91 protein-coding genes and 1 tRNA gene are annotated in these 96,974 nt (G+C 63.6%); 63 read left to right on the forward strand and 29 right to left on the reverse strand.

Features of this window, described 5'->3' with window-relative positions; genetic code table 11:
- The first annotated feature begins 135 nt into the window (after positions 1-135).
- The 10 genes from VJS90_RS11515 to VJS90_RS11560 all read left to right on the forward strand — a co-directional run bounded on the left by VJS90_RS11515 (position 136) and on the right by VJS90_RS11560 (position 9,078).
- A complete protein-coding gene (locus tag VJS90_RS11515; RefSeq protein WP_324121780.1) occupies positions 136-642 on the forward strand; it encodes a disulfide bond formation protein B in 507 nt (168 codons plus the stop codon).
- A gap of 558 nt (positions 643-1,200) precedes the next feature.
- Positions 1,201-2,148: a ubiquinol oxidase subunit II gene (gene cyoA / locus VJS90_RS11520; RefSeq protein WP_324121781.1), complete on the forward strand. Its 948-nt coding sequence runs from the start codon at positions 1,201-1,203 to the stop codon at positions 2,146-2,148.
- A 3-nt stretch (positions 2,149-2,151) separates the two neighbouring features.
- Positions 2,152-4,170 (forward strand): cytochrome o ubiquinol oxidase subunit I, encoded by a 2,019-nt coding sequence (cyoB, locus tag VJS90_RS11525; RefSeq protein ID WP_324121782.1) that lies wholly within the window; start codon positions 2,152-2,154, stop codon positions 4,168-4,170.
- Between the two features lie 3 nt (positions 4,171-4,173).
- The gene (gene cyoC, locus VJS90_RS11530) at positions 4,174-4,797 is read left to right on the forward strand and encodes a cytochrome o ubiquinol oxidase subunit III (RefSeq protein ID WP_324121783.1); all 624 of its coding nucleotides are present in this window, start codon (positions 4,174-4,176) and stop codon (positions 4,795-4,797) included.
- Positions 4,797-5,129, forward strand: coding sequence for a cytochrome o ubiquinol oxidase subunit IV (gene cyoD, locus VJS90_RS11535; protein ID WP_324121784.1), 333 nt, complete (start codon positions 4,797-4,799; stop codon positions 5,127-5,129). The genes cyoC and cyoD overlap by 1 nt, the downstream gene beginning before the upstream one ends.
- Before the next feature lie 11 nt (positions 5,130-5,140).
- Positions 5,141-6,028, forward strand: a complete 888-nt coding sequence (cyoE, locus tag VJS90_RS11540; protein WP_324121785.1) for a heme o synthase — start codon at positions 5,141-5,143, stop codon at positions 6,026-6,028.
- Between the two features lie 284 nt (positions 6,029-6,312).
- Entirely contained in the window at positions 6,313-7,521 is a 1,209-nt protein-coding gene (alaC, locus tag VJS90_RS11545; RefSeq protein WP_324121786.1) for an alanine transaminase, read from the forward strand.
- A 154-nt stretch (positions 7,522-7,675) separates the two neighbouring features.
- Positions 7,676-8,050, forward strand: a complete 375-nt coding sequence (locus VJS90_RS11550) for a YkgJ family cysteine cluster protein (RefSeq protein WP_324121787.1) — start codon at positions 7,676-7,678, stop codon at positions 8,048-8,050.
- Between the two features lie 51 nt (positions 8,051-8,101).
- Positions 8,102-8,659, forward strand: a complete 558-nt coding sequence (locus VJS90_RS11555) for a hypothetical protein (protein ID WP_324121788.1) — start codon at positions 8,102-8,104, stop codon at positions 8,657-8,659.
- 35 nt (positions 8,660-8,694) lie between these two features.
- Positions 8,695-9,078, forward strand: coding sequence for a lysozyme inhibitor LprI family protein (locus VJS90_RS11560; RefSeq protein ID WP_324121789.1), 384 nt, complete (start codon positions 8,695-8,697; stop codon positions 9,076-9,078).
- On the opposite strand, the gene mnmH is transcribed toward VJS90_RS11560, so the two are convergent.
- Positions 9,062-10,189, reverse strand: a complete 1,128-nt coding sequence (mnmH, locus tag VJS90_RS11565) for a tRNA 2-selenouridine(34) synthase MnmH (protein ID WP_324121790.1) — start codon at positions 10,187-10,189, stop codon at positions 9,062-9,064. The two genes, VJS90_RS11560 and mnmH, sit on opposite strands and share 17 nt — an antisense overlap.
- Complete coding sequence (gene selD / locus VJS90_RS11570; protein WP_324121791.1) at positions 10,189-11,223, reverse strand: selenide, water dikinase SelD; 1,035 nt, start codon at positions 11,221-11,223, stop codon at positions 10,189-10,191. The genes mnmH and selD overlap by 1 nt, the downstream gene beginning before the upstream one ends.
- 123 nt (positions 11,224-11,346) lie before the next feature.
- Between selD and VJS90_RS11575 the strand changes: the two genes are divergently transcribed.
- From VJS90_RS11575 to phnE, 4 genes are read left to right on the forward strand one after another with little or no spacing between them, the layout of a single operon-like run.
- Positions 11,347-12,201: a putative selenate ABC transporter substrate-binding protein gene (locus VJS90_RS11575; RefSeq protein ID WP_324121792.1), complete on the forward strand. Its 855-nt coding sequence runs from the start codon at positions 11,347-11,349 to the stop codon at positions 12,199-12,201.
- Positions 12,198-12,992 (forward strand): phosphonate ABC transporter ATP-binding protein, encoded by a 795-nt coding sequence (locus tag VJS90_RS11580; protein WP_324121793.1) that lies wholly within the window; start codon positions 12,198-12,200, stop codon positions 12,990-12,992. The genes VJS90_RS11575 and VJS90_RS11580 overlap by 4 nt, the downstream gene beginning before the upstream one ends.
- Positions 12,986-13,813, forward strand: coding sequence for a PhnE/PtxC family ABC transporter permease (locus tag VJS90_RS11585; protein WP_324121794.1), 828 nt, complete (start codon positions 12,986-12,988; stop codon positions 13,811-13,813). Before VJS90_RS11580 ends, VJS90_RS11585 begins: the two co-directional genes overlap by 7 nt.
- Positions 13,810-14,577, forward strand: coding sequence for a phosphonate ABC transporter, permease protein PhnE (gene phnE, locus VJS90_RS11590; RefSeq protein ID WP_324121795.1), 768 nt, complete (start codon positions 13,810-13,812; stop codon positions 14,575-14,577). Before VJS90_RS11585 ends, phnE begins: the two co-directional genes overlap by 4 nt.
- 6 nt (positions 14,578-14,583) lie before the next feature.
- Here the strand turns inward: phnE and VJS90_RS11595 are convergent, their stop codons facing one another.
- A complete protein-coding gene (locus tag VJS90_RS11595; protein ID WP_324121796.1) occupies positions 14,584-15,477 on the reverse strand; it encodes a bestrophin family protein in 894 nt (297 codons plus the stop codon).
- 255 nt (positions 15,478-15,732) lie between these two features.
- Between VJS90_RS11595 and VJS90_RS11600 the strand changes: the two genes are divergently transcribed.
- On the forward strand, positions 15,733-16,779 hold the full coding sequence (locus VJS90_RS11600; RefSeq protein ID WP_324121797.1) for a diguanylate cyclase: 1,047 nt from the start codon (positions 15,733-15,735) through the stop codon (positions 16,777-16,779).
- 55 nt (positions 16,780-16,834) lie between these two features.
- Here VJS90_RS11600 and VJS90_RS11605 read toward each other — a convergent pair whose 3' ends face one another.
- A complete protein-coding gene (locus VJS90_RS11605; protein ID WP_324121798.1) occupies positions 16,835-17,119 on the reverse strand; it encodes a hypothetical protein in 285 nt (94 codons plus the stop codon).
- Positions 17,120-17,215: 96 nt separating this feature from the next.
- Positions 17,216-18,562 (reverse strand): Fic family protein, encoded by a 1,347-nt coding sequence (locus tag VJS90_RS11610; RefSeq protein ID WP_324121799.1) that lies wholly within the window; start codon positions 18,560-18,562, stop codon positions 17,216-17,218.
- 501 nt (positions 18,563-19,063) lie between these two features.
- On the opposite strand from VJS90_RS11610, the gene VJS90_RS11615 reads away from it, so the two are divergent.
- From VJS90_RS11615 to VJS90_RS11625, 3 genes are all read left to right on the forward strand, one after another.
- Positions 19,064-19,294: a hypothetical protein gene (locus VJS90_RS11615; protein ID WP_324121800.1), complete on the forward strand. Its 231-nt coding sequence runs from the start codon at positions 19,064-19,066 to the stop codon at positions 19,292-19,294.
- An 83-nt stretch (positions 19,295-19,377) separates the two neighbouring features.
- Positions 19,378-19,707, forward strand: coding sequence for a DUF3077 domain-containing protein (locus VJS90_RS11620; protein ID WP_324121801.1), 330 nt, complete (start codon positions 19,378-19,380; stop codon positions 19,705-19,707).
- Positions 19,708-19,896: 189 nt separating this feature from the next.
- Entirely contained in the window at positions 19,897-20,541 is a 645-nt protein-coding gene (locus tag VJS90_RS11625; RefSeq protein ID WP_324121802.1) for an RES family NAD+ phosphorylase, read from the forward strand.
- A gap of 9 nt (positions 20,542-20,550) precedes the next feature.
- Here the strand turns inward: VJS90_RS11625 and VJS90_RS11630 are convergent, their stop codons facing one another.
- On the reverse strand, positions 20,551-21,189 hold the full coding sequence (locus VJS90_RS11630; RefSeq protein ID WP_324121803.1) for a hypothetical protein: 639 nt from the start codon (positions 21,187-21,189) through the stop codon (positions 20,551-20,553).
- 381 nt (positions 21,190-21,570) lie between these two features.
- Here VJS90_RS11630 and VJS90_RS11635 point away from each other — a divergent pair, with 381 nt between their 5' ends.
- Together VJS90_RS11635 and VJS90_RS11640 are read left to right on the forward strand one after the other, a co-directional pair.
- On the forward strand, positions 21,571-23,028 hold the full coding sequence (locus VJS90_RS11635) for a DUF3300 domain-containing protein (RefSeq protein ID WP_324121804.1): 1,458 nt from the start codon (positions 21,571-21,573) through the stop codon (positions 23,026-23,028).
- A 32-nt stretch (positions 23,029-23,060) separates the two neighbouring features.
- A complete protein-coding gene (locus VJS90_RS11640; RefSeq protein WP_324121805.1) occupies positions 23,061-23,945 on the forward strand; it encodes a DUF2950 domain-containing protein in 885 nt (294 codons plus the stop codon).
- A gap of 52 nt (positions 23,946-23,997) precedes the next feature.
- Here VJS90_RS11640 and VJS90_RS11645 read toward each other — a convergent pair whose 3' ends face one another.
- Together VJS90_RS11645 and VJS90_RS11650 are read right to left on the reverse strand one after the other, a co-directional pair.
- Complete coding sequence (locus tag VJS90_RS11645; RefSeq protein WP_324121806.1) at positions 23,998-24,576, reverse strand: hypothetical protein; 579 nt, start codon at positions 24,574-24,576, stop codon at positions 23,998-24,000.
- Positions 24,577-24,897: 321 nt separating this feature from the next.
- A tRNA-Leu gene (locus VJS90_RS11650) sits at positions 24,898-24,982 on the reverse strand.
- Between the two features lie 108 nt (positions 24,983-25,090).
- On the opposite strand from VJS90_RS11650, the gene queA reads away from it, so the two are divergent.
- The 6 genes from queA to VJS90_RS11680 all read left to right on the forward strand — a co-directional run bounded on the left by queA (position 25,091) and on the right by VJS90_RS11680 (position 31,176).
- A complete protein-coding gene (gene queA / locus VJS90_RS11655) occupies positions 25,091-26,140 on the forward strand; it encodes a tRNA preQ1(34) S-adenosylmethionine ribosyltransferase-isomerase QueA (RefSeq protein WP_324121807.1) in 1,050 nt (349 codons plus the stop codon).
- A 14-nt stretch (positions 26,141-26,154) separates the two neighbouring features.
- Complete coding sequence (gene tgt, locus VJS90_RS11660) at positions 26,155-27,270, forward strand: tRNA guanosine(34) transglycosylase Tgt (protein WP_324121860.1); 1,116 nt, start codon at positions 26,155-26,157, stop codon at positions 27,268-27,270.
- Between the two features lie 56 nt (positions 27,271-27,326).
- Positions 27,327-27,662, forward strand: coding sequence for a preprotein translocase subunit YajC (gene yajC / locus VJS90_RS11665; RefSeq protein WP_158459626.1), 336 nt, complete (start codon positions 27,327-27,329; stop codon positions 27,660-27,662).
- Positions 27,663-27,725: 63 nt separating this feature from the next.
- Positions 27,726-29,591 carry a protein translocase subunit SecD gene (secD, locus tag VJS90_RS11670; protein ID WP_324121808.1) on the forward strand — a complete coding sequence of 622 codons (1,866 nt, stop codon included), beginning with the start codon at positions 27,726-27,728 and terminating at the stop codon, positions 29,589-29,591.
- A 9-nt stretch (positions 29,592-29,600) separates the two neighbouring features.
- Positions 29,601-30,512, forward strand: coding sequence for a protein translocase subunit SecF (gene secF, locus VJS90_RS11675; protein ID WP_324121809.1), 912 nt, complete (start codon positions 29,601-29,603; stop codon positions 30,510-30,512).
- A gap of 136 nt (positions 30,513-30,648) precedes the next feature.
- Entirely contained in the window at positions 30,649-31,176 is a 528-nt protein-coding gene (locus VJS90_RS11680; protein WP_324121861.1) for a glycine zipper 2TM domain-containing protein, read from the forward strand.
- 54 nt (positions 31,177-31,230) lie between these two features.
- Here the strand turns inward: VJS90_RS11680 and suhB are convergent, their stop codons facing one another.
- Positions 31,231-32,049: an inositol-phosphate phosphatase gene (gene suhB / locus VJS90_RS11685; RefSeq protein WP_324121810.1), complete on the reverse strand. Its 819-nt coding sequence runs from the start codon at positions 32,047-32,049 to the stop codon at positions 31,231-31,233.
- A gap of 146 nt (positions 32,050-32,195) precedes the next feature.
- On the opposite strand from suhB, the gene trmJ reads away from it, so the two are divergent.
- The 21 genes from trmJ to VJS90_RS11790 all read left to right on the forward strand — a co-directional run bounded on the left by trmJ (position 32,196) and on the right by VJS90_RS11790 (position 50,798).
- Positions 32,196-32,969 carry a tRNA (cytosine(32)/uridine(32)-2'-O)-methyltransferase TrmJ gene (gene trmJ, locus VJS90_RS11690; RefSeq protein WP_324121811.1) on the forward strand — a complete coding sequence of 258 codons (774 nt, stop codon included), beginning with the start codon at positions 32,196-32,198 and terminating at the stop codon, positions 32,967-32,969.
- On the forward strand, positions 32,970-33,755 hold the full coding sequence (gene cysE / locus VJS90_RS11695; RefSeq protein WP_324121812.1) for a serine O-acetyltransferase: 786 nt from the start codon (positions 32,970-32,972) through the stop codon (positions 33,753-33,755). It abuts the gene before it with no gap.
- A 167-nt stretch (positions 33,756-33,922) separates the two neighbouring features.
- Positions 33,923-34,414: a Fe-S cluster assembly transcriptional regulator IscR gene (gene iscR, locus VJS90_RS11700; RefSeq protein ID WP_324121813.1), complete on the forward strand. Its 492-nt coding sequence runs from the start codon at positions 33,923-33,925 to the stop codon at positions 34,412-34,414.
- A gap of 42 nt (positions 34,415-34,456) precedes the next feature.
- The gene (locus VJS90_RS11705) at positions 34,457-35,671 is read left to right on the forward strand and encodes an IscS subfamily cysteine desulfurase (protein ID WP_324121814.1); all 1,215 of its coding nucleotides are present in this window, start codon (positions 34,457-34,459) and stop codon (positions 35,669-35,671) included.
- Positions 35,672-35,717: 46 nt separating this feature from the next.
- On the forward strand, positions 35,718-36,104 hold the full coding sequence (gene iscU, locus VJS90_RS11710) for a Fe-S cluster assembly scaffold IscU (RefSeq protein WP_002552476.1): 387 nt from the start codon (positions 35,718-35,720) through the stop codon (positions 36,102-36,104).
- Between the two features lie 27 nt (positions 36,105-36,131).
- Positions 36,132-36,455, forward strand: coding sequence for an iron-sulfur cluster assembly protein IscA (gene iscA / locus VJS90_RS11715; protein WP_324121815.1), 324 nt, complete (start codon positions 36,132-36,134; stop codon positions 36,453-36,455).
- An 8-nt stretch (positions 36,456-36,463) separates the two neighbouring features.
- On the forward strand, positions 36,464-36,985 hold the full coding sequence (hscB, locus tag VJS90_RS11720) for a co-chaperone HscB (protein ID WP_324121816.1): 522 nt from the start codon (positions 36,464-36,466) through the stop codon (positions 36,983-36,985).
- Positions 36,986-37,027: 42 nt separating this feature from the next.
- Positions 37,028-38,890 carry a Fe-S protein assembly chaperone HscA gene (gene hscA, locus VJS90_RS11725; RefSeq protein WP_324121817.1) on the forward strand — a complete coding sequence of 621 codons (1,863 nt, stop codon included), beginning with the start codon at positions 37,028-37,030 and terminating at the stop codon, positions 38,888-38,890.
- A 3-nt stretch (positions 38,891-38,893) separates the two neighbouring features.
- Positions 38,894-39,235, forward strand: coding sequence for an ISC system 2Fe-2S type ferredoxin (gene fdx, locus VJS90_RS11730; protein WP_324121818.1), 342 nt, complete (start codon positions 38,894-38,896; stop codon positions 39,233-39,235).
- A 14-nt stretch (positions 39,236-39,249) separates the two neighbouring features.
- A complete protein-coding gene (gene iscX / locus VJS90_RS11735; RefSeq protein ID WP_136916531.1) occupies positions 39,250-39,450 on the forward strand; it encodes a Fe-S cluster assembly protein IscX in 201 nt (66 codons plus the stop codon).
- Between the two features lie 89 nt (positions 39,451-39,539).
- Positions 39,540-39,965, forward strand: a complete 426-nt coding sequence (gene ndk / locus VJS90_RS11740) for a nucleoside-diphosphate kinase (protein ID WP_324121819.1) — start codon at positions 39,540-39,542, stop codon at positions 39,963-39,965.
- A 28-nt stretch (positions 39,966-39,993) separates the two neighbouring features.
- Positions 39,994-41,139 carry a 23S rRNA (adenine(2503)-C(2))-methyltransferase RlmN gene (gene rlmN / locus VJS90_RS11745; protein ID WP_324121820.1) on the forward strand — a complete coding sequence of 382 codons (1,146 nt, stop codon included), beginning with the start codon at positions 39,994-39,996 and terminating at the stop codon, positions 41,137-41,139.
- 14 nt (positions 41,140-41,153) lie between these two features.
- Positions 41,154-41,915 carry a type IV pilus biogenesis/stability protein PilW gene (gene pilW / locus VJS90_RS11750; RefSeq protein ID WP_324121821.1) on the forward strand — a complete coding sequence of 254 codons (762 nt, stop codon included), beginning with the start codon at positions 41,154-41,156 and terminating at the stop codon, positions 41,913-41,915.
- Positions 41,912-42,934, forward strand: coding sequence for a RodZ family helix-turn-helix domain-containing protein (locus tag VJS90_RS11755; RefSeq protein ID WP_324121822.1), 1,023 nt, complete (start codon positions 41,912-41,914; stop codon positions 42,932-42,934). Before pilW ends, VJS90_RS11755 begins: the two co-directional genes overlap by 4 nt.
- Before the next feature lie 3 nt (positions 42,935-42,937).
- Positions 42,938-44,047 (forward strand): flavodoxin-dependent (E)-4-hydroxy-3-methylbut-2-enyl-diphosphate synthase, encoded by a 1,110-nt coding sequence (ispG, locus tag VJS90_RS11760; protein WP_324121823.1) that lies wholly within the window; start codon positions 42,938-42,940, stop codon positions 44,045-44,047.
- A gap of 24 nt (positions 44,048-44,071) precedes the next feature.
- Positions 44,072-45,361, forward strand: coding sequence for a histidine--tRNA ligase (gene hisS, locus VJS90_RS11765; protein WP_324121824.1), 1,290 nt, complete (start codon positions 44,072-44,074; stop codon positions 45,359-45,361).
- A gap of 31 nt (positions 45,362-45,392) precedes the next feature.
- Positions 45,393-46,031 (forward strand): tetratricopeptide repeat protein, encoded by a 639-nt coding sequence (locus VJS90_RS11770; RefSeq protein WP_324121825.1) that lies wholly within the window; start codon positions 45,393-45,395, stop codon positions 46,029-46,031.
- 1 nt (position 46,032) lies between these two features.
- The gene (bamB, locus tag VJS90_RS11775; protein WP_324121826.1) at positions 46,033-47,175 is read left to right on the forward strand and encodes an outer membrane protein assembly factor BamB; all 1,143 of its coding nucleotides are present in this window, start codon (positions 46,033-46,035) and stop codon (positions 47,173-47,175) included.
- Positions 47,176-47,290: 115 nt separating this feature from the next.
- Positions 47,291-48,754, forward strand: a complete 1,464-nt coding sequence (gene der / locus VJS90_RS11780; protein ID WP_324121827.1) for a ribosome biogenesis GTPase Der — start codon at positions 47,291-47,293, stop codon at positions 48,752-48,754.
- Positions 48,755-48,870: 116 nt separating this feature from the next.
- Complete coding sequence (locus VJS90_RS11785; RefSeq protein WP_324121828.1) at positions 48,871-50,019, forward strand: pyridoxal phosphate-dependent aminotransferase; 1,149 nt, start codon at positions 48,871-48,873, stop codon at positions 50,017-50,019.
- Complete coding sequence (locus tag VJS90_RS11790; protein WP_324121829.1) at positions 50,007-50,798, forward strand: amidohydrolase; 792 nt, start codon at positions 50,007-50,009, stop codon at positions 50,796-50,798. Before VJS90_RS11785 ends, VJS90_RS11790 begins: the two co-directional genes overlap by 13 nt.
- Before the next feature lie 142 nt (positions 50,799-50,940).
- On the opposite strand, the gene VJS90_RS11795 is transcribed toward VJS90_RS11790, so the two are convergent.
- Positions 50,941-53,499, reverse strand: a complete 2,559-nt coding sequence (locus tag VJS90_RS11795; protein WP_324121862.1) for a sulfite reductase flavoprotein subunit alpha — start codon at positions 53,497-53,499, stop codon at positions 50,941-50,943.
- A 105-nt stretch (positions 53,500-53,604) separates the two neighbouring features.
- Complete coding sequence (locus VJS90_RS11800; RefSeq protein WP_324121863.1) at positions 53,605-55,899, reverse strand: TonB-dependent siderophore receptor; 2,295 nt, start codon at positions 55,897-55,899, stop codon at positions 53,605-53,607.
- Positions 55,900-56,121: 222 nt separating this feature from the next.
- On the opposite strand from VJS90_RS11800, the gene VJS90_RS11805 reads away from it, so the two are divergent.
- Both VJS90_RS11805 and VJS90_RS11810 read left to right on the forward strand, forming a co-directional pair.
- Positions 56,122-56,802 (forward strand): Fe2+-dependent dioxygenase, encoded by a 681-nt coding sequence (locus VJS90_RS11805; RefSeq protein WP_324121830.1) that lies wholly within the window; start codon positions 56,122-56,124, stop codon positions 56,800-56,802.
- Between the two features lie 2 nt (positions 56,803-56,804).
- Positions 56,805-57,551 carry a tetratricopeptide repeat protein gene (locus VJS90_RS11810; RefSeq protein ID WP_324121831.1) on the forward strand — a complete coding sequence of 249 codons (747 nt, stop codon included), beginning with the start codon at positions 56,805-56,807 and terminating at the stop codon, positions 57,549-57,551.
- A gap of 143 nt (positions 57,552-57,694) precedes the next feature.
- Here VJS90_RS11810 and VJS90_RS11815 read toward each other — a convergent pair whose 3' ends face one another.
- The 5 genes from VJS90_RS11815 to VJS90_RS11835 all read right to left on the reverse strand — a co-directional run bounded on the left by VJS90_RS11815 (position 57,695) and on the right by VJS90_RS11835 (position 62,866).
- Positions 57,695-58,858 (reverse strand): type III PLP-dependent enzyme, encoded by a 1,164-nt coding sequence (locus VJS90_RS11815; protein ID WP_324121832.1) that lies wholly within the window; start codon positions 58,856-58,858, stop codon positions 57,695-57,697.
- Positions 58,859-59,423: 565 nt separating this feature from the next.
- Positions 59,424-60,581 carry an ABC transporter ATP-binding protein gene (locus VJS90_RS11820; RefSeq protein WP_324121833.1) on the reverse strand — a complete coding sequence of 386 codons (1,158 nt, stop codon included), beginning with the start codon at positions 60,579-60,581 and terminating at the stop codon, positions 59,424-59,426.
- Positions 60,578-61,231: an ABC transporter permease gene (locus tag VJS90_RS11825; RefSeq protein ID WP_324121834.1), complete on the reverse strand. Its 654-nt coding sequence runs from the start codon at positions 61,229-61,231 to the stop codon at positions 60,578-60,580. The genes VJS90_RS11820 and VJS90_RS11825 overlap by 4 nt, the downstream gene beginning before the upstream one ends.
- Entirely contained in the window at positions 61,228-62,139 is a 912-nt protein-coding gene (locus VJS90_RS11830; RefSeq protein WP_324121835.1) for a glycine betaine ABC transporter substrate-binding protein, read from the reverse strand. The genes VJS90_RS11825 and VJS90_RS11830 overlap by 4 nt, the downstream gene beginning before the upstream one ends.
- A gap of 13 nt (positions 62,140-62,152) precedes the next feature.
- Positions 62,153-62,866, reverse strand: coding sequence for an ABC transporter permease (locus VJS90_RS11835; RefSeq protein WP_324121836.1), 714 nt, complete (start codon positions 62,864-62,866; stop codon positions 62,153-62,155).
- 478 nt (positions 62,867-63,344) lie between these two features.
- On the opposite strand from VJS90_RS11835, the gene VJS90_RS11840 reads away from it, so the two are divergent.
- The gene (locus VJS90_RS11840) at positions 63,345-64,928 is read left to right on the forward strand and encodes a peptide chain release factor 3 (RefSeq protein ID WP_324121837.1); all 1,584 of its coding nucleotides are present in this window, start codon (positions 63,345-63,347) and stop codon (positions 64,926-64,928) included.
- A 280-nt stretch (positions 64,929-65,208) separates the two neighbouring features.
- Positions 65,209-66,162, forward strand: coding sequence for a hypothetical protein (locus VJS90_RS11845; protein ID WP_324121838.1), 954 nt, complete (start codon positions 65,209-65,211; stop codon positions 66,160-66,162).
- A 203-nt stretch (positions 66,163-66,365) separates the two neighbouring features.
- Here the strand turns inward: VJS90_RS11845 and VJS90_RS11850 are convergent, their stop codons facing one another.
- From VJS90_RS11850 to VJS90_RS11885, 8 genes are all read right to left on the reverse strand, one after another.
- Complete coding sequence (locus VJS90_RS11850; protein WP_324121839.1) at positions 66,366-67,334, reverse strand: peptide ABC transporter ATP-binding protein; 969 nt, start codon at positions 67,332-67,334, stop codon at positions 66,366-66,368.
- Positions 67,334-68,302 carry an ABC transporter ATP-binding protein gene (locus tag VJS90_RS11855; protein ID WP_324121840.1) on the reverse strand — a complete coding sequence of 323 codons (969 nt, stop codon included), beginning with the start codon at positions 68,300-68,302 and terminating at the stop codon, positions 67,334-67,336. The genes VJS90_RS11850 and VJS90_RS11855 overlap by 1 nt, the downstream gene beginning before the upstream one ends.
- Positions 68,303-68,312: 10 nt before the next feature.
- A complete protein-coding gene (locus tag VJS90_RS11860; protein ID WP_324121841.1) occupies positions 68,313-69,239 on the reverse strand; it encodes an ABC transporter permease subunit in 927 nt (308 codons plus the stop codon).
- A gap of 9 nt (positions 69,240-69,248) precedes the next feature.
- Positions 69,249-70,259 carry an ABC transporter permease subunit gene (locus tag VJS90_RS11865; protein ID WP_324121842.1) on the reverse strand — a complete coding sequence of 337 codons (1,011 nt, stop codon included), beginning with the start codon at positions 70,257-70,259 and terminating at the stop codon, positions 69,249-69,251.
- 75 nt (positions 70,260-70,334) lie between these two features.
- Entirely contained in the window at positions 70,335-71,930 is a 1,596-nt protein-coding gene (locus VJS90_RS11870; protein WP_324121843.1) for an ABC transporter substrate-binding protein, read from the reverse strand.
- 72 nt (positions 71,931-72,002) lie between these two features.
- Complete coding sequence (locus tag VJS90_RS11875; RefSeq protein WP_324121844.1) at positions 72,003-73,382, reverse strand: OprD family porin; 1,380 nt, start codon at positions 73,380-73,382, stop codon at positions 72,003-72,005.
- Positions 73,383-73,831: 449 nt separating this feature from the next.
- Positions 73,832-75,457 carry an ABC transporter substrate-binding protein gene (locus tag VJS90_RS11880; protein WP_324121845.1) on the reverse strand — a complete coding sequence of 542 codons (1,626 nt, stop codon included), beginning with the start codon at positions 75,455-75,457 and terminating at the stop codon, positions 73,832-73,834.
- A gap of 267 nt (positions 75,458-75,724) precedes the next feature.
- A complete protein-coding gene (locus VJS90_RS11885) occupies positions 75,725-76,447 on the reverse strand; it encodes an SIMPL domain-containing protein (RefSeq protein WP_324121846.1) in 723 nt (240 codons plus the stop codon).
- 200 nt (positions 76,448-76,647) lie between these two features.
- On the opposite strand from VJS90_RS11885, the gene VJS90_RS11890 reads away from it, so the two are divergent.
- From VJS90_RS11890 to VJS90_RS11905, 4 genes are all read left to right on the forward strand, one after another.
- Positions 76,648-77,907 carry an ATP-binding protein gene (locus tag VJS90_RS11890; protein ID WP_324121847.1) on the forward strand — a complete coding sequence of 420 codons (1,260 nt, stop codon included), beginning with the start codon at positions 76,648-76,650 and terminating at the stop codon, positions 77,905-77,907.
- Complete coding sequence (locus tag VJS90_RS11895) at positions 77,904-78,464, forward strand: response regulator transcription factor (RefSeq protein ID WP_324121848.1); 561 nt, start codon at positions 77,904-77,906, stop codon at positions 78,462-78,464. Before VJS90_RS11890 ends, VJS90_RS11895 begins: the two co-directional genes overlap by 4 nt.
- A gap of 85 nt (positions 78,465-78,549) precedes the next feature.
- The gene (locus tag VJS90_RS11900; RefSeq protein WP_324121849.1) at positions 78,550-79,491 is read left to right on the forward strand and encodes an AEC family transporter; all 942 of its coding nucleotides are present in this window, start codon (positions 78,550-78,552) and stop codon (positions 79,489-79,491) included.
- A gap of 53 nt (positions 79,492-79,544) precedes the next feature.
- The gene (locus VJS90_RS11905; RefSeq protein ID WP_324121850.1) at positions 79,545-80,915 is read left to right on the forward strand and encodes an amino acid permease; all 1,371 of its coding nucleotides are present in this window, start codon (positions 79,545-79,547) and stop codon (positions 80,913-80,915) included.
- Between the two features lie 9 nt (positions 80,916-80,924).
- Here the strand turns inward: VJS90_RS11905 and VJS90_RS11910 are convergent, their stop codons facing one another.
- The 5 genes from VJS90_RS11910 to gatC form a co-directional block, all read right to left on the reverse strand.
- Positions 80,925-81,968, reverse strand: coding sequence for a calcium/sodium antiporter (locus VJS90_RS11910; RefSeq protein ID WP_324121864.1), 1,044 nt, complete (start codon positions 81,966-81,968; stop codon positions 80,925-80,927).
- 62 nt (positions 81,969-82,030) lie between these two features.
- The gene (locus VJS90_RS11915) at positions 82,031-82,402 is read right to left on the reverse strand and encodes a septal ring lytic transglycosylase RlpA family protein (RefSeq protein WP_414704933.1); all 372 of its coding nucleotides are present in this window, start codon (positions 82,400-82,402) and stop codon (positions 82,031-82,033) included.
- Positions 82,403-82,607: 205 nt separating this feature from the next.
- Positions 82,608-84,053: an Asp-tRNA(Asn)/Glu-tRNA(Gln) amidotransferase subunit GatB gene (gatB, locus tag VJS90_RS11920; RefSeq protein ID WP_324121852.1), complete on the reverse strand. Its 1,446-nt coding sequence runs from the start codon at positions 84,051-84,053 to the stop codon at positions 82,608-82,610.
- An 11-nt stretch (positions 84,054-84,064) separates the two neighbouring features.
- Positions 84,065-85,516 (reverse strand): Asp-tRNA(Asn)/Glu-tRNA(Gln) amidotransferase subunit GatA, encoded by a 1,452-nt coding sequence (gene gatA / locus VJS90_RS11925; RefSeq protein ID WP_324121853.1) that lies wholly within the window; start codon positions 85,514-85,516, stop codon positions 84,065-84,067.
- A 15-nt stretch (positions 85,517-85,531) separates the two neighbouring features.
- Complete coding sequence (gene gatC / locus VJS90_RS11930; RefSeq protein WP_324121854.1) at positions 85,532-85,819, reverse strand: Asp-tRNA(Asn)/Glu-tRNA(Gln) amidotransferase subunit GatC; 288 nt, start codon at positions 85,817-85,819, stop codon at positions 85,532-85,534.
- A 201-nt stretch (positions 85,820-86,020) separates the two neighbouring features.
- Here gatC and mreB point away from each other — a divergent pair, with 201 nt between their 5' ends.
- From mreB to tldD, 8 genes are all read left to right on the forward strand, one after another.
- A complete protein-coding gene (mreB, locus tag VJS90_RS11935; RefSeq protein ID WP_158460018.1) occupies positions 86,021-87,058 on the forward strand; it encodes a rod shape-determining protein MreB in 1,038 nt (345 codons plus the stop codon).
- Positions 87,059-87,225: 167 nt separating this feature from the next.
- The gene (gene mreC / locus VJS90_RS11940) at positions 87,226-88,320 is read left to right on the forward strand and encodes a rod shape-determining protein MreC (RefSeq protein WP_324121865.1); all 1,095 of its coding nucleotides are present in this window, start codon (positions 87,226-87,228) and stop codon (positions 88,318-88,320) included.
- Positions 88,320-88,808 carry a rod shape-determining protein MreD gene (gene mreD, locus VJS90_RS11945; RefSeq protein WP_324121855.1) on the forward strand — a complete coding sequence of 163 codons (489 nt, stop codon included), beginning with the start codon at positions 88,320-88,322 and terminating at the stop codon, positions 88,806-88,808. Before mreC ends, mreD begins: the two co-directional genes overlap by 1 nt.
- A gap of 33 nt (positions 88,809-88,841) precedes the next feature.
- Complete coding sequence (locus VJS90_RS11950) at positions 88,842-89,453, forward strand: Maf family protein (RefSeq protein ID WP_324121856.1); 612 nt, start codon at positions 88,842-88,844, stop codon at positions 89,451-89,453.
- A 54-nt stretch (positions 89,454-89,507) separates the two neighbouring features.
- Positions 89,508-90,965, forward strand: a complete 1,458-nt coding sequence (gene rng, locus VJS90_RS11955) for a ribonuclease G (RefSeq protein ID WP_324121857.1) — start codon at positions 89,508-89,510, stop codon at positions 90,963-90,965.
- 85 nt (positions 90,966-91,050) lie between these two features.
- Positions 91,051-94,860 carry a YhdP family protein gene (locus VJS90_RS11960; RefSeq protein WP_324121866.1) on the forward strand — a complete coding sequence of 1,270 codons (3,810 nt, stop codon included), beginning with the start codon at positions 91,051-91,053 and terminating at the stop codon, positions 94,858-94,860.
- Between the two features lie 15 nt (positions 94,861-94,875).
- The gene (locus VJS90_RS11965; protein WP_324121858.1) at positions 94,876-95,727 is read left to right on the forward strand and encodes a carbon-nitrogen hydrolase family protein; all 852 of its coding nucleotides are present in this window, start codon (positions 94,876-94,878) and stop codon (positions 95,725-95,727) included.
- A gap of 2 nt (positions 95,728-95,729) precedes the next feature.
- The coding region (gene tldD, locus VJS90_RS11970; protein WP_324121859.1) for a metalloprotease TldD at positions 95,730-96,974 on the forward strand (1,245 nt) is incomplete at its 3' end.

Below are 96,974 nucleotides of genomic sequence, written 5' to 3' on the forward strand. Positions count from 1 at the left end.
CTGTGCGGCGACCCCGCATTTTTCTGCCCCGGGCGTTGAACCGGTGCGGGGCAGTCAGGTCTGAGACCTGCGGATAGTCCCGCCCAGGGGCAATGCCATCACCTGGCGCACCACTATCCATCGAAGGAAACGGCAATGATCGAACAAACATCCCGCCTGAATCGGGAAAGGCGCTTTCTCGTGCTGCTGGGCGTGATCTGTCTCGCCCTGATCGGCGGAGCGCTCTATATGCAGATCGTGCTCGGCGAGGCGCCGTGCCCGTTGTGCATCCTGCAGCGCTACGCCTTGCTGCTGATCGCCGTGTTCGCGTTCATTGGCGCGGCCATGCCCGGCCAGCGCAGCCTGACACTGTTCGAAGGCCTGGTCGTGCTCAGCGCGGTTGGCGGAATCGTTGCGGCCGGCAACCATGTGTATATACTCGCCAACCCCGCAGTCAGTTGTGGCATCGACACCCTGCAGCCGATTGTCGACGACCTGCCCCTGGCGCGGATCTGGCCGCTGGCCTTCCAGGTCGATGGCTTCTGCTCCACGCCCTATCCGCCGATCCTGGGTCTTTCCCTGGCGCAATGGGCACTGGCAGCGTTTGTCCTGACGGCCGTTCTGGTGCCTTTCGGCATCTACCGAAACCGCCGCAGGGCCTAGACCAAAGTCCTGATCGGGTGCAAGTCCATCGTCTGCCCAAGCGGCGGTCGAAAGTCGCTGCCAGGTACCCCCTCATCGAGCGCAACCCCTTGCGGTGAACGGGCTAAAAGCCAATCCGCGAGGGTGCGACAAACTGTCGCGAAGCTGATTTTTTGAGCAGCATTGTTACATATCTTGTAAAGGACTGTTGCTCAATAAGTCATAGTCAAGGGTTTGCGACCTATCTACAATCGCCCCCAATTTCCGTTCGGCACTGCTTGCGAGTCGCAGGATTAAAGAGGGCCAAGGCTCTTTTTTGCTGACTTCGACAAGTATCGCCCACGGCGATACCGGGCGGACACCCCTCCGCGATTTCTCGCACCAAACGGACTTGGTCTGAAATCAGGCCTCTGGCCTTCGAAATCTACAACAGTATCAAAGACCCGCTCGATGCCGTGCCCCCTGCAGTCGGATGCCCGGTAGGAGTGGATTCGCCCCAAATGCTAACGCTTGGCAGGACGAAGTGTTGGCGACCAAAACACCAATTGCATTGAAGCAAGCTGATCTAGAGGTCGTGAGATGAGTAAAAAGCGTTACCCCAGACTGTTTGGCATTCTGCCCTTTTTAGGCATGCTTTTACTCAGTGGGTGCAACTGGACCCTGCTCGACCCGAAGGGCCAGGTCGGCATTGAGCAAAAGAACCTTATCCTGATCGCTACCGGCCTGATGCTGCTGGTGGTTGTGCCGGTCATCATCATGACCCTGGCATTTGCCTGGAAGTACCGTGCTTCCAACAAGGCAGCCACCTACACCCCGGACTGGTCGCACTCCACCAAGATCGAAGCCGCTGTATGGGCTATCCCGGTGCTGATCATCATCGCCCTGGGCTATGTCACCTACAAGACCACCCACTCGCTGGACCCGTATCGTCCACTGGATTCCGATGTGAAGCCGGTGCTGATCGACGTCGTCGCGCTGGACTGGAAATGGCTGTTCATCTACCCGGAGCAGGGCATTGCCACGGTCAACAAGATCGTCTTCCCGGCCAATACGCCGGTCAACTTCCGCGTGACCTCCGACGCCGTGATGAACTCGTTCTTCATCCCGGGCCTGGGCGGCCAGATCTACGCGATGGCGGGCATGACCACCAAGCTGCACCTGATCGCCAACGAAAATGGCGAGTTTGACGGTATCTCCGCCAACTACAGCGGCGCCGGCTTCACCGGCATGAAGTTCAAGGCCACTGCCACTTCCCAGGCCGATTTCGAGGCATGGGTAAACGAAGTCAAGCAGTCGCCGAAGACGCTGAGCAAGGCTGAATACGAAGCTTTGGTCAAACCAAGCGAAAACAACCCAGTGACGCTGTACAGCGCGGCACCAGCCGACACGTTCCAGTCCATCGTCGACAAGTACGAAGGCATGAACCGTGGCAAGCCGGTCGTCCACGAAGAAGCAGGCAGCAAGGATCTGGCCACTACCGATGGTGTGGACTCGAGTAAGCAACCAGCTGCCGGGGCAGAGGAGTAAGAGATGTTCGGTAAACTAAGTCTGGAGGCGATACCCTTCCACGAGCCGATAGTTATGGTGACACTTGCCATAATCGCGCTCGGTGGTATCGCTGTTGTCGGTGGTATCACCTATTTCCGCAAGTGGAACTACTTGTGGAGCGAGTGGCTGACTTCGGTTGACCACAAGAAAATCGGCGTGATGTACATCATCGTCGCGATGGTCATGCTGCTGCGTGGTTTTGCCGACGCCATCATGATGCGTAGCCAGCAGGCGCTCGCCACCGGCGGCTCCGAAGGCTACCTGCCGCCTGAGCACTATGACCAGATCTTCACCGCCCACGGTGTGATCATGATCATCTTCATGGCGATGCCGTTCTTCACCGGCCTGATGAACCTGGCCCTGCCCCTGCAGATCGGTGCCCGTGACGTTGCCTTCCCGTTCCTGAACTCCCTGAGCTTCTGGCTGCTGGTTGCTGGCGTGATCCTGGTCAACCTGTCCCTGGGCGTCGGCGAGTTCGCCAAGACCGGCTGGGTTGCCTATCCGCCTCTTTCGGGCCTGCAATACAGTCCCGGGGTCGGTGTCGACTACTACATCTGGGCGCTACAGCTATCGGGTCTGGGTACGACGCTTACCGGCGTGAACTTCCTCGTCACCGTGATGAAGATGCGCGCGCCTGGCATGAAGCTGATGGACATGCCGATCTTCACCTGGACCTGCACCTGGGCCAACGTACTGATCGTCGCTTCGTTCCCGATCCTGACCGCCGCACTTGCCCTGCTGACCGTTGACCGTTATCTGGACTTCCACATCTTCACCAACGAGCTTGGTGGGAACCCGATGATGTACGTCAACCTGTTCTGGGCATGGGGTCACCCTGAGGTGTACATCCTGATCCTGCCGGCGTTCGGCGTGTTCTCGGAAGTCACTTCGACCTTCACCAGCAAGCGCCTGTTCGGCCACCACGCGATGATCTACGCATCGGGTGCGATCGCCATCCTGGGCTTCGCGGTGTGGCTGCACCACTTCTTCACCATGGGTTCTGGCGCCAGCGTCAACACCTTCTTCGGGTTGGCGACCATGCTGATCTCGATCCCGACGGGCGTGAAGCTGTTCAACTGGCTGTTCACCATCTACCAGGGCCGCCTGCGCTTCACCGCGCCAGTCCTCTGGACCCTGGGCTTCATGGTCACCTTCTCGATCGGTGGCATGACCGGCGTACTGCTGGCTGTTCCAGGTGCTGACTTCGTGCTGCACAACAGCCTGTTCGTGATCGCCCACTTCCACAACGTGATCATCGGTGGCGCGGTATTCGGCTACATCGCAGGCTTCGCGTTCTGGTTCCCGAAAGCGTTCGGCTTCACCCTGAACGAGCGTTGGGGCAAGGCTGCCTTCTGGTTCTGGATCTCCGGCTTCTACGTGGCCTTCATGCCGCTGTACGCGCTGGGCTTCATGGGCATGACCCGTCGCCTGAACCACACCGATAACCCGCTGTGGGAACCCTACCTGTACGTAGCCGTCTGCGGCGCCGTGCTGATTGCCTTCGGTATCGCCTGCCAGCTGATCCAGCTGTACGTGTCGGTACGTGATCGCAACGAGAACCGTGACGTGACCGGCGACCCATGGGGCGGCCGTACCCTGGAATGGTCGACTTCGTCGCCACCTCCGTTCTACAACTTCGCCGCCATGCCTGAGAAAGTTGGCCTGGACGCCTGGCACGAAGCCAAGGAAGCGGGCGTTGCGTACAAGGTTCCGGCCAAGTACGAAGCGATCCACATGCCGAACAACACCTCGACCGGTGTGTTCATGGGCCTGCTGCTGGCGGTCTTCGGTTTCGCCTTCATCTGGCACATCTGGTGGCTGGTGGGCGCGAGCCTGGTAGCAACCATCGCGGTCTTCGTTCGCCACGCTGCTCGTGACGACCAGGGCTACATGGTTCCGGCCGAGGAAGTGGCGCGCATCGAAGCTGAACACCAGAAGGCCCTGCGCCTGGCTGGCGTCGCTACCGGTGGCGCACGTGTCGAATCGTTTGAGCGGGTTTAATCAATGTCCAGTCAAGTAATCAACGCTGGTGCTCATGGTCACGACCATGGGCACGATGATCACCACCACGACTCGGGCCAGATGACCGTACTGGGCTTCTGGCTGTACCTGATGACCGACTGCATCCTGTTTGCGTCGCTCTTCGCCACCTACGCGGTGCTGTCCGGCAGTTTTGCCGGCGGCCCGTCGGGTCATGACATCTTCGAACTGCCCTTCGTGGCTGTCGAAACCGCGCTGCTGCTGCTGTCCAGCATCACCTTCGGTTTCGCCATGCTGCAGATGTTCAAAGGCAACAAGGCCGGTGTCCTCGGCTGGCTGGCGATCACCTTCCTGTTCGGTGCCGGCTTCATCGCGATGGAAGTCTACGAGTTCCATCACCTGATCGAGGCTGGCTTCGGCCCGCAGCGCAGTGGTTTCCTGTCGGGCTTCTTCGCCCTGGTCGGCACCCACGGTCTGCACGTGACCTGCGGCCTGATCTGGATGGCGATCCTGATGTACCAGATCAACAAGCACGGCATCACCGCGACCTCCAAGACGCGCATGAGCTGCCTGAGCCTGTTCTGGCACTTCCTGGACGTAGTCTGGATCTGCGTATTCACCGTCGTCTATCTGCTGGGGGTTCTGTAATGGCCAATGCACACGACACTCATCACGAAGCCAATCATGGCAGCGTGAAGTCGTACATGATCGGTTTCGTCCTGTCGGTGATCCTGACCGCGATCCCGTTCGGCCTGGTGATGTTCCCTAGCCTGCCGAAAGACCTGACCATCATGATCGTGGTCGCGCTGGCCGCGATCCAGGTAGTCGTCCACCTCGTGTACTTCCTGCACCTGGACCGTTCGAAAGAGCAACGCTCGAACGTATCGACCTTCCTGTTCACCGCGATGGTCATCGCACTGCTGGTCGGCCTGTCGCTGTGGATCATGTTCAGCATCCATACTTCGATGATGGCCAAGTGAGGTAAGACTGCATGTCCGTTGGGCACTTTATCCAAATCACCAAACCGGGGATCATTTTCGGTAACGTGCTTTCCGTGGCAGGCGGATTCTTCCTTGCTGCGCAGGGGCATGTCGACTTCGCCCTGTTCCTGGCGGTGGTTGTCGGTACTTCCCTGGTGGTTGCGTCCGGTTGCGTGTTCAACAACTGCATCGACCGTGACATCGACCAGAAGATGGAACGTACCAAGAACCGCGCCATGGTCATGGGCGACATGTCGCTCCCTGTCGCGCTGGGCTACGCCACCCTCCTGGGGGTGGCCGGCCTGGGTCTGCTGTACTTCAAGGCCAACCCGTTGGCGGCGTTGTGCGGCCTGATCGGCTTTGTCATCTACGTTGGTTTCTACAGCCTCTGGCTGAAGCGCAAATCGGTGCACGGCACCCTGGTCGGCAGCCTGTCCGGTGCCATGCCTCCGGTGATCGGCTACTGCGCCGTGAGCAACAGCTTCGACCTGGCCGCGGTGACCTTGCTGGTGATGTTCAGCCTGTGGCAGATGCCGCACAGCTATGCCATCGCCATCTTCCGCTTCAACGACTACAGCGCCGCCGAGATCCCGGTCCTGCCGGTGGCCCGCGGTATTCTCGCGGCGAAGAAGCAGATCCTGCTGTACATCCTGGCCTTCCTGCTGGCGACCCTGATGCTGACCCTGGGCGGCTATGCCGGCCTGGGTTACCTGGCGGTTGCCGCCGGTATGGGCCTGTACTGGCTGTACATGGCCTGGGGTGGCTACAAGGCTGAAGATGACAGCAAATGGGCACGCAAGGTATTCGGCTTCTCCATCCTCACCGTCACTGCCCTGAGCGTGATGATGTCGGTGGACAGCCAGACCGCCGGCGAAGTGCTGATGACATACGCTCGCTGATCGTTGCCTGATGTCCAAAAAACGCCCCGGCTTGCCGGGGCTTTTTTTTGCCTGTAAGGCTTGCAGTGACAGCAAGGGCCTCTTCGCTGGCAAGCCAGCTCCCACAGGTAGTGCGCTGTACTTGTGGGAGCTGGCTTGCCAGCGAAGAGGCCGGAGCAGGCAACACACATTCTTCAGAAACCCCCTTTACAACCCATCCACCTTCCCTCTATCTTCTTCCTCGGCCACCGCAGTGGCCAGCGTCGCTCGGACGGTTCCGGGCGCTTACGTCTTTCGAGGAACACATGGCCAACCCAGGTTCGCCGCGCCGCTTTGCGCGCATTGATCGTCTGCCTCCCTACGTTTTCAACATCACCGCCGAACTCAAGATGGCCGCGCGCCGTCGTGGCGAAGACATCATCGACCTCAGCATGGGCAACCCCGACGGCGCCACGCCGCCGCACATTGTCGAGAAGATGGTGCAGGTCGCCCAGCGTGAAGACACCCACGGTTATTCCACCTCGCGCGGTATACCGCGTCTGCGCCGCGCCATCTCGCGCTGGTACCAGGACCGCTATCAGGTCGACATCGACCCCGAGAGCGAGGCCATCGTCACCATCGGTTCCAAGGAAGGCCTGGCGCACCTGATGCTCGCCACGCTCGACCAGGGCGACACCGTGCTGGTGCCCAACCCCAGCTACCCGATCCACATCTACGGCGCGGTCATCGCCGGCGCCCAGGTGCGTTCGGTGCCGCTGGTGCCCGGCGTGGATTTCTTCAACGAGCTGGAACGGGCGATCCGCGAGTCGATCCCCAAGCCGAAGATGATGATCCTGGGCTTTCCGTCCAACCCTACCGCGCAATGCGTCGAACTCGACTTCTTCGAGCGCGTGGTGGCCCTGGCCAAGCAGTACGACGTGCTGGTGGTGCATGACCTGGCCTATGCCGACATCGTCTACGATGGCTGGAAAGCCCCGTCGATCATGCAGGTGCCGGGCGCCAAGGACATCGCGGTCGAATTCTTCACCCTGTCCAAGAGCTACAACATGGCCGGCTGGCGGATCGGCTTCATGGTCGGCAACCCCGAGCTGGTCAACGCCCTGGCACGCATCAAGAGCTACCACGACTACGGCACCTTCACGCCGCTGCAGGTCGCGGCCATCGCGGCGCTCGAAGGCGACCAGCAGTGCGTGCGCGACATCGCCGAGCAGTACCGCCAGCGGCGCAACCTGCTGGTCAAGGGCCTGCACGAGATGGGCTGGATGGTCGAGAATCCCAAAGCCTCGATGTACGTCTGGGCAAAGATTCCCGAGGCCTATGCGCACCTCGGTTCTCTGGAGTTCGCCAAGAAGATGCTGGCCGAAGCCAAGGTGTGCGTGTCGCCCGGCATCGGTTTTGGTGACTATGGCGACGATCACGTGCGCTTCGCCCTGATCGAGAACCAGGACCGCATCCGCCAGGCGATCCGCGGCATCCGGCAGATGTTCCGGGCCGACGGCCTGACCCAGAAGTAACCGCGGCAGCGGGGCAGTTCCGGACCACCGGTCTGCCCCCGATCTTTTTCTTCACGACCCTCTTCTCAGCGCCTCGCGCATGCATTACAACTAGCGGCCTGGGCATGGCCCTCCAATAACGATAATTCCCTTTCCTCTCTCTCCCCACCCAATCATGTCCGAACATAATCCTTGTTTGAACTGCGGCGCCTGCTGCGGGTATTTCCGTGTGTCCTTCTTCTGGGGCGAATGCACCTCTGCCGGAGGCGTGGTTCCAGATGATCTTGTGGTGCAGATCAATCCGACGCGCGTGGCGATGATCGGCACCGACCGCAAGCCGTGCCGGTGCGTGGGATTGTCCGGGGAGATCGGCAGCCAGGTGGCCTGCACGTTGTACAGCCAGCGCTCCAGCCCTTGCCGCGAGTTCGAAGCGTCCTGGGTCGACGGCGTGCACAACCCCAGCTGCGATGCCGCCCGCGCGGCCTATGGCATGCCGCCGCTGGAGGCCAACGAGCCGGTCTGGCCGGAGGAGGGCGTGCAGGTGGCGTGACGGGAGAAGGCTGCGGTATGGTCGGGGTTTGCCGATTGCCCGGAGCCTTGAGTGCCTGCCCGTTACCTGACCATCAGCCTGCTGTTGTACCTGCTGAGCCTGTGCTTTGACGGCGCCAGAATGACCGGCGGCGGGCACATGCCTGCGTTGCAGATGCTGCTCTATGGCGCCTGGGGTGTGCCGTTCGGGCTGTTCCAGTGGTTCGCCAACCCGCTGCTGGCGCTGGCGATGGTGTGCAGGCGGCGTTTCCGGCGGCTGGGCTTGGTGCTAGGGCTGATGGCCCTGTATCTGGCGGGAACCAGCCTTGGCATCGATCGTTTGCCGGACAACCGCAGCTATGCGTTTCTGGACGTTACCAGCCTGGGTGCCGGGTTTTATCTCTGGCTGCTTTCCATGCTGGTGTTTTGCATGGGGCAGGGGTGGTGGTGGTGGCGGGCGCGTGCGGCCGCCGACATGCCGCGCTGGCGCTGGCACGACGGATTGCTGATCGTGATTCTGGGCGGTGCCCTTTACGCCGCCACCCAGATGCCCTCGCTACGCTTCGAGCCGGGCAAGGCGTTGATGCCACCTGACTATCAGTTGCAGCCTCGTAGCCCGGATGTGATCTGAGGCTCAGCCCTTCAACGACCCGAAAGGAATCTCCAATGCTCAAGCGTTACCTGCTCGCCGCCACCGCCGCGCTCACCCTCGACGCCCATGCCCAGGACTACTCACCGTCCTACACCCGCTGCATGGAAAACGCCTCGAGCACCGTGGCCATGAGCACCTGCATCCAGTCCGAAACCCAAGCGCAGGACGCGCGCCTGAACACAGTCTACAAGCAGCTGATGGCCACGCTCGACAGCGCCCCGCAGAAGCGCTTGCGCGAGGCGCAACGCAGCTGGATCAAGTATCGGGAAAGCAATTGTGGGTTCTACAGCCGCATGACGGGCGGCAGCATCGACCGCATCCAGGGACCGATGTGCGAGCTCGACATGCGCCGCGAGCGGGCTGTCGAGCTCGAGCGGGTGCTCAACCCCGAGCGCTGACCGGCCGCCGCTGGCGGCTCGCGCGGGCACGCAGGTACTCGCGCACCTCCACCCGGTCACCGGCAAATTCGATGCGCTCCTTGTTGGCCTCGCGCTGATACGCGTACATCGGGTCGTAATACTCGTTGAGCAACCCTTCGATCCAGGCGCGGTGCAAATCGACCTCGCCTGTGCGCAGCTGGACGTCCAGCGCCTGCTGCAGCAACTCGGCCAGGCGCTGGTGACGCTCGCCGCCCAGGCGCTTGCGGATATTCAGCAGGCTTTGGCGCAGGCGGTCGGCGAACAGCAGCGGGCCGGCCTCCAGCCCGTGCACGGCAATGAACTCGCTGCTCAGGTTGATCACATAGTCGCGCAGGATACGCTCGACCCGGTTGCCGAAGCTGTCCTCCAGCCACACCATCGGGTAGTGCTTCATGCCTTGGTACAACTCCAGCGGCACCGCGCAGCTGCCCACGATACGGCCTTCGTCCTCGAGCACGAACTGCTCGATGCCGCGCGCGCGCTTCTTGAGGATGTCGACCGCCAGGCGGTTCTCGAAGTTGATCTGCGCCGGCTGGCCGGTGGCGCGCTTGCCGAAGCTGGAGCCCCGATGGTTGGCATGGCCTTCGAGGTCCAGCACGTTGTCGAGCTCTTGCAGCACGTCGGTCTTGCCGGTGCCGGTGAGGCCACCGATCAGCACGAAATCGCAGGCCTGCACCGCCTCCAGCGTGGTGCCGATCAGGAAGTTGCGCATCGCCTTGTAGCCACCGATCACCCGCGGGTATTCGATCCCGGCATACTCCTTGAGCCACTGCTGGACGATCTGCGAACGCAGGCCGCCCCTGAAGCAGTACAGATAGCCCTGCGGATGTTCCTTGGCGAAAGCCGTCCAGGCGTGCAGCCGCACCTCCTTGCTCCTGCCGTGCACCAGCTGGTGGCCCAGGGTGATCGCGGCGGCCTGGCCGTGCTGCTTGAAGCAGGTGCCGACCTTCTCGCGCTCCTGGTCGTTCATCAGCGGCAGATTGATCGCCCCGGGGAAGGCCCCCTTGGCGAATTCGACGGGCGCGCGCATGTCCATCAGCGGCACGTCATCGAGAAACAGCTGGCGGTAGTCGGTGCAGTCGTCGCGCATCACAGCACCTCGACCGCGTGGCTCTGTCGCTCGACCAGGGTGCCGATCGGCGCAAGCGACAGGCCCAGCTCGGCGGCCACGGCCAGAAACTCGGCTTCACCCTGTTCGCTTACGGCCACCAACAGGCCACCACTGGTCTGCGGGTCGCACAGCAGGTGCTTCTGGTCGTCGGTCAGGGCGCCGAGCTTGTGGCCATAGCTGTCATGGTTGCGCAGCGTGCCGCCGGGCACGCAGCCCTCGGCCAGGTAATATTCGATGCCTGGCAGGCGCGGCACCGCGTCGTACTGCAGGAGCGCGGTCAGGCCGCTGCCCTCGGCCAGTTCGACCAGATGGCCCAGCAGGCCAAAACCGGTCACGTCGGTCATCGCCAGCACGCCGTCGAGCTTGCCGAAGCGGCTGCCGGGCGTGTTCAGCGTGCACATCCAGTCCCGCGCAAGGCCCTGGTCCTGCTCGCGCAGCTTGGATTTCTTCTCGGCGGTGGTGAGGATGCCGATGCCCAGCGGTTTGGTCAGGTACAGCCGGCAGCCGGCAACGGCGGTGTCGTTGCGCTTGAGATGACGCTTGCTGACCACCCCGGTCACGGCCAGGCCGAAGATCGGCTCGGGCGCATCGATCGAGTGACCACCGGCCAGCGGAATGCCCGCCTCGGCACATACCGCGCGGCCGCCACGAATCACCTCGCGGGCGATCTCCGGAGGCAGCACGTTCACCGGCCAGCCCAGAATGGCAATCGCCATCAGCGGGTCGCCGCCCATGGCGTAGATATCGCTGATCGCGTTGGTGGCAGCGATGCGGCCGAAGTCGTACGGGTCATCGACGATGGGCATGAAGAAGTCGGTGGTCGAAACCACGCCGCGCTCGTCGTCGAGCGCATAGACAGCCGCATCGTCGCGCGACGCATTGCCGACCCACAGCTTTGGGTCCAGGGCCTGTGTACCGCTCTCGGCGAGGATCACATCCAGCACCTTGGGCGAGATCTTGCAGCCGCAACCGGCGCCATGGCTGTACTGGGTCAGACGGATCGGTTCGCTCATACGCACCTCGGATAGTCGTGATGCGCGATTGTAGCAAAGCTGGCCTTTACGCCGACGGCTCTTATAATTCGATCCTGTCGGCACAGGCCGGCCTTGTCCCTGCCATTGAATCGGAGAATCCACATGTTCAAACGTCCCCTGGCGCTCGCCGCCGGCTTCGTGCTGTCTTGCTCCGCCGTCATCGCCCAGGCCGCCGACACGCTGCGCGTCAGCGCCATTCCCGACGAAGCGCCGACCGAGCTGCTGCGCAAGTTCAAGCCGCTGGGCGCCTACCTTGAGCAGCAACTGGGGATGAAGGTGCAGTTCGTGCCCGTGGCGGATTACCCGGCGGTGGTCGAATCGCTGGCCAGCAACCGCCTGGACCTCGCCTGGCTGGGTGGCTTCACCTTCGTCCAGGTGCACCTCAAGGACCCGACCGCCACGCCCCTGGTGCAGCGCGAGCAGGATGCGCAGTTCACCAGCAAGTTCATCACCGCCAACCCGGACGTGAAGAGCCTGGCCGACCTCAAGGGCAAGACCTTCGCCTTCGGCTCGATTTCGTCCACCTCGGGCAGCCTGATGCCGCGCTACTTCATGCTCAAGAACGACAACATCAAGCCCGAGGACTACTTCAAGCGCATCTCCTATTCCGGCGCGCACGATGCCACCGCTGCCTGGGTGCAAGCCGGCAAGGTCGACGCCGGGGTGCTCAACGCCAGCGTCTGGGACAAGCTGGTCGCCTCTGGCAAGGTCGATACCCAGAAGGTCAAGGTGTTCGCCACCACACCGACCTACTACGACTACAACTGGACCGCGCGCGGCAGCCTCGACCCGGCGCTGAAAGAGAAGATCCGCAAGGCGTTCCTCGACCTCGATCCCGCCAAGCCCGAGCAAAAGGCGATCCTTGATCTGCAGGCCGCCAGCCGCTTCATCGAGACCCGCCCTGAAAACTACCAGGGCACCGAAGAAGCCGCCCGCGCCGCCGGACTGCTCAAGTGAGCATCCGCCTGCTCGGCGCTGGCTTGCGGCACGGCCAGGTCCAGGCCCTCAAGGGCGTGGACCTGCGCATCGAGGCCGGCGAGCAGGTGGCGATCATCGGCCCGTCCGGCGCCGGCAAGTCGAGCCTGCTGCACCTGATGGCCACCGCCAGCCGCCTGAGCGAGGGCAGCCTCGAGCTGCTCGGCGAACAACCGTGGCGACTCTCTGCCCGCGCCCGCCAGCGCCTGCGCGCGCGGGTAGGGCTGGTGCACCAGGCGCCGCCGCTGCCCTTGCGCCAGCGGGTCGTGACCGCGGTACTGGCTGGCCGCCTGGGGCAGTGGGGTACCTTGCGCGGGCTGCTCAACCTGCTGTATCCGCTGGATGTGCCAGGTGCACGGCAAGTGCTGACGGACCTGGGCCTGGCCGACAAGCTGTTCGCCCAGTGCGGCCAGCTATCCGGCGGACAGCTGCAGCGCGTCGGCATCGCCCGCGCGCTGTACCAGCGGCCGCAGGTGCTGCTCGCCGATGAGCCGGTGTCGGCGATGGACCCGGTGCTGGCAGGCCACAGCCTGGCGCTGCTCAACCGCCACGCGCGTGAGCAGGGCGTGACCCTGGTGGCCAGCCTGCACGCCGTGGAACTGGCGCTTGCGCACTTCCCGCGGGTGATCGGTATCCGCGACGGGCAAGTGGCCTTCGACTGCCCGGCCCAGGCCGTGAGCGCCGGCTTGCTCGATGCTCTGTACGCCAATGAGCAACTGGTCCCGCCACCCGTGCCCGAAGCCACGTTGCACGTGCAGATTCCTCGATGCTGAGCCGCGACACCCGTGACCCCGCCGCGCTGCCGCGCCTGCTGCTGACCCTTCTGGCCCTGGCCCTGCTGTGGCCCGGCGTGCGGCTCAGCGAACTCGATCCTGGGGTGCTGCTGCAGGCGGACAACCGCGAGCAGATGGGCAACTTCGTCAGTGGTTTCTGGCCACCCGCCCACGATCCCGATTTTCTCGCGCTGTTGCTGGAAAGCACTCTGCAAACCCTGGCCGTGGCCACCGCGGGCATGGCCCTGGCCTTTCTGATCGCGGTGCCCACCAGCCTGCTGGCCAGCCGCGCGCTGTCGCTGGGCGCTGCGTCACGTGGCGGACAGGCCGGATTCTGGTCCCGCACGGCGCGCCTGCCAGTGCGCGGCCTGTTGATCTTTCTGCGCAGTGTCCCGGAGATTGTCTGGGCGCTGCTGTTTGTCCGTGCGGTCGGCCTCGGCCCAACCGCAGGCGTGCTGGCCATCGCCATCACCTACAGCGGCATGCTCGGCAAGGTCTACGCCGAAATCTTCGAATCGGTCGACCAGCGCCCGGCCCATGCCCTGCTGCAGGCCGGCGGCAGCCGTCTGAGCGGGTTTCTCTATGGCATCCTGCCCAGCGCCGGGGCGGAGCTGGTGTCCTACACCGTTTACCGCTGGGAGTGCGCCGTGCGTGCCTCGGTGGTGATGGGCTTTGTCGGCGCGGGCGGCCTGGGGCAGCAGATCGACCTGTCGATGCGCATGTTCGCGGGCGCCGAGGTCGCCAGCATGCTGCTGGCGTTCCTGGTGCTGGTGTTCCTGGCAGACCAGCTCAGCCGGGTGCTCCGCGGGAGGCTGGCATGAACCGCTTGATCAACCTGCTGCTGGTGTTTGTCATCCTGGGTGCCGTCGCCGCCTCGTTTGCCTACCTGAGCCTGGACCTCGAGGCGTTGGTCGACAATGGCGGACTCGGGCAGATGGGTGGCTACGCCACGCGGTTCCTGAGCCCGGACCTGAGTGCGGGGCATCTGCGCGCGGTCTGGCGCGGCGCGCTGGAGACCCTGGCGATGTCCGGCCTGGGTACCTTGCTGGCGATCGCTCTCGGTCTGCTGCTAGCCTTGCCCGCCGCCGGGCGTTTCGGCTGGCCCCTGCAAGGTGCCGCGCGGCTGGTGCTCAATGCCCTGCGGGCGATTCCCGAACTGGTGTGGGCGGCCTTGACCGTGCTTGCCGCGGGCCTGGGGCCCAACGCCGGTACCCTGGCGCTGGCGCTGCACACGGCGGGCGTGCTGGGCCGGCTGTTCGCCGAAGCCCTCGAAAATGCCCCGGCCGAGCCTGCGGCAGCCCTGCGCCTGCAGGGCGCCAGCCAGGTCAGCGCCTTCTGCTTTGGCACCTTGCCCAACCTCTGGCCGCAGTTGCTTGCCTACAGCCTTTACCGTTGGGAGAACAACATCCGCATGGCCAGCGTGCTGGGTTTCGTTGGTGCCGGAGGGTTGGGGCAGATGCTCTACACCACCCTCAGCCTGTTCCAGGAAGCCCAGGCCAGCACGGTCATTATCGCGATGCTGGTATTGGTGCTGCTGGTGGATGCCCTGAGCGACCTCCTGCGCCAGCGCTACGTTCGCGCGTAGGCTTTCTCAGCCCACCACCAACCGCTCGCACTGCGCATCCCGCTGCATCGACTCCAGGTTGCGCTCGATCGTCTCGCAGATCGTGTCCATCTGGATCTGATGCTCGCTAAAGCGGAACGGGCTCTGCAAGTCCGTACCGATGCGCTCGATCGCCAGCAGCATGAACCCGACCACCGTCGAGGCCAGCGGCGTGAACCACCCCAGCGTCTCCACCAGGCCCACCGGCACGATCAGGCAGAACAGGCTGATGAACAACCGTGGAAAATACACGTAGGGGTAGGGCAGGGGCGTATTGGCGATCCGCTCCATGCCGCCTTGGGCGTTGGACAGGTCGACCATGGTCGATTCCAGCCGCGCCAGGCGAATGGTGTCCAGTCGACCCGCCTTGTATTCCCGGCTCAGCATGGCCGCGGAGCCGGTGAGGATGTCGTTGGCGAAGTTGTTGGAGTTGTTGCGCCGCTCGAATTCGTTCGGCGGGATGAACGCCATCAGCTCATCGGGGCACGGACGGCCTTTCAGGTGCGCCGCCAGGCAGTTCACATAGGCGATATGCCGGCGCAGCAGGGTCGCCTTCACCGGATTGACCCCCTCCTGATCATCGTCGATCAGCGACAGCACCTGGCGCCCATAGCTGCGCGAGCTGTTCACCAGCATCCCCCACAACGTGCGTGCCTCCCACCAGCGGTTGTACGCGCTGCTGTTACGGAAGCTCACCAGCACCACCAGCGCCGAGCCCAGCAGGGTCAGCGGCATCAAGGGCAGGGTGAACTCGGTATTGAAGAACAGCATGAACTCAACGGTGACCAGCACATCCCAGATCAGCAGCCAGAACAGCGACCAGCCGATATAGCCGAAGGTCTTGACCACCAGGCGGTACTTGCGGGCGATGGCGTCTTTCATGGGTCAACCTCCAGGCGAATAGCATGAGGTTTCGGACGCCGGGCCGGGCAAGAGGTTCGCTGCGCTTCATCGGGGGGTGTTGCAGGAGGTGTCTGGGGCGAGGGGGTTCGGAGTCGTACTGCTGCAATCGACCAGCGGAATTGAAGTTCCAATTTCAGTGATGGCACAATGATGTCTTCACCGAACCACAAGGCAGCATTCGCCTTGCCACTGTCCGGTGCGTTCAGGACAGCATTGGATTCGGTGACTTTCGAAATGAGCGAACGAACAACCAAAGGCCTAACTTTCGCCAAGCGCATGTACGTGCCGCGCGCGGTCGGCACGGGGCTGGGCTTTTTCTGCGTGATGGTCGGCATCTGGCCGCTGCAGCCAGGCTGGGGGATCTGGGCGTTGCTGTTCATGCATGGGTTTGTCTGGCCGCACCTGGCGTATCAGCTTGCCCGGCGGTCTGGGTACCCACTGCGCGCCGAGCAGCGCAACATGATCATCGACGGCTTCGCGGGCGGTTGCTGGGCCGGCGTGATGGGCCTGAACCCGCTGCCCAGCGTTATCATCCTGTCGATGATCGCCATGGACAAGATCGCCGCTGGCGGCTGGCCCATGCTGTTCAAAACCCTGTTCGCGCAAGCCGTGGGCATCGGCCTGTGCCTGTGGCTGTATGCGCCGCCGCTGTTTCCCGAGACCTCCCAGGCGCAGATGCTGGCCTGCCTGCCGATTCTGCTGATCTATCCCATGGCCATCGGCCTGATCTGCCACCAGGTCACGGTCCTGCTCACCCAGCACAAGCGCACGCTGGCGCGGCTGAGCAAGACCGACAGCCTCACCGGGCTCACGAACCACGGCGCCTGGAAAGACCTGCTGGTGCGCGAGTTCGAGCATTGTCGCCGCACCCATCAGCCGAACAACCTCGCCCTCATCGACGTCGATCATTTCAAGCAGATCAACGACCGGTACGGCCACCTCGTCGGTGACAACGTCCTGCGCACGCTTGGCACCACGCTGGCCTCGCACCTGCGCAAGACCGACCTGGTCGCGCGTTATGGCGGTGATGAGTTCTGCGTGATGCTGCCCGGCACCACCCCGCACGAAGCGCATGAAATTCTCGAGCGCCTGCGCCAGACCGTCGAGACGTATCGCGACCCGACGCTGCCGGACATGTCGTTGAGCCTGAGCATCGGTATCGCGCCCTATGGCAATCATTTCGCCGACGCTGACCGCTGGTTGCACGCCGCGGACATGGCGCTCTATGCCGCCAAGCATGCGGGACGCAATACCATCAACATGGTGCCGGCGCAGGGCTGAGCGCCGGTGGGTGGCGGGGGAGGGGTACGCGAAAGGCGTGATCCTGCGTCGCACCTCACTCCACGAACCGCACCTTCAACCGCGCCCGTTGTTCCCATGACCGCTCACACCAGGCCATGGTATGGGTGGCCTTGTTCCAGCGGACCTTTGACAGGCCCCTGGCATCAGCGCTGGCGATGACCTGGGACAGGCATTGCAGGCCCAGCACCGCCCCCGCACAGCCCCCCGTCAGCAACATCGCTTCTTTCCAGGCTGTCAGCGAATCCATGGCATCACGCTGAACCACCGCCACCTCTTTGTGCCCGTTTCTGACGTAATGAATCTCGTACTTGCCCGGCATTGCCCAACCGCATGAACGCTTCCTTGATGCGAAATACTATCATTTGCCATGGGATTCTGCAGGATCGTCTGAGCGCTGATTTAGAGCAAGCGCCCCTCAACCAGGCCGGCCTGCCGCGATCCATTTCTCGACCTGTTTCAGGCTCAAGCGATAGCGTGCGCAGTTATGCAAGTTCAGGATCTCCACCTCCCGGTCCAGTAACGGACTGAACGCCGACTGCTGCGAGTCGGAAAGCTCGAGCTCCAGGACTGCCTGAGCTTTGCTTTTCCCGTCCCGGACGATGCTTCCCATGGCCTCGTTCAACAGCTCCCGGAATTGCAGGCGAATCGGATCGGGAACGCCCATGGACTCCAGGGTCACTGCATACTTTTTGATGGACCGCCTGTAGACCCACTCGAACAGGTCCACGGCCATCGCCATGTTGCGTTGCTCATACACACCCATCATCGCCATCGCGTAGTCCTGCGGCGAGACATCCAGAAACGACAGCGGAGCGCAGTTGTAGAGCATGAGAGGAATGTTGGCGCAGAGGCGACTGGTCCGCTTGTTACCGTCTTCGAATGGCTGCAGATAGGCCAGATTGATCCACAGGAAAAACGCCGCTTCGGTCGGGCTCTTGGTCTGCCGAGCCTTTTCAATGACCAGCTCGAGCATTTCCTCCAGCAGCAGGGGCACCTGGCTCGGGATATAGACCGTATCGCTGATGTTCACGACCGTCTGCCGGATACTGCCCAGCGCGCTGCTGTCCGCCAGCAGATCGACCATCAGCAGAGTGTGCAGGTTGCTCACCAGGGCCGTGGTCAAGCCGTACTCCGGCACCGCGTCGACCAGAAATTCGATGGCTGATTTGTGATTCAGCAGCATCACCGCATCAACATCCCCCCCGGTCTGGCCGCTTTTGAACAACTCTTCAGTGGCTAGCAGCGAATACCGGTTGCCTTCCAGGCGAGAGGAAGACCACGACAGGTCAATGAGGAGTGGCTCCAGGACCTTGCGGGCATAGGTGCCCGCTGCTTGCTGGCCGCGCATTCGGCCCTCCGCTTCGAGCGTTGCGGCGAGTGCGGGCGGAAGCCAGGCGGTATGGTTTGGGATGTAGTCATCAACCAGTGCCCGGTGGTAAGACACCGGCTCCCTCATCGCCAATGGACGGGAGAGGGAGACGCGCAGGAGCTTGCTTTCGGCGGACCATGGCAGCTGTGGTTGTTCCGCAGACGGCAACGTGACTGCAAAGGGTCGGGTATCTCCTGGGGTTGCGAGTCGATAGCGCATGCTGCGGCCATCACGTTCGCGCGCGATGTCGCCGGCGCGGATGAGAGTATCCAGGTGCCGCTTGAGGGTGGACCAGCTCACGCTGACACGCGCGGCGAGCTCTTTCGAGGTGAGGCCCTCTGGCTTTTTGTCCGAGGCGGAAAGCGCTTTGAGGATTTCGTGGTGGAGAGGCATGGGGCACCGGGCTGGCTGGACTGAGCTCAATATAGCTCAATGCAGCTCAAAGTAGCTCAATGCAGCTCAACACAGCTCAACGCAGCTCAATCCATGAGCTGCATTGAGCTGTATTGAGCTGCGTTGAAGGGGCAGAAACATTTGGAAAACTTCCTTGACGATATTTCCTACAGAAATTGGCGGTTTTTGGTGCTAAAAATCTGGAAATGTTGAGAATTTGCCTGCTACTTGTAGGATATTTCCGAATCGTGCTTTAGCAGCCTTTAAGTCGTTGCGGTGGACTCATTAGCAAACTAGTCTCGCCGAGTCGCCGGAAATCTGGCGGCCGGTTTTGACAGACCGTCTAATGATGACCACATGTGCACTTCCTTTATGGCGGCTGTACGTGGGGCACTTCATGTGCGCCGAGTGCCATCATTCTCGGTCTGTCAACCCGCGTACAGTTGCCACCTCATTGTTTGACAGCAGGCTGTGGCAGCCCAACCAATGATGGGAGTCACCATGCTCAAAATCGTCCCCGATCCACCGCTTCAAGCCATCAACCATTCCCTCGAAGACATCCTTGTCCAGGCAACCGAATACCTGGTCTGCGCCATGACCGTGGCCCAGCAGACGGTATTGCTGCAGCCCCAGCCCGCTGCCCAGGTAATGACCATGACCACAATGCACGAGATCGAAAGTGCCCGGGGCATGGTCGAGCTGGCGTTGAGCAAGATACAGATGCAGCACTGACCCGCCTGTCCACCCTGATCGACCGTGGGCCGCAGGTACTGCGCGACCCGGTCCACACACAGTCATCGCGCAAGGAGCCACGCATGAGATACGACACGAAAGCCACGCCCAAAATCGTTCCCAAGACCTGGGGTATCGGCAGTTTCGGAGAAGGAGTGGAAGAGAAAGCGTCCCATCGGCTGTTCCGCGTAGAACCAGGGCATGACGGGGATTACGTCATAGAACAGGCGCTGCTGATGATGCATTGCGCCTATAAGCTCACCGGTGAAGCATCGATCGAGCCGAGCGAAAGCAAGGTATCCGCGGCGCATTGGATCACTGGAATGGCGAAAGCACTGCTCGAGGATATCGCCCATGGGTTGCTGATGTCTCCGAGCACCAGCAGCGGTGAGGTGCCGGCGTCGAGGACGTAACGGCTAGCGCTAATTCCTGGGTACGACAAATGGAGCCAGTCCGTCCGGGCTGGTTTCCAGCTTCCAAATCACTTGTAGACACTTCCTGGTACGACTGCGTAGCTGGCGTACGCTCCGATTTTGCTATCGTCGCGCGGGCCCTGTTGCCACGACAACCACATCTCGAAGCGCGCGCTTACAAGAAGAATAATGATCGAAATTTTCAAGAAAAACCTTCGCCAGGCGGTAGCACAATATGGACTGCCCACCAAGCCCTTCATGACACAGACACCCGTCTATCGGGTTCAAGAAAGCCGCTACCCAGATCCAGTTTTTTACAACGCCGATTCCGACTCACGTTATGGCGATCCACTCAAGGCGATCGGCGTCATCTACGTTGCATGCAGCGATGTGACTGCCGTCGCGGAAACGCTGCAGCATGGAAACGACGGAGTGAATAGCCCGGTTCTTGCGGCGCAGATCGAGGAAAGATCGCTGCATACGCTTGTCACGGCTCGGACCCTGAGGCTGGTTGACGCCGCGGAGCTGGCGCGTAATTCCGGAGAACGTCTGAAAGCGATTGTAGAATCGCGAGGGCAGGGAACGGAGGGCTACGCATACACCCGCGCGCTAAGCAGTTTGGTCATGCGGCATGAGCTTCAGGTGGACGGTATTTTATACCCATCACAGGTCTATCCGGTAACGGGCAGCCTGGCGGGCTGCAATCTTGTGCTATTCGCGGGGCGGCCTGATCAGTTGATCGCCATTAGCAAACAGCCGCTCATTGATTTGGAGCTGTCCACCGGAGAAACGGTGGGAGAGCTGTTGAGCCGCATACGAGTTCCTATTGCATGAGGATCGTGGTCACCTGCCCATCGAGAGCCGATGCTTGAAGTCACGAACGATGATTTCAAACGCAGCATTGTCATCGAGCAGCGTATATCTGGGATGGAGATTCTCAGGCTCGCCAGGGTTTGAAAAATCCATAGCCTGAGCGAGAAAGCCCAATAGCGCATTAACCTGTGTGGCATCTTTTGGATCGACATCCAATGCGTCCATGAGCTTGGCTATCGACGGAGCAACCAGATTCTTCCGGAACTGGAACGCGGGATAATGCTTGCGTGAACCGTCGGTGTAGGCAAGGACCTGCCCGTTCTGCAGTTTTTTATTCAGCGCCTGTCGTGTGATATCGAGGATTTCGCACACTGTCCTGGAGTCAAGAAGCTCGTAGGCTTTCTGGATATTCTCGAGCAGCAGGGCACGGCCTTTCATGAAAGCTATCTGGTTTCGAACCTGAGGGCTTGGCTTTCTGCGGTCGCTCTTGGCTAGCGCACTGCGAAGCGCCTCGAAATAGCTATCTGCTACCTCGTTTTGCACCATTTTCAAAAGCAGAGGCTGTGAGAGTTCATCCAGAAAGTGTCCAAACGCCTCCATCAGCGAGGCCTTTGTAGCCTCCGGCGACCGAAGGGCGTGGGACGAGGATTCTGCGATGGCGGTCTTCATGCTCAACCTCACTAGGTGGTCATGGGGGCAGTAATGCTAGGCTACTGCCGAGATGGATCTGCGTCAACCTGTCAACCATCCGATTAGGCTGGGTTGGACCACATAGGCCCTGCGACGCGTGAGGTAGGGTCGCGGTGATGAAGGCCTGACTTCGCATTCAGGGGCGTAACGCCGGGACTAGCGGTATGACGGCTGTCTTTTCAATGCAAACGTCGACCCCGCTCCCCCTCGCACCCCTACGGACCATCAGGAAAACCGCTCCTCTGATCCCTGCTTGAAAACCCTTTGCTACCATTACCAGAAGCACCGATTTGTCCTGCTTTCACATCCTGGCCTTTGTCCAGTCATCCAAGACTGCACAGCCAGATGGGGGTTAAGGCAATGCGTGTTTCATTCGCTTGCGCCGCGTCGGTTGTTCTGTTTCTAGGCGGATTTACTGGCCTGGCACAGTCAGCAGACACGCCATCAAACGCCACTGACACCGCGCCTGTCGCGGCAGCGGCCAAAGAGGCTGTGTTCAGTCAGGCACAGCTGGACCAGATGCTGGCGCCCATTGCGCTCTTCCCGGACCCATTGCTGGCGCAGATCCTCATGGCCACCACCTACCCCGGAGAGGTCGCCGAGGCGGTGACCTGGTCCAAAGCTCACCCGGACGCCAAGGGTGATGATGCGGTTCGGCAAGTGGCAAGCCAGCCCTGGGACCCTAGCGTGCAGGCGCTGGTCGCATTCCCACAGGTATTGGCGACGTTGGGGCAGGATTACGTTTGGGTGCAGCGCCTGGGTGACGCCTTTCTCGCGCAACCCGACGATGTCATGGGCAGCGTGCAACGCTTGCGTCGTCAGGCCCAGGACACCGGCAACCTCCAGAGCAACCAGTACCAGAACGTGACGGTTCAGGCGGCAGCGCCAATCGCACCAGCCTCCGCGGCTCCGGCCAGCAGCGCCTCCACCATCGTTATCCAGCCCGCCGATCCGCAGGTGGTGTACGTCCCCAGCTATAACCCGACAACCGTCTACGGCACCTGGGCCTATCCTGCCTCACCGCCTGTGTACTATCCGCCGCCGCCCGCCTATTACCCTGGATCGGCGTTGGTGGCTGGACTGGCATTCGGAACCGGCGTGGCGATTGTCGCCTCGCTGTGGGGGGACTGCGACTGGGGCGATAACGACATCGACATCGACGTCGACCGCTACAACACCATCAATCGCAACACGCAAATCACCAACAACCAGGGCAAGTGGCAGCACAACGCTGTTCACCGCGATGGTGTTCCCTATCGAGACAACCGCAGCCGTGAGCAGTATGGCCGGCAGCTCAACGGTGCCAATCAGCGCGAGGCCTATCGGGGAGACAATGCCCAGCGCGCTCAGGCGCGTGAAAAAGCCCGCACCTCCATGGACCAGCATGGCATCGAAAGACCCGCCGCCAGCAATCGCCAGGCCCGTGATCAGGCGCGCAAAGCGCAATCCGCCACCGCGGTGGGCAATCGGCCGCAAGCAGGTGCGGACAGGCCGAGGCCATCTGACAGCCGCCAGGGCGCCGGCAGAGACCTTCGGGAAAACCCGCAGCCCAGGCGGCAGACTGCTCAGACCAATCAACGTACCCAAGACTTTTCGCAGGCGCGCCAAGGCACGCAAAAACGAGCGTCCGCCAGTGCTGGCAGCGCTCGCAACAACGCCTTTGCCGGAGCGCGCGCCCCGTCCCAGACCAGCGCCCAAGCGATGCGTGGGCGTGCCAGCCAGGCATCCGCCCAGCGTCCCAGTGCCGCTCGATCAGCGGGCCATCAGATCAGTCGGCCGGCCCAAGGCCCAGCCCGTCAAAGAGGAGGCCGGCGTTGAACAGTCATTCTCGCGCAAGGATTATCACGAGCATGCTGCGCGGTGCCGTGGCGATGACCGCTGGGCTGGCGTGGTCGTGCAGCGTTACCGCGCAGCAGGCCTTTGCGACGCCTGAAAAGGCGGCTCAAGCGTTTGTCGAGGCACTGGGCACGGAACGCGCCGACGAGGCCCGCCTCACAACACTTCTGGGCGATGGGTGGCGCAGTTTCATTCCGCGAGGTGGCGTGCAACGCAGCGACGTGGATGCTTTTCTGAAGCTCTACCGCGAGCAGCACACCATTGAAAAACCCAGCGACCGCGAAGCGATCCTGGCCGTCGGCAGTGACCACTGGACACTGCCAATCCCGATGATAAAAGCCAAGAGCGGTTGGCAATTCGATATCAAGGCCGGTAGCGCCGAAATCCGCGCGCGTCGAATTGGCAGCAATGAACTCGCCGCGCTGCAATCGGTGCTGACCTACCACGACGCCCAGATGGACTACGCCTCAGTGGACCGTAACGGTGACGGCGCCCTCGAATATGCGCGCAAGATATTCAGCGCGCCCGGCAAGCACGACGGGCTCTATTGGGAGGAGGGCGATAGCAGCCCGCTCAGCCCGCTGGGGCCCTTGTTCGGCAAGCTTGTTGCGGGCGAGGACTGGCATGGATACCACTTCCGCATCCTCGAAGGCCAAGGCCCCTCCGCGCCGGGCGGTGCCTACAGTTACCTGATCGGTGACAAGATGATCCGCGGTTTCGCACTGGTCGCCTGGCCGGAACAGTACGATGACACCGGGGTGATGAGTTTCATGATCAGTCATGAAGGACACGTCTTCGAGAAAGACCTCGGGCCTGGCACGCAAACATTGGCGCAGTCGATGAAGCGCTTTGATCCGGATGACAGCTGGACCGAGGTGACCTTGGATCAGGAGCAGTAACAGCCATGCCTTGGGTCATATCAAAACAGTCCCCGCTACCCAGCCCGCAGTGCTAGCGAGAGGTCTTGACCTTCAGGACTTCGGTGTAGATGGCGTTGACCGACTGACCCACCTGGAGCTTCTTCATGCGCTCCTGCATCTGGGGATCCTCGACCTTCAGGACAATCACTTTTCCTTCGGGCGGAAGCAACGTCACCTCATGCTTCTTCAGGTCGATATGAGTGATCTTCGACGTGACCTTGACCCGGCGTACCGCTTCTCCGCCCGGATGAGGATTGTCCTTGGTGGCGCGAATGGCCATTGATTCGTCGCTGATCCCCGGCGCGCCTCCTACCTGGGTGTCGAGCACATAGGCGATCGAGCGGGTTACGTGGATATCGACTTTGTCACCGACCTTCAGGTTGTGCAGCGCTTTGGCTTCATCCGTGAGCTGGATAGAGAGCGGGCGTTGGTTCGCGTCTTCCAGCGTGACCTGATGGTTTTCCGGGTCAACGGCCAGCACTCGAGTGACCATGCGGCCTTCCATCGCATGACTGCCCAACGGCACATCGGCGGCATGTGTAGTGAAGCCAGCGGTGGACATGATCGAGGCGAGGGCTACGGCAAAGGGGAGGGAACGGGCAGGTTTCATGGGCTTGCTCTCCACGGGATGGCTAACAAGGCAGCACGACGGATCTGGGGGGCAGATCGCTGGCACGTAGGGGAAAGCATAGACAGTCGTGGCTGGAACGCGAGCCACCGCTTCAGGGCTACGGCTTAGGTGAGCATTTTTTTCTTGCTCGATCTCATCCAGGATGGACGTGGTCGATGGTCATTGCTCTGCCCTTCATCGCGAGCAAGCCAACTTCCAGAGCGAAGCGACCGATTGCAAACCCCAGAAACGCAAAAGCCCGCTTTCGCGGGCTTTTGAGGTGTTGCCTGGCCGTCGATCTCGACAACCAGTTACTGCAGATGGTGCCCCGAGGGAGACTCGAACTCCCACTCCTTTCGAAAACGGATTTTGAATCCGCCGCGTCTACCAATTCCGCCATCAGGGCTTATGGCGGCGGAGTATAAAGAGCCGCTTGAATGCGGTCAATCGGGTTTCATGGTGAATTTTTGCTCGTTGGGCTAAACTTTCCGGCCCTGTCGAACCGAACACCATCATGCGCGTCGCCGATTTCTCCTTTGAGCTCCCCGATTCCCTGATCGCTCGCCATCCGCTGGCGGAGCGCCATAGCAGCCGTCTGCTGACCCTCGATGGTCCTAGCGGGGCGCTTGCACACAAGCAGTTCACCGATCTGCTGGACTTCCTGCGCCCTGGCGACCTGATGGTGTTCAACAACACCCGGGTGATTCCGGCGCGGCTGTTCGGCCAGAAGGCTTCCGGCGGCAAGCTGGAAATCCTCGTCGAGCGGGTGCTGGACAGCCACCGGGTGCTGGCCCACGTGCGCTCGAGCAAGGCGCCCAAGCCTGGCACGCAGCTACTGATCGACGGCGGCGGCGAGGCCGAGATGGTCGCGCGCCACGACACGCTGTTCGAGCTGCGCTTCGCCGAGGAAGTGCTGGGCCTGCTCGACCGGGTCGGCCACATGCCGTTGCCGCCTTATATCGACCGCCCGGACGAGGGCGCGGACCGCGAGCGCTACCAGACGGTCTACGCCGAGCGTGCCGGTGCGGTGGCCGCGCCGACGGCGGGGCTGCATTTCGATGAGGCGCTGCTCGAGAAGATCGCGGCCAAGGGCGTGGAGCGCGCCTTCGTCACCCTCCACGTGGGCGCCGGTACCTTCCAGCCGGTGCGCGTCGAGCGCATCGAAGACCACCACATGCATAAAGAGTGGCTCGAAGTGGGCCAGGATGTGGTCGATGCCATCGCCGCATGCCGTGCCCGCGGCGGCCGGGTGGTCGCGGTGGGCACCACCAGCGTCCGCTCGCTGGAAAGCGCGGCGCGCGACGGCGAGCTGAAGGCGTTCAGCGGCGATACCGACATCTTCATCTTCCCGGGCCGGCCGTTCCATGTGGTCGACGCCCTGGTGACCAACTTCCATCTGCCGGAGTCCACGCTGCTGATGCTGGTCTCGGCCTTCGCCGGTTACCCCGAGACCATGGCTGCCTACGCGGCGGCGGTCGACAACGGGTACCGCTTCTTCAGTTACGGTGATGCCATGTTCATCACCCGCAATCCGGCGGCGCGTGGCCCCGAGGATCAAGCATGAGTCGCACCTGTCGTATGTCCTTCGAACTGCTGGCTACCGATGGCAAGGCCCGTCGTGGACGGTTGACCTTCCCGCGTGGCGTGGTCGAGACGCCGGCGTTCATGCCGGTCGGCACCTATGGCACGGTCAAGGGCATGCTGCCCCGTGACATCGAGGCCACCGGCGCGCACATGATCCTGGGCAACACCTTCCACCTGTGGCTGCGCCCGGGCACCGAGGTGATCAAGGCCCACGGCGACCTGCACGACTTCATGCAGTGGAAAGGTCCGATCCTGACCGACTCGGGTGGCTTCCAGGTGTTCAGCCTGGGCGCCATGCGCAAGATCAAGGAGGAGGGCGTGACCTTCGCCTCGCCAGTCGATGGCTCGAAGGTGTTCATGGGCCCCGAAGAGTCGATGCAGGTCCAGCGTGACCTGGGCTCGGACGTGGTGATGATTTTCGACGAATGCACGCCGTACCCGGCCGACGAAGACGTCGCGCGGGTGTCGATGGAGCTGTCGCTGCGCTGGGCGCAACGTTCGAAGAATGCCCACGGTGACAACACCGCGGCGCTTTTCGGCATCGTCCAGGGTGGCATGCACGAGAATCTGCGCATGCGCTCGCTCGAGGGCCTGGACAAGATCGGCTTCGATGGCCTGGCCATTGGCGGGCTGTCGGTGGGCGAGCCCAAGCACGAGATGATCAAGGTGCTGGACTACCTGCCAGGCCAGATGCCGGCTGACAAACCTCGTTACCTTATGGGGGTAGGCAAACCCGAGGATCTCGTCGAGGGTGTGCGCCGCGGCGTCGACATGTTCGATTGCGTGATGCCCACGCGCAATGCGCGCAACGGGCATCTGTTCATCGATACCGGGGTGATCAAGATCCGTAACGCGTTCCATCGCCATGATGATTCGCCGCTGGATCCTACCTGCGACTGCTACACCTGCCAGAACTTCTCCCGCGCCTACCTCCATCACCTGGACAAGTGCGGCGAAATGTTGGGCGCCATGTTGAATACGGTCCATAACTTGCGTCATTACCAGCTGCTGATGGCTGGTTTGCGCGAGGCTATTCAACAAGGTAAATTGGCCGCCTTTGTCGACGCCTTCTACGCCAAGCGCGGGCTGCCTGTGCCGCCCTTGGACTGATGCAATTTCGCCTACTGCAAGTCAAAAACATTGCAACTTAGCAACTGGAGTGCCACATGAGCTTTCTGATTCCCGCCGCGTACGCGGACGCTGCTGCCCCTGCCGCCGGCCCCGCCGGTACCGGCTTCGAGTGGATCTTCCTGGTCGGCTTCCTGGTCATCTTCTACCTGATGATCTGGCGTCCACAGGCCAAGCGCGCCAAAGAGCAGAAAAACCTGCTGAGCAACCTGCAAAAAGGCGACGAAGTAGTCACCAACGGCGGTATCGCCGGCAAGATCGTCAAAGTTGCCGATGACTTCGTGGTGCTCGAAGTTTCCGACACCGTCGAGCTGAAGTTCCAGAAGGGCGCCATTGCCGCGACCCTGCCTAAAGGTACGCTCAAGGCCATCTGAGTTACTGATTTCTACCCATCGTCGGGGCGCGCAACGCGCCCCGCGTCTTGAACGGGCGGCGTGATGCTGAACAAATACCCTCTGTGGAAATACCTGCTGATCCTGGCTGTGCTGGCGATCGGTTTTATCTATTCCGCTCCCAACCTCTACCCTGATGATCCGGCGGTCCAGATCAGCGGTGCCAGCACGGCGCTGCAGGTCAACCAGGCCGACCTCGACCGTGTCAGCAAGGCGCTGACCGATGCCGGCATCGCCGTCAAGGCCGCGAGCCTGGGCGAGCAGGGCAAGGGCGCGCTGGTGCGCCTGGCCAAGCAGGAAGACCAACTGCCAGCCAAGGATGTGGCGCGTAAAGCCTTGGGCGACGACTACGTCGTGGCGCTCAACCTGGCGCCGACCACTCCCGAGTGGCTGCGTAACCTGGGCGCGAGCCCGATGAAGCTGGGCCTGGACCTGTCCGGTGGCGTGCACTTCCTGCTGGAAGTCGACATGGACAAGGCCATGAGCGCGCGCATGAAGGTCTACGAAGGCGAGGTCAAGACCCTGTTGCGCAAGGAGCGTGTCCGCTACCGCAGCCTGCCTCAGCAGGATGGCGGCATCATGCTGGGCTTCTCCGATGACGCGACCCGCGAACAGGCACGTGCCCTGATCCGCAAGAATTTCAATGATTTCGACCTGACCACCAGCGAGCGCAACGAGCTGGCGGTGCTGCGCCTGGCGATCACGCCGGCCAAGGTCGCGGAAATCCGTGAATACTCCATCAAGCAGAACCTGACCACCGTGCGCAACCGGGTCAACGAGCTGGGCGTGGCCGAGCCGCTGGTCCAGCGCCAGGGCGCCAACCGTATCGTGGTCGAGCTGCCAGGCGTGCAGGACACCGCCGAAGCCAAGCGTATCCTCGGCAAGACCGCCAACCTGGAATTCCGCTTCGGTGCCGAGCCGGGCGCGTCCAAGGCGACCACCGAAGAGTTCGAGTTCCGTGATGGCGGCCGTTCCGCCGCGGTCGAGCGCGGCCTGATCATCACCGGTGACCAGGTCACCGATGCCCAGGCAGGCTTCGACGAGCATGGCCGTCCGCAGGTGAACATCCGCCTTGATGGCCACGGCGGCGAGCTGATGAGCCGCGCCACGCGCAGCAACGTCGGCCGCAGCATGGCGGTGATCTTCATCGAGCAGAAGCCGGTGACCCGTTACGAGAAGCAGACGGTCGACGGCGTCGAGAAAGACGTTGCCATCCAGAGCTTCAAGGAAGAGAAGCAGATCATCAGCCTGGCGACCATCCAGTCGCCGCTGGGCAGTCAGTTCCGTATCACCGGCCTCAACGGGCAGGGTGAGTCGTCCGAACTGGCCCTGCTGCTGCGTGCCGGTGGTCTGGCAGCGCCGATGTACTTCGCCGAAGAGCGCACCATTGGTCCTAGCCTGGGTGCCGACAACATCACCAAGGGTATCGATGCGTCGCTGTGGGGCATGCTGTTCGTCTCGCTGTTCATCATCGCCATCTACCGCGCCTTCGGCGTGATCGCCACCGTGGCCCTCGCGGGCAACATGGTGCTGCTGCTGGCGCTGATGTCGCTGCTGGGTGCGACGCTGACCCTGCCGGGTATCGCCGGTATCGTGCTGACCATGGGCATGGCGGTCGACGCCAACGTACTGATCTTCTCGCGGATCCGTGAGGAAATCGCCTCGGGCATGTCGGTGCAGCGCGCCATCCATGAAGGCTTCAACCGTGCGTACACGGCGATCATCGATGCCAACCTGACCAGCCTGCTGGTCGGCGGTATCCTGTTCGCGATGGGTACCGGCCCGGTGAAGGGCTTCGCGGTTACCATGTCCCTCGGGATTTTCACCTCGATGTTCACCGCCGTCATGGTGACCCGCGCTATGGTCAACCTGACCTGTGGTGGGCGTGACATCAAGAAGCTGTGGGTTTAAGGGGCTGCCATGTTACGTACCATCAACTTCATGGGCGTGCGCAATGTCGCGTTCGCCGTTACCGTGCTGCTTACCGTGCTGGCGCTGTTCAGCTGGTGGCAGAAGGGCCTGAACATGGGCCTGGACTTCACCGGCGGTACGCTGATCGAGCTGACCTACGAGCGTCCTGCGGACCTGCAGGCCGTGCGTACCGAGCTGACCCAGGCGGGCTTCCACGACGCCGTGGTGCAGAGCTTCGGCGCCACCACCGACCTGCTGGTGCGCATGCCGGGTGATGACCCGCTGCTGGGCAATCGCGTGGCCGAGGCCCTGCAAAAGGCCGGCGGCGACAACCCGGCGGTGGTCAAGCGTGTCGAGTTCGTCGGCCCGCAGGTGGGTGAAGAGCTGCGCGACCAGGGCGGCCTCGGCATGCTCCTGGCGCTGGGCGGTATCCTCATCTACCTGGCCTTCCGCTTCCAGTGGAAATTCGCGGTCGGTGCCATCGTCTCGCTGGTGCACGACGTGGTCGTCACCATGGGTATCCTGTCGTTCTTCCAGATCACCTTCGACCTGACGGTGCTGGCGGCGGTGCTGGCGATCATCGGCTACTCGCTCAACGACACCATCGTCGTGTTCGACCGGGTTCGCGAGAACTTCCGGGTGATGCGCAAGGCGTCCCTGATCGAGAACATCAACGTCTCGACCACCCAGACCCTGCTGCGCACCATCGCCACCTCGGTGTCGACCTTGCTGGCCCTGGCGGCGCTGCTGTTCTTTGGTGGCGACAACCTGTTCGGCTTCTCGCTGGCACTGTTCATCGGTGTCCTGGCCGGTACCTACTCCTCGATCTACATCGCCAACGTGGTGCTGATCTGGCTGAACCTGAACAGCGAAGACCTGATCCCGCCGGTCAAGGCCGAGGGCGTGGACGACCGTCCGTAAGGGTTTTTTCCCTACGCCGTTTGAGGCTACAAGAGGCGCGAGTATTGAACTCGCGCCTTTTTTTTTGCTCCAAGGCTGGGAGAAGCGCGGGCGCGAACCCGCGGACAGTATTCAGGAGGTTCACGTGAACAAATCAATGCTGGTAGGTGCGGTGCTGGGTGCTGTCGCGGTGACCGCCGGAGGCGCCGTGGCAACCTACAGCCTGGTGAACAAAGGGCCTGATGTGGCCCAGGTCACCGACGTGCAGCCGATCAAGCAGCAGGTCAAGACCCCGCGTGAAGTGTGCAAGGACGTGACCGTGACCCGTCAGGCGCCGGTCAAGGACCAGCATCAGATCGCCGGCACCGTGGTCGGTGCGCTGGCCGGTGGCTTGCTGGGCAACCAGGTCGGTGGCGGCACCGGCAAGAAGATCGCGGCCGTGGCCGGTGCGGTAGGGGGCGGCTATGCCGGTAACAAGGTGCAGGAAGGCATGCAGCAGCGTGACACCTACACCACGACCCAGACCCGCTGCAACACGGTCAATGACGTGAGCGAGAAGGTGGTCGGGTACAACGTCACCTATTCGATCGGCGACAAGGTCGGCAAGGTGAAAATGGATCGCGAGCCGGGCCAGACCATTCCGCTGGATGAAAATGGCAAGCTGGTGTTGAGCCAGGCGCAGTAATCACTGCCCACAAAAAAAGCACTCCGAGGAGCGCTTTTTTTGTGGGCGAAGCAATCAGCGCTTGAGGCTTTCCGGCAGGTGCGGCTGGATCGCCGTCAGCACCGCCTTGAAGCACTTGATGTTGCCGGCAACGATGTGGCCTTTGTCGAGGAAGTCATGCCCCCCGGTGAAGTCGCTCACCAGGCCGCCCGCTTCCTGGATCAGCAGCACGCCCGCAGCCATGTCCCACTCCGAGAGGCCCGACTCCCAGAAGGCATCGAAACGGCCGGCGGCGACGTAGGCCAGGTCCAGGCTGGCGGAGCCGGCGCGGCGGATGCCGGCGGTCTGGCCAGTCAGGGCGCGGAACATGCCCAGGTAGTTGTCCATGTCAGCCATCTGGCCGTCACGGAACGGGAAGCCGGTACCCAGCAGGGCGCCTTCCAGGCTGGTGCGCGAGCTGACGCGCAGGCGGCGGCCATTGAGCTGGGCGCCACGGCCACGGCTGGCGGTGAATTCTTCCTGGCGAACCGGGTCGACGATGACCGCGTGCTCGATGCGGCCGCGGTATTTGCAGGCGATGCTGACCGCGAAGTGCGGGATGCCGCGCAGGAAGTTGGTGGTGCCGTCCAGTGGGTCGATGATCCACAGGTAGTCCTTGCCCTCTTCACCGGTGCCTGCATGCATGCCGGTTTCTTCACCCTGGATGGAGTGGTTCGGGTAAGCCTTGCGCAATGCCTTGACGATGGTTTCTTCGGCGGCGCGGTCGACCTCGGAGACGTAGTCCTTGGCCTCTTTTTCGTCCACCTTGATGCTATCCAGGCGTTCGATTGAGCGGAAAATCAGTTCACTGGCGCTGCGGGCGGCGCGCAGCGCGATATTCAGCATGGGCTGCATGGACGTTTCACCTGGGTCGTTAAAGAAAGCCGCACATTCTAGCAGAATTCTCCGTGCGCAGAAGTGTGTCATTTGCTTTCGTGGTGTTACGCTGGTCGCTTATGTAAGATTCTGTCCCCCATTTCTGCATCTGCGAGCATCCCACCTTGCTGCAAAATATTCGTGTTGTTCTGGTCAATACCAGCCACCCCGGCAATATCGGCGGCGCTGCGCGTGCCATGAAAAACATGGGCTTGACGCGCCTGGTGCTGGTCGAACCGCAGGATTTCCCCTCGCACGAGGCCAGCGCCCGTGCCTCCGGCGCCGACGACATCCTGGCCGCCGCCCAGGTTGTGGGCTCGCTCGAGGACGCGCTGGTCGGCTGCAACCTGGTGCTGGGCACCAGCGCCCGCGAGCGGAGCCTGCCCTGGCCGCTGATCGATCCGCGCGAGTGCGGCACCAAGTCGGTCGAGCATGCCGCCCAAGGCGAGGAAATCGCCCTGGTGTTCGGCCGCGAGCACGCCGGCCTGACCAACGACGAGCTGCAGCGATGTCACTTCCATGTGCATATTCCCTCCAACCCTGACTTCAGCTCCCTGAACCTGGGTGCTGCGGTGCAGGTGCTCGCCTATGAAGTGCGCATGGCCTGGCTGGCCATCGCGGGCGAGCAAGCGGGCGGTGACAAGCCCCAGGCTGCCGCTCCAGGCGTCAGCGAGCTGGTCACCATGGACGAGATGGAACTGTTCTACGGCCACCTGGAAAAGACCCTGGTGGACATCGGCTTCCTCGACCCCGAAAAGCCGCGGCAACTGATGCCGCGCCTGCGCAGGCTGTACGGGCGCAGTGGGGTCGATCGTTCGGAAATGAGCATTTTGCGCGGCATCCTCACCGAGACCCAGAAAGTGGTCCGGGGCGAGCCGCATAAGCGCAAGGATCAATAGATGTTCGAGCGTCTGCGTGAAGATATTCAAAGCGTGTTCCATCGTGACCCGGCGGCGCGCAACGCCTTCGAGGTCCTGACCTGCTATCCGGGCATGCACGCCATCTGGCTGCACCGCGCTGCCCGCGCCCTCTGGGTGCGTGACCTCAAGTGGCTGGCGCGCCTGGTCTCCAACTTCGGCCGCTGGATGACCGGCATCGAGATTCACCCGGGCGCCAAGGTGGGCAGGCGGTTCTTCATCGACCATGGCATGGGTATCGTGATCGGCGAAACCGCCGAGATCGGCGACGACGTCACCCTCTATCAGGGCGTGACCCTGGGCGGCACCAGCTGGAACAAGGGCAAGCGCCATCCGACCCTGGAAGATGGCGTGGTGGTGGGCGCGGGCGCCAAGGTGCTGGGCCCGTTCACGGTCGGGGCGGGGGCCAAGATCGGCTCCAACGCGGTGGTGACCAAGGCGGTGCCGGCCGGTGCCACGGCGGTCGGTATTCCGGGGCGCATCATCGTCAAGTCCGAGGACAGCGAGGTCGAGGCCAAGCGCAAGGCCATGGCCGAGAAAATCGGCTTCGATGCCTATGGCGTCAGCGGCGACATGCCCGATCCGGTGGCTCGCGCAATCGGCCAGCTGCTCGACCACCTGCAGGCGGTGGACGGTCGCCTGGAAGAGATGTGCGGCGAGCTGACCAAGCTGGACAGCAGCTACCGCGCCAAGGACCTCCCCGCGCTGCGCGAAGAGGACTTCGCCGAGGTCAAGGCTGCCGCCAAGAGTGACGCCCAGTCGCATTGACAGTCAGTTTGCCGTGCAGGGCGTGTGCTAACGCGCCCTTTCTTGCTATGATGCCGCCCGCCTTCACGCTGCAATTCCGACTAAAGCAGTAGGTCTTATAGTTGACTTAAATGCTCGGGAATTGCATAATCGCACACATTCTGTAACTCCCGTGGTAACGACTAGCCATGCGATTGACGACCAAAGGCCGATACGCCGTGACCGCAATGCTTGACCTGGCATTGCACGCGCAGCATGGGCCGGTGTCCTTGGCCGATATTTCCGAGCGCCAGGGCATATCCCTCTCTTACCTGGAGCAGCTGTTCGCCAAGCTGCGCCGCAGCAGTCTGGTTTCCAGCGTGCGTGGCCCGGGCGGCGGTTACCAGCTGTCCCGTGGCATGGAAACCATCCAGGTTGCACAGGTCATCGACGCGGTCAATGAATCGGTCGATGCCACCCGTTGCCAGGGGCTGGGAGACTGCCATGCCGGCGACACCTGCCTGACCCACCACCTGTGGTGTGACCTCAGCCAGCAGATCCATGAATTCCTCAGCGGCATCAGCCTGGCCGACCTCGTCACCCGCCGTGAGGTGCAAGAAGTTGCCCAGCGCCAGGACCTGCGACGTGTCGCGGGTCGCCCTGCCCAATTGGACAAGATTGAGACGTCCGCCGTCGAATGACCGTTACGACGAGCGGCGCGACCGCCTGACAGGAGATATTCAATGAAGTTGCCGATCTACCTCGATTACTCCGCGACCACGCCAGTCGACCCACGTGTCGCACAGAAGATGTGCGAATGCCTGACCGTCGACGGGAACTTCGGTAACCCGGCCTCGCGCTCCCACGTCTTCGGCTGGAAAGCCGAGGAAGCGGTCGAGAACGCTCGTCGCCAGGTGGCTGAACTGATCGGCGCCGACCCGCGCGAGATCGTCTGGACCAGCGGTGCAACCGAGTCCGACAACCTCGCCATCAAGGGTGTCGCGCACTTCTATCACACCAAGGGCAAGCACATCATCACCTCCAAGATCGAGCACAAGGCGGTCCTGGATACCGCTCGCCAGCTCGAGCGTGAAGGTTTCGAGATCACCTACCTCGAACCCGGCGATGACGGCATCGTCACTCCGGCGATGGTCGAGGCAGCCCTGCGTGACGACACCATTCTGGTCTCGCTCATGCACGTCAACAACGAAGTCGGCTCGATCAACGACATTGGCGCGATCGGTGAACTGACCCGTTCGCGCGGCGTGCTGTTCCATGTCGATGCCGCCCAGTCCGCGGGCAAGGTCGAGATCGACCTGTCCAAGCTGAAGGTCGACCTGATGTCGTTCTCGGCGCACAAGGTCTACGGCCCCAAGGGCATCGGCGCCCTGTACGTGAGCCGCAAGCCTCGTGTGCGACTTGAAGCCGCCATGCATGGCGGCGGTCACGAGCGCGGCATGCGTTCGGGCACCTTGCCGACCCACCAGATCGTCGGCATGGGCGAAGCCTTTGCTGTCGCGAAGGAGCAGATGGCCAGCGAGAACGTGCGCATCAAGGCCCTGAGCGACCGTTTCTTCAAGCAGGTTTCCGAGCTCGAAGAGCTGTACGTCAACGGCAGCCTGACTGCCCGCGTGCCGCACAACCTGAACCTGAGCTTCAACTACGTCGAAGGCGAGTCGCTGCTGATGGCCCTGAAGGACATCGCGGTCTCTTCCGGCTCGGCCTGCACCTCGGCTTCGCTGGAGCCTTCCTACGTGCTGCGCGCCCTGGGCCGCAACGACGAGTTGGCGCACAGTTCGATCCGCTTCACCTTCGGCCGCTTCACCACCGAAGAAGAAGTCGACTATGCCGCGCAGAAGGTCTGCGAGGCGGTCTCCAAGCTGCGCGAATTGTCGCCGCTGTGGGACATGTACAAAGACGGCGTTGATATCTCCAAGATCGAGTGGGCCGCCCACTAAGCCAGTCGCCGGAAGAGCGGCTCCCTGATGAGGAAGGAATAGCACCATGGCATACAGTGAAAAGGTCATCGACCACTACGAAAACCCGCGCAACGTCGGCAAGATGAATGCCGAGGACCCGGATGTCGGGACCGGCATGGTCGGCGCGCCGGCCTGCGGCGACGTGATGCGCCTGCAGATCAAGGTCAACGAGCAGGGCGTCATCGAAGACGCCAAGTTCAAGACCTATGGCTGCGGCTCGGCCATCGCCTCCAGCTCCCTCGCCACCGAGTGGATGAAGGGCAAGACCCTGGACGAAGCCGAAACCATCAAGAACACCCAGCTGGCCGAGGAACTCGCCCTGCCGCCGGTGAAGATCCACTGCTCGGTGCTCGCCGAGGACGCCATCAAGGCGGCCGTGCGCGATTACAAGCAGAAGAAAGGTTTGCTCTAAGTCGCCTGTTGCAGGTAAGGAGTCTCGATGGCTATCAGCATGACAGAAGCCGCCGCCAACCATGTGCGGCGGTCCCTCGAAGGACGCGGCAAGGGTCTTGGCATTCGCCTTGGCGTGCGCACCACCGGCTGCTCGGGCCTGGCCTACGTGCTGGAGTTCGTCGATGAGCCGGGCGCCGAAGACCAGGTCTTCGAAAGCCATGGCGAGCGGGTCATCATCGATCCGAAGAGCCTGGCCTACCTGGACGGCACCGAGCTCGACTTCGTCAAGGAAGGGTTGAACGAAGGCTTCAAGTTCAACAACCCCAACGTGCGCGGTGAGTGTGGCTGCGGCGAAAGCTTCAACGTCTGAGGCGCTTTGTGGGAACTCCTTGTCATTTTGCCCTGTTCGACCTGCGGCCGGGCTTCAGCCTGGATCTCGACAAGCTGGCCACGCGTTACCGCGAGCTGGCGCGCGAGGTCCATCCGGACCGTTTCGCCGATGCCTCCGAGCGTGAGCAACGGGTAGCGGTGGAGCAGTCCGCGGCGCTCAACGAAGCCTACCAGACCCTGCGCAGCGCTCCCCGGCGTGCCCGTTACCTGCTGGCCATCAGTGGCCACGAAGTGCCACAGGAAATCACGGTCCACGACCCTGACTTCCTGATGCAGCAGATGCAACTGCGCGAAGAGCTCGAAGACCTGCACGACAGTGCCGACCTGGAAGGCGTGGGCGTTTTCAAGCAGCACCTCAAGGGTGCTCAGCAAGCGCTCAATGACGACTTCGCCGCCTGTTGGGACGACCCCGCGCAGCGTGAACAGGCCGAGCGCCTGATGCGCCGCATGCAGTTTCTCGACAAGCTTGCCCAGGAAGTACGTCAGCTCGAAGAGCGCCTCGACGATTAACCCGGCGTTACCCGTGATGACGCCTAAGGTATTCAAATAAGCATGGCCCTACTGCAGATCGCCGAACCCGGTCAAAGCCCCCAGCCGCACCAGCGCCGCCTGGCGGTGGGGATTGACCTCGGTACCACCAATTCGCTGGTCGCTGCCGTTCGCAGCGGTGTCAGCGAGCCCCTGCCCGATGCCCAGGGCAATGTCATCCTGCCATCTGCCGTGCGCTACCTCGGTGAGCGCATCGAGGTCGGCCAGGTGGCCCGCGATGGCGCCGCGAGCGACCCGCTGAACACCATTCTGTCGGTCAAGCGCCTGATGGGCCGCGGCCTGGAAGACGTGAAGCAGCTCGGTGAGCAGCTGCCGTACCGCTTTGTCGGTGGCGAGTCGCACATGCCGTTCATCGACACCGTGCAAGGTGCCAAGAGCCCTGTCGAAGTCTCCGCCGACATCCTCAAGGTGCTGCGCCAGCGCGCCGAGGAAACCCTGGGTGGCGAGCTGGTGGGCGCGGTGATCACCGTGCCGGCCTATTTCGACGATGCCCAGCGCCAGGCCACCAAGGACGCCGCGCGCCTGGCCGGCCTGAACGTGCTGCGCCTGCTCAACGAGCCGACCGCTGCGGCCGTGGCCTATGGCCTGGACCAGAATGCCGAAGGCCTGGTGGCCATCTATGACCTGGGTGGCGGTACCTTCGATATTTCCATCCTGCGCCTGACGGCGGGCGTCTTCGAAGTGCTGGCCACCGGTGGCGACAGCGCCCTGGGGGGCGATGACTTCGACCATGCCATCGCCGGCTGGATCATCGGGCAGGCCGGGCTGTCCGCCGATCTCGACCCCTCCACCCAGCGCCAGTTGCTGCAGACCGCGTGCGCCGCCAAGGAAGCCCTGACCGATGCCGACGTCGTCAGCGTTGTCCATGGCGCCTGGCAAGGTGAGCTGACCCGCGCTGCCTTTGAGGCGTTGATCGAACCGCTGCTGGCTCGCAGCCTCAAGGCCTGCCGCCGCGCCGTGCGCGACAGTGGCGTCGAGATCGAAGACGTCGCCGCCGTGGTCATGGTAGGCGGCTCGACCCGCGTGCCACGCGTGCGCGAAGCCGTGGGCAGCTTGTTTGGCCGCACGCCGCTGACCGAGATCGACCCGGACCAGGTGGTCGCCATCGGCGCCGCGATCCAGGCCGATACCCTGGCCGGCAACCGCCGTGATGGCGGCGAGCTGCTGTTGCTCGACGTGATCCCGCTGTCGCTGGGGCTGGAGACCATGGGCGGGCTGATGGAAAAGGTGATTCCGCGCAACACCACCATCCCTGTCGCCCGTGCCCAGGAATTCACTACGTACAAAGACGGCCAGTCGGCCATGATGATCCACGTCCTGCAAGGCGAGCGCGAGCTGGTCAGCGACGGCCGGTCGCTGGCGCGCTTCGAGCTGCGCGGCATCCCGGCGATGGTCGCGGGTTCGGCGAAAATCCGCGTCACCTTCCAGGTCGATGCCGATGGATTGCTCAACGTTTCGGCCCGGGAAATCGCCTCGGGCGTCGAATCGAGCATCCAGGTCAAGCCGTCCTACGGCCTGACCGATGGCGAGATCACCCGCATGCTCAAGGATTCGTTCGAGCACGCCGGCAATGACAAGCAGGCGCGCCAGCTGCGCGAGCACCAGGTCGACGGCGAACGCCTGCTCGAAGCGGTGCAGGGCGCCCTCGAAGCCGATGGCGAGCGCTTGCTCGACGCCGACGAGCGCCTGGCCATCGAACACCAGATGCAAGAACTGCGTGATTTGCTCACCGGCACCGATGGCCACGCCATCGAGCAGCAGACCAAGCGTCTGTCGCAGGTGACCGATGCCTTTGCCGCCCGTCGCCTTGATTCGACGGTCAAAGCCGCACTGGCCGGGCGCAACCTGAATGAGATCGAGGAGTAACCGATGCCCCAGGTGATTTTCCTGCCCCACGAGAAATTCTGCCCGGATGGGCTGACCGTGGAGGTAGCACCCGGTACCAACATCCTGGAGCTGGCCCACGAGCACCATATCGAGATGGAAAGTGCCTGCGGCGGCGTCTGCGCCTGCACCACCTGCCATTGCGTGGTGCGCAAGGGCTTTGACTCGCTCGAGGAAGCCGATGAGCTGGAAGAAGACATGCTGGACAAGGCCTGGGGCCTTGAAGCGCAGTCGCGCCTGGCATGCCAGGTGATCGTCGGTGACGACGACCTGACCATCGAGATTCCAAAATATTCGCTCAACCACGCTGCCGAAGCGCCGCACTGAGTCAGGAGCCGGGCATGAGCCTGAAATGGGTTGATGTACTTGAGATCGCCATCCAGCTTGCGGAAAGCAAGCCGGAAGTCGATCCTCGTTATGTAAATTTCGTCGATCTGCACCGCTGGGTGCTGGCCCTGCCAGAATTCAGCGACGATCCGTCACGCGGCGGTGAGAAGGTGCTAGAGGCCATCCAGGCGGCCTGGATCGAAGAAGCCGACTGAGCGTGTCCTGCAGGTTAGGCAATCCCCTGGAACCCGCGTATAATTCGCGGGTTTAATTTTTCGCAATACTCAATTTCTGGAGTTTTTCCATGGCTGTTCAACGTACTTTCTCCATCATCAAGCCAGACGCCGTTGCCAAGAACGTGATCGGCGAGATCACCACCCGCTTCGAAAAAGCCGGTCTGAGCATCGTTGCCTCGAAAATCAAGCAACTGTCCAAGGCCGAAGCCGAAGGCTTCTACGCCGAGCACGCAGAGCGCGGCTTCTTCGGTGACCTGGTTGCCTTCATGACTTCCGGCCCGGTCGTTGTCCAGGTTCTGGAAGGCGAGAACGCCATCGCTCTGAACCGCGAACTGATGGGCGCCACCAACCCTAAAGAAGCTGCCGCCGGCACCATCCGCGCCGACTTCGCCGAGTCGATCGACGCCAACGCCGTTCACGGTTCGGACTCCGAAGCCGCTGCTGCCCGCGAAATCGCTTACTTCTTCGCTGCTACCGAGGTAACCACTCGCTGAGCGAAAGCTTACGAGTGAAGGTGAATCCATGACGACATCGACCGGTAAAACCAACCTGCTGGGTCTGACCCAGCCGGAAATGGAAAAATTCTTCGACTCTATCGGGGAGAAACGCTTCCGTGCCGGTCAGGTGATGAAGTGGATTCACCACTTTGGCGTCGATGATTTCGACGCCATGACCAACGTCGGCAAGGCCCTGCGCGAAAAGCTCAAGGCGGTTGCCGAAGTTCGCGGCCCCGAAGTGGTCAGCGAGGACATCTCCAGCGACGGCACCCGCAAGTGGGTGGTGCGCGTATCGTCCGGCAGCTGCGTCGAGACCGTGTTCATTCCCCAGGGCAAGCGTGGCACCTTGTGTGTCTCGTCACAGGCCGGTTGCGCCCTGGACTGCAGTTTCTGCTCCACCGGCAAGCAAGGATTCAACAGCAACCTCACCGCCGCCGAAGTGATCGGCCAGGTGTGGATTGCCAACAAGTCGTTCGGCTCCGTGCCGGCGACCGTCGACCGCGCCATCACCAACGTGGTGATGATGGGCATGGGCGAGCCATTGCTGAACTTCGACAACGTCATCGCCGCCATGCGCCTGATGATGGACGACTTCGGCTACGGTATTTCCAAGCGCCGGGTGACCCTGTCCACCTCGGGCGTGGTCCCGATGATCGACGAGCTCGCCAAGCACGTCGACGTCGCCTTGGCACTGTCGCTGCACGCGCCCAATGACGCGCTGCGCAACCAGCTGGTGCCGATCAACAAGAAGTACCCGCTCAAGATGCTGCTCGAGTCGTGCATGCGCTACGTTTCGACACTGGGCGACAAGCGTCACCTGACCATCGAGTACACCCTGCTCAAGGATGTCAACGACCAGCTGGTGCATGCCGAGGAAATGGTCGCGCTGCTCAAGGACATTCCTTGCAAGATCAACCTGATCCCGTTCAACCCGTTCCCGCACTCGGGCTACGAGCGGCCAAGCAACAACGCCATTCGCCGTTTCCAGGACTACCTGCACCACGCCGGCTTCAACGTCACGGTGCGTACCACCCGGGGCGAGGACATCGACGCGGCCTGCGGCCAGCTGGTGGGCCAGGTCATGGACCGCACCCGTCGCAGCGAGCGCTACATCGCCGTGCGCCAGGTCAGTGCCGACGGTGACGTGCAAGACAGCACCATTCGCAACTGACGAGAACCTAGCCCATGACCCTGCGCGCCGCGCTGTCGATCCTGTCGCTTTCGCTGCTGGCCGGCTGCGTGTCCAGCGGTGGGTCGGACCCGTTGGCCAGCCGCGAGGGCCGCGAGGCGGCGGGACGGGCCTACGTGCAGTTGGGTCTGGGTTATTTGCAACAAGGATTGACCGCGCAGGCCAAGGCCCCCCTGGTGCGGGCCCTGGCCCTGAACCCGCGCGATGCCGACGCTCATGGCGCGCTGGCCCTCGTGTTCCAGGCCCAGGACGAACCGGCGTTGGCCGCCGCGCATTACCGCAAGGCCCTCGCGCAGCGCCCCGGTGACACGCGGTTACGCAACAACTACGGCAGTTTCCTATATGCTCAGGGACAATACCGCGAGGCCAAGCAGATGTTTCGCCAAGCTGCCGTCGATACCCTGTATCCTGAGCGCTCGCGAGTCTTCGAGAACCTTGGCCTGACGGCCCTGAAGCTCGACCGCCGCGACCAGGCGCGAACCCACCTGGAAAAAGCCCTGGACCTCGACCCGCGGCAGCCCCGCGCGTTGCTTGAAATGGCTGAGTTATCCTTCGAAGACAGGCATTATGTGCCGGCCCGGGACTTTCATGATCGCTTCAGTCAGTTGAGCGAGCACAACGCCCGTAGCCTGTTGCTGGGCAGCCGCCTGGCGCGGGTCTTCGACCAGGACACCACCCTGGCCGGGCTTGGCCTGGAATTACAACGACTTTATCCCGGTTCGCCGGAATATCAGCAATACCTGTCGGAGCAACGATGAAAGCCGCGCACCCCGAAGTAGCAGCAGCGACTCGCCAGAATCCCGGTGAGGTCTTGCGCCAGGCCCGCGAAAGCCGGGACTGGTCGCAAGCCGAGGTGGCGCGCAAGCTCAACCTGACCGTGAGTTCCCTGGACAACCTGGAAACCGGCGCCTTCGACAAGCTGCCCGGGCATACCTTCGCCCGCGGCTACATCCGTGCCTACGCCAAGCTCATGGGCATGGACCAGGCCCCCCTGGTGCAGGCATTCGACCAATACACCGGCACCCACGCCCAGGGCAGCGAAGTGCATGCGCTGGGGCGTATCGAGGAGCCGGTGCGGCTTTCCCACAACATCCTGCGCGGGGTCAGCCTGCTGTTGCTGCTGATGGTCATCGGCGGTGGCTTCTTCTGGTGGCAGGACCAGGGCAGCATGCGTGGCAAGGACCTGTCGCGCATCGCCATGGAGCACGTCGAGGTCGAGAGCGCCGACGGCACCACCCAGATTCACCCGCTGGACGAACCCGAGGACCAGGCCGTCAGCGCCGCTCAACAGCCGCCCAGCGCGCCGTTGCCGCTTGAGCAGGGCCAGTCCGGGGCTCCGGCCGGGTCCAATGACGCACCTGCGGCCGACGCAGCCGCATCCGCCGCGCCGCCCGTGGCCAGCACGGCGCCTGCCCAGGTGCAGGCGCCAGTGGTCGCCCCAGCGGCACCGGCTGCCGCCAACCCGGCACCCGCGGCACCCGCACCCCAGGCGCCAGCGACCGCTGCCGTCCAGCCCGCTGCCCCTGTGCAGGCCGGGCAGGGTCAATTGCATATCCAGTTCGTTGCCGATTGCTGGACATCGGTCACCGATGGCAACGGCAAGGTGCTGTTCAGCGCCATCAAGCGCAAGGGCGACAGCCTGGACCTGAACGGCAAGCCGCCGTTCGCGGTGCGCCTGGGCTTCGCCCGCGGCGCGCAGGTCAGCTACAACGGCCAGGCCGTCGACATTGCACCGTTTACCAGCGGCCAGACCGCCCGCCTGAAGTTGGGACAGTAAGTCATGCACGGTGAATCTCCGATCAAACGTCGCGAATCCCGCAAGATCTGGGTCGGCAATGTGCCGGTTGGTGGGGATGCCCCCATCGCGGTACAGAGCATGACCAATACCGACACCAATGATGTCGCCGCCACCGTGGCGCAGATCAACCGCCTGGTGGATGCCGGTGTCGACATCGTCCGCGTCTCGGTCCCCGACATGGACGCCGCCGAGGCCTTCGGCCGCATCAAGCAGCTGGTCAGCGTGCCGCTGGTGGCCGATATCCATTTCGACTACCGCATTGCCCTGCGCGTGGCCGAGCTTGGCGTCGATTGCCTGCGCATCAACCCCGGCAACATCGGCCGCGAGGACCGCGTGCGCGCGGTGGTCGATGCCGCCCGTGACCGCGGCATCCCGATTCGTATCGGGGTCAACGCCGGCTCCCTGGAAAAGGACCTGCAGAAGAAGTACGGAGAACCGACCCCGGCCGCGCTGGTCGAGTCGGCGCTGCGCCATGTCGATCACCTCGACCGGCTGGATTTCCAGGACTTCAAGGTCAGCGTCAAGGCCTCCGACGTGTTCATGGCCGTCGACGCCTACCGCCTGCTGGCCAAGCAGATCATCCAGCCGCTGCACCTGGGCATCACCGAAGCGGGTGGCCTGCGGTCGGGCACGGTGAAATCCGCGGTGGGCCTCGGTATGCTGCTCGCCGACGGCATCGGCGATACCATCCGTATCTCGCTGGCGGCAGACCCTGTCGAGGAAGTGAAGGTCGGCTACGACATCCTCAAGTCCCTGCGCCTGCGTTCGCGTGGCATCAACTTCATCGCCTGCCCGAGCTGCTCGCGGCAGAACTTCGATGTGGTCAAGACCATGAACGAGCTCGAAGGGCGCCTCGAAGACCTGCTGGTACCGATGGACGTGGCCGTGATCGGCTGCGTGGTCAACGGTCCGGGCGAAGCCAAGGAAGCCCATGTGGGCCTGACCGGCGGCACGCCGAACCTGATCTACATCGACGGCAAGCCGGCGCAGAAGCTGACCAATGACAACCTGGTCGAGGAGCTCGAGCGGCTCATCCGCCAGAAAGCGGCCGAAAAGGCCGAAGCCGACGCGGCATTGATCGCCCGTGGCTGACACACAGAATCGTAAGGATCTTCCGTGAGCAAAATGCTGCAAGCCATTCGTGGCATGAACGACATCCTGCCCGAGCAGACCCCGCTGTGGCGCTATTTCGAAAGCACCGTCGCCGGCCTGCTGGACACCTACGGCTACCGTCAGATCCGCACGCCGATCGTCGAGTTCACCGAGCTGTTCAAGCGCTCGATCGGCGAAGTGACCGACATCGTCGAAAAAGAGATGTACACCTTCGACGACCGCAACGGTGACTCCCTGACCCTGCGTCCCGAAGGCACCGCGGCCTGCGTGCGCGCCGTGCTCGAACATGGCATCAGCGGCAATGGCCAGGTGCAGAAACTGTGGTACATCGGCCAGATGTTCCGTCACGAGCGTCCGCAGAAAGGCCGCTACCGCCAGTTCAACCAGATCGGTGTCGAGGTGTTCAACCTCGACGGTCCCGACATCGATGCCGAGCTGATCGTGCTGACCTGGCGCCTGTGGGGCCTGCTGGGCCTGCGTGACGCGGTCAAGCTGGAACTCAACAGCCTGGGCACCAGCGAAGCCCGTGCCCGTTATCGTGACGCGCTGGTCGAGTTTCTCTCGGCGCGCCTGGAGCAACTCGACGAAGACAGCCAGCGCCGCCTCAAGAGCAACCCGCTGCGCATCCTCGACAGCAAGGATGCCAACACCCAGGCCGTGCTGGTTGGCGCGCCGAAGCTCGAGGACTACCTCGACGAAGAATCGCGCCTGCACTTCGAAGGCCTCAAGGCCCGCCTGGACGCGGCTGGCATTCCGTTCGTGATCAATACCAAGCTGGTGCGTGGCCTGGACTACTACAGCAAGACCGTGTTCGAGTGGGTCACCGACAAGCTCGGCGCCCAGGGCACCGTCTGCGCCGGTGGCCGCTATGATGGCCTGGTCGAGCAGATGGGCGGCAAGCCGACCCCGGGCGTGGGCTTTGCCATGGGCATCGAGCGCCTGATCCTGCTGCTCGAGACCCTGGAGCTGGTCCCTGAGTCGATCAACCGTCAGGTCGACGTCTACCTGTGCGCCTTTGGCGAGCAGGCCGAGCTTGCAGGCCTGACGCTGAGCGAGCGCCTGCGTGACCGCCTTCCGGGCCTGCGCCTGCAGATCAATGCCGGAGCCGGCAGCTTCAAGAGCCAGTTCAAGAAGGCCGACAAGAGCGGCGCGCTGTTCGCGCTGATTCTCGGGGACGACGAGCTGGCGCAACAAGTGGTAGGTTTCAAACCCCTGCGTGGTCAGGGCGAACAACAGAACATTGCCTGGGATGCTCTTGCCGAGCATCTGCAAACCGCTCTCGTCCAGGCGTGAAGCGGCCGATTTGCTGAAAAGGAGTATTGGGGTGTCGAGTACCGATGAAGAGCTGGTCGCGGTCAAGGACTGGTGGGAACGCAATGGCAAGCCACTGCTGACCGGCGCTCTGCTGGCCGCCGTGGTGGTGTTGGGTTGGCAGGGCTGGCAGAAGTACCAGAACAACCAGTCGCAGGGTGCCTCCAGCCTGTATCAGGCCTTGCTTGAAACCAGCCTGACGCCGAGTGGCCAGCCAGATACCGGCAAGGTCGCCGAGCTGTCCGGCAAACTCAAGAGCGAATACGGCGGCACCGCCTACGCCCAGTACGCCAGCCTGTTCGTGGCCAAGGTCGCGGTCGACAGCAACAAGCTGGACGATGCGGCCGCCGAGCTCAAGGGCGTGATGGACAAACCGGCCGACGCTACCCTGGCCGAGATTTCCCGCCAGCGCCTGGCACGTGTGCTGGCAGCGCAGGACAAGGCCGACGAAGCCCTGAAACTGCTCGATGGCGATACTGAAAAGGCCTTCCTTTCCAGCCGCGAAGAGCTCAAGGGCGACCTGCTGGTTCAGCTGGGCCGTACTGACGATGCCCAGGGTGCTTACGAGAAAGCCAAGGCCGCGCTGTCCGATGACGCCGCGGTCGGTGGCCTGCAACTGAAGCTGGATGACCTGGCCAAAGGGGATGCCTGACGTGATCGGTTGGAAACATGCAGCAGTGCTGGCCCTCGCCATCTTGGCCGCGGGTTGCAGCAGCAACAGCAAGAAGGAACTTCCCCCGGCCGAACTGACCAAGTTCACTGAAGAAGTCGCGCTCAAGAAACTCTGGAGCCGCTCGATCGGAGATGGTCAGGGCGAGACCTTCAACATGCTTGTCCCGGCTGTCGAGAACGACCGCATCTACGCTGCCGATGTAACCGGCGTGGTGATGTCGCTGGACCGCAACAACGGTGACGTGGCCTGGAAAAAAGACCTCGAGCTGCCGGTTTCCGGCGCCGTGGGTGTCGGTTACGGCATGGTCATGCTCGGCACCATCAAGGGTGACGTGATCGCCCTCGACGCCAGCACGGGTGAAGAGCGCTGGCGCTCGAAGGTGACCAGCGAAGTGCTGGCGCCACCTGCCACCAACGGTGACGTGGTGGTCGTGCAGACCCAGGACGATCGCGTGATCGGCCTGGATGCCGCGACCGGCGATCGCCGCTGGATCTACGAGAGCACCCCGGCCGTGCTGACCCTGCGTGGCACCGGTGCGCCGATTGTCACCAACCGTCTGGCGGTCGCGGGCCTGTCCACCGGCAAGGTGGTTGCCCTCGATACCCAGAACGGCGTGCCGGTCTGGGAAACGCGCGTGGCCATTCCACAAGGTCGCTCGGAGCTCGAGCGCGTGGTCGACATCGACGGCGGCCTGCTGCTGTCCGGTGGCGTACTGTATGTATCGAGCTACCAGGGCCGCGTTGCCGGCCTGGACCTGGAAAGCGGCCGCGTGCTGTGGCAGCGCGACGCCTCCAGCTACACTGGCGTAGCCCAGGGATTCGGCAATGTCTACGTGAGCCTGGCTTCGGGCACGGTGGAGAGCGTCGACGAGCGTTCGTCCAGCGCGCTGTGGAGCAACGATCAACTGGCTCGTCGCCAGCTGTCGGCGCCAGAAGTGTTTTCAAGCTACGTGGCGGTGGGTGACTATGAGGGCTACCTGCACCTGCTGAGCCAGGTCGATGGCCGTTTCGTCGGCCGTGAGCGTATCGACAGCGATGGCCTGCGCGCCCGGCCCCTGGTGGTCGGCGACACCATCTATGTCTTCGGCAACAGCGGCAAGCTCGAGGCACTGACCGCCCGCTGAAGCTATGCTTGAGGCCTGCGGGCCTTGGGCAGCGGCACTTCAGGTGCCGCGCAAACTCCGGCCGCTGCCCTGCAGCGGCTTTTGTATTTTTCGAATTCAAGCAGTGGAGAGCCGAATGGTTCCCGTAATCGCCCTGGTGGGCCGGCCGAACGTCGGTAAATCCACCATGTTCAACCGCCTGACCAAGACCCGCGATGCCATCGTCGGTGACTTGTCGGGCCTGACCCGTGACCGCCAGTATGGCGAAGCAAAATGGCAGGGCCGTAGCTATATCCTGATCGACACCGGTGGTATCACCGGTGACGAGGCGGGCATGGACGAGAAGATGGCCGAGCAGTCGCTGATGGCCATCGAGGAAGCCGACTACGTGCTGTTCCTGGTCGATGCCCGTGCCGGCATGACCGCCGCCGACCAGATGATCGCCGAGCACCTGCGCAAGCGGAACAAGCAGTCGTTCCTGGTCGCCAACAAGATCGATCACATCGATCCCGACACCGCGCGCGCCGAGTTCTCGCCGATGGGCATGGGCAACGCGATCCCGGTCGCTGGCGCCCAGGGCCGTGGCATCAACACCTTGCTTGAGACCGTGCTTGGCAACGTGCCGCGCGACAAGGAAGAAGACGCGCTGGACGAAGACGTCGCAGAAGGCCAGGAAGCGGTACGCATCCCCGGTCCGAGCGAGAAGGATGGCATCAAGATCGCCATCATCGGTCGTCCGAACGTGGGCAAGTCGACCTTGGTCAACCGCATGCTCGGCGAAGAGCGCGTGGTGGTGTACGACGAGCCGGGCACCACCCGCGACAGTATCTACATCCCGTTCCAGCGCGATGAAGAGAAGTACACCCTGATCGACACCGCTGGTGTGCGCAAGCGCGGCAAGATCCACGAGGAAGTCGAGAAGTTCTCGGTGGTCAAGACGCTGCAGGCGATCAAGGACGCCAACGTGGTGATCTTCGTCATGGATGCCCGCGAAGGCGTGGTCGACCATGACCTCAACCTGCTGGGCTTCGCCCTCGAAGCCGGCCGCGCCATCGTCATCGCCCTGAACAAGTGGGATGGCATGCAGCCTGGCGAGCGTGACTACGTGAAGACCGAGCTGGAGCGCCGGCTGTTCTTCGTCGACTTCGCCGACATCCACTTCATCTCCGCGTTGCACGGCACCGGCGTTGGCAACCTGTACAAGTCGGTACAGGCCTCGTTCAAGTCGGCGGTCACCCGCTGGCCGACCAACCGCCTGACGCAGATTCTCGAAGATGCGGTCAAAGAGCACCAGCCGCCGATGGTCAACGGCCGCCGCATCAAGCTGCGCTACGCCCACCTCGGGGGTGCCAACCCGCCGATCATCGTCATCCACGGCAACCAGGTCGAGAAGGTGCCGCGCTCGTACTCGCGCTACCTCGAGAACACCTACCGCCGTGTGCTCAAGCTGGTCGGCACGCCGATCCGCATCGAGTACAAGGGTAGCGACAACCCTTACGAGGGCAACAAGAACCAGCTCACCGACCGCCAGGTCAACAAGAAGCGCCGGTTGATGTCGCACCACAAGAAGGCCGAGAAGAAGCGCAGAGACAAGCGCTGATCCGCGAATCCTGCCCGAACGGACCCAGCAGGCTGGTTCCGTTCGGGCAGGGTGTTTCAACCTGGCCTTCCATTCCGCTATGCTCGGGCATCGTCCCGGGCCGGATAGAGGGCTCCATGATCACCAGCAAGTTGCCGAACGTCGGCACCACCATCTTCACCACCATGTCCCAGCTTGCCGCGCAAACCGGCGCGCTGAACCTCTCCCAGGGGTTTCCCGACTTCAATGGTCCACAGCCTCTGCTCGAGGCGGTCGCCAGGCATGTGCTGGCCGGGCATAACCAGTACTCCCCTTCGATCGGCTTGCCAGCCTTGCGCCAGCAGGTGGCGGCGAAGATTGCCCGCACCTATGGTGTGGCGGTGAATGCCGATCACGAGGTCACCATTACTCCAGGCGCGACCGAGGCTATCTTCTGCGCGATCCAGGCGGTGGTCCAATCCGGAGACGAGGTCATCGTCTTCGATCCTTGCTACGACAGCTACGCGCCGTCGGTGGCGCTGGCGGGTGGGCGCTGCGTGCATGTGCAACTGACTGATGGCGACTTCCGTATCGACTGGCAGCGGCTGGCGGATGCCATCACCCCACGCACGCGGATGATCGTGCTCAATTCACCCCATAACCCCAGCGGCGCCCTGATTACCCGCGATGACCTGGACCAGCTGGCGGTGCTGATCGCCGAGCGCGATATCCATGTCCTCAGCGACGAGGTCTATGAGCACCTGGTGTTCGACGGGGCAGGGCACGCCAGCGTGCTGGCCCACGAGGCGCTGTACCCACGGGCATTCGTGGTCAGCTCGTTCGGCAAGACCTACCACGTGACCGGCTGGAAGACCGGCTATGTGGTGGCGCCTCCGGCATTGAGCGCCGAGCTGCGCAAGGTCCACCAGTATGTGAATTTCTGTGGAGTGACGCCATTGCAGTGTGCCTTGGCCGATTTCATGGCTGATCACCCTGAGCATGTCGAGCAGCTCCCGGCCTTTTACCAGGCCAAGCGTGACCTGTTCTGCGACCTGCTGCAGCCATCGCGCTTCAGCTTTACCCGCACCGCTGGCACTTATTTCCAGCTGGTCGACTACTCGCGGATTCGTCCCGACCTTAGCGACGTCGACATGGCCCTGTGGCTGACCCGCGAACACGGCGTGGCGACCATCCCGGTGTCGGTGTTCTATGAAAAACCCATCCCCGAGCAGCGCCTGGTGCGTCTGTGCTTTGCCAAACGTGAGGAGACGCTGCGCCAGGCAGCGGAAAAACTATGCGCGATCTGAGTGCACTGCCCAACCTGAAAATCGCCCTGGTGCAGACCAGCCTGGCCTGGCAGGACCCGTTGGCCAACTACGCGCGTTTCGAGGTATTGCTCGAACAGGTGGGCGACGTGGACCTGGTGATCCTGCCCGAGATGTTCACCACTGGTTTTTCCATGGAGTCAGAGAAGCTGGCCGAGCCGGAGAACGGCCCCACCAGCAAGTGGCTCAAGGCCCAGGCCAGCAAGCTTGATGCGGTGGTCACCGGCAGCGTGATCATCCAGGCCGCCGATGGCAGCCACCGCAACCGCCTGCTCTGGGCCAGGCCCGACGGCGAGGTCCTGCATTACGACAAGCGCCACCTGTTTCGCATGGCCGGCGAGCACAAGCATTACACCCCCGGCGAGCGCCAGGTGCAGTTCGAGCTCAAGGGTTGGCGGATTCGTCCATTGATCTGCTACGACCTGCGTTTTCCGGTATGGAGCCGGGATTCGCAGGATACCGACCTGCTGCTGTATACCGCGAACTGGCCCGCCGCCCGGCGCTTGCACTGGAACCGCCTGCTGCCGGCACGAGGCATCGAGAACCTGTGCTATGTGGCGGCGGTGAACCGGGTAGGCACGGACGGGAAGGGGTTTGCGTACTCAGGCGATAGCCAGGTACTGGATTTCCAGGGGGAGACGGTGCTTGGCGCCGGGGAGGCCGACGGCGTGTTCACCGCCGTGCTGAGCGCGGCGGACCTGGCGGCCTACCGCACCCGCTTCCCGGCGAACCTGGATGCCGATACGTTCGAGCTGCATTGACCGCCAGCACGCATTCAATTTCCGAATCGCACAATCTCGAAGGACTATAGGCGCGGGAGCGGGCTAGTCCCGCTGCCGCTCCCACAAGTGCTGGCGAGTCCAGCTCGGTATCGATGCCCTGCCCGGCGATCCCGGGCCGGGATCAGTACACATCCCGCCGGTAACGGCCATCTTCGATCAACTGCTGGACGAGGTCTTCTCCCAGCACCTCGTTGAGCACCGCATCGACCCCTGACGCCATACCCTGCTGACTACCGCAGATATAGACGCACGCGCCGTCGTCCATCCACCGGCGCAGCTCATCCGCCTGCCCGCGCAGCAGGTCCTGCACATACACCTTTTCCGCCTGATCCCGCGAAAACGCCAGGTCCAGCCGCGCGAGATCGCCGCTCTCGAGCCAGGCCAGCAGCTCATCGCGGCAATGGAAGTCGTGCACCCGGTTACGCTCGCCAAACAGCAGCCAGTTGCGCTGGTCGCCGTCAACGATGCGTGCCTTGAGCAGGCTGCGCAAGCCGGCAAGGCCGGTGCCATTGCCGATCAGCACCATCGGTGTGGACGCGGGCGGCAGGTGGAAGCTGCTGTTGCGACGCAGGCGCAGGTTGACGCTGCCATCAATCGGCAGGTACTCGGTCAGCCAGCCCGAGCCCAGGCCCAGGCTGCCGTCGGGGTGCCGTTCCTGGCGCACGATCAGCTCTAGTTCGCCATCGCTGGCGATGGAGGCGATCGAGTATTCCCGAGGCCCGATCGGCGCCAGAGATTCGACCAATGCCTGCGCATGCACGCCGACCAGGTGTTCACGGCCCGTGGGCAGGTTGCGGCTGGCCAGGGCCTGGGCCAGGGTTTCTGTCAGGCCGGCAAGCTGCACTGGGGTGTCTGGGTCGAGGCCAAGGCCCGCCAGGAACCTGGCCACTCGCGGCTGGCCGTTGCGCGGCATGACTTCGACAAGGTCACCGGCCTCCCAGCTGGCCGGCTGTTCCGGTCGCAATCCCAGCAGGTACACCGGCGCGCCCTGGCTTCCAGGGTTGAGCAGGGTGCGTTGGCTCAAGCGCCAGTTGCCATAGCTCGGCGGCTGCCAGGCGGCGACGGGCTGGGTACCGGTCAATTGCGCCAGTTCCTGCTGCCACAACTGCAGGGCAGCAGGGTCGGCGCTGTCGACTTCGACCGGGCTAAAGGCGCTGTTTGCGCCGCGCTCGGCCAGCCAGGCCTGAAGCCGGCGGGCGAAACCGCAGAAATGCGGGTACTGGCGATCGCCGAGGGCGAGGACTGCGTAGTGCAGGTTGTCCAGGGCCCAGGGCTGGCCCAGCACCTTGCGCTCGAAACCACGGGCGCTGTCCGGCGCTTCGCCGTCACCAAAGGTGCTGACCACGAACAGCGCGCGCTGCGCCTGGCGCAGGTCGTCTTCGCCCAGCTCGGCTAGCGACCTGACGTGTACCGGCATGCCGGAGGCCTGCAACTGCCCGGCGCTCTGCCAGGCCAGCTGCTCGGCAAAGCCGCTCTGACTGGCAAAGCCGATCAGCCAGCTGTCGCCCTTGTCCACGCTGCCGGACACCGTGCCACGCGCGGCGCGTACCTGGCGCTTCTTGCGGCGACGGTCGAGGTACAGCAGCCAGCCGGTCACGAAGAACAGCGGCATGGTCAGGCTGGCAACCGTCACGATGATGCGCCCGGCCAGGCCGAAGTAGCTGCCGGTGTGCAGGGCATACACGCTGGCCAGCAGCTGCGCCTTGAACGACTTGTCGGTGTACTGCTCGTGACGCTTCACCGCGCCGTTGGCAGGGTCGATGGTCAGGGTGTTGAAGGCGCGCTCGTGGTCGGCGTTCTCCAAGAGGTAGAACAGCGTCGCAGGCTGGCCGCCCACAGGCGGCAGGCGCAGGTTGTAGCTCGCAAGGCCCGGGCCTGCGGCAGCGCGCAGGCTGGTCCAGATGGCATCGTAGTCGACCACCAGCGGCGGAGCATTCTTGTCCACCTGGGGCGGCCCATGGCGTCCCCGGCCTTCGCCGCGCTTCTGTTGCTGCTCGCCGGCGGGCGGTGCGTCGGCCAGCAAGCGGTTGAGGCCTTCGCGATACCACTCGTACGACCAGAACAGCCCGGTCAGTGCGAACAGGAGGTAGAACAGCAGGCACCAGGTACCGGCCACGGCGTGCAGATCCCAGTTGAAGGCCCGGCCCTTCTTGGCCCAGTCGAATGTCAGCCATACCCGCCAGTTCAGTGGCTTGCGCGGCCAGCGCAGGTACAGGCCGGACAGGCAGAAAAACACCAGCATCAGAGTACAGGCGCCCGTGATCTGCCTGCCGGTATCCCCCATCGCCAGGAAACGGTGCAGCTGCAGCATCAGATTGAAGAAAGCCTGGCCGGTGGCATCGGCTTTGAGTTCGCCGGTATAGGGGTCGGCATAGCGCAACTGGCCACGCCGTTCGCCGGGCGGCGGGGTGAAGAAGATCCGCGCCGAATTGCCTTCGCGGGTATCGACCCACAGCATCGACACCTTGTCACCCTGCGCGGCCTCGACACGGCGCACCAGCTCGGCAGGTGGCAGCACGCCTTCCTGGCGGACCTCGACCTTGAGTACATCGGCGTTGAACAGACGCAGCAGTTCTTCCTGGAACGAATAGGTCGCACCGGTAATGCCCATCAACGCCAGGACCAGGCCCGCGGTAATGCCAAAGAACCAGTGCAACTGAAACAGCGACTTCTTCACCACATCGATCACCTTGTCTTGCCGCCTCTACCGGCGCGGCGTGCATTATGCCCTGATAAACGAAAGCCCCGCTCCCTTGGGTGAGCGGGGCTTGCTGGCCAGCAGCGCTTAGAAGTGCACGCTGGTGGTCAGCAGGGCCGTGCGCCCGGCCGCCTGGTTGGCGAAGTGGGTGGAGAAGGCCTTGTCGTAGTAGACCTCATTGGTCAGGTTCTGCACGTTCAGCTGCAGGTCGACGTTCTTGGTCAGCTTGTAGGCCGCCATGGCGTCATAGCGCACGTAGCTGTCGACCATGGTGGTGTTGGCCACGCTGCCGTACACATCATCCACATAGAACGCGCCGCCACCGATGGTCAGCTTCGGCGTCACGCTGTAGGTGGTCCACAGGCTGGCGCTGTTGTTCGGCGTGTTCGGCAACTGGTTGCCATCGTTGGCTTCGCCCAGCGGGCCCCCGTCGACCTGGCGGGCCTCCAGGTAGGTGTAGCCTGCGAACACCTGCCACTTGTCGGTCAGCTTGCCGCTGGCCGACAACTCGACGCCCTGGACGCGGGTCTTGCCTACGTTCTCATAGGTGGTGGTGTCGACCTGTACTCGGGCGTTTTCCTTCTCGGTGCGGAACAGTGCCGCGGTCAGCGACAAGCGTTCGTCCAGCAGATCCCACTTGGTGCCGATCTCGTAGTTGGTGGTTTCTTCAGGCTCCAGGTCGCTCTTCAGCAAATTGCCGGCACGGTCAGTGCTGCCCGGCAGAGGGTTGCCTTCGATACCTTCGCCAAGCATCGCCCCAGGAGGCGTAGCCGAGGTGGCGTAGGAAACATACACGCTACCGTTGTCGGTCGGCTTCCACACCAGGCCTAGCTGGCCGGTGAAGAACTCGCTGGTGTCCTTGCCCTTGGCGGTAGTGGTGCCGGCGGCGTTGTAGGTCTTGTAGTCGGTGTCGAAGTGGTCGTAGCGCAGGCCCATGTTCAGCAGCCAATCTGGCGACAGCTCCAGGGTGTCGAATACGTAGATCGCGCGGGTCTTGCTCTTGGTGGTGGTGCCTGCGTAGTTGCGGGCGATGCTGCCATCCCATGGATCATCCGGGTTCGGGTTGCTCAGCGAGGTGCAGTTGTAGCCGCTGGAGACGATCATCCCTGGAGTGCAGTTGGTGGAGCTGCCCGTTGTGCCTGGAGTTGTATCGGTGTTGACGGTGTAGGAAGACCGCTTGCTCTCCTCACGGCTCAGCTCGATCCCGGTGGAGAAGCTGTTCTTGAAACCCGCCACGTAGAAGTCACCGAACAGGTCGGTCTGGTTGGTGGTGGTGGCGGTGTTGCCCACGCGGCTGTTGGCCCGGCGCCAGACGCTGCCGTTGTTGACGTTGGCCTTGCTGTCATCGGGCTGGGTGAGGATGTAGTCCTGCATGCTGTTGCCGTGACGCAAGGTGTTCTTGACGGTCAGCGCATCGGTCAGGTCGTGCTCGACGGCAAACGTCGCGATGTCGACACGGGTCTTGCGGAAGTCGCGGTCGGTGAGGCCGTAGAAGTTGTCGCTGTCGCCGCCGTCACGAGGCTTGCTCGGGTCTGCCGAGGTGCGATTGGCGGTGCCGCCAGCGGGTACGGAGTAGGGGATGCCCGAGTCTGGCAGGTCGTCGCTCTCGAGGTGGTAGTAGTCCAGATTCACCCGGGTCGGGGTTCCTAGGCCGAAGGCCAGCGACGGGGCGATGCCCCAGCGGTCGTAGTCGACCTTGTCGCGCCCGGCCACGTTGCTCTCGTGGCTCATCAGGTTCAGGCGCCCGGCGACGCTGTCGCTGAACTGGTAGTTGCCATCGAGGGTGTAGCGCTGGGTCTGGTCGCTGCCCCAGGTGTAGCCGGCGTCGAACGAGTTGCCCAGGTGCGCGCGCTTGCTCACCAGGTTGATGGTGCCGCCTGCCGCGCCACGGCCACCGATCGCCGAGTTCGGGCCCTTGGCCACCTCCACCGACTCGACGGCGAAGATCTCGCGGGTCTGGGCACCCGTGTCACGCACGCCATCCAGGTAGGTGTCGCCCTGTGCGTCGAAGCCGCGGATGAACGGGCGATCGCCTTGCGGATTGCCGCCTTCACCGGCACCAAAGGTGATGCCCGGCACGGTTCGCAGGGCATCCTGCAGGGTCAGGGCATTGGTGTCCTTGATCACTTGCTGCGGGATGACGGTGATCGAGCGGGGCGTATCCACCAGGGGCGCTGTGTACTTCTGCGAAGCCGCTTTTTCGACCTTGTAGTCGGTGCTTGCCTTTTCGGCCTGGCCGGTGACGCTGGTGGCATCAAGGGCAATGGCCGCATTGCTGGCAGCAGGATCGGCAGCGTAGACAGAGGTAGCACTGATCGCAACGCCAATGGCGGACGCAAGCAGACGAGGGGAACTCACAGCAGAAGGCACGTAATGACGCAGCATGGTGGATGGGTCCTACCCGGTATTTTTAGGCTGCGAAATATAATGTAATGAATTGTTAGTAACAATTGAGAATTGTTTTTATTCACATCGTCTTTACAAAATTTACACATTTTGTGTGAACGTCTTATCCGCTGACACAACGGCTGTCATATTGGGCTTGTGGTGGACCAATAGGAATCAATACCATTGGCGCCTTTGTCCCGCTCAGGTCCCGCTGCCATGCTGCTGCACATTCCCGCCTTGTTCACCGCCGATGAGGTGGCGCGCATCCGCAACGCCCTGGAACAGGCCGACTGGGCCGATGGCAAGGTCACCGCCGGCTACCAGTCGGCGAAGGCCAAGCACAACCTGCAGCTGCCGGAGGGTCATCCGCTGGCCAAGGAGATCGGCAGCGCGCTGATCGAGCGCCTGTGGAGCAACCCGCGATTCATGTCAGCGGCGCTGCCGCACAAGGTCTTCCCACCGCTGGTCAACTGCTACCGCGAGGGCGGCAATTTCGGCTTTCACATCGACAACGCCCTGCGCCAGCCGCGTGGCAGCCATGAGCGGGTGCGCACCGACCTGTCCTCGACGCTGTTCCTGAGCGACCCGGACAGCTACGACGGCGGCGAACTGGTGATCCAGGACACCTACGGCGTGCAGCAGGTCAAGCTGTCGGCCGGCGACCTGGTGCTGTACCCGGGCACCAGCCTGCACAAAGTCAATCCGGTCACCCGCGGAGCGCGCTACGCGGCGTTCTTCTGGACCCAGAGCCTGGTGCGCGAGGACAGCCAGCGCGCGTTGCTGTTCGAGATGGACAACGCCATCCAGCAGCTCACCGCCGACGTGCCCGAGCACCCGGCGTTGCTGCAGCTGACCGGCACCTACCACAACCTGCTGCGCCGCTGGGTCGAGGTCTGAGCATGTCCTACAACCTGCGACGTGAAGAAACCGTGGACGCCGATCAGCTGCGCGGCATGCTTGAGGAGAGTCCGGCCAAGGCTGCCCAGGCCATCCTGGCCGCCGCCGGCCAGGGCGTGGTCCAGGCGCAATTGCTGCTGGGACAGATTTTGCTGGACGGCCGCGGCATCGAGCGCGACCTGGTCCTGGCCCGGCAATGGTTCGCGATTGCGGCTCAGGGCGGCAGCGCCATGGCGCACAACATGCTAGGGCGTTGCCTGGAGCATGGCTGGGGCGGCGAGCAGGACCTGGCGCAGGCGGTGGCGCACTACCGCACCGCGGCTCAGGCAGGGCTGGACTGGGGGCTGTACAACTACGCCAACATGCTCGGCACCGGGCGCGGCGTGGCCCAGGACCAGGCTGGCGCTTTCGCGGCCTATCGGCGGGCGGCGCAGGACGGGCACGCCAAGTCGATGAACCTGCTGGGCCGTTATCTGGAACTGGGGATTGCCTGTGACGCGGACTTCACCCGGGCCCGGCGCTGGTACCGGCGTTCGGCGCAGGCGGGGGATTTTCGCGGGCAGTTCAGCCATGCGGCCGTGCTGGCGGAGCAGGGCGAGGTGGGCGAAGCGCTGGGATGGTTGCGGCGGGCGCTGGAGGCAGGGAATGCCAACTTCCTGCGTAGCAGTATTCCGGAGCTGGAAAGGGCGCGGGATGCGCGGGTGAGGGGAATGGCCGAGCGGTATCGGGAGCGGTTGGGGGCGATGTGAAGCAGGGGCCGCTTCGCGGCCCATCGCGGGACAAGCCCGCTCCCACAGTATGAAAGCTGGATGGGTGTCCGAGTTCTTGGGGGCGGCCCCTCCTGTGGGAGCGGGCTCGTCCCGCGATGGGCTGCAACGCAGCCCCAGGCTTCTTACAGGTAGTAGGCTTTCAACGGCGGGAAGCCATTGAACTCCACCGCGCTGTAGCTGGTGGTGTAGGCGCCGGTCGACAGCCAGTACATCCGGTCGCCGATCGCCAGGTTCAGCGGCAGGCCGTACTTGTAGTGCTCGTACATGATGTCGGCGCTGTCGCAGGTCGGGCCGGCGATGACCACTTCTTCCATCTCGCCCTTCTTCTCGGTCCAGATCGGGAACTTGATGGACTCGTCCATGGTTTCGATCAGGCCCGAGAACTTGCCCACGTCGGTGTACACCCAGCGCTCGACCGCGGTGCGCGACTTGCGCGCCACCAGCACCACTTCACTGACCAGGATGCCCGCGTTGGCGATCAGCGAACGGCCCGGCTCCAGGATGATCTCGGGCAGGTCGTCACCGAAGTCTTCCTTGAGGAAGCGGATGATCTCTTCGGCATAGGTCTCCAGGCTGTTGGTACGGGTGATGTAGTTGGCCGGGAAGCCGCCACCCATGTTGATCAGCTTGAGGACGATGCCGTCTTCTTCCTTCAGGCGCTCGAAGATCACCTTGACCTTGGCGATGGCCGCGTCCCACACGCTGATATCGCGCTGCTGGGAGCCGACGTGGAAGGAGATGCCGTAAGGCACCAGGCCCAGGTCACGGGCGAGGATCAGCAGGTCCATGGCCATGTCGGTCTGGCAGCCGAACTTGCGCGACAGTGGCCAGTCGGCCGTGGTGGAGCCTTCGGTGAGAATGCGCACGTAGACCTTGGAGCCTGGCGCGGCCTTGGCGATGTTGCGCAGGTCGGCTTCGGAGTCGGTGGCGAACAGGCGCACGCCCTTCTCGAAGAAGTAACGAATGTCCTTGGACTTCTTGATGGTGTTGCCGTAGCTGATGCGGTCGGCGCTCACGCCCTGGTTCATCACCTTGTCCAGCTCGTAGATCGAGGCGATGTCGAAGTTCGAGCCTTTGTCCTTGAGCAGGTCGATGATCTCGACCGCCGGGTTGGCCTTGACCGCGTAGTAGACCTTGGCGAATTCGAACCCGGCGCGCAGGTCGTCATAGGCCTTGCTGATCATCTGGGTGTCGATGAGTACGAAAGGGGTTTCCTGCTTGTCGGCGAACGCCTTCATTTTCTGGAAGGTATCACGCGCGAAATAATCTTCGACCTGGATCGACATGCTCAGGGACTCCATGGGCAAACTGAAAGAATAAGTGGCTGCAACTGAACGTCCTCCGTATCCCCACTTTGGTTCGCCTACTTCCCAAGGCATGTCGCCGAAAGCAAAAAGGTCAACCGTGCCTGTGGTGCGTAGCGGCGGGTGACCTTGCTGTCTCGTCGTCAGTACTTGAGCCGGATGGATCGTTTCCAGCATGGACGTTCGGCGCGAACTTTAGGACCTGAGGGGAGCAAGATCAACAAAAAATGTTGCAGCTTTACAGGCATCGGACGCGTGTGGGCGGTGGATGTTCCGTGAAGGGGGTGGGGCGTTAAATATTGTGGAACAGGGTGATTTTGGCTGGAGGAGGCATGAGAGGGAACGATGGGCGAGGTTCGCTGCAGGGGAGGGACAGAACGGGGATTGGACCGTTTGTCATGTGGGGGGTGGAGCCGCTCGGCGGTGGGCCACTGTGCATATTTATGGCCACGAAAATATCCGTGAATTTAATGGCCTCTTCGCTGGCGTCCCGACTTGCCAGCGAAGAGGCCGGTGCAGACTACACACCCGCCGGGTCAGGCCCCGATCAGGAAACCACCGCCTCGGCCGGCGACACGATACTGGTCTTGCCCCCACGCGAACGTCCGGAGCTCAGGTAAGCCGCGATCGACTCCTGCGTCACCTCGCCCAGGAACACCTGCTCGGCATCCAGCACCGGCAGCCACGAGCGGTTGAACTCGTACATCCGCGACAGCAGGATGCGCAAATGCTCGTCATGCGAGGCAGTGGCGTTGAACTGGCGCAGGAAGTCGCCACAGGTGCCCTGCTGGCGATGCAGGTCGCGGCGGCGCACATAACCCATGGCCTTGTTGCCCGCATCCGTGACCACCACGTAACGGCGATCGTGCTCGTCCATCAGCTCCACGGCATCGAGGGCCGGCGTTTCCGGACTGACTGACGGGGCGTTGTCCGCGGCGTCTTCGGCGCGTACCAGCAGCAGGCGCTTGAGCGTGCTGTCCTGGCCGACGAAGTTGCTGACGAAGTCGTCGACCGGGTGCGCCAGCAAGGTGTCCGGGTGGTCCAGCTGCAGCAGCTTGCCAGCACGGAAGATGGCGATCTTGTCGCCCAGCTTGATGGCTTCGTCGATGTCGTGGCTGACCATGATCACGGTCTTGTTCAGCGCGCGCTGCATCTCGAAGAACTCGTTCTGGATCATCTCGCGGTTGATCGGGTCGACCGCGCCGAACGGCTCGTCCATCAACAGGACTGGCGCCTCGGCCGCCAGCGCGCGGATCACGCCGATACGCTGCTGCTGGCCACCGGACAGCTCGCGTGGGTAGCGCTGCAGGTACTGCTTGGGCTCGAGCTTGATCATGCTCATCAGTTCGCGGGCACGGTCGTGGCAGCGCTGCTTGTCCCAGCCGAGCAGGCGAGGGACCACGGTGATGTTCTCCTCGATCGTCATGTTGGGGAACAGACCGATCTGCTGGATCACGTAGCCGATGTGACGGCGCAGGGTCACTTCGTCCAGGCCCGTGGTGTCTTCGCCATTGATCAGCACCTTGCCCGAGGTGGGCGTGATCAGGCGGTTGATCATTTTCAGCGTGGTGCTCTTGCCGCAGCCTGATGGACCCAGGAATACGCAGATTTCGCCTTCATTGACGGTCATGCTCACCGAGTCGACTGCCTTGACGTCCTTGCCATTGGCATTGAAGGTTTTGCTGAGGTTTTGAAGTTCGATCATTTGCGCAGTCCTTCTGGAGTCAGGATACGTTGCAGGGCTTGCAAGAAGAGGTCGGCGATGATGGCCAGCACGCTGACCAGCACGGCGCCGACGATCAGCATCGACATGTCGCTGCTGCTGATGGAGGAGAGGATCAGCACACCGAGGCCACCGGCACCGATGGTCGCGGCGATGGTCATGACGCCAATGTTCATGACCACGGCGGTACGCACGCCGGCCAGGATCACCGGCATCGCGATCGGCAGTTCAACCATGCGCAGGCGCTGGCCGAAGGTCATGCCGATGCCGCGCGCGGCCTCGCGGATACCCGGCTCGACATTGGTCAGGGCCAGGTAGGTGTTGCGCAGGATCGGCAACAGGGAATAAAGGAAGACCGCGGTGATCGCCGGCAACGGACCGAGCCCCTGGCCGAACTTGGAGTAGAACGGCAGGAGCAGGCCGAACAGGGCGATGGCCGGAATGGTCAGGGTGACGGTGGCGCAGGCCTGCAAAGGGCCGGCGCACGCCGGGAAACGGGTCATCAGGATGCCCAAGGGCACGCCAACGACGATGGCCAGGCCAACGGCAATCCCGACCAGGGTGATGTGCTGCCCGGTGAGGTGCATCACCTGGGCCCAGTCCAGGCGTGCGAGGGTATCAAGCAGGATCATGGGTGTACCTCGCTGATCGGATGTTCGCGCAGGAACTCGGCGGCCACGGCGCTTGGGGCGCGATGCTCGACATCGGCCTTGGCGCTGAGCTGGCGCATGGTTTCGTCATCGAGGGCTTCGGCCAGCGGCTTGAGCAGCGTGGCCAGCTCCGGATGGGCGTCCAGCACCTGCTGGCGGATCACCGGCGCCGCGGTGTAGTCAGGGAAGTAATGCTTGTCGTCCTTCAGCAGCTTCAGGCCAAAGGCGGCGAGACGACCGTCGGTGGTGTACACCAGGCCGCAGAACGCCTGGTTGTTGCGCAACGCGGTATAGACCAGTCCACCATCCATCTGGCGGATGTTCTCGCGTCCGACTTGCAGGTCATACATTTCCTTCAGCCCGACAAGTCCATCCGGGCGATTGGCGAACTCGGTGTCCAGCGCCACCAGATGGTTGCGCTTCTTCTCGTCGCGCAGTACCTGGTTGAGGTCGCTGATGGTGTTGATCTGTGGATAGGCTTCGGCCACTTCGCGCGGCAGGCCCAGCGCGTAGGTGTTGCTGAACCGCGACGGAGTCAGCCAGACCAGGCCTTTTTTGGCGTCGAGCTGCTTGACCAGCGCATAGGTCGCGGCGGGGTCGGGCATGCGCTCCTCGATGTGGTTGTACGACACCAGCGAGACGCCGGTGTATTCCCACATCAGGTCCAGCTGCCCGGTCTCATGGGCCTGGCGGGCCAGGTTGCTGCCCAGGCCACCAGTGATACGGGTGTCGTAGCCGTGGGTTTTCAGGTACTGCGACGTCAGTTCGGCAAGGATGGTCTGTTCGGTGAATACGCGGGCACCGATGCGAATCAACGGTTTTTCCGCGGCCTGGGCAAATCCTGCGGACAGCAGAACCGCGCCCAGGAGCAAGGCGATAGCTTTTTTCATGGAAGTCCCTCGGTTACTGAGTCAGGCCGCGCTCGAGCCAGCGCTTGCTGGAAAAGCTGACCACGGCATCCAGCGCCAGTGCCAGCAAGGCAGTAGCGGCGGCGCCCAGCACCAGTTGTGGCTGATTGTTCAGGCCGATGCCCGGGAAAATAAGGCTGCCCAGGCTGTTGGCGCCGATCAGGAAGGCCAGCGGCGCGGTGCCGACGTTCAAGGCCAAGGCCACGCGCACACCGCCGACGATGATCGGCACGGCGTTGGGCAACTCGACCTGCCACAGTTGCTGGCGCGGGGTCATGCCGATGCCGGTGGCGGCTTCCTTGAGCGAGGCGGGAACGTTCTTGAGGCCTTCGTAGGTGTTGCGCACGATCGGCAGGAGGGAGGCGAGAAACAGTGCGAAGATCGCAGGGCCTGCGCCGATGCCCAGGAAACTCAGGGCAATGGCCAGTACGGCCAGGGGAGGGACGGTGTTGCCAATGTTGAAAAACTGCATGAAGCGTTCGGCTGTGTCGACCCTGTGTGGTCGACTCAAGGCAATGCCCGCCGGGATACCCACGGCAAGTGCCGCCCCCATCGAAGCCAGTACCAGTACCAGATGTGCTTGCAGGTAGAACCACAGATCCTCGCGATAGCGCGAGAGTGTATCAATGCCGATCCAGTTGATCAGCAGGGCCAGGATGATGAGCACGGCAACCCATCCCAACAGCCCCTTGCCATAGCGTTCAGCCACAGGCGGACTCCTATTTTATTGTCGGCGCGCACACTTCCCTGTCGGCCACCTCGGTTGATGGCAGGGAGTGTGTTCGCGAGTAGCAGCGTCTGGTCCGCAAAAGGGATCGCAGCACGCCATAAGCCAAGCCCCGTCAGGCTCGTATCGCTGGTGTAGCCAGCCCTGTCACACGGGTATCAGCCGGTAGGTCAACAGGGGAGTGGACGTCTCCTCGGCCGTAAAGGTTCCCATCTGAAGCGGCGTTTGGCCAGTGTTAATCACTGGAGTGTGCGGAATTACGCACAAAAAAACGGGCAGTTATCCGCTCAGGGCCAGTGAATTAGCTGGTTCACGACCATTTGTCATAAAGACAGATACTCCCTGTAATTTTTTTTGATCGAGGAGGGTCCGCGGTGGGATGAAGACTGCAGGCTGCGTTAATACTGCAGTTCAGGTATGATATCGCCCCTTTTTCAATCCCCCAGTCAGGCGATTTCCCATGACCAACCAGGCCGCCGAAGTCGCGAAGCGCCGCACTTTCGCCATCATTTCCCACCCCGACGCCGGTAAGACCACCATCACCGAGAAGCTGCTGCTGATGGGCAAGGCCATTGCTGTCGCAGGTACCGTGAAGTCGCGCAAGTCCGACCGCCATGCCACCTCCGACTGGATGGAAATGGAAAAGCAACGGGGTATCTCTATCACCACCTCCGTGATGCAGTTCCCGTACCGCGACCATATGGTCAACCTGCTCGATACCCCCGGTCACGAAGACTTCTCCGAAGACACCTACCGCACCCTGACCGCGGTGGACTCGGCGCTGATGGTGCTCGACGGCGGTAAAGGCGTAGAGCCGCGGACCATCGCGCTGATGGACGTATGCCGCCTGCGCGACACGCCCATCGTCAGCTTCATCAACAAGCTCGACCGCGATATCCGCGACCCGATCGAGCTGCTCGACGAGATCGAGGCGGTGTTGAAGATCAAGGCCGCGCCAGTCACCTGGCCGATCGGTTGCTACCGGGATTTCAAGGGCGTGTATCACCTGACGGAAGACTACATCGTGGTCTACACCCCGGGCCACGGCCATGAACGCACCGAGACCCGGATCATCGAGAACCTCGATTCCGATGAAGCGCGCGCGCATCTGGGCGATCAGTACGATTCGTTCGTCGAGCAGCTGGAACTGGTGCAGGGCGCCTGCCATGAGTTCAACCAGGAAGAGTTCATCAACGGCCAGCTGACCCCGGTGTTCTTCGGCACCGCGCTTGGCAACTTCGGTGTCGACCATGTGCTCGACGCCGTGGTCGACTGGGCGCCGCGCCCGCTGGCGCGAGTGGCTCACGAACGCACCGTCGAGCCGGTCGAGGAGAAGTTCACAGGCTTCGTGTTCAAGATCCAGGCGAACATGGACCCCAAGCACCGCGACCGCATCGCCTTCATGCGCATCTGCTCGGGCAAGTACGAGAAAGGCATGAAGATGCGGCATGTGCGCCTGGGCAAAGACCTGCGCATCGGCGATGCGCTGACCTTCTTCTCGTCCGAGCGCGAGCAGCTTGAAGAAGCCTTCGCAGGCGACATCATCGGCCTGCACAACCACGGCACCATCCAGATCGGCGATACCTTCAGCGAAGGCGAGAGCCTGGGCTTCACCGGTATCCCGCACTTCGCCCCGGAGCTGTTCCGCCGCGTGCGCCTGAAGGACCCGCTCAAGTCCAAGCAGCTGCGCCAAGGCCTGCAGCAGCTGGCCGAGGAGGGCGCCACCCAGGTGTTCTTCCCCGAGCGCAGCAACGACATCATTCTCGGCGCGGTCGGCGTGCTGCAGTTCGATGTGGTCGCCAGCCGCCTGAAGGAAGAATACAAGGTCGAGTGTGGCTACGAGCCGATCACCGTCTGGTCGGCTCGCTGGATCACCTGCGATGACAAGAAGAAGCTTGAGGAATTCAAGAACAAGGCAGTGGAAAACCTGGCAATTGACGGCGGTGGCCACCTGACCTACCTGGCGCCGACCCGCGTCAACCTGGCGCTGATGGAAGAGCGCTGGCCGGACGTGAAATTCCGCGCGACGCGCGAGCATCATTGATTAATCAGGAGGCCGCTTTCGCGGCCTCCTTGCTTTTTGCCTTGCCCCTCGCAGAACTGTTCTCCACGGTTCCACACCATCGTGGCACATGCTGGCAGCCGAACGTTGCAGAAGACCATGCTGCCCAAGGTCCTATCCCGCATTTTGCACGGTCCTAGGAAAGGTGTACGCGCCAAGTCCTTGATTTCAGTAGGTGTCATAAATTGACACAGTTGGCACAGCCAGTGCACCAGTCGTCTGGCGAATGGACTTGTTGCCCACTAAAAAAAGGCGCCTACCGATGATCACCACTGCCGAATACTCATCTGCCGTCTCCGACGGCCCCAATCGTTCAGGAGTCTCCTGGGCGGCCATCTTTGCCGGTGCCGCCGCGGCGGCTGCCCTGTCACTGATCCTTGTGATACTTGGCGCGGGACTGGGCTTCGCGGCCACCTCGCCCTGGGCTCATGAAGGCGCCAGTGCCAAGGCGCTCGGCATCTCCACCATCATCTGGCTACTGGTTACCCAGATCCTGGCATCGGGCCTGGGCGGGTATGTCGCCGGCCGATTGCGCGTGAAATGGGCCAACCTGCATGGCGACGAGGTGTACTTCCGCGATACCGCCCACGGTTTCCTGTCCTGGGCAGTGGCGACCCTGGTTGCGGCCATGCTGATCGCCGGGACCTTGGGTAATGTCGTGGGCGCTGGCGCGCAGGCCGGGGCCAGCGTGGTATCCGGCGCTGCCAGCGGGGCCGGGATGGCCGCTGCTGGGGCGGCTGCCGATTCCAAGGGCAGCAGCGATCCAATGGGCTACTTCGTCGACACGCTGTTCCGCGCCGATGGCCCGGCCTCGGTCAGCGAAGACGCCGCCAATGGTGTTGCAAGCCGCATCCTGGCCAAGACCCTGGCTGGTGATGGCACGCTTACCGCGGAAGACGGCACTTACCTGGCCCAGCTGGTTGCCCAGCGTACCCGCCTGACCCAGGCCGAGGCCGAAGCCCGCGTCGACCAGGTCTACGCCCAGGCTCGTCAGGCTGCCGAAGACGCCAAGCTTGCCGCGCAGAAGGCTGCCGACGCCGCTGCTTCGGCGGCTGCCTGGACCGCGATCTGGACCTTCATCGCGCTGCTGTGCGGTGCCTTCTTCGCCAGCCTTGCCGCCCTGTTTGGCGGTCGTCAGCGCGACCAGGCCCGCTGGCTGGATAACGATGATGCCGCGCGCCGTGCCAACTACGCTGGCACCACGCCGGTCCGTTGATACTTTTCATACCGTCTGAAGGACAAGGAGAAACACTATGCGCTCGCTCTTGCTTTGGTTCCTTGGGGTACCGATTCCGCTGATCATCCTGATCGCGATCTTCATGCATTGATCTGATGCCGCGAAACGAAAAAGCCGTCACCCGGGGTGACGGCTTTTTTGTGCGTCTTGTCCGTCGCCGACGGCAATGAAACCTGCTGCCCCTACAAAAACTGCTCAGCGTAATGGCAGGCCACTTGCCGGGTTCCCACCTGCCGGAACGCTGGCACCTCGACCGCGCAGCGCTCGGTCGCGTAAGGGCAGCGCTTGTGGAAGGCGCAGCCGTCCGGCGGGTTCAACGGGTTGGGCAACTCGCCCACGATGCGGATTTTCGGTTTCAACGGATCGGGATGGATCGCCGGGGTCGCCGACAGCAGCGCCTGCGTGTAAGGGTGCAGCGGCCGGGCGTAGATATCCTCCTTGGGGCCCATCTCCGCGGGACGGCCCAGGTACATCACCAGCACCGTGTCCGCCACATGCCGCACCACCGCCAGGTTGTGCGAAATGAACACATAGGCAGTCCCGTACTCTTTTTGCAGATCCATGAACAGATTCAGCACTTGCGCCTGGATCGACACGTCGAGCGCGGAGGTGGGCTCGTCCGCCACCAGCACCTTGGGCTGCAGCATCATCGCGCGGGCAAGGGCGATCCGCTGGCGCTGGCCGCCGGAGAACATGTGCGGGTAACGCTGGTAATGCTCGGGCCGCAACCCCACCTGCTGCATCATTGCCTGCACTTTGGCACGGCGTTCGGCCTTGCTGAGCGTGGTGTTGATCAGCAGCGGCTCGGCCAGCTGGTCACCGATCTTCTGTCGGGGATTGAGCGAGGCATACGGGCTCTGGAACACCATCTGCACATCACGCCGCAGCTGCTTGCGCTGTTGCTTGCTGGCGCCGGCGACTTCCTGGCCTGCGATCTGCAACGAGCCCGACGAGGGTTCTTCGATCAAGGTCAAGGCGCGCGCCAGGGTCGACTTGCCACAGCCGGACTCGCCGACCACGGCCAGGGTCTTGCCGGCCTCGAGCTCGAACGAGACGCCATTGAGCGCGCGCACCACGGCGTGCCCCTTGAACAGGCCGCGCGACACTTCGTAGTGACGGGTGAGTTCGCGGGCGGTCAGTACGACGCTCATCACGCCACCTCCTGGTTCAAGGGATAGAAGCACCGCGCCAGACTGTGGGCGAGCGGATCGAGGGGCGGGCGCTGCTGACGGCAGTTGTCGCGCACATACGGGCAGCGCGGCGACAGCAGGCAACCGACGGGGCGGTCGTAACGGCCGGGGACGATACCGGGCAGGGTCGCGAGGCGCTCCGCGCCAATGCTGTGCTCGGGGATCGCCGCCAGCAGCGCTTCGCTGTAGGGGTGGGCCGGCACGTTGAACAGCTCGGGCACCTGGCCGACTTCGACGGCCTGGCCTGCGTACATCACGCACACTCGCCTGGCGGTCTCGGCGACCACGGCAAGGTCATGGGTGATCAGGATCAGGGCCATGTCCTGCTCCTTCTGCAGGTTGACCAGCAGCTCCATGATCTGCGCCTGGATGGTCACGTCCAGGGCGGTGGTGGGTTCGTCGGCGATCAGCAGGCGCGGTTCGCCGGCGATGGCCATGGCGATGGCGACGCGCTGGCTCATGCCGCCCGAGAGCTGGTGCGGATAGGCGTCAAGGCGGCTCTCCGGGGCCGGGATCTCGACCTTTTTCAGCAGCTCCAGCGCACGCTGGCGCGCGGCCTTGCCCTTGAGGCCCAAATGCTGGCGCAGCACTTCCTCGATCTGGAAGCCGACGGTGTAGCTGGGGTTGAGCGCGGTCATCGGGTCCTGGAAGACCATCGCGATGTCCTTGCCCACCACCTTGCGGCGCTGACGTGCGCTGAGCTTCAGCATGTCGGTGCCGGCGAAGCGCAGGGTGTCGGCGGTGACGCGGCCGGGCGCCTCGATCAGGCCCATCACGGCCATCATCGTCACCGACTTGCCCGAGCCGGACTCGCCGACGATCGCCAGGATTTCGCCGGCGTCGACGGCAAGGTCCAGGCCATCGACCACGGGCACGGCAGTCGCGTCGCCAAAGCGCACGTTCAGGTTGTTGATCTGCAACAGTGACATGGCGGTCTCCTCAGGCGGCATTCTTGAGTTTCGGGTCCAGCGCATCGCGCAGCCCGTCGCCCATCAGGTTGATTGCCAGCACGCTGAGCAAGATGGTCAGGCCAGGCAGGCTCACCACCCACCAGGCGCGTTCGATGTAGTCGCGGGCCGAGGCCAGCATGGTGCCCCATTCGGGCGTCGGCGGTTGCACGCCCAGGCCGAGGAAGCCCAGGGCGGCGGCGTCGAGGATCGCCGACGAGAAGCTCAGGGTCGCCTGCACGATCAGCGGCGCCATGCAGTTGGGCAGCACGGTGATGAACATCAGCCGCGGCAGGCTGGCACCCGCCAGGCGGGCGGCGGTGACGTAGTCGCGATTGAGCTCGCCCATCACCGCGGCGCGGGTCAGGCGCACGTAGGAGGGCAGCGAGACAATGGCGATGGCGATCACGGTATTGATCAGGCCAGGGCCGAGGATGGCCACGATGGCCACGGCCAGCAACAGCGAAGGCAGGGCCAGCATCACGTCCATCAGGCGCATGATCGAGGGCCCGAGCATGCGCGGGAAGAACCCGGCCAGCAAGCCCAGCAGCACGCCGGGAATCAGCGAGATCACCACCGATGACAGGCCGATCAGCAGCGACAGCCGCGCGCCCTGGATCAGCCGCGAGAGCAGGTCGCGGCCCAGCTCGTCGGTGCCCAGGATGAACTGCCAGGTACCGCCTTCGAGCCAGACCGGCGGGGTCAGCAGGAACTCACGGTACTGCTCGCTCGGGTCATGCGGCGCGACCCAGGGGGCGAACAACGCGCAAAAGATGATCAGGCACATGAAAGCCAGGCCCGCCACGGCGCCCTTGTTGCGCGAGAAGGCCTGCCAGAACTCCTTGTACGGCGAGGGGTAAAGCAGGCTCTGGTCGACAGGCGAGGCAGGGGTTATGGTTTTAGCGAATGGACTGGTCATGGCGGGGCCTCAGCGCTGGTGACGGATGCGTGGGTTGGCCAGGCCGTAGAGGATATCCACGACGAAGTTGACCAGGATCACCAGGCAGGCGATCAGCAGGATGCCGTTCTGTACCACGGGGTAGTCACGGGCGCCGATGGCCTCGATCAGCCATTTGCCGATGCCCGGCCAGGAGAAGATGGTTTCGGTCAGCACGGCGCCGGCCAGCAAGGTGCCGACCTGCAGGCCGAACACCGTCAGCACCGGGATCAGCGCGTTGCGCAGTCCGTGCACGAATACCACGCGGGCGGGCGACAGGCCCTTGGCCCGTGCGGTGCGAATGTAGTCCTCGCGCAGTACCTCGAGCATCGAGGAGCGGGTCATGCGGGCGATCACCGCCAGCGGGATGGTCCCCAGCACGATGGACGGCAGGATCAGGTGCATCAGCGCGTCCTTGAACGCGCCTTCCTCATCGCTGAGCAAGGTATCGATCAACATGAAGCCGGTCTTCGGCTCGATGTCGTAGAGCAAATCGATGCGACCGGAGACCGGCGTCCAGCCCAGGCTCACCGAGAAGAACATGATCAGGATCAGCCCCCACCAGAAGATCGGCATCGAATAGCCCGCCAGCGAGACGCCCATCACCCCGTGGTCGAACAGCGAACCGCGCTTGAGCGCGGCGATCACGCCGGCCAGCAGGCCTACCATCCCGGCGAACAGCAGCGCGGCAAGCGCCAGCTCCAGGGTCGCCGGAAACAGCGTGGTGAACTCGCTCCACACGCTCTCGCGGGTGCGCAACGACTCGCCCAGGTCGCCGTGGGCGAGCTTGACCACATAATCCAGGTACTGTTGTGGCAAGGGCTTGTTCAGGCCCAGGCGCTCCATGGCCTGGGCATGCATCTCGGGGTCGACCCTGCGCTCGCCCATCATGACTTCCACCGGGTCGCCGGGGATCAGGCGTATGAGCGCAAAGGTCAGCAAGGTGATGCCGAAAAATGTCGGTATCAGCAGCCCCAGTCGCCGGGCAATAAAACTGAACATCGTCTGGTGTACCTCATCAGCAGCCGGTCAAGGCAATATCGCCGGCCCTTGTGAGGGCCGGAGGTCGGTCTTGTTCTACTTCACCTGGGTAGTGGCGAAGTTGTTATTGGTCAGAGGGTTGATGTGGTAACCCTCCACCTTCGCGCGCATGGCCACGAACAGCTTTGGATGGACCATGGCGATCCACGGTTGATCGTTATCGTACACCGCCAGCGCCTCGGCATAGAGCCTTGCGCGTTGATCATCATCGCTTGTCTGGCGTGCCTCGGTGATCAGTCCCTGAAACTTAGGGTTGCACCAGCGCGCATAGTTCTCGCCGCTTTTGGCGGCATCGCAACTGAGCAGCGGGCTGAGGAAGTTGTCCGGGTCGCCGTTGTCGCCGGCCCAGCCGGTGGCAACCATGTCGGCCTCGCCCCGTTTGGCCCGGCGCAGCATCTCGGCCCACTCCATGACGCGGATTTCCAGCTTGATGCCGATCTGGCGCAGGTCGGCCTGCAGCATCTCGGCGGCCAGGCGCGGGTTGGGATTGGTACCGCCGCCGCCATTGCGGGTGAACAGGGTCAGCACCGTGCCTTCAGGCACGCCGGCCTCCCTGAGCAGGGCCCGGGCCTTGTCCAGGTCGCGGGGCGGGTTCTGGTTGCGGGTGTTGTAGCCGATCAGGGTCGGCGGGTAAGGGTTGACCCCCACCAGCGCATTGCCCTTGCCGAAGAGCTGGTCGACGTAGTTCTGGCGGTCGAAGGCGAGGTTGATCGCCTTGCGCACACGCACATCGCTCAGGTGCGGGCGTTGCGTGTTCAGGGCGATATAGCCGGTGAGCAGACCTTCGATCTCGTCGACCTTCAGCAGGGGATCGGCCTTGATCGCGGGCACATCGTCAGGCTTGGGGTACAGCGCGATCTGGCACTCGTTGGCGCGCAGCTTCTGCAGGCGCACGTTGCTGTCGGTGGTGATGGCGAAGATCAGCGCATCGGCAGGCGGCTTGCCCCGAAAATAGTCGGGGTTGGATTTGAAGCGAACCTGGGCGTCCTTGTTGTAGCGCTGCAGGATGAACGGCCCGGTGCCGATCGGCTTGCTGTTGAGCAGCGCTGGCGTACCGGCCTTGAGCAACTGGTCGGCGTATTCGGCGGAGTAGATCGAGGTGAAGGCCATGGCGAGATCGCGCAGGAACGGCGACTCGGGGTGCCGGAGGTGGAATACCACGGTGTGGTCGTCGCGCTTCTCGACCGACTCCAGCAAGGCGCTGAAGCTCATGCTCTCGAAATAGGGATAGCCGACGCTGGTCTTGTCGTGCCAGGGGTGGGTGCGGTCAAGCTGGCGATTGAAGCTCCAGAGCACATCGTCGGCGTTCATGTCCCGGGTGGGCGTGAAGTAGTCAGTGTGGTGGAACTTCACCCCCTCGCGCAGGTGAAAGGTGTAGGTCAGGCCATCCGGGCTGATCTCCCAGCGCTCGGCCAGGGCAGGGCGAATGTCGGTGCTGCCCGGGGTGAAATCGACCAGACGGTTGAACAGGGTTTCAGCGGCGGCATCGCCGGTCACCGCGGTGGTGTACTGGACAATGTCGAAGCCCTCGGGGCTGGCCTCGGTGCAGACCACCAGCGGCCTGGCGATGACGGCCGCGGCCTGGCTCGACAGCAGTACCGCCAGGACAACGTGGAGCAGTAGTGATTTCATGAAGACTCCCTGTGCTCGGACTATTCAGCGTAGCCGCCGCGGCCCGCGAGGGCAGGCCGCGGGGCATGACGGTCAGAGGATGTTGAACGGAATGGTGGTCACGACCCGCAGCTCGTCCTGGTTGCCATCGGCCTGGCCCTTGCTCGCCCTGTGGGTGGTGTAGGTGGCGCGGATGCTGCTGTTTTTCAGCGGCCCGTCCTGCAGGACGTAGGTGGTGCCGGCGCTCCACTCGTGGTGGGTCTCGCCGTCCATGCCCTTCACGTCATAGCCCGTGCCCTTGTAGTGGGTGCCATCGATGCCCCAGCCACGGGCGTTGTACAGGTTGAACTTGAGGCCGGGAACCCCGTACGGCGCCATGTCCAGCACATAGGCGAGCGACAGCGACTTCTCGTTAGGGCCGTTGTAATCCGAAAACAGCGAGTTGGCCAGGAAGATGCCGTTGGTTTCGTGGAGATAGTCGAAGAACTCGTTGCCGTCGATTTCCTGGTAGCCGACGGTCAGCGAGTGGGCCTGGTGCCGCAGGCCTAGAGACAGGCTGTAGGCGTTGTTGTCGATCGCGCCGAGCTTGCTGCGGCCCTCGTCCCGGGTCTTGTAGTAGTTCAGGCCTGTGGTCAGGCTGAGTTGCTCGCTGTCGCCCAGCTCATGGGTGGCGCCAAAATAGTACTGGTTCCAGAAGTCGTCGACCTTGGCGGCGAACAGGCTGGTGGTCAGGCTTCTGAGCGGCTGGTAGCTGGCGCCGAAGGTACTGGCGCGGTCGGTCTCGAGTCCCCCGGCGCTGTTTTCGGAGCGGAATTTGCTCAGGCTCTGTTCGGTCCGCGGCGAGACCCGGTCGAAGCTGCCCAGGTCGAACGACAGGTTGTCGAACTCGGCGCTGTGCAGGCTCACGCCCTGGAAACTCGAGGGCAGGGCGCGGTTGCCGATGACCGCGATCATGGGGGTGTCCATGTTCTGGCGGCCGGCGGTGAGCGTGGTATTGGAGATGCGCGCCTGCAGGTTGGCCAGGCCCAGCTTGCTCCACTGGCCGACGACATCGCCATCGCCGTGGGTGAGGGTGCGGTTGTTCGGCCCGGCGACGGATGAGCGGCCTTGCTCCAGGGCGATGGCGTTGTAGCCGGCAACCTCGGCGGCGAAGCCGACGGTGCCCTGGCTGAACCCGGAGTTGTACTGGAGGATGGTGCCTTGCAGCCAATTGTCACGGCGATCGGTGCTGCCACGCGAGCCATCGCGTTTGTAGTAGCCCCAGCGGGTGTCGCGGGTGCCGCGTTCGTGGGCAAACCAGTTGCGGGTGGTGCCGCCCAGGCTTTGTCCCTCGATCAGGCCTTCGGCCTCGGTTTGCGCGTGGGCCGAGGCCAGGGTCAACGGGTAGAAGGCCTGGCTGGCGGGGTCGGCCTGTGCCGTGACGCACAACGCGCCAAGGGTGAGGGCCAGGGTGGTGCTGGTGAAGGGTTTCACGTTGAAGCTCCTTTTCGGTTTTTTTAGTTATCGCCAGGCGTGTCGGTCCCGGCGTCATGCGGGTGAAGCGCTTTTTGCAAACGTTTGCGCGCTCGGATTGAGCTGAATCCGGGCTGCACGAAGCCGCAGGAGGGCAACGGCACTCCTGGTTATTGGTGGGTCGGGTTACTCGGTGCTGACGCCCGAGAAGTCGTTACGCTTGAAAGGGCTGCGCATGACGTCTCCTTTTCCGCATTCGTTGGGATTTTTCGCACGCACTTTGTCGAATCGCGCTGACAGTGCGTTGCTGGAACCATACGAGTGGCGGACGGGTGCCGGAAGGTACGTTTGCCTTAGATTGCGTAGGACGTTTCCTGTAGGCAGGTAGGAAGTTTCCGCGCTGCCTACAGGATGGACTTGAAGGGGATGATCCCCAGGAGGCCGTCACCCAGGATGACGGTGATCAGGTCTCACTTGCCGACGCTGACCCCATAGAAGGAGTTGAGGCCGAAAGGACTGATCTTGAAGCCTTGCACGGCGGTGCTCATGGGCTGGTAGACCGTGGAATGGGCGATGGGAGTCATCGGCACCTGGTCCTTGAGGATGTGTTGCGCCTGTTCATACAGCTCGGTGCGCCTGGCCTGGTCCGAGGTCGCCTTGGCTTGCTTGACCAGGTCGTCGAAGGGCTTGTAGCACCATTTGGAGAAGTTGTTGCCCGACACCGCGTCGCAACCAAAGAGAGTGCCCAGCCAGTTGTCCGGGTCGCCGTTGTCGCCGCTCCAGCCGATCAGCATGGCGCCGTTCTCGCCACCCTTCGAACGCTTGATGTACTCGCCCCATTCGTAGCTGACGATCTTGGCCTTGATGCCGATCTTGGCCCAGTCCGATTGCAGCATCTCGGCCATCAGCTTGGCGTTGGGGTTGTAGGGACGTTGCACGGGCATGGCCCACAGGGTGATCTCCGTGCCTTCCTTGACCCCGGCTTCCTTGAGCAGCGCCTTGGCCTTTTCGGGGTCGAAGGGGGCGTCCTTGATGGTCGTGTCATATGACCATTGCGTCGGCGGCATGGCATTGACCGCCAGCTGGCCGGCGCCCTGGTACACCGACTGGATGATCTGCTGCTTGTTCACCGCCATGTCCAGCGCCTGGCGCACCTTGAGCTGCGCCATGGGGTTGGGTTCGTTGCTGCCCTTGATCTTGTCCATCACGTTGTAGGCGATGTAGCCGAGGTTGTAGCCGGCCTGACTGGGCATCTGCAGCTTTGGATCCTGCTTCAGCGGTTCTATGTCGGCAGGCCGCGGGAAGAGGGTGACCTGGCATTCGTTCTTCTTCAGCTTCTGCATGCGCACCGAGGCGTCGGTGGTAATGGCGAAGATCAGGTTGTCGATCTTCACGTCGTCCGGCTGCCAATAGTCCTTGTTGCCCTTGAAGCGGATCTGCGCGTCCTTCTGGTATTTGCTGAACACGAACGGGCCGGTGCCGATCGGTTTCTGGTTGATGTCGGCGGGTTTGCCCTGCTTGAGCAGCTGCGCGGCGTATTCGGCGGACTGGATCGAGGCGAAGCTCATGGCCAGGTTCTGGATGAACGCGGCATCGACACCATTCAGGGTGAACTTCACCGTGTGCTCGTCGAGCTTCTCGAGCCGGGCGATGTTCTTGTCCATGCCCATGTCGGTGAAATACGGGAACTCGGTGGGGTAGGCCTTGCGGAACGGCATGTCCTTGTCGAGCATGCGGTTGAAGGTGAACAGCACATCGTCGGCGTTGAACGGTCGGGAGGGCTTGAAGAAGTCGGTGGTATGGAACTTGACCCCTTCGCGCAGGTGGAAGGTGTAGGTCAGGCCATCGTCAGAGACATCCCAGCTTTTGGCCAGGCCTGGTATGACGGCGGTGCCGCCGCGCTCGAACTGGGTCAGGCGATTGAAGACGGTCTCGGCCGAGGCATCGAAGTCGGTTCCGGTGGTGTACTGCCCCGGGTCGAAGCCGGCCGGACTGCCCTCGGAGCAGAACACCAGGTTGGACGCGGCGAGCGCGGAGGGGGCGCTGGCAAGCAAGCCTGCACCGACCAGAAACGGAATGACTGCGTGTTTGAGCATGGTGGCCTCATTGTTGTCATTTTTTGAGTGAGGCGGCCTTGTGAGCCGTCCTCCCGATAGTCCTGCGAAGGCTGTAGCCAATGCAACACCCGGAAGGATAGCTGGCGTCAAGAAAGTGGTACTGAGGTACTTGAATGTCGCCTGAGTGTAATTTTCGGCGATGTTGAACGTTTGCGGTGGATAGATCGGCTCACCTGGACCGTTTTCGGATAGACACGGACTCTGTGGGAGCGGGGCAAGCCGGTCCCACGGAGCAATTCCCGGGCGTCAGGGCATCTGGACTTCGATCATCCCGTCGGCGCTCATGCTCACCTCGGTGGTGCCCGCCTCGACATCCGGCGAAGGCGCGGCTTCGGCGGCGCTGTCGGCCTTCATCATCATCGGGGCGCTACGCATGTAAGGCCGTGGATAACCGGTGCTGTTGAGGTTCAGGCTGACAACCTTGTAGCCACTGCCGCCCATGGCCTGGGTAGCCAGTTGCGCCCGCGCCTTGAAGGCGTCGACCGCTTCCTTGAGCAAGGCATCCTCGCTGGTCTTGCGCGTGCCAGGGGCGATCGAGAAGTCCATGCCGCCCATCTTCAGGTCTTGCAGCAGTTCGCCGGTGAGCTTGGACAGCCCCGGGAAATCGGCGCTTTCAAGGCGCAGTTCGGCGCGCTCGCGCCAGCCGGTGATCTTCTGGCCCTTGTTGTCGTAGATCGGGTAGCTGTTGCGGCTGCCCTGGCTGATCTTCACGTCCTTGACCTGCCGCGCCTGCTGCAGGGCCTTGTTCATGGTCTCGGTGATCTGCCTGGCCAGCGCGCCCGGGTCGCTGTTCTGGGCTTCGCTGTACAGCGTCACGACCATCAGGTCACGCGCCACTTCCTTGCTCACCTCGGCGCGCAGCGAAACCTGGTTGTAGTAGCGGGGCTCGTCAGCCGCCAGCGCCGAAAGGCTGCTGGCCAGCAGGCCACATGAGAGCAGCAGGGTGGCGCTGCGACGGGGAATGCGCATGTGTGACTCCTTGGCAGGGGCGTGAACAGGCCATCCAGTCCACGCATGGCCGGTAAGACTCGAAGAGTGTAGTCAGGTTCACCAACGCCCCTTGCAGGTGTGTAAAAAAGTGTGGCGCTTTGCCGCAGCGCTGCAGCCGGGGGGCTGGCTTGGGTATACTCTCGGCGATTCATCCGCAGCACTCATTTTCAGGAAAGCGCATGCTCGCCGCCGAACACCCGCTGTCCGCCACCCGTCAGAACCTCTGGCGGCTGACCTTCATACGCATCCTGGTTCTGGCCGCCCAGGCAGGCTCGGTGGGCGTCGCCTACTGGACCGACCTGCTGCCGCTGCCCTGGTTCGCGCTGGTGCTGACGCTCGCCCTGTCCTCGCTGCTGTGCGCCTTCACCGCCCTGCGGCTGCGCCTGTCGCTGCCGGTGACCGAGCTCGAGTACGCGTTCCAGCTGGCCTGCGACCTGCTGATCCACAGCGCCCTGCTGTATTACTCGGGCGGTTCGACCAATCCGTTCGTCTCTTATTACCTGGTGCCGCTGGCGATCGCCGCGGTGACCTTGCCGTGGGTCTATTCGCTGGTGCTCTCGGGCCTTGCGCTGGCCGCCTACAGCCTGCTGCTGGTGCAGTTCTATCCGCTCGACCCGCTGCCCATGGCGCGCGAGACGATGCAGGTGTACGGCATGTGGCTGAGCATCGCGCTGGCCGCGGCGGTGATCACCTTCTTTGCCGCGCGCATGGCCGAGGAGCTGCGCCGCCAGGAGCAACTGCGCGCCGAGCGCCGCGAGGAGGGCCTGCGTGACGAGCAGCTGCTGGCCGTGGCCACCCAGGCGGCCGGTGCGGCGCATGAGCTGGGCACGCCGCTGTCGACCATGAGTGTGCTGCTCAACGAGATGCGCAGCGATCACAAGGACCCGCAGCTACAGGAAGACCTGGCCGTGCTGCAAGACCAGGTCAAGCTGTGCAAGCAGACCTTGCAGCAGCTGGTGCGCGCCGCCGAGGCGAACCGGCGCATGGCGGTGGTCGAGCAGGATGTCACCGCCTGGCTCGACGAGTCCCTGGATCGCTGGCATCTGATGCGCCCCGAAACCAGCTACCGTTTCCAGCGCCTTGGCCAGGGCGAGGTGCCGCGCCTGGCGCCGCCGCCAGACCTGACCCAGGCGCTGCTGAACCTGCTGAACAACGCCGCCGATGCTTGCCCTGACAACCTGGAGGTGTCCCTCGACTGGGACGCCGCAAGCATTGTCATCAGCATCCGTGACCATGGTCCCGGGGTACCGGCGGCCATTGCCGAGTCGATCGGCAAACCCTTCTTTACCACCAAGGGCAAAGGCTTTGGCCTGGGCCTGTTCCTGAGCAAGGCCAGTGTCACCCGTGCGGGTGGCTCGGTAAAACTCTATAGTCATGAACAGGGCGGCACCCTGACCGAATTGCGCCTGCCACAGGGCACGCGAGGAGAACAACGATGAGCGATGAAAACCAGGTCGAAAGCGAAGAGCTGCCGCATCTGTTGCTGGTGGACGACGACGCCACCTTTACCCGGGTCATGGCCCGCGCCATGGGCCGGCGCGGCTTTCGCGTGAGCACCGCGTCCTCGGCCGAGGAAGGCCTGGAGCTGGCGCAGAAGGACAAGCCTGACTACGCCACCCTCGATCTGAAGATGGAAGGCGACTCGGGCCTGGTGCTGCTGCCCAAGCTGCTGGAACTGGACCCGGAGATGCGCGTGGTGATCCTGACGGGTTACTCGAGCATCGCCACGGCGGTCGAGGCGATCAAGCGCGGCGCGTGCAACTACCTGTGCAAGCCGGCCGACGCCGACGACGTGCTGGCGGCGCTGTTCGCCGAGCATGCCGACCTCGACACCCTGGTGCCGGAAAACCCGATGTCGGTGGACCGCTTGCAGTGGGAGCACATCCAGCGGGTGTTGTCCGAGCACGAGGGCAATATCTCCGCCACTGCGCGGGCGCTGGGCATGCACCGGCGCACGTTGCAGCGCAAGCTGCAGAAGCGGCCAGTACGGCGCTGACTTTCCTGGGGCCGCACAGCGGCCCCAAAACTGCGTGGCACTCACGTATCATTAGCGACCTACCGGCCACCACGGATCGCTGTCAATGCTCGCCCTCCTTGTCCAGACACTGAACATCACGGCCCCGGTCTTCGCCATGCTGTTCATGGGCGTGCTGCTCAAACGCATCCGGCTGATCGACGACGGCTTCATCCATGTCGCCTCGAACCTGGTGTTCAACGTGTGCATGCCGGCGCTGCTGTTCCTGGGCATCTATCACGCCGACCTCTCCACGGCCGTGCAGGGCGACCTCATCGCCTACTTCGTCGCCTCGACCCTGCTCGGCTTCGCCATGGCCTGGGGCTTCGCGATCTGGCGCTGCCCGCGAGCGGACCGCGGCATCTACACCCAGGGTGGCTTTCGCGGCAACAACGGCGTCATCGGCCTGGCCCTGGCGGCCAGTCTCTATGGCGACTACGGCATCTCCCTGGGCGCGGTGCTCGCCGGGCTGGTCATCCTGATGTACAACTCCCTGTCGGCGGTGGTCCTGGCGGTCTACAGCCCGAACATGAAGTCCGACCCCTGGAGCATCTGCAAGAACATCTTCAGCAACCCGCTGATCATCAGCGTGCTGGCCGCCACGGCCATGGCATATGGCCAGGTGCCGCTGCCCAACTGGCTGCTCACCTCCGGCGACTATCTGGCGCAGATGTCCCTGCCGCTTGCGCTGATCTGCATCGGCGGCACCTTGTCCCTGGCATCCCTGCGCGACAGCGGCAAGCTGGCGATCAGCGCCAGCCTGGTGAAAATGGTCTGGTTGCCGATCGCCGGCACCCTGGGAGGCTGGCTATGCGGCTTCCGCGGGGCTGAACTGGGTATCCTGTTTCTCTACATCGGCAGCCCGACGGCGGCGGCCAGCTACGTCATGGCGCGCGCGGCCAATGGCAACCACGAGCTGGCGGCCTCGATCATCGTCATCACGACGCTAGCGGCGGCGATCACCACCAATATCGGAATCTTCCTCTTGCAGTGGGGCGGTTGGATCTAGATCCTGACCGCACATAACGCCAACAGCACTGCCTCCAGCCTTAAGGACACTTCATGCAAGACCAGAGCACGCCCGAGCGATTGCAGCGCGGGCTGAAAAATCGCCATATCCAGCTGATCGCCCTGGGTGGCGCCATCGGCACCGGGCTGTTCCTGGGCATCGCCCAGACCATCCAGCTGGCAGGCCCCTCGGTGCTGCTGGGCTACGCCATCGCCGGCCTGATGGCCTTTTTCATCATGCGCCAGCTCGGCGAGATGGTGGTCGAGGAGCCGGTCGCCGGCAGCTTCAGCCACTTCGCGCACCGCTACTGGAGCGAGTTCGCAGGTTTTGTCTCGGGCTGGAACTACTGGGTGGTGTACGTGCTGGTGGGCATGGCCGAGCTGACCGCCGTGGGCATCTACGTGCAGTACTGGTGGCCGGGCTTCCCGACCTGGGCGACCGCGGCGATCTTCTTCGTGGTGATCAACCTGATCAACCTCACCCAGGTGAAGGTCTACGGCGAGATGGAATTCTGGTTTGCCCTGGTCAAGGTGGTCGCGATCGTCAGCATGATCGGCTTTGGCGCTTATCTGCTGGCCAGCGGCACGGGCGGCCCGGATGCCGACATCGCGAACCTGTGGCAGTACGGCGGGTTCTTTCCCAACGGCATCACCGGCCTGGTGATGGCGATGGCCGTGATCATGTTCTCCTTCGGTGGCCTGGAGCTTGTCGGCATCACCGCCGCCGAAGCGGACAACCCGCGCCATAGCATCCCGCGTGCGACCAACCAGGTGGTCTACCGGATCCTGATCTTCTACATCGGCGCGCTGGCCGTGCTGCTGTCGCTGTACCCGTGGCAGAAGGTCGTGCAGGGTGGCAGCCCGTTCGTGATGATTTTCCACAACCTGGACAGCAACCTGGTCGCCACGATCCTCAACGTCGTGGTGCTGACGGCGGCGCTGTCGGTCTACAACAGTTGCGTCTACGCCAACAGCCGCATGCTGTTCGGCCTCGCCAGCCAGGGCGACGCGCCACGCGCGCTGCTCAAGGTCAACCGCCGCGGCGTGCCACTGGCGGCGCTGGGCGTGTCGGCGTTCGCCACGGGGCTTTGCGTGATCATCAACTACCTGATGCCGGGCGAGGCCTTTGGCCTGCTGATGGCGCTGGCGGTGTCGGCGCTGGTGATCAACTGGGCGAGCATCAGCATCACTCACCTGAAGTTCCGCCGCGCCAAGCTGGCCGCGGGTGAAAAGCCGTTCTACCCGAGCTGGGGCCATCCGCTGACCAATTACCTGTGCCTGGCCTTCATCGGGCTGATCCTGGTAGTGATGCTGCTGACTCCGTCGATCCGTATCTCGGTGCTGCTGATTCCGCTGTGGATAGCCCTGCTGGGCGTGGCGTTCCGGTTGAAGAAAAGAGCCAGGCCAAGCGTCCACGCCAGTTGATCGCCCGCCTCAGTGCTGGCGGCGCCAGGCGCGCAGGGTGGTGTACAGCAACACCGCCCCAAGCGCGGGCAAGGCGTAGAACAGCATCAGCTTCTCCAGGTGCCCCGCCAACGGCATGCCGGTGGTGAACGCCACCACGTGCAGGCCGTAGACCAGGTACAGACCCAGGAATACCAGGCCCTCTGCCCGGGTGATGCGATAGCCCGAGTAGAACACCGGCAGGCTCAGGACGGCGACGCCGAGCATCACCGGCAGGTCGAAGTCCAGGGCATTGGGCGAGATCGACAGCGGTTCAGGCGCGACCAGGGCGGTCGTCCCCAGCACCGCCAGCAGGTTGAACAGGTTGCTGCCGATCACCGTGCCGACGGCGATCTCCCGCTCACCGCGCAGGGCCGCGATCAGCGCGGCGGCGAGCTCCGGCAGCGAGGTGCATACCGCGACCACGGTCAGGCCAATGATGCGCTCTGACAGGCCCAGGTCGGTTGCCACCTCCACCGCGGCCTCCAGCAGCAAGTGCCCGGCCAGGCTGAGCAGCCCCAGGCCCAGCAGAACCTGCAACACCTCCTTGATCCAGAACCGGCCTGCCGGGCGCGGGGCGGGATCGGGGGCAGGGTAGGTGCGGGCGTAATGACGGGACTGGTGCCAAAGCACCGCCAGGTATCCGAGCAGGCCCAGCACCAATACCAGGCCCTCGAGGCGTCCGAGGTAGCCGTTGAGGGACAGCGCGTAGACCAGGATGCTGGCGCCGATCATCAGGGGCAGGTCCAGGCGCACAAGCTGGCGCGAGACCCGCAGAGGAATGATCAGCGCCGCCAGGCCGAGAATCACCAGCACGTTGAAGATGTTGCTGCCCACCACGCTGCCGACGGCCACGTCCGGGGCGCCCTGGTAGGCGGCCTGCAAGCCGACGGTCAGTTGCGGCGCGGTGCTGCCGAAAGCCACGAGGCTCAGGCCGATGATCAGCGGCCGCACGTGCAGCCGCAAGGCCAGTTGCAAGGCGGCGCGCACCAGCAGTTCGGCGCCGGCGACCAGCAGCAGCAGGCCGAACGCCAGCTGCAGCAGGCTGAAGGTGGGAAGGGTGGCAAGATCGAAAATGGTGACAGCTCCGTATCAGGTCAGTCGCTCAGACCTTGTACCCGCACGCGGGCGGTTCCGCTACGGATCATGCCGATTTTTTGCGCGGCGGCGCGCGACAGGTCGATCAGGCGCCCGCGCGAATGCGGGCCGCGGTCGTTGATGCGGACCACGACGCTGCGCTGGTTGGCCAGGTTGGTGACCCGCACGCGGCTGCCGAAGGGCAGGCTACGGTGAGCGGCGGTCAGGCCGTGCTGGTTGAAGCGCTCGCCACTGGCGGTGCGCTTGCCATGGTGGCGCGAGCCGTAGTACGAGGCGGTGCCGGTCTTGTCGTAGCCGTCGGGGTCGGTGTCGTGGCTGGCGCAGCCGGCCAGTACAGTGAAGAGCGCGAGTGCGCTGAGGTGACGCCAAATCAAGGTAGAACTCCCACGGCATCAGGAAATCGTTCAGGGCAGTCCAGGCCCCCCCTCTGTGGGAGCGGCCTTGTGCCGCGATCGGCCCCAAGGGGGCCGTAATATCAGCGAACGCGTTCCATCTGATACACCGCGGCCCCAGGTTTCACGACCCCTGCGGGGCCGATCGCGGCACAAGGCCGCTCCCACAGGGAAGGTCAGGTAATCAACCTTCCAGCTTGGCCTTCAGCAGCTGGTTCACCTGCTGCGGGTTGGCCTTGCCTTTGGAGGCCTTCATGGCCTGGCCGACAAAGAAGCCGAACATCTTGCCACGCTTGGCTTCGTCCGCGGCGCGGTATTGCTCGACCTGGTCGGCGTTGGCCGCCAGCACTTCGTCCAGCACCTTCTCGATCGCGCCGCTGTCGGTGACCTGCTTGAGGCCACGGCTGTCGATGATCGCGTCGGCATCACCTTCACCGGCCGCCATGGCCTCGAAGACCACCTTGGCGATCTTGCCGCTGATGGTGTTGTCGCGAATGCGCAGCAGCATGCCGCCCAGTTGCTCGGCGGTGACCGGCGCCTGGTCGATCTCGACACCCAGCTTGTTCAGCAGGCTGCCCAGCTCGACCATGACCCAGTTGGCCGCCAGCTTGGCGTCGCCGCCAATGCTTGCCACCTGTTCGAAGTAGTCAGCCTGCTCGCGGCTCGAGGCCAGCACGTTGGCGTCGTAGGCCGACAGGCCGTACTGGCTCTGGAAGCGCTCGACCTTCTGCGGCGGCAGCTCCGGCAGGCTCGCCCGCGTGGCCTCCAGGAACGCGTCCTCGATGACCACCGGCAGCAGGTCCGGGTCGGGGAAGTAACGGTAGTCGTTGGCTTCCTCCTTGCTGCGCATGGCGCGGGTCTCGTCCTTGTTCGGGTCGTACAGGCGGGTTTGCTGGACCACCTTGCCGCCGTCCTCGATCAGGTCGATCTGGCGCTGGATCTCGCTGTTGATCGCCCGTTCGATGAAGCGGAACGAGTTGACGTTCTTGATCTCGCAGCGGGTGCCGAACTCCACCTGGCCCTTGGGCCGGATCGACACGTTGCAGTCGCAGCGCAGCGAGCCTTCGGCCATGTTGCCGTCGCAGATGCCCAGGTAGCGCACCAGTGCGTGGATGGCCTTGACGTAGGCCACGGCTTCCTTGGCGCTGCGCATGTCAGGCTCGGAGACGATCTCCAGCAGGGGAGTGCCGGCACGGTTCAGGTCGATGCCGGTCGAGCCGCTGAAGTCTTCGTGCAGGCTCTTGCCCGCGTCTTCCTCAAGGTGCGCCCGGGTGATGCCGACGCGCTTGATGGTGCCGTCCTCGAGGGCGATGTCCAGGTGGCCCTTGCCGACGATCGGCAGCTCCATCTGGCTGATCTGGTAACCCTTGGGCAGGTCTGGGTAAAAGTAGTTCTTGCGCGCGAACACGTTGCGCTTGCCGATTTCGGCATCGATGGCCAGGCCGAACATGCACGCCATGCGCACGGCTTCCTGGTTGAGCACCGGCAGCACGCCCGGCATGCCCAGGTCGATCAGGCTGGCCTGGGTGTTCGGCTCGGAGCCGAAGGTGGTCGAGCTGCCGGAGAAAATCTTCGACTGGGTCGCAAGCTGGGTATGAATCTCCAGCCCGATGACAACTTCCCATTGCATGTGTGAATTCCTCAGAAGCCGTTGGGTGCGCGGGTGTGCCAGTCAGTCACTTGCTGATAGCGGTGCGCGACGTTGAGCAGGCGGCCTTCCTGGAAGTACGGGGCGAGCAGTTGCACGCCGACCGGCAGGCCCTCGACGAAACCGGCCGGCATCGACAGGCCCGGCAGGCCCGCGAGGTTGGCGGTGATGGTGTAGACGTCTTCCAGGTACGCGGCGACCGGGTCGCTGTTCTTGGCGCCAAGCTTCCAGGCCGGGTTCGGCGTGGTTGGACCGAGGATCACGTCGACGTCGTTGAAGGCGGCCATGAAGTCGTTCTTGATCAGGCGGCGGATCTTCTGGGCCTTGAGGTAGTAGGCATCGTAGTAGCCGGCCGACAGCGCGTAGGTGCCGACCATGATGCGCCGCTGCACTTCGGTGCCGAAGCCCTCGCCACGCGAGCGCTTGTACAGGTCGGTGAGGTCCTTGGGGTTCTCGCAGCGGTGGCCGAAGCGCACGCCGTCGAAGCGCGACAGGTTCGAGGAGGCCTCGGCCGGGGCGATGACGTAGTACGCCGGGATAGCGTGCTGCATGTTCGGCAGGCTGATTTCCTTGACCACCGCGCCGAGCTTCTCGAGCTCCTTGACGCTGGCCTGTACCAGGTCGGCGATGCGTGGGTCGAGGCCGGCGCCGAAGTACTCCTTCGGCAGGCCGATGCGCAAACCCTGCAGCGAGGCGTTGAGGTTGGCGCTGTAGTCGGCCACCGGCTCGTCGATGCTGGTGGAGTCCTTGGCATCGAAACCGGCCATGCCTTGCAGCAGCAGCGCGCAGTCCTCGGCGGTGCGGGCCATCGGGCCGCCCTGGTCGAGACTGGAGGCGTAGGCGATCATGCCCCAGCGCGAAACACGACCGTACGTCGGTTTCAGGCCGGTGAGGTTGGTCAGTGCCGCGGGCTGACGGATCGAGCCGCCGGTGTCGGTCCCGGTGGCAGCCGGCAGCAGGCGCGCGGCCACGGCGGCGGCCGATCCGCCCGACGAGCCACCCGGTACGTGTTCAAGGTTCCACGGGTTTTTCACCGGGCCGTAGTGGCTGGACTCGTTGGCCGAGCCCATGGCGAACTCGTCCATGTTGGTCTTGCCCAGGGTGACCATGCCGGCCTCGGCCAGGCGCGCGACCACGGTGGCGTCATAGGGCGCCTGGAAGTTGTCGAGCATCCGCGAGCCGCAGCTGGTGCGCACGCCCTGGGTGCAGAACAGGTCCTTGTGGGCGATCGGCGCACCCAGCAGCGCGCCGGTCTCGCCAGCGGCGCGGCGGGTATCGGCGGCACGGGCCTGGCCCAGGGCCAGCTCCTCGGTGACGCTGATGAAGCTGTTGAGCTGCGGGTCGAGTTGCCCGATGCGCGCCAGCAGGGCGCGGGTCAGCTCCTCGGAGGAAAACGATTTGTCGGCGAGTCCGCGGGCGATCTCGGCCAGTGTCAGTTGATGCATGGCAGGCTCTATCCCTTACTCGATGACTTTCGGAACCAGGTACAGACCGTCCTGGGTCGCCGGTGCGACGGCCTGGTAGGCATCGCGCTGGTTGCGCTCGGTGACCAGGTCGGCGCGCAGGCGCTGACTGGCTTCCAGGGGGTGGGCGAGGGGCTCGATACCGTCGGTGTCGACAGCTTGCATCTGGTCGACCAGCCCGAGAATACTGTTCAAGGCATCGGTAATGCGTGGCAGATCGCCTTCATCCAGGCCCAGTCGGGCCAGGTGGGCAATCTTTTCCACGTCGCAGCGTTGAAGCGCCATGGGGATCTCCAGGGGAAACAAAACGGAATGGGTCCGCGATGAGGAACATGCCGGCGTTCTGGCGGTCATACGGCCGCGATCATCTGCTGGCGTGCTCGGAAAAACAGCCAATTTAACATATTGGCGCCTTGCCCAAAATCCCCGTCATTGTTAGAGTTTGCCGCACTTTTTTACCCACGCGTTGCCTAGGGTCACTTTCCCATGTTCAAGAAACTGCGTGGCATGTTTTCCAGCGATCTTTCCATCGACCTGGGCACTGCCAACACCCTTATTTACGTGCGTGAGCGCGGTATCGTCCTGAATGAGCCGTCGGTTGTTGCCATCCGCACCCACGGCAACCAGAAGAGTGTCGTCGCCGTCGGCACCGAGGCCAAGCGCATGCTGGGCCGGACTCCGGGCAATATCGCTGCCATTCGTCCGATGAAAGACGGCGTGATCGCCGACTTCAGCGTTTGTGAAAAAATGTTGCAGTACTTCATCAACAAAGTACACGAAAACAGCTTCCTGCAGCCCAGCCCCCGTGTGCTGATCTGCGTGCCGTGCAAATCGACCCAGGTCGAGCGCCGCGCCATCCGTGAATCGGCCCTTGGCGCCGGTGCCCGTGAAGTGTTCCTGATCGAAGAGCCGATGGCCGCCGCTATCGGTGCCGGCCTGCCGGTCGAGGAAGCCCGTGGTTCGATGGTCGTCGATATCGGCGGTGGTACCACCGAAATCGCACTGATCTCCCTGAACGGCGTGGTGTACGCCGAGTCCGTTCGTGTGGGCGGCGACCGTTTCGACGAAGCCATCGTGACCTACGTGCGCCGCAACTACGGCAGCCTGATCGGCGAATCCACCGCCGAGCGCATCAAGCAGGAAATCGGTACCGCGTATCCGGGTGGCGAGCTGCGCGAAGTCGACGTGCGCGGCCGCAACCTGGCCGAAGGCGTTCCGCGTGCCTTCACCCTCAATTCCAACGAAGTGCTCGAAGCGCTGCAGGAATCCCTGGCGACCATCGTCCAGGCGGTCAAGAGCGCCCTGGAGCAGTCGCCACCGGAGCTGGCCTCGGACATCGCCGAGCGTGGCCTGGTGCTGACCGGTGGTGGCGCGCTGCTGCGCGACCTCGACAAGCTGCTGGCCCAGGAAACCGGCCTGCCGGTGATCGTCGCCGAGGACCCGCTGACCTGTGTCGCCCGTGGCGGCGGCCGCGCCCTCGAGATGATGGACAAGCACTCCATGGACTTGCTGTCCAGCGAGTAAGCCCAAGGCAGTCCGTTGGTCGCCCGGTTTACAGGTAGCACGTGCAGTGCTACCTGTATGCGCTGGGCTGGCGTCCGTTGGGCGCCGTTACCCTCAACCCGCAAGCAGGCTGGTACGTTGCCCCATGCCCAATGACCTCCTGAATCGTCGTCCACGAGGAACGGCCCATTAAACCGCTTTTCACCAAGGGCCCTTCGCTGGGCGTTCGCCTGCTCGTTCTGGTCGTGCTGTCGATCGCCTTGATGGTGGTCGATGCGCGCTTTGCCGTGCTCAAGCCAGTGCGCAGCCAGATGGGGCTGGTGCTGATGGAATCCTATTCGGTCACCGACCTGCCGCAGCGCCTGTGGCAAGGGATCGCCAGCCAGTTCGGCAGCCGCACCGAGCTTGCCGCCGAGAACGAGAAGCTCAAGACCGAGGCCCTGCTGTTGCAGGGGCGGCTGCAGAAGCTGGCCGCCCTGACCGAGCAGAACGTACGCCTGCGCGAGCTGCTCAACTCCTCGGCGCTGGTCAACGAGAAAGTCGAGGTGGCCGAGCTGATCGGCGTCGATCCCAACCCCTTCACCCATCGCATCCTGATCAACAAGGGCGAACGTGATGGCGTGGTGCTGGGCCAGCCGGTGCTCGATGCCCGTGGCCTGATGGGCCAGGTGGTCGAACTGATGCCCTACACCGCGCGGGTGCTGCTGCTGACCGACACAACCCACAGCATCCCGGTGCAGGTCAACCGCAACGGCCTGCGCGCCATTGCCAGCGGTACCGGCAACCCTGAGCGGCTCGAACTGCGCCATGTGGCCGACACCGCGGACATCAAGGAAGGCGACCTGCTGGTCAGCTCCGGCCTGGGCCAGCGCTTCCCGGCCGGGTATCCGGTGGCCACGGTCAATGAGGTGATTCACGATTCCGGTCAGCCGTTTGCCATCGTCCGCGCCATTCCGACCGCCGCCCTCAATCGCAGCCGCTACCTGCTGCTGGTGTTCAGCGACAGCCGTACCCCCGAGCAGCGCGCCGCCGATGCGGCGATCGCCCAGGAAGAAGCCGACCGCCACGGCGCCGTCGGTTCCGCGGCTCCCGCGCCTGCCACGGGTGATCCGGCGGCACCTGCTCCCGCTCCTGCGACACCTGCAGCGCCAGCGGCTGCGCCAGGCACGGCTCCTGCGGCACCTGCTGCTGCTCCCGCCGCGCCTGCCGCGCCCGCCTCGGTGCCAGCTCCGGCGACGCCGGCCAGCCCGGCAGCAGCGCCTGCCCAACCCCGGAGACAATGATGCCTAGCTCGCGCAGCAACAATGGCTGGGTCATCTGGCTGACGTTCGTGGTCGGCCTGCTGCTCAGCGTGTCCCCCATGCCGCAGTTCATGGAAGTCTTCCGGCCCATGTGGCTGGCCATGCTGCTGGCGTTCTGGACCCTCCACGTCCCGCACAAGGTCGGCATGACCACGGCGTTCGTGCTTGGCCTTGCCGAAGACGTGCTCTACGGCACCCTGCTCGGCCAGAACGCGCTGGTCCTGGTGCTGATCACCTTCCTGGTGCTGACCTTGCAGCAGCGCCTGCGCATGTTCCCGATGTGGCAGCAATGCCTGGTGATCCTGGTGATCTTCGGCATTGCCCAGCTGGTCCAGCTGTGGCTCAGCGCGCTGACCGGCAATCGCCTGCCGACCCTTGCACTGGTCTGGTCGGCGGTGATCAGCGCATTGCTCTGGCCGTGGATCAGCTTCGCCCTGCGTGACCTGCGCAAACGCCTGAGTATCAACTGAAGGCTTCACCGCCACTGACAGGGAGATGTCCGCATGACCGAGTTGTACCTGGCCTCTGGCTCTCCACGCCGGCGTGAGCTGCTCATGCAGATCGGCGTGCCGTTCACCACCCTCAGCGCGCCGGTCGATGAAGCCCCGCTGGCGGGCGAAAGCGCGCCGGCCTATGTCGAGCGTCTGGCCCGCGCCAAGGCGGCTGCCGGCCATGCCACCCTGGCCCAGCCCGGGGTAGTGCTGGGCGCCGATACCGCCGTGGTGCTCGACGGCAAGATCCTCGGCAAGCCCGAGAACGCCGCTCACGCCCAGGCGATGCTGGCCGAGCTGTCTGGCCGCGAGCACCAGGTGCTCACCGCCGTGGCACTGACCGATGGCCAGCGCTGCGAGAGCCTGTGCGTCACCAGCCAGGTGCGCTTTCGCCTCATCAGCGTTCAGGAGGCCCAGCGCTACTGGGCCACCGGCGAGCCTGTCGACAAGGCCGGCGGCTATGCTATCCAGGGCCTGGGCGCGATCTTTGTCACCGCCCTCGCAGGCAGCTACTCGTCCGTGGTCGGCCTGCCGCTGAGCGAAACCGCCGAACTCCTCGAACACTTCGCGATTGCCTGCTGGCAAGCCTCGCCACCCGATGCGGAGGATACGCACCCGTTGTAGCCAGACGCGCACCCGCCATCCATCATTAGCCAATACCTTTGACGAGAACCTGCCATGAGTGAAGAGATCCTGATCAACATCACCCCGATGGAGTCACGCGTGGCGGTGGTGGAGAACGGAGTGCTGCAAGAGGTGCACGTGGAACGCACCCAGCGCCGGGGCATTGTTGGCAATATCTACAAAGGCAAGGTGGTGCGTGTGCTGCCGGGCATGCAGGCGGCGTTCGTCGATATCGGGCTGGACCGGGCGGCGTTCATCCATGCCTCGGAGATTTCCCAGCGCGAAGGTTCGGCGGTCGAGAGCATCAGCGCGCTGGTGCACGAAGGCCAGAGCCTGGTGGTGCAGGTCACCAAGGACCCGATCGGTTCCAAGGGCGCGCGCCTGACCACCCAGTTGTCGATCCCGTCGCGCTACCTGGTGTACATGCCGCGCAGCAGCCACGTGGGGATTTCCCTGAAGATCGAAGACGAGGCCGAGCGCGAGCGCCTCAAGCAGGTGGTCAACGACTGCATGGTCCAGGAAGACATCAAGGACGCGGGCGGTTTCATCCTGCGCACCGCCGCCGAAGGCGCGCGTGCGGAGGAAATCCTCATGGACATCCGCTACCTGCGCAGGCTGTGGGAGCAGATCGGCCAGCAGATCAAGACGGTCGGCGCGCCCACCGAAATCTACGAAGACCTGGGCCTTGCCCTGCGCACCCTGCGTGACCTGGTCAACCCAAAGATCGAGAAGATCCGCATCGACTCGCGCGAGACCTTCCAGAAGACCACCCAGTTCGTCATCGAGCTGATGCCCGAGATCGCCGATCGCCTTGAACACTACCCCGGGGAGCGGCCGATCTTCGACCTTTACGGGGTCGAGGACGAGATCCAGCGCGCCCTGGACCGCAAGGTGCCGCTCAAGTCCGGTGGCTACCTGGTGGTCGACCCGGCCGAAGCGATGACCACCATCGACGTCAATACCGGCGCCTTCGTCGGTCATCGCAATCTTGAGGAGACCATCTTCAAGACCAACCTCGAAGCCGCCACCGCGATTGCCCGGCAGCTGCGCCTGCGCAACATTGGCGGGATCATCATCATCGACTTCATCGACATGGAAGACGAAGAGCACCAGCGCCAGGTGCTGCGCACCCTCGATAAGCAGCTCGAACGCGACCACGCCAAGACCAACATCATCGGCATCACCGAGCTGGGCCTTGTGCAGATGACCCGCAAGCGTACCCGCGAGAGCCTCGAGCAGGTGCTGTGCGAACCCTGCCTGTGCTGCCAGGGCCGCGGCAAGCTGAAGACTCCCGAAACGATCTGCTACGAAATTTTCCGCGAGATCCTGCGCGAGGCGCGTGCCTACCAGGCCGAGGGCTACCGTGTGCTGGCCAACCAGAAGGTGGTCGACCGGCTGCTGGACGAGGAGTCGGGTAACGTGGCGGAACTTGAGACCTTCATCGGGCGGACCATCCGCTTCCAGGTCGAGTCGATGTACTCGCAGGAACAATACGACGTGGTGCTGCTCTGAGGCGTTCGGCACATCTCCATCGGCTGGCAAAGCCCGCGCTTGCGGCCATAGTTAGGATCTGTACGGATCCCGGAGGGCCATGGCCATGGAACGTCTGATGCGCGTTCTGGGGGCCATGACCCGCTGGGGATTGGCGGCCTGTGCCCTGGTGGCGGTGCTGCTGGCGTTGTATGTCAGTGTTGGCCGGCTGCTGGTACCGCTGGTCGCCGAGTACCGCGCCGAAATCGAAACCAGGGCCGAGCAGGCACTGGGCATGCCGGTGCACATAGGCTCCCTTGAAGGGCGCTGGAGCCGCCTGTCGCCGGTGTTGCACGTGCGTGACGTGCAGGTGGGCGAGGGCGCCGGCGCCCTGCGCCTGGATGACGTGAAGGCGGTCCCCGACCTCTGGGGCAGCCTGATGGCGCGCCAGGCGCGTCTGGCACGCCTGCAACTGGGCGGTCTGCAGTTGAGTGTGCGGGAGAACGAGCAGGGCGCCTGGTCCCTGGAGGGGATGCCGAAGCACGACGACCAGCCCTTCGATCCGGGCCAGTTGCTGCAGCGCCTGGGGCAGCTCGGACGTCTTGATGTCCTCGACAGCCAGGTCACGCTGGTGCCCTGGCAACATGATCCGCTGACGCTCACCTATGTAAGCCTCGGCCTTGAGAGCGGCCGTTCACGCCAGCAGCTCGACCTGCGACTGACCTTGCCCGACGGCCAGCCCCTGGCCATGAACCTGCGCGGCCAGGCGACACCTGACGCCTGGCGCGATGGGCGTGTCGAAGCCTACCTTAGCCTGCCCCAGAGCGACTGGGCGCGCTGGTTGCCAGCGCGCCTGCTGGGGCAGTGGCAGGCGAGCCGGTTGCAGGCCGGCGGCGAATTCTGGGTCGACTGGGGCAAGCGTCATCTGCAGAGCGCCGTGGTCCGGCTGAATGCGCCCAGGCTCGAGGGCGCATACAGTGGCCGCACGGCCGTTGCTCTCGATGATCTGGCCGTGAATGCCTGGTTCCAGCGCAAGGACCAAGGCTTCGACGTGGTACTTGATTCGCTCGCCGCGACTATCGGCGAAACCCGCTGGGAGTCACACCTCCAGCTGCGCCAACGGCCGGACCAGGACCCGGCCCAGGCGGTGTGGCAGATCCAGGCCGACCGCCTGGACCTGACCCCCCTGACGCCGCTGGTCGAGGCGCTGGCCCCACTGCCGGAGGCGGCCATGAAGACGGTCGAGGCGCTCAAGGTGACCGGTGCGCTGCGCAACGTGCGCCTCGACGTGCGCCCCCAGGCCGAGGGCGACAAGCGCGTGCAGTTTGCCGCCAACCTGGAGCAGGTCGGCTTCGACGCGTACCACGGCGCCCCGGCGGCGGGAAATGTCAGCGGCAGCGTTAGCGGTGATCTCGGCAATGGCGAGCTTCGCCTCGACACCGATGCCTTCATGCTGCACCTGTACCCGATCTTCGAAAAACCCTGGCACTACCAGAAAGCCAATGCCCGTCTGACCTGGCACCTGGACAAGGAAGGATTCACCCTGGTCGCGCCTTACCTCAAGGTGCTGGGCGAGGAGGGCAGGATCGCCGGCGACTTCCTGATCCGCCTGCTGTTCGACGAAAGCCGCGAAGACTACATGGACCTGCGCGTCGGCCTGACCGAAGGCGACGGGCGCTATACCGCCAAGTACCTGCCCGAGGTGCTCAGCCCCGGCCTGGACCAGTGGCTGCGCAGCGCCATCGTCAAGGGCAATGTCGACGAAGGCTATTTCCAGTACCAGGGTTCGCTCAACCATGGCGCACCGGCGCACGCCCGCAGCATCAGCCTGTTCTTCAAGGTGCGCGACGCCGCGCTCGACTTCCAGCCGGGCTGGCCACAGGTGCAGCAGGTCGATGGGGATGTCTATATCGACGATGCGGGCGTGCGCGTCAAGGCGCGCAAAGGGCGCTTGCTCGATACCAGGGTCAGTGACGTCTCGGTGAACATTCCCCACGTCGATGCTGGCCAGGACAGCCATCTCTATCTGGATGGCGCCTTCGACGGCGACCTCACGGACGGCTTGAAGATCCTTCAGCAGGCACCGATCGGCACTGGCGAGATCTTCGCCGGGTGGGAAGGGCAGGGGCCGCTCAAGGGCAAGCTCAAGCTGGACGTGCCGCTGGCCCATGGGCAGCAGCCCAAGGTGCTGGTGGATTTCTCCACCGCCGATGCCCGCCTGAAAATTGCACCGCCCACCCTTGAGCTGAGCCAGCTCAAGGGTGACTTCCGCTTCGATTACGACAAGGGCCTCAGCGGCACGGGCATCAGCCTGCGCGCCTTTGACAAGCCGGTTACCGCGCAGATCTTCGCCGAGGGCCAGCCGGGGCAGATCCAGACCCGTATCGAGGCCAAGGGGCAGGTGGCGCTCAAGGCCTTGACCGACTGGCTGCAGTTCAAGCAGGCGCTGCCCGCCAGTGGCGAGCTGCCTTACCAGTTGCAGGTCAACCTGGGCAGCCGCGAGAACCGGCTCACCGTCGATTCCTCGCTCAAGGGCCTGGCCATCGACCTGCCGGCCCCCTTCGGCAAGACGGCGGGCGCGGCGCGCGACACCCGCTTCAGCATGAACCTGCAGGGCGCCGAACGGCGTTTCGATGTGAGCTACGTCGATCTGGCCCGGTTCGCCTACGCGGCGCCTGTCGACACGCTCACCGAAGGGCGCGGCGAGTTGCTGCTTGGCACCGGCCAGGCGCAGTTGCCGGCTGGTTCCGGATTACGGGTGCGCGGTCGTCTCGACAGCCTCGACATCGAGCCTTGGCAACAGCAGTTGGGGCGACTGGGGGGTAACGATCCTGGCAGCAATGCGCGGCAGACGCTACGTAATGTCGACGTCAGTATCGGCCAGCTCAAGGCGTTTGGCCTGACGCTGAATCAGGCGGTGGTGCGCCTGGATCGCGCGGGCCCAGGCTGGTCGGTACGCCTGGACAGCAGGGAAGTGATCGGCAATGCGCGCGTTCCCGACGCCAAGGCCGCGCCCATGGCGATCAACTTGCAGACCCTGCGCCTGCCCGCGGCGGACCCGGCCCAGGTCCAGTCCGATGATGCTCCCGATCCGCTGGCCGGCTTCGACCCGCGCAAGGTTCCGGCCGTCGACCTCAGCATCGACAAGATGTACCGCGGCGATGACCTGATCGGCAGCTGGTCGCTGAAGCTGCGTCCCACCGCGCAGGGGATCGCCCTGAATGACATCGACCTGAACCTCAAGGGTCTGCGCATCGGTGGCAGCGGCGGTTGGGAAGGCCCACCGGGTGCCAGCAGCAGCTGGTACAAGGGACGGCTGGCCGGCGATAACCTGGCGGACGTGCTCAAGGCGTGGAACTTCGCTCCCTCGGTCACCAGCCGGCGGTTCCGCCTGGACGCCGATGGGCGCTGGCCGGGTTCACCCGCCTGGATCGCGCTAAAGCGTTTCTCCGGCAGCTTGGATGCCGACCTGCGCCAGGGCCAGTTTGTCGAAGTCGAGGGCGGCGCCCAGGCCCTGCGCGTGTTCGGCCTGCTCAACTTCAACACTATCAGGCGCCGCCTGCGCCTGGACTTCTCCGACCTGCTGGAGAAAGGCCTGGCCTATGACCGGGTCAAGGGCCTGCTGGTGTCCAGCGAAGGGGTGTACGTGACCCGTGAGCCGATCAGCATGACCGGGCCGTCGACCAACCTTGAGCTCGAAGGCACCCTGGACATGGTCCGCGACCGTATCGATGGCCGCTTGCAGGTCGCGTTGCCGGTGACCAACAACCTGCCGCTGGCAGCGCTGATCGTCGGTGCCCCAGCCATTGGCGGGGCGCTGTTTCTGGTCGATCGATTGATCGGGGACAGGGTTTCGCGCTATGCCAGCGTGCATTACCGCGTCGAAGGGCCGATGAAAGAGCCTAGAATGACCTTTGTGAAACCCTTCGAGAAATAAACACCAGGAGCCGCGATGAAGTCAGCCGTGATCCAGATGGTCAGCCAGGACGACGTGCAGGCCAACCTGCTACGGGCCGCCGTGCTGCTGGAACAGGCCGCGCGGAGCGGTGCGCGCCTGGCGGTGCTGCCCGAGAACTTCGCCGCCATGGGCCGCCGCGACGCCGCGGCCATCGGCCGGACCGAGGCGCTGGGCGAAGGACCGATCCTGCCATGGTTGAAACGCACCGCCCGCGACCTCAAGTTATGGATTGTCGCCGGTACCTTGCCCCTGCCCCCGGTCGGCCAGCCCGAGGCCAAGGCGCATGCCTGCTCGTTGCTGATCGACGAAGATGGCGAGGTGGCGGCGCGCTACGACAAGCTGCACTTGTTCGATGTGGACGTGGCAGACGCGCGCGGCCGCTACCGTGAGTCGGATGACTACGCCCACGGCACCCAGGTGGTGGTCGCCGACACCCCGGTAGGCCGCCTGGGCTTGAGCGTATGCTATGACCTGCGCTTTCCTGAGTTGTACAGCGCCTTGCGCGCGGCCGGGGCAGAGCTGATCAGCGCCCCCTCGGCGTTCACGGCGGTCACGGGCGCGGCGCACTGGGACGTGCTGATCCGCGCGCGCGCGATCGAAACCCAGTGCTACCTGCTGGCCGCGGCCCAGGGTGGCGTACATCCAGGCCCACGGGAAACCCACGGCCATGCTGCGATCGTCGACCCTTGGGGGCGCGTCATTGCCCAGCAGGCGAGCGGTGAAGGCGTGCTGCTGGCCGAGCGCGACAGCAGCGAACAGGCGTCCATACGGGCGCGGATGCCGGTGGCCTCGCACCGGCGCTTTTTCTCGCAGGACGCCTTGCGGCCTGCGCACACCTCGGAGTGACTATGAGCCAAACCCTATCCACCGTCAGCGAGCAGCTACTGGCACCGGGCGGACTGACCCTGGACAGCCTGCAAGGCGTGCTGGGCGAGTTGGCCGGCCCCGGCATCGATGCCGCCGACCTGTACTTCCAGGGACAGATATCCGAAACCTGGGCGCTTGAAGACGGCATCGTCAAGGAAGGCAGCTTCAACCTCGACCAGGGTGTGGGCGTGCGCGCCCAGTCCGGCGAGAAGACCGGCTTTGCCTACAGCAACGCGATCACCCTCGAAGCCCTGACCTCGGCGGCCCGCGCCGCCCGGTCGATCTCCCGCGCCGGGCAGGACGGTCAGGTGCAGGCGTTCCGTAGCCAGGACGTGACCGCGCTGTATGCGCCAGGCAACCCGCTCGATGTGCTCACTCGCGCCGACAAGGTCGATCTGCTCAAGCGTGTCGACGCCGCTACCCGAGCCCTGGATACGCGCATCCAGCAGGTCAGCGTGAGCATGGCCGGGGTCTGGGAGCGCATCCTGATCGCCGCCGCCGACGGCAGTCTGGCCGCCGACGTGCGCCCGCTGGTGCGCTTCAACGTCAGCGTGATCGTCGAGCACAACGGCCGTCGCGAACGCGGTGGCCATGGCGGTGGCGGGCGTACCGACTACCGCTTCTTCACCGACGAACGCGTGATGGGCTACGCCCGCGAGGCGCTGCGCCAGGCCCTGGTCAACCTGGAGGCGCAACCGGCGCCGGCCGGGACCTTGCCGGTGGTGCTCGGCCCGGGCTGGTCGGGCGTGCTGCTGCACGAGGCCGTCGGCCATGGCCTGGAAGGCGACTTCAACCGCAAGGGCAGCTCGGCCTATAGCGGGCGTCTTGGCGAGCAGGTGGCGTCGTCGCTGTGCACCATCGTCGACGACGGTACCCTCGAGGGCCGCCGCGGTTCGCTGAGCGTCGATGACGAAGGCACGCCGACCGAATGCACCACGCTGATCGAGAACGGCATTCTCAAGGGCTACATGCAGGACAAGCTCAACGCGCGCCTGATGGGCATGGCGGTGACCGGCAACGGCCGCCGCGAATCCTACGCGCACCTGCCGATGCCGCGCATGACCAACACCTACATGCGCGCTGGCGACAGCGACCCGGCCGAGATCATCGCGTCGGTGAAAAAAGGCCTGTACTGCGCCAATCTGGGTGGCGGCCAGGTGGACATCACCAGCGGCAAGTTCGTGTTCTCCACCAGCGAGGCCTACCTGATCGAGGACGGCAAGATC

This window comes from Pseudomonas sp. (assembly GCF_035277045.1).
Classification (GTDB): Bacteria; Pseudomonadota; Gammaproteobacteria; order Pseudomonadales; family Pseudomonadaceae; genus Aquipseudomonas.

Bases quoted from the DNA above. Each gene is read 5' to 3' on its own strand.
- VJS90_RS11950 (WP_324121856.1), top strand. From the start codon at position 88,842: ATGACCGAGTTGTACCTGGCCTCTGGCTCTCCACGCCGGCGTGAGCTG.
- ispG (WP_324121823.1), top strand. From the start codon at position 42,938: ATGCACGGTGAATCTCCGATCAAACGTCGCGAATCCCGCAAGATCTGG.
- VJS90_RS11885 (WP_324121846.1), bottom strand. From the start codon at position 76,447: ATGCGCATTCCCCGTCGCAGCGCCACCCTGCTGCTCTCATGTGGCCTG.
- cyoA (WP_324121781.1), top strand. From the start codon at position 1,201: ATGAGTAAAAAGCGTTACCCCAGACTGTTTGGCATTCTGCCCTTTTTA.
- VJS90_RS11755 (WP_324121822.1), top strand. From the start codon at position 41,912: ATGAAAGCCGCGCACCCCGAAGTAGCAGCAGCGACTCGCCAGAATCCC.
- VJS90_RS11810 (WP_324121831.1), top strand. From the start codon at position 56,805: ATGTCCTACAACCTGCGACGTGAAGAAACCGTGGACGCCGATCAGCTG.
- iscR (WP_324121813.1), top strand. From the start codon at position 33,923: ATGCGATTGACGACCAAAGGCCGATACGCCGTGACCGCAATGCTTGAC.
- cyoC (WP_324121783.1), top strand. From the start codon at position 4,174: ATGTCCAGTCAAGTAATCAACGCTGGTGCTCATGGTCACGACCATGGG.
- VJS90_RS11630 (WP_324121803.1), bottom strand. From the start codon at position 21,189: ATGAAGACCGCCATCGCAGAATCCTCGTCCCACGCCCTTCGGTCGCCG.
- rng (WP_324121857.1), top strand. From the start codon at position 89,508: ATGAGTGAAGAGATCCTGATCAACATCACCCCGATGGAGTCACGCGTG.
- VJS90_RS11855 (WP_324121840.1), bottom strand. From the start codon at position 68,302: ATGTCACTGTTGCAGATCAACAACCTGAACGTGCGCTTTGGCGACGCG.
- VJS90_RS11680 (WP_324121861.1), top strand. From the start codon at position 30,649: ATGCTGGTAGGTGCGGTGCTGGGTGCTGTCGCGGTGACCGCCGGAGGC.
- mreD (WP_324121855.1), top strand. From the start codon at position 88,320: ATGCCTAGCTCGCGCAGCAACAATGGCTGGGTCATCTGGCTGACGTTC.
- gatB (WP_324121852.1), bottom strand. From the start codon at position 84,053: ATGCAATGGGAAGTTGTCATCGGGCTGGAGATTCATACCCAGCTTGCG.
- VJS90_RS11870 (WP_324121843.1), bottom strand. From the start codon at position 71,930: ATGAAATCACTACTGCTCCACGTTGTCCTGGCGGTACTGCTGTCGAGC.
- VJS90_RS11820 (WP_324121833.1), bottom strand. From the start codon at position 60,581: ATGATCGAACTTCAAAACCTCAGCAAAACCTTCAATGCCAATGGCAAG.
- VJS90_RS11880 (WP_324121845.1), bottom strand. From the start codon at position 75,457: ATGCTCAAACACGCAGTCATTCCGTTTCTGGTCGGTGCAGGCTTGCTT.
- hscA (WP_324121817.1), top strand. From the start codon at position 37,028: ATGGCCCTACTGCAGATCGCCGAACCCGGTCAAAGCCCCCAGCCGCAC.
- queA (WP_324121807.1), top strand. From the start codon at position 25,091: ATGCGCGTCGCCGATTTCTCCTTTGAGCTCCCCGATTCCCTGATCGCT.
- cyoD (WP_324121784.1), top strand. From the start codon at position 4,797: ATGGCCAATGCACACGACACTCATCACGAAGCCAATCATGGCAGCGTG.
- iscA (WP_324121815.1), top strand. From the start codon at position 36,132: ATGGCTATCAGCATGACAGAAGCCGCCGCCAACCATGTGCGGCGGTCC.
- VJS90_RS11840 (WP_324121837.1), top strand. From the start codon at position 63,345: ATGACCAACCAGGCCGCCGAAGTCGCGAAGCGCCGCACTTTCGCCATC.
- selD (WP_324121791.1), bottom strand. From the start codon at position 11,223: ATGAGCGAACCGATCCGTCTGACCCAGTACAGCCATGGCGCCGGTTGC.
- phnE (WP_324121795.1), top strand. From the start codon at position 13,810: ATGAACCGCTTGATCAACCTGCTGCTGGTGTTTGTCATCCTGGGTGCC.
- VJS90_RS11790 (WP_324121829.1), top strand. From the start codon at position 50,007: ATGCGCGATCTGAGTGCACTGCCCAACCTGAAAATCGCCCTGGTGCAG.
- cyoE (WP_324121785.1), top strand. From the start codon at position 5,141: ATGTCCGTTGGGCACTTTATCCAAATCACCAAACCGGGGATCATTTTC.
- VJS90_RS11965 (WP_324121858.1), top strand. From the start codon at position 94,876: ATGAAGTCAGCCGTGATCCAGATGGTCAGCCAGGACGACGTGCAGGCC.
- fdx (WP_324121818.1), top strand. From the start codon at position 38,894: ATGCCCCAGGTGATTTTCCTGCCCCACGAGAAATTCTGCCCGGATGGG.
- der (WP_324121827.1), top strand. From the start codon at position 47,291: ATGGTTCCCGTAATCGCCCTGGTGGGCCGGCCGAACGTCGGTAAATCC.
- VJS90_RS11905 (WP_324121850.1), top strand. From the start codon at position 79,545: ATGCAAGACCAGAGCACGCCCGAGCGATTGCAGCGCGGGCTGAAAAAT.
- VJS90_RS11960 (WP_324121866.1), top strand. From the start codon at position 91,051: ATGGAACGTCTGATGCGCGTTCTGGGGGCCATGACCCGCTGGGGATTG.
- VJS90_RS11845 (WP_324121838.1), top strand. From the start codon at position 65,209: ATGATCACCACTGCCGAATACTCATCTGCCGTCTCCGACGGCCCCAAT.
- VJS90_RS11635 (WP_324121804.1), top strand. From the start codon at position 21,571: ATGCGTGTTTCATTCGCTTGCGCCGCGTCGGTTGTTCTGTTTCTAGGC.
- mnmH (WP_324121790.1), bottom strand. From the start codon at position 10,189: ATGCGCGACGACTGCACCGACTACCGCCAGCTGTTTCTCGATGACGTG.
- VJS90_RS11600 (WP_324121797.1), top strand. From the start codon at position 15,733: ATGAGCGAACGAACAACCAAAGGCCTAACTTTCGCCAAGCGCATGTAC.
- rlmN (WP_324121820.1), top strand. From the start codon at position 39,994: ATGACGACATCGACCGGTAAAACCAACCTGCTGGGTCTGACCCAGCCG.
- VJS90_RS11625 (WP_324121802.1), top strand. From the start codon at position 19,897: ATGATCGAAATTTTCAAGAAAAACCTTCGCCAGGCGGTAGCACAATAT.
- tgt (WP_324121860.1), top strand. From the start codon at position 26,155: ATGTCCTTCGAACTGCTGGCTACCGATGGCAAGGCCCGTCGTGGACGG.
- pilW (WP_324121821.1), top strand. From the start codon at position 41,154: ATGACCCTGCGCGCCGCGCTGTCGATCCTGTCGCTTTCGCTGCTGGCC.
- cyoB (WP_324121782.1), top strand. From the start codon at position 2,152: ATGTTCGGTAAACTAAGTCTGGAGGCGATACCCTTCCACGAGCCGATA.
- VJS90_RS11705 (WP_324121814.1), top strand. From the start codon at position 34,457: ATGAAGTTGCCGATCTACCTCGATTACTCCGCGACCACGCCAGTCGAC.
- VJS90_RS11865 (WP_324121842.1), bottom strand. From the start codon at position 70,259: ATGTTCAGTTTTATTGCCCGGCGACTGGGGCTGCTGATACCGACATTT.
- VJS90_RS11595 (WP_324121796.1), bottom strand. From the start codon at position 15,477: ATGAAAGACGCCATCGCCCGCAAGTACCGCCTGGTGGTCAAGACCTTC.
- VJS90_RS11610 (WP_324121799.1), bottom strand. From the start codon at position 18,562: ATGCCTCTCCACCACGAAATCCTCAAAGCGCTTTCCGCCTCGGACAAA.
- VJS90_RS11850 (WP_324121839.1), bottom strand. From the start codon at position 67,334: ATGAGCGTCGTACTGACCGCCCGCGAACTCACCCGTCACTACGAAGTG.
- alaC (WP_324121786.1), top strand. From the start codon at position 6,313: ATGGCCAACCCAGGTTCGCCGCGCCGCTTTGCGCGCATTGATCGTCTG.
- VJS90_RS11615 (WP_324121800.1), top strand. From the start codon at position 19,064: ATGCTCAAAATCGTCCCCGATCCACCGCTTCAAGCCATCAACCATTCC.
- VJS90_RS11860 (WP_324121841.1), bottom strand. From the start codon at position 69,239: ATGACCAGTCCATTCGCTAAAACCATAACCCCTGCCTCGCCTGTCGAC.
- VJS90_RS11645 (WP_324121806.1), bottom strand. From the start codon at position 24,576: ATGAAACCTGCCCGTTCCCTCCCCTTTGCCGTAGCCCTCGCCTCGATC.
- VJS90_RS11785 (WP_324121828.1), top strand. From the start codon at position 48,871: ATGATCACCAGCAAGTTGCCGAACGTCGGCACCACCATCTTCACCACC.
- iscX (WP_136916531.1), top strand. From the start codon at position 39,250: ATGAGCCTGAAATGGGTTGATGTACTTGAGATCGCCATCCAGCTTGCG.
- iscU (WP_002552476.1), top strand. From the start codon at position 35,718: ATGGCATACAGTGAAAAGGTCATCGACCACTACGAAAACCCGCGCAAC.
- VJS90_RS11640 (WP_324121805.1), top strand. From the start codon at position 23,061: ATGCTGCGCGGTGCCGTGGCGATGACCGCTGGGCTGGCGTGGTCGTGC.
- VJS90_RS11575 (WP_324121792.1), top strand. From the start codon at position 11,347: ATGTTCAAACGTCCCCTGGCGCTCGCCGCCGGCTTCGTGCTGTCTTGC.
- suhB (WP_324121810.1), bottom strand. From the start codon at position 32,049: ATGCAGCCCATGCTGAATATCGCGCTGCGCGCCGCCCGCAGCGCCAGT.
- secF (WP_324121809.1), top strand. From the start codon at position 29,601: ATGTTACGTACCATCAACTTCATGGGCGTGCGCAATGTCGCGTTCGCC.
- VJS90_RS11825 (WP_324121834.1), bottom strand. From the start codon at position 61,231: ATGATCCTGCTTGATACCCTCGCACGCCTGGACTGGGCCCAGGTGATG.
- yajC (WP_158459626.1), top strand. From the start codon at position 27,327: ATGAGCTTTCTGATTCCCGCCGCGTACGCGGACGCTGCTGCCCCTGCC.
- VJS90_RS11560 (WP_324121789.1), top strand. From the start codon at position 8,695: ATGCTCAAGCGTTACCTGCTCGCCGCCACCGCCGCGCTCACCCTCGAC.
- VJS90_RS11805 (WP_324121830.1), top strand. From the start codon at position 56,122: ATGCTGCTGCACATTCCCGCCTTGTTCACCGCCGATGAGGTGGCGCGC.
- VJS90_RS11515 (WP_324121780.1), top strand. From the start codon at position 136: ATGATCGAACAAACATCCCGCCTGAATCGGGAAAGGCGCTTTCTCGTG.
- secD (WP_324121808.1), top strand. From the start codon at position 27,726: ATGCTGAACAAATACCCTCTGTGGAAATACCTGCTGATCCTGGCTGTG.
- VJS90_RS11550 (WP_324121787.1), top strand. From the start codon at position 7,676: ATGTCCGAACATAATCCTTGTTTGAACTGCGGCGCCTGCTGCGGGTAT.
- VJS90_RS11830 (WP_324121835.1), bottom strand. From the start codon at position 62,139: ATGAAAAAAGCTATCGCCTTGCTCCTGGGCGCGGTTCTGCTGTCCGCA.
- gatC (WP_324121854.1), bottom strand. From the start codon at position 85,819: ATGGCGCTTCAACGCTGCGACGTGGAAAAGATTGCCCACCTGGCCCGA.
- VJS90_RS11585 (WP_324121794.1), top strand. From the start codon at position 12,986: ATGCTGAGCCGCGACACCCGTGACCCCGCCGCGCTGCCGCGCCTGCTG.
- gatA (WP_324121853.1), bottom strand. From the start codon at position 85,516: ATGCATCAACTGACACTGGCCGAGATCGCCCGCGGACTCGCCGACAAA.
- VJS90_RS11605 (WP_324121798.1), bottom strand. From the start codon at position 17,119: ATGCCGGGCAAGTACGAGATTCATTACGTCAGAAACGGGCACAAAGAG.
- VJS90_RS11815 (WP_324121832.1), bottom strand. From the start codon at position 58,858: ATGTCGATCCAGGTCGAAGATTATTTCGCGCGTGATACCTTCCAGAAA.
- VJS90_RS11620 (WP_324121801.1), top strand. From the start codon at position 19,378: ATGAGATACGACACGAAAGCCACGCCCAAAATCGTTCCCAAGACCTGG.
- mreB (WP_158460018.1), top strand. From the start codon at position 86,021: ATGTTCAAGAAACTGCGTGGCATGTTTTCCAGCGATCTTTCCATCGAC.
- ndk (WP_324121819.1), top strand. From the start codon at position 39,540: ATGGCTGTTCAACGTACTTTCTCCATCATCAAGCCAGACGCCGTTGCC.
- VJS90_RS11900 (WP_324121849.1), top strand. From the start codon at position 78,550: ATGCTCGCCCTCCTTGTCCAGACACTGAACATCACGGCCCCGGTCTTC.
- VJS90_RS11895 (WP_324121848.1), top strand. From the start codon at position 77,904: ATGAGCGATGAAAACCAGGTCGAAAGCGAAGAGCTGCCGCATCTGTTG.
- VJS90_RS11890 (WP_324121847.1), top strand. From the start codon at position 76,648: ATGCTCGCCGCCGAACACCCGCTGTCCGCCACCCGTCAGAACCTCTGG.
- cysE (WP_324121812.1), top strand. From the start codon at position 32,970: ATGTTCGAGCGTCTGCGTGAAGATATTCAAAGCGTGTTCCATCGTGAC.